This is a genomic window from Enterovirga sp. CN4-39 (assembly GCF_049446235.1).
Lineage (GTDB): Bacteria > Pseudomonadota > Alphaproteobacteria > Rhizobiales > Beijerinckiaceae > Enterovirga.
This window is the reverse complement of record NZ_JBMSEF010000011.1, coordinates 110,354-193,531: the sequence shown is the minus strand read 5'-3', so window position 1 is coordinate 193,531 and position 83,178 is coordinate 110,354. Positions and strand designations below refer to the sequence as shown.

The window sequence follows — 83,178 nt, the reverse complement described above, 5'->3', positions numbered from 1 at the left end:
GGGTCGAGATCTGCCGACCGCACCCGCTCGGGCGAGGACGGGAGGAACTGGACCAGCAGGCCACCGGCCCGATAGGCCCGGCGGCCCTCGGCGAATTCCTCCGCCACGGCGAGCCGCACGCGCCGTCGGGACAGAACTTACGCTCGCGCTCAAGGCCGTCTCCGCCGTCGAGGGCCGCATGGATGTCGAACGCCTGGAGGTTCGCACCCCGACGTTCAACGCGCGCTACGCCGGCACGCTCGGGGCCGCCGAGATGCAGGGCCGCCTGGAAGCCGGGATGGCGGATCTCTCCCGCTTCGCCTCGATCGCCGGGCTTCCCGGGCTGCGGGGCGCCGCCACCTTCAACGCCGATGTCGAGGGCACGCCGCGGGCGAACCGCTACAACGCGGTGCTCGACGCCAAGGCGACGCGGTTCGCGACCGGCATTCCCTCCGCCGACGGACTGCTCGGAGGCAGGCTTTCGGCTGCCGGCACCGCCCGACTGACCGCCGAGGGCGCCGTCGGCTTCGAGGAGATGCGGGTCACGGGCGAGCACGCCAATGCGCGCCTCGACGGGCTCGCGGCCCCGCAGGGATCGAACATGACGATCGCCGTCACCGTGCCGGATTTGCGACGGGCAGATTCGCGCGTTTCGGGGCGGGGCACGATCACGGGCCAGCTGACGGGGCCGCTGGCGAGCCCGGATGGAACGCTCCGGATCGCCGTGACGGACGCGGCGGCGCTCGGCCGGCCGGTTCCGCGGCTGGTTGTCGACCTCGTCGGCCGGGATCTCGTGCGCGCGCCGGACGTGAGGCTGACGCTCGACGGCGAGGTGGACCGCAAGCCGGCCCGGGGTCGTCTCCATCTCGCCCGCACGCCAGCCGGGCAGATGACGGCCGACGATATCGACCTCGCGGTCGGATCCGTGGCCATCACCGGCGGCGTGACGCTTCAGCCCGACTGGCTGGCAAGCGGCAAGCTGGCCATCGCGGCCGGCAATCTCGACGATATCTCGCCTCTCCTCCTAACCCGCGCGACGGGCGCGCTCACGGGCGATCTCGGCCTCGCCATCGCCAATGGTGGCCAGGACGCGACCTTGAAGGCAGACGGCTCGCGCCTCGCCGCCTATGGCGCCCGGATCGACCGGATCACGGCCGACGTGAACCTGACCGATTTCTATCGTCGGCCCGTGATCTCGGGCGACGCCGCCATCGACGAGGTGCAGGTCGCGGGCGAGCGCATCTCGCGCATCCGCTTCAACGCCCGCGGCACGCCGCAGGCCAGCGACGTGACGATGACGGCGACCGCACGCGGCTTCGACCTGGATGCCCGGGCTCGCGTCGTTCCAGGCGACCGGATCCGCGTCGACCTGACCCAGTTCGGCGCCACGCGTGGTCGCAATCGGATCGCCATCGCCGGCCCGGCGACCTTCACGCTCTCCGACGGGGCGGTCGATATCCGCGGCCTCGCGGTGGCGCTCGGCGCCGGCCGGCTGACCGTCGACGGCGTTGCCGGGTCGCGGCTTGATCTGCGGGTCGCAGCCCGCGCGGTCCCGCTCTCCGCCGCCGAGATCTTCGCACCGGGGCTCGGCCTCTCGGGCACCTTGGAGGGACAGGCCAGCATCGGCGGCTCTCCCAGCGCCCCAACGGGCGAGTACCAGGCGCGCATCGCCCGGCTCGTGGTCGCGCAGACGCGCAATCTCGGCCTGCCGCCCATCGACATCTCCGCCTCGGGCCGGCTGAACGGCGAGCGCGCGACGCTCGATGCCACTGTCGCGGCCGGCCGTGCCGGGCAGGTCAGGCTGGGCGGCTCCCTCCCGATCGCAGGTTCGGGCGCACTCGACCTGACCATCCGCGGCGGCATCGACGCAGGTGTAGCAAGCGCCGGCTTCCTGGCCGCCGCCGGCCGCCGGCTCACCGGCAAGATCGACGTCGATGCGCGCGTGGGCGGCACGCTTGCCGCCCCGCAGGCGAGCGGATCCGCGACGCTCGCGGGCGGCTCCTTCACGGACGCGCTCCAAGGGACGCAGCTCGACAACCTGCGTGCCCGGATCGTCGCAAGGGGCGAGGAGATCGTCGTGGAATCCGCCTCCGCGACCACTCGCAACGAGGGGTCGATCACGGCATCCGGCCGGGTGCGGCTCGATCCGTCGGCGGGCTTCCCGGGCCAGATCAAGGTCGACGGGCGGCGGGCGGAACTGATGCGCAGCGGCGTCGCCACGCTCGTGGCGAACCTCTCGGTACAATTGTCCGGCGCGCTGGCGCGGGACCCGCGCGTCTCCGGCCGGGTGGATATCGTCACGCTCGACGTCACGATCCCCGAGCGCCTGGGCGCCACGCTCGGGCCGCTGCCGAACACGCGCCACATCCACCCCACCCGCACGGCCCGGGAGCGCCTCGCGCTCGAGGCCCGCACGAAGCAGCGCGGCCGTGCCGCCCCGGCCTTCGACGCGAGCCTTGATCTCACGCTGTCAGCACCCGGCCGCATCTTCGTCCACGGCCGCGGCCTCGTGGCCGAGCTCGCGGGCAATCTCCGCCTCACCGGAACGCTGGCAAAGCCCGTCCCGGTCGGAGCGTTCGAGCTCCTGACGGGCCGGCTTCAGATCGTCTCTGCCCGGCTCGACTTCATACGCGGGCGGCTCAGCTTCTCGGGGGAGATGACCCCCGAGCTCGACTTCCTGGCGCAGACGAGCGCCGGCGGAGCCTCGATCGAGGTCGCGATCACTGGCCCGGCCTCCGAGCCTGCCTTCGAGTTCCGGTCCAACCCGGATCTTCCCCGGGACGAGATCCTCTCGCGGCTGCTGTTCAACTCGCCCTCCGGCCAGCTCACGACCGCGCAGGCCCTGGCGCTCGCCCAGGCGGCCGCCCAGTTCTCGGCCGGCGCCGACGATCCCTTCGAGAGCCTTCGGCGAGACCTCGGTCTGGAGGGTCTCGACGTGAATCTCGGCGCGGCCGGCGGCCCGGGCATCGGCCTCAACCGCGCCCTCAACGACCGGCTCTCGATCGGCGTCCGGGCCGGCGCCGGAACCGCCGGTACCGGGATCGGCATCGATTTTCGGGTGACGGACGACGTGAAGGTGAAGGGCGAGGTCGGCGCGAATGGCGGAACCTCGGTCGGCATCGGCGGCGACTACGAGTGGTGAGGCAGGCCGCGGACCGCCTTCTATTCGTAAGAGAACCGGAAACCGCCCATGAAGGGCCGGCGGATCGGCTCGGGAACAAGGGTCGAGACCCGGGCCAGAAGCGCCAGCGAGCGTGGGAAAGCGATGATCGGCCGGTCGCGCTCCAGGCCGCGCCTGATATGCCCAGCCGCCTTGTCGGCCGGCATGGAGAGTGGCCGCCAGCCTCTGTAGCGGGACCCCATCTCGGTCTCGACATAGCCGGGGCAGACGACGCTCAGCCTTATGCCGCTTCCGCGCAGTCGCTCCCGCATGGCGAGCCCATAGGCGATCAGCGCGGCCTTGGAGGCACTGTAGCCCGGGGAATCCGGAAGCGGCGCGAAGGCGGCGAGCGAGCTCACGAGCGCGATCTGCCCGTTGCCCCGCGCCCGCATGGGTTCGAGGAAGGGCAGGACGCTGTTCAAAGCACCCAGAAGGTTCACCTCGATCTCGGCATAGCTCGCGACTGTCGTCGCGGCGTCGTCGCCGGTCGGCAGTTGCACGCCGGCATTGGCGATGACGAGGTCCACGGGATGCTCGGCATCGAAGGCAAGCAGCCGGGATTTCAGCTCGTCGCGCTCCCTGATGTCGGCGACGATCTCGGAGGCTCCCGCGCCGGCCTCGCGACAGGCGTCAGCGACGCCCCGGAGTGTCCCGGCGTCCCGTCCGAGGAGCCCGAGCGTGACGCCTGGGGCGGCATAGGCGCGCGCGAGCGCGGCCCCGATCCCGCGCGAGGCGCCCGTCACGAGGATGGTGCGCGGATTCATTCGGCCGGCAGCGGCCGCCCATAAATGTCGGCCTCAGGCAGCTCCGGCGCCTCCTCGGCCGGCGCGAAGTGCCAGTACGGCTTCTCGGCCTCCAGCCTGTCGGCGGCATTCCTCACCGCGAGCGCGACGCCGACCTTGCAGAAGAAGCCGCCATTCACCTGCGTGCGATGGATCACGAGCTTCCGGAAGGCCCGGAAGAGATCGCCGTCGGGAGGGGCCCCCTCCGTCCAGAACCGATCGAGCGATCCCTGGAAGGCCAGTCCCGGCACATCGTAGATCGAGGTCCCGAGTGCGATGGTCGGGCGGCCCACCTCGATTGCCGTCAGGCCGACGGTCGAATTGACGACCACCACCCCGAGCGTGCGCTCCAGCAATGTGGGCAGGTGGCCGCCCTTGATGCACCGGACGCGACCCGCGATGCCATGCTTGGCCGCGAGTTCCTGGATCTGAGTGTTCCGGTCGATCAGCCCGTTATCGAGAGGGTGGACCTTGACCAGCAGCTCCGGCTCCGGCGGGGCGTGCGTGGCGAAGGATGCGAAGACCTCGTCGAGGAACTCCGCCAGCAGGGCGTACTGGGAGTGAACCCGGATCTGGTAGTCGCTGTCGAGCTGCAGCGGCACGAGGTAGAAGCCGGCCGGGTGGGACAGGGCTTTTTCGGCTTCGGCCTCCGCATGGGCCACGGCCCGCTTGCGCGCGAGGAGCTGCTTCAGCCAGCCCGCATATTCGACGAGGACATGGTTGGGGCGATGCCGACGGTAGCCCATGTAGACGGGCCGGCCGAGCATGTTCGCCACGTTGTAGGTGACGTCCCAGACGGCCCGGCGTGCAAAGCTGCCAGCGAAGGATTGCTCGATCGGCTCGGGAAGCTCCGCCGCGACGGCCAGGATCGTCTCGGGGTCCCGCGGCAGCGACGAGTACCCGTTCACCCCGCCCCGTTCGACCGTGATCCAGTTGGGGCGGATATAGCCTTCCTCGCAGACATGGACCTGGATGCGGCGGTGGGCCGCAAGACTGATCGCGACCCGGTGATACGGTCGGCAATCCCCGAACAGGACGATGTCGGTAACGGTTTCGTTCGCCAGATACCCGGCCAGGAAGCCACGCCAATTTGCCAGGCTTCCGCGATAATTCGTTGCCGGCAGCCGCCAGAACACCTCGTCTCCCAGAGAGATGTTGATGCGGCGGACGCGATGGCCATGCTGCACGAGGGTGCGGGCGAGCTCGGCGAAGAACGGGGACGCGAGACCCTGCAGAAAGAGAAACGTCCGCGGCGACGCCGGCTTCGGAGGTGCAGGTTCAGCCACGCTCAATGGGAAGGTCCGTTTCGCCCAAGTCTCGGCCCGAGAACGCGGGCCGGATCATAGGGGGCAGACTTTAATGTTTCCAACCCGGGACATGACCGCTAAGCACCCCGGAGTTGACGGACCATGTGGAAAGACGGTCGCGTTGTCCAGGTTTTTCGCGCGGCCCCGCCTTTCCGCCACGACCATCCATGTCTGACTCCATAGGCATTCTGTCCCGCGATCTCTGGCCGATGCGGGACGACATCTCGACACTTCTTGGCGCGAATGTGGTCTGGGCGGCCAGTTCGCCCATGAACCTTGCCGGCATTGCCGGCTGGGACGGCCCACGCGGCAGGCTCTCGCGAGAGCTGGCCCGATTGCGCGGCGCCTCGTTCCACGCCGTGGGGCTCGGGCCGCTTCGGTCCGTGCGGCCTGTCGGGCCAGCCATGAGCCTGGTGATCGCCGGGCGCGATCCTAGCGCCAACCGGCAGGTCTCCCCCGCCGACGGCTTGGCCATGCTCCGGAAGCTCCGTCTTTCCTGGCGGAACGACGGGCGGGACGAGCCTCCTCCTGCCCTGCGGGGGCGCGACTTCGTTCTCGTCATCGCGAATTCTCGCTCCGGCCATCCCGAGAAGCCCGGGCATCTGCTCCGCCGCGCGGCCCTGGACAATCCATCCGCCGCCATCGCGGTGGTCGCCGGCTCCCGCGAAGACCCCTCGCTCGCCGCCAGGGTAGCGCGCACTCACCCGGGCGCCGTACCGGTTGCCGGCATCAATCCCTGGACCCTCGTCGAGCGCGCGGCCCGCATCTATTCCCCGCCGGACGATCTCCTGACCCTGGCCATGCTCGCCGGACGGTCGGTCGAGGGCGTGGCGTCCGACGAAGCCCCGGAGGCCCTGTTCGCGCGCGTGTTCCTGGAAGAGCCGGCCTACCTGGATGCCTGGACCCGCGAGGAGACGGACTTTTTCACGGCCGCCGACCAGTTGGCTTGGCAGCGCGACCGCTTCCTCGAAAACCCCCGCCGCAGCCATTGCATCGGCGTATCCCGCTGGAAGGCGAGGCAGGTCGCACGCTTTCTCGATGGTCCGGACGGGCCGGCCATCATGTTCGGGTCGGACAGGAAGGCCGTCGCCGCCGCGGCAGCTTCGGGCGGGCAGATCGTGGCCTGGGAGACGCGCATGCCAGCGCGGCTCGAGGCGGCCTGCGCCAAGGCGGGCGTGCCGCTGCAGCGAATGGAGGACGGCTTCCTTCGCTCCGTCGGGCTCGGGGCGGCCTTCATGCCGGGCGCCTCCTGCGTCCTCGATGGGCGCGGCATTTATTACGACCCGAGACGGGAGAGCGACCTGGAGCACATCCTGGCGACGGCGGAGTTCCCGCCGGATCTCGTCCAGCGCGCAGCGGAGCTTCGCCGGACGGTCGTGGCGTTGCGGCTCACAAAGTACAATGTCGGCCGGCAATCCTCCCTGGAGGAGCTGCCGCGGGATCGGCGGATCGTGCTCGTCCCCGGCCAGGTGGAGGATGATGCCTCGGTCCTGCTCGGCTCGCCCTCGACCCCGACCAACCTCGCCCTGCTCGAGGCGGCGCGGCGGCGGAACCCCGACGCCTTCATCATCTACAAGCCGCATCCGGACGTGGAGGCAGGGCTTCGGCGCGGGAAGCTCGGCCCCGACCAGGTCGCCGGCCTGGCCGACCGCGTCATCGGGGATGTCGGCATCGTCGACCTGCTGGACCGGGTGGAATCGATCGAGACGATGACTTCGCTCGCGGGCTTCGAGGCGCTGCTCCGCGGCAGGCGGACTGTCGTGCACGGGCGGCCCTTCTATTCGGGCTGGGGCCTGACGGAGGACATGGATCCGCTGCCGCGCCGCACCCGCAGGCTCAGCGTCGACGAACTCGTGGCTGGAGCCCTGATCCTCTACCCTCGCTATATCGACCCCGTCACGGGGCAGCGCTGCCCGCCGGAGGTACTCGTGCGTCGGCTTGCAGCCGCCCGGGATGCGGCCCTCACGGCCGATCCCGGCAAAGCGGCCGCCCGCGCCGCCTATGTCCGGGCCCGACACGCGCTGCTCACGCCGATCGGGCGGGCCCTCCGTCGCATGAAGGGCGCCGTGCGCTCCCACGCTCCCCGTCCCTGATGGTTCTCGCCGTCCTGTCCTGCCTGCTTGCCTTCGCGGCGAGCGTGGCGGTCGAGCGTCTCGCCGTCCTGCCCGGCGGGAAGCGGCCGAGCCTGCGCGCCCTGCCCTGGCGGCTCGCCGCCTTCGCGACCCTGTACCTGTTCTGGCTGGGCATCTGGGGGAGGCCCGTCCTGGCCGCGCTCGCCTGCCTGATCACGGTGGCGGTCCTGACGGCCATCAGCATCCGCAAGCGCGAGCTTGTCGGCGAGCCCCTCGCCTTCTCGGATTTCGGGCTGATCGAGATGATCGTCCGGCACCCGGACCTGTACTACACCGACTTCCTGGCAAAGCCGCCCTTCCTGCTCGGGGCAGCCTCCTTCCTGGCCGCGCTCGGCACCTGGCTCTGGCTCGAACCGGCCTACACGGTGCTCTCGCCTTTCGGCTCCGCAGTCGCCGCCGCGCTGGTGCTCGGCGGGATTGCCGCCCTCTGGTGGGCCGCGGGGAGGCCCCCGCTCTCAATCCTCATGGGGCGGCTTCTCCCCCATCCCGATCCCGAGGAGCACATCGCGCGCTGGGGCCTCCTGCTCACGCTGGCCGGCTACGCCCTGCGTTGGAGGGGCCAGGTCGCGGCCCCCTATCCGGCCGACAGCCAGGGCAGGGCGGAACCGGCGCCGCTCGACCCCGACCTCATCATCGTCATCCAGTTCGAGTCCTTCCTGGATCCCGAACGGGCCGGGCTATCCGATGTCGCGCTCCCCGGCCTTGCCCGTGCGCGCGACCTCTCGCTCCTGCACGGCCCGCTCCGGGTACCGGCCTGCGGGGCCTTCACGATGCGCACGGAGCATGCCGTGCTCACCGGGCTGTCGGACGCAGATCTCGGTTTCCGGGCCTTCGATCCCTACCTCGCGCGGCGTGGCCCCGCCCCGACCAGCCTTGCACATCGGTTGAAGGCGCGCGGATTCGAGACCGTGTTCATGCACCCGTTCCGGTCCGGCTTCTTCGGCCGCGCGAAGGTCGTGCCCCGGCTCGGCTTCGATCGCCTCCTCTTCGAAGAGGATTTTTCGAGCGCCGAACGGTTCGGTCCCTATGTCAGCGATCGCGCCATGATGCGGGCGATCCTGGCCGAGGCCGATCGTCCACCCCTGCCCAGGTTGATCACCGCCATCACGATGGAAAACCACGGTCCCTGGACGGCCGGCCGCCTCGAAGGCGAGACGGACCCGACCCGGCAGTACCTTCGCCATCTCGGCAATGCGGACGGGGCGATCGGCCTCCTGCTCGACGGCCTCCTGCAGCGGCGCGGCCGGACCCTTCTCTGCTTCTTCGGCGATCATCCGCCCATCCTTCCCGGGCTCCCGCCGACACGCGCAGCCGAGACCGACTACGCGCTGCTGTTCATCGAGGATGGCCAACCGCTGACGAGCGGCAGGGCCGAGCGGCTCTCCGCCGATGCGCTGGGTCGGCTGGTGGCGAGCCTGTCCGGCGAGGCCCCGACGATGCGGGCTGGAGAGGCTGCGTGACGGCATCCGCCCCGATCCTGGTCGATACGACCCGGCTGCTCACGCGCCTGAAGCACCCGAGCCCGAGCGGTATCGACCGCGTGGATCTCGCCTATGCGCGTCATTTCCTGAATGGCGACCCCGACCGGCTGGCGATCGGGATCGGCTATTTCGGCCCGCGCATCCTGCCGGATCCGCTGCGGCAGAAGCTCATCAGGACGGTTGCGGAGCGCTGGGGCGAGGACCTGCCTGCCGAGCAGGATCCCGTCCTGGCAGAGATCAGGCGTCGCCTCCGGGGTGATGGCGCGAGCGCGGGCGCGGCGCGGAGCGGCTCCGCCGGCCGCCTTCCTCGTCTCAAGCACGAGGCGGCGGACCAGATCCTGAAGCTCTCGGGGTTCCGTTGGCGGCAAGCGGAGGACGCGCCCCGGGGCGCCATCTACCTCCACACATCCCACCTCCGGCTCGACCGTCCGGAGCATTTCGCCTGGCTCGAAAAACGTCCCGACATCCGGGCCGTGTTCTTCGTCCACGACCTGATTCCGATCGAGTTCCCCGAATACGTCGTGCCCGGAGAGGACGAGCGTCATCGGGTCCGCATGACGACGGTGGCCCGCCACGCCGCTGCCGTGCTCGTGAACTCGGCGGATGTCGGCGACCGGTTCGCCCGGCATTGCCGGCAGGCGGGCCTGCCCTCGCCGCCCGTGACGGTGGCGCCGCTCGCGGTCGAGCCCATCTTCGTCGATACGCCCCGTCGCCCGGCTGCCGGGCGGCCCTATTTCGTGATCTGCAGCACCATCGAGGCCCGCAAGAACCACCTGCTCCTGCTCCAGGTCTGGCGCGAACTCGCGGGGCGCCTCGGCCCCGAGACGCCCGCTCTCGTGATCGTCGGGCGGCGAGGGTGGGAGAGCGAGGCCGCGATCGACCTCCTGGACAGGAGCCCGGCCCTCCGCGGCCATGTCTTCGAGGCGAGCGGCCTATCGACCGGAGGGCTCGCGGAGCTCGTCGCCGGGGCTCGCGCGCTGCTCATGCCCTCCTTCGCGGAGGGTTACGGCATCCCCATCGTCGAGGCGCTCACGGTCGGCACACCCGTGCTGGCCTCCGACATACCGGTGCACCGGGAAGTTGCGGGGCAGCGGGCCAGGTTCATCGACCCGCTGGACGGGCCGGCTTGGCTCGGCGCGATCGAGAACCTCTCGCGAACGGAGGCGGAAACCGTCGAGGGCTACGCACCCCCGACCTGGGGGGCTCATTTCGCGGCCGTTAACCACCTCCTGCGGGAGCTGGGCACGTGACCTTTCGCTGCCGGGCCGGTTCGGATTCTCTTAAGCCTTGCTCCCGATGGTGAAGGGAAGGTTGAGGAATTCGCTTCAATCCGCCGCGACGAGGGTGTGTCAAAGCAGAGACAACAGTCGCCGCGATGCACCAGCCGGCCCGGCACCAGCTTCCCGGAGAGAGTGTTTGATGGCAAAGCTCCGGCCGGGGGCCGCATTTTCCATGCTCAGACGAGGTTTCGACGCGTGAGGTTTAGGATCGCGACGCTCGGATTCGCCCTGGCGCTGGCCGGCTGCTCCGGCCTGCCGTCCACCGGGCCGATGTCCGACGACATCGTGAAGTTGGCCGACAATGACGTCGAGAAGCGCTACGTGCTGGTCGACGTGGACGACCGGACCGTGTCGATCCTGTCGCGCTACCCGGGTCCGACCCTGCGGGCCCGTTTCGGTGATTATCGCCCTGCCCCCCAGATCCGCATCGGCGTCGGCGACGAAGTGCGCGCGACCGTGTGGGAGGCGGCGGCGGGCGGCCTCTTCTCCGCTCCGGTCACCGACCGGTTCAGCGCCGGCTCGCGCAGCGCCGTGATCCCCGACCAGCAGGTCACGCAGGACGGCACCATCGCGGTGCCCTATGCCGGACGCATCAACGTCATCGGTAAGACGCCCGCCGAGGTGGAGCGCGATATCCTAGCGGGGCTCGCCGGCAAGGCGATCGAGCCGCAGGCGCTCGTCACCGTGACCCGGTCCCTGTCCAACAGCGTGACCGTCACGGGCGAGGTCACGAACGGTGCCCGCATCCCGCTCTCGCCCCGTGGCGACCGCATCATGGACGTGGTCGGTTCTGCCGGCGGCGTCCGCGGCGCCGTGCACGAGACCTTCGTCCGGCTGACGCGCGGCAACAACACCGTCACGGTCCCGCTGGAGAACATCCTCGCGACGCCGCAAGAGAACGTCTACATGCGGCCGGGCGACATCCTCACGCTCGTGCGCGAACCCCAGACCTACACGGCGTTCGGCGCCATCGGGGCGAACACCGTCGTGCCGTTCGGCAAGATCGGCCTGTCGCTCGAGGAGGCGATCGCCAAGGCCGGCGGCCTGCTCGACTTCCGGTCCGATCCGGACGGGATCTTCCTGCTGCGCTTCGAGCCGCCCGCCGTCGTGCGGCAGCTCGTGCCTGGCCGCGACATCGATGCCCGCGAGCGGCTGATCCCCGTGATCTACCGCCTGACGCTCCGCGATCCGAAGAGCTACTTCCTCGCCCGCACCTTCAAGATGCGCGACAAGGACGTGCTCTACGTCGCCAATGCCAGCGGTGCGGAACTGCAGAAGTTCCTCGGCATCATCGGCTCGGTGACCGGCCCGGTCTCGCTCGGCATCAGCGCGGCAGCCGTCGCCGGCCAGTAAGGATCGAGACGGCGCGCCGGCTCCGGCCGGCGCGCCCCAGCTCCGTTGTTCGGCAAAACGTTTGCGGCTACGACCCCGAGAGCTGTTCGGGGACAAAGAGCCATGAAGACACGTGCCGCCGTCGCCTGGGAGGCCGGCAAGCCTCTCACAATCGAGACGATCGACATCGAGGGCCCGAAGGCCGGCGAAGTGCTGGTCGAGGTGATGGCGACCGGCATCTGCCACACGGACGCCTACACGCTCTCCGGCATGGATTCGGAGGGCAAGTTCCCGGCGATCCTCGGGCATGAGGGCGCCGGCATCGTGCGCGAGGTCGGTGCGGGCGTGACCTCGGTGAAGCCGGGCGACCACGTCATTCCGCTCTACACGCCGGAATGCCGCAACTGCAAAAGCTGTCTGTCGCAGCGCACCAATCTCTGCACGGCGATCCGCGCGACGCAGGGCCAGGGCGTCATGCCCGACGGCACGAGCCGCTTCCGCTGCGATCCGGTGGGCAGCACGCGCAGCACGGACGGCGTCATCTTCCACTACATGGGCTGCTCGACCTTCTCGAACTTCACCGTCCTGCCCGAGATCGCGGTCGCGAAAGTCCGCGAGGACGCCCCCTTCGACAAGATCTGCTACATCGGCTGCGGGGTGACGACGGGCATCGGCGCCGTCATCAACACCGCGAAGGTCTGGCCGGGCGCGAATGTCGCCGTCTTCGGCCTCGGCGGCATCGGCCTCAACGTCATCCAGGGCGCCAAGATGGTCGGAGCCGACAAGATCGTCGGCATCGACCTCAACAACGACAAGCGCGCCATGGCCGAGAAGTTCGGCATGACGGACTTCATCAACCCGAACGAGGTCGGCCTCGACAAGGTCGTCCAGGCGGTGGTCGACATCACCGGGGGCGGTGCGGATTTCTCGTTCGACGCCACCGGCAACGTCAACGTCATGCGCCAGGCGCTGGAATGCTGCCATCGCGGCTGGGGCGAGTCGATCATCATCGGTGTCGCCGAGGCGGGACGCGAGATCTCAACCCGTCCGTTCCAGCTCGTCACGGGCCGGGTCTGGAAGGGCACGGCCTTCGGCGGCGCGAGGGGCCGGACGGACGTGCCGAAGATCGTCGACTGGTACATGGAGGGGAAGATCAACATCGACGATCTGATCACCCACACCATGCCGCTGGACGAGATCAACCACGGCTTCGACCTCATGCACGAGGGCAAGTCGATCAGGTCGGTCGTGGTCTACTGATCGGCAAGCTCCGTCGGGAATCGGACACAGGCCTGGATACTGGGGCAGCGTACGTGATGATCTGGAACGGTGCCGCGAAAGGCACCGTTGAACCGCGAGGCCGCCGGGCGAGACGGCGGCGCTATCCCAATCCAGGAGCGGTTCTGTGTTCTTTCACGACAAGCGTCTGCAATATACCGTCCGATGCGAGAAGCCGAACCCGCTTTTCGCCAGAGCTCTCCAACAGGCCATCGGCGGCGTAGAGGGTGAAATCAGGGTCTGTCTACAATACCTGTTCCAGGGCTGGGGCTTCCGCGGCCCCGCCAAATACAAGGACATGCTGCTGAATACGGCGACCGAGGAGATCGGCCACATCGAGATGCTGGCCTACGCGGTTGCCCTGAACCTGGAGAATGCCCCGGCCTCGATGCAGGAGGAGGCGGCAGGCGCGAGTTCGGTAGTTGGCGCCGTTCTGGGCGGATCCAGCCCGACCGCATCGATCGAGACGCTCCTCGGCGGCATGAACCAGCGCCACCTGCTCTCCGCCGGCATGGCGGCGACCCCGGAGAACTGCAACGGCGTCCCGTTCAACGCCTCGCACGTCTACGCCAGCGGCAATGCGGCCGCCGACATGTATTGCAACGTGGCGGCGGAATCGACCGGGCGGGTCCTGGCCTGCCGGCTGTACCACCTGACCGACGACCCCGGCATGAAGGACTTCCTCTCCTTCCTGATCGCCCGCGATACGATGCACCAGCAGCAATGGCTCGCCGTGATCGAGGAGATGGGCGGCTCGGCCGCGCTGCCGATCCCGAACAGCTTCAACCAGGCCAACGAAGCGACCGATTTCTCTTACGTGTTCGTCGGCACGAACCAGGACGGCTCCCCGCCGCCGGCCGGGCGCTGGACGCAGGGGCCGAGCCTCGATGGAAAGGGGACTTTCTCTGCCACGGTCGGCGTCCCGCATGGGCAGGAGCCGGTTCTCGGCCCGGCGCGGCCGGATTCCGGTGCGCAGGTCGAACAGATGAGCGCGAAGCCGCCGGCCTGACCCCTTACGCGGGCCTGGCCTCTCCGGAGAGCCAGGTCCGCATCAGGTGGTTCGCGATGGCCATGGGGGGCGGCGTGATCAGGCCGTCGGGGTGCTTGCGCTCGAGCATGAGGGCCACCTCGTCGCGGTGGAACCAGCGCCCATCCTCGAGTTCGTCGCGGTCGAGCACGATGTCCTCCGTGAGAGCCTCGCCGAAGCAGCCGATCATGATGGAGGACGGAAAGGGCCAGGGCTGCGAGGCGACGTAGCGGACCTGCCCGACCCGGATTCCGGCCTCCTCCAGGACCTCGCGGCGGACGGCCTCCTCGATGGTCTCGCCGGGGGCAATGAAGCCTGCCAGGCACGAATAGGAGCCGGCCACGAAGCGCTTCTGCCGGCCGAGCAGGCACTTCTCGCCCCGCGAGATCAGCATGATCGATACGGGGTCGGTGCGCGGAAAATGCTGGGCCGAGCAGGACGGGCAGTCGCGGCGCAGCCCGCCTGCCCCAGACGCGGTCGGATGGCCGCAATTGGCGCAGAAGCGGTGCCGCGCATGCCAGGACAGCAGCGACTTCGCCTGTGCCAGGATGCCGAGCTCGTCCGCCGGTACGACGCCCTGCATGGCGATCGAGCGCAGATCCTGCGCGAAGAGGGAAGGCGCATCCGCGATGCGGTCGGCAAGGCTGGCCTCGTAGAGGAGCCCGGCCACCGGCCGACCGGCCAGCATGCCGAGAAGGACGCGCTCCTGAGGCGTTTCCGCCTCGATCGCGCCCGGCAGCATCGCGGAGGGCGCCCCGCCATTCTGGTTCAGGATCGCCTGCTCGCCGGCAATGGCCACGACCGGCATCCCGGGCCGGGTCGCCTCCGCCAGGAGCCCCTCCGGATCATGCTCGATTCCGGCACGGACCAGCCGGTTGTGGATATATCCCAGTTCGGACACGAGCGATGGACTCCGTGAGAGAAGGGTCAGGCGGCGGCGAACAGGGTGCGGGCGCGGTCGATGAGCGAAGCCCCGCCATGGGCCGGATAGGGCATCCGCGGGCCGGAGCCCCAGACCGGGCCCGGCCAGGCGGGATCCGACCGGAAGCGCCCGACGACATGGACGTGAAGCTGCGTGACGACGTTCCCCAGTGCGCCGACATTCACCTTGTCCGGCTTGGCGAGGTCCCCCATGACGGCGACCGCGATCCGCAGCTCCTTCATGAGCTGCTGGGAGTCGGGCTCCTCCAGGTCCGTGATCTCGACCAGCCCCCCGCGACGGGGAACGAGGATGAACCAGGGAAACCGTGAATCGTCCATGAGGAGGACGGAGGAGAGCGGCAGGTCCCCGACATGCAGGGTATCGGCCGCCAGACGTGGCTCGAGCGTGAATGCGTCCATCTCCGGCCGCCATACGCCCTTCGCGGCCAAGAGGCGAGCCCGGCCGTTAACCGCCTGCGTAAACTCGGCCGCATAGCATCTCGGGATGCCGAATCACCTCGGGCCCGGTTCCGCCCTCGCCCTGCTCCTCGTCGTGCTCGCGATGGCCGAGCCCGTGCGGGCGGCCGATCTTCGTTATGGGCCCGGTGGTGCCGGCGGCCCTCCTGTCCTCGGGAACGGGGCCATCCTCGAAGAGGACGGCTGGGCCGCCTGGGGCAGGCCGCCCCGTCCCTATGGCCGGCCGGTCAATGGCGGCCCCGGCTATGTCGGCTCGGATTACGGCCTCGGAAAGCCGGCCTTCACGGGGCTAGGCTCCCGCCCCGACTGGGGCCGGAGCAGCGAGTAGAGGCGCGGCACAATCCGACCCCGCAGGCGCCGGGAAGACCCTGCCACCCGTGACGGCGACCCGGACCGTCTCGCCGCGGGCGACGCTCGCCCCGACCGGCACGCCGACCTCGACATGGTGCGAGCCGCCCTCCAGGGCCACTTCTGCGCGCCGGCCACCCGCCGTCCGCCGGACCATCACGACCTGGCCCGGAAACCCCTCCGGTGCCGACGTGAACGCCAGGTCCCACGGCCGCAGATAGAGCGCCGCCGGCCCATCCGGCCCGACACCGGCCGTCACCGGCAAGGGGACTCCCCGGAACGTCACCGTGCCGCCCGCAACCGTGGCCGGAAGCTCCGAGCTCTCGCCCACGAACGACATCACGAAGGCGGAGGCCGGGTGATCGTGCACCTCGTCCGGCGTGCCGACCTGCTCCAGTACGCCGTTGTTCAGGATCGCGACCCTGTCGGCCAGCTCCAGCGCCTCGTCCTGGTCGTGCGTCACGAAGATCGTCGTGCGGCCTGTCGCGTCGTGGATGTCGCGCAGCGAGCGGCGCAGATCCTTGCGGACCCTGGCGTCTAGGGCCCCGAAGGGCTCGTCGAGCAGCAGGATGCGCGGGTCCACGGCCAGGGCGCGGGCGAGCGCGATGCGCTGCCGCTGGCCGCCGGAGAGCTGGTTCGGCCGGCGCTTCCCGTATTGCTCGAGCTGGACGAGCCGCAGCAGCTCGGCGACGCGCGCCTCGATCTCCGCCCGGCTCGGCCGCTCGCGCCCGCGCACCTTCAGGCCGAAGGCGATGTTCTCCGCCGCGCTCATGTGCCGGAATAGGGCGTAGTGCTGGAAGACGAAGCCGACCCGGCGCTTGCGAACGGGGATGTCGGTCGCGTCCTCGTCGCCGAACAGCACCCTGCCGGAATCCGGGTGCTCCAGGCCCGCGATCACCCGTAGCAAGGTGGTCTTGCCCGAACCCGATGGGCCGAGGAGCGCCATCAGCTCGCCCGACTGCACGTCGACATCCACGCCCGCGAGGGCCGCACCGGCCCCGAAGCGCTTCGTAATCCCGATCGCCTGGACGCGCACGCAATCTCCTCAGTGAGCCGCCGCGGACGCGATTGCGCCGCTGTACCGCCATTCCAGAAACGACTTGATCGCGAGGGTCACGAGCGCGAGCCCGGCCAGGAGCGACGCCATCGCGAAGGCGCCGACCAGATTGTACTCGTTGTAGAGGATCTCGACATGCAGCGGCATGGTGTTGGTCTGGCCCCTGATGTGGCCCGACACGACCGCCACGGCGCCGAACTCGCCCATCGCGCGCGCATTGCAGAGCAGGACGCCGTAGAGCAGCGCCCATTTCACGTTGGGCAGCGTCACCGACCAGAAGGTCCGCAACCCCGACGCGCCGAGCGTCGTCGCCGCCTCCTCGTCCGCCCGGCCCTGGTCCTGCATCAGGGGGATGAGCTCCCGGGCGATGAACGGGAAGGTGACGAACACGGTCGCGAGCACGATCCCGGGCAGCGCGAAGATGATCTGGATCCCGTGCTCGCGGAGCCAGGGCCCGACGAGCCCCTGCGCGCCGAACAGCAGCACGAAGACGAGACCGGCAACGACCGGCGAGACCGAGAACGGCAGGTCGATCAGCGTCACCAGGAGGCTCTTGCCGCGAAACTCGAACTTGGCGACGGCCCATGCGGCCGCGAGCCCGAAGATGAGGTTCAGGGGCACGGCGATGGCCGCCACGGTCAGCGTCAGCAGGATCGCGGCACGGGCGTCCGGATCGTCGAACGCCTCCCGGTAGGCCGCCCAGCCGCCACGGAAGGCCTCGACGAAGACGGTGACCAGCGGCACGAGGAGGAACAGGCCGAGGAACGCCAGGGCGATGCCGATCAGCACGCGCCGCACCCAGAGCGGCTCGCTCGTGATGCTGCCGATCGGGCCGGCGGGATCCGGAAGGCGGTCAGGCATGGCCGAGGCGCCGCCGCGCATAGGCTTCGAGAAGATTGATCAGCAGCAGGCTCACGAAGGAGATCGCCAGCATGATGCTCGCGATCGCGGTGGCGCCCTTATAGTCGTACTCCTCGAGCTTGATGACCACGAGAAGCGGCGCGATCTCCGACACGTAGGGAAGGTTGCCCGCCACGAAGATCACCGAGCCGTACTCGCCGACGGCGCGCGCGAAGGCCAGCACGAACCCGGTGAGCATGCCCGGAATGAGTGGCGGCAACACCACCCTGAACACAGTCACCAGCCGGCTCGCCCCGAGCGTCGCGGCGGCCTCCTCCAGTTCCCGGTCGATCTCCCCGATAAGCGGCTGGACCGTCCTGACAGCAAAGGGCAGCGCCACGAAGACGAGCGCGACAAAGATCCCGAGCGGCGTGAAGGCGACCTTGAGGCCGAGCGGCTCGAGAAGGGAGCCGATCCAGCCGTTCGGCGCGTAAAGGGCGGCCAGCGCGATGCCCGCGACCGCGGTGGGAAGCGCGAAGGGCAGGTCCACGGCGGCATCGACCAGACGCCGCGCCGGAAAGCGGTACCGGGTCAGCACCCAGGCCACCAGAAGCCCGAACAGGGAAGCCGTGAAGGCCGCCGCGAAGGCGATCCCGAAGGACGTCCGGAGGGCGGCCTGAACCCGGGGATCGGCCAGAACGTCGGCGAAGCCGGACAGTCCGATACCCGCGGCACGGTAGATCAGCGCCGCCAGCGGGATCAGGACGATCACGGACAGGTACGTAAGGGTGTAGCCGAGCGACAGGCCGAAGCCCGGAAGCGCGCTCGGCTGCTTCAGTCTCAGCCCGGTCAGCACCTGCCCCATGCGGTCACCGGCCCGCTTTGGCGAAGCCGTCGTAGATGCCGCCCGCCCCGAAGTGCTTCGCCTGGGCGTCCTTCCAGCTGCCGAACACCTCTTCCAGGCGGAACGTCCTCACCTGCGGCAGCCGATCGAGATCCTCCTTGCGGCCGAATTCCGGCTTGGAGGGCCGATAATGGTACTTGCCGATGATGGCCTGCGCCTCAGGCGAGTAGAGGAATTCGAGATACGCCTCCGCGACCTTGCGGGTGCCCTTCTTGTCGACATTTCCGTCGACGAGCGCGACAGGTGGCTCCGCCACGATGGACAGGGAGGGCGCCACGATCTCGAACTTGTCCTTCCCGAACTCGTCGAAGGCGAGGAACGCGTCGTTCTCCCACGCTATCAGCACGTCGCCGAGGCCCCGCTGCGCGAAGCTGATCGTAGAGCCGCGCGCTCCCGTGTCCAGCACCGGGGCGTTCTTGTAGATGGCGGCCACGAACTCCCGCGCCTTGTCCTCGTTCTGCCACTTCTCGAGCGCCCAGCCCCAGGCGGCGAGGTAGTTCCAGCGCGCCCCGCCGCTGGTCTTCGGGTTCGGGGTGATGACCTGGATCCCGGGCTTCACGAGGTCGTCCCAATCCTTGATCCCCTTCGGGTTACCTTTCCGGACCAGGAACACGATCGTGGACGTGTAGGGCGAGGAGTTGTTCGGCAGCCGCTTCTGCCAATCGGCCGGGATCTTGCCCGACTGGGCCGCGATGGCGTCGATATCAGGCGCGAGCGCCAGGGTGACGACGTCGGCATCGAGCCCATCGATGACGCTGCGGGCCTGCGCGCCCGAGCCGCCATGGGACGCCCGGATCGTCAGCCGCTCGCCGGTCTTCTCCGTCCAGCTCTTCGTGAAGGCCGCATTGACCTCGCGGTAGAGTTCACGGGTCGGGTCGTAGGACACGTTCAGTAGTGTCGTCTGGGCCGCACCGGCGCCGGCGCCGAGAACCAGGCCGGCCAGGGCTGCCGCCGAGATGCGAACGAGGCGCGAGAGAGTCATGAACAGCTCCTTGGCTCGGGTTCGTACTGGCGCGGAGAACATAACGCGCAACCACTGCACTCGCGCCAGACCTGATTTCACTTTTTTGATCCGCTAAATTTTCAGATACACAGATCGCGGCCGTCCAACTGTAGGGAAGCGGGCGGCGAGGGCAAGCGGTGCGGGACGGTCAGGCTTCGGCAACCCTCCTAACCGCCGATGGGATCGTTCCAGGCCCCCCAACGTTCTGGGTGTCGGGCTTTGGAGGGCCCGCCCAGATATGGCCAATGGCTACTCGTCCGGACGCCGCGGACAGGTGGAGGCGAGCGCCCCTCCGCTGAACGGCAACATCGCATTGGTCGCTCTCGGCGTCGTGGCCGCACTGTATTTCGGCCGCGAGGTCTTCATCCCCATCGCGGGCGCCATCCTGCTCAGCTTCGTGCTCGCGAGCCCCGTCCGGCTTCTCCAGGACTGGGGCATGGGCCGCCGAAGCTCCGTCGCGATCGTCGTGGTTCTCGCCTTTGCGGCGCTCCTGTCGGTTGCGGCCGTCCTGGTCTCGCAGCTGACCCAGCTCGCCGGCGACCTGCCGCGCTATCAATGGACGATCCGCGACAAGATCACGGCCTTCAAGGACACGGCCGGGGGCCACGGGCCGGTCGGGCGGGTTGCGGAGCTGCTCCAGGACCTGACGGACGAGATCAAGCTTCCGCCTCGCCCGAAGGCCGGCGACGCCCCAGCCGTCCTGGATCACGCGCCGCCGGAGCGCCCCGTCCGGGTCGAGGTGGTGGATACGGGGGGCAGCCCGATCCAGACGATCTCCAACTTCATCTCGCCGCTGCTCCATCCGCTCGCGACCACGGGCCTCGTGGCGATTTTCGTCGTGTTCATCCTCCTGCAGCGGAACGACCTGCGGAACCGCCTGATACGCCTTGCCGGCTCGCACGATCTCCAGCGCACGACGGCGGCGATGAACGACGCGGCCGTGCGTCTCAGCCGCTTCTTTCTCACTCAGGTCACGCTGAATGCCTGTTTCGGCGTCGTGGTCGGGCTCGGCCTGTGGCTGATCGGCATCCCGAGCCCGGTTCTCTGGGGCATCCTCGCGGCGATCTCGCGCTTCATCCCGTATGTCGGCGTGGTGATCGCGGCCGGCTTCCCGCTTCTTCTCGGCGCCGCGGTCGATCCAGGCTGGTCGATGCTCCTGATGACGGCCGGCTTCTTCCTCGTGGTCGAGTTCCTGGTAGCCCAGGTGATCGAGCCCCTCCTCTACGGGCATTCGACGGGGCTCTCCCCGATCGCCGTCATCGTTTCGGTGACGTTCTGGACGTGGCTCTGGGGCGGGGTCGGGCTGCTTCTCGCGACGCCGCTGACCGTGTGCCTGGTGGTCCTTGGCCGTCATGTGGAGCAGCTCGAATTCCTCGAGGTCATGCTCGGGGATCGGCCACCCCTGACCGAGGCTGAGATCTTCTACCAGCGGATGCTCGCGGGCGATGCGGGAGAGGGCTTCGAGCAGGCGGAAGCCTTTCTCCGCGACCATTCCCTGACGACCTACTACGACGAGATCGCCCTCAAGGGCCTCGCGCTGGCGCAGCTCGACGCCGGCCGCGGCGTGCTGGACGGCGCCGCCCTGTCGCGGGTCGAGGAGACCGTGTCCGACCTCGTCGACGAATTGTCCGACTACCAGGATGTCGTACCGAGGCCGGAGGCGCCGCAAGCGGAGGCAGAGAAGGCGGGCACTAAGCGCGCCGACGGCGACGCCGACCTCGACGAGACGTTGGAGCGGGCGGACGAGCGGACCGACACGCTGCCGACCCTGGCGGAGGATGATCTCGCACCGGATTGGCGCGGGGCCGCCACGGTTCTCTGCGTCGCCGGCCGCAACCAGCTCGATCGCGCCGGAGCCCAGATGCTGGCCCAGCTCCTCGCCAAGCATGGCCTCGGTGCACGTGTGGAGGGAGCCGAGCTCCTGGCCTCGAACCGGCCGCTGCCCCTCGATCCGTCCGAGGTTCGGCTGATCTGCCTGTCGTTCCTCGACACGACGGCGCCCGTCCATGTCCGGTTCGCCGTCCGGCGCCTGCGGCGCCGCTTTCCGGACGCCCAGATCCTCGTGGCTGCGTGGGGGATTGCGGACGATGAGGCGGAAAAGCTCTGCGCGGCATCCCGCTCCAGTGCCTGCGCCAGCCGCCTCAGCGACGCGCTCCGCTACTGCCTGGATGCGGCGCGCAGGAGGCCGGACGCCGGCGTCCTGCCGTCCGACGAGGCCGTCCCGCGCGAGCTCCCGCGAGCGAGTGCAGCCTGACCCTACCTAGACGCGCGGCACCTCGTGAGGGTTCTCGGCTGCGGCGGGCTGCGGCGTCGCGGCGGAGAAGCCGGGCGCATCGACATGCCAGAGGAGGCCGTGCTCTGACAGGACCGCCCACGCCGCCTCTGCCTCTCCCTGCCCGGCCGCGACCGCCTGATCGAAAGCGGCCAGACCGGGCTTCCGCAGGGCGGGGTCGGCCTCGTCGAGCCTCCTCCCTACCGCCACTCGCCACGTCTCGCGCAGCTTTCGCTTCACGATGCTGGTCATCCTTCTACTTTCCTCGCAACAGAGGGCGCCGCATACACAGCTGAAACGCCTTCCGGTTCAGGAATTTTCGCCATCCTCAGATCACAATGTGTGCACAAGAGAGTAGCGTTCCCGGACGTCGTCGGTTCGATTTGCATACAGTCTCGGCTGGCCGCGAGGCCGTGGCCGACTTGGGTGTTTAATGGCGGTTGATATCAAGGCAGAGCTGACGCGACCTCCGGCCCTCATTCTCGCCGCGCTCGCCGCCCTGGGGTGGGTGCTGTTCGCCCTGTCATCCGTCTCGGCCACGTCCGTCCAAAAGACGCAGCGGCTGCAGATCGCCGATCTCACGGCCAAGAACGAGCAGCTCACGACCGATCTCGCCCGGCAGGTGGAGGCATCCGGCGCGCTCGCCGACCTTCAGGCAAAGGTCGGGGCGACCCGGGAGGAGCTCGCGCGCGTGAGCCAGACGAGGACGGATGTGCAGAACGAACTCGCGGCTGCACAGCGCAACCTGCAGAACGTCAAGCGCGATCTCGGCGATGCCGATCGCAACCTGCAGAGCCAGTCCCAGAGGCTGAACGAACTCCAGACGAATGCCGAGACGGCAGAGGCCCAGGCCAGCGACCAGCAGGCGACCTCGGCCACGCGCCGGGGCAAGAAATGGTCGCGCCGCGGACGCCGGTCCGTTTCCATCAGCCGGACGCGCTGAGCGGCTACTCGACCCCGGCCAACGGCCGAGCCGTCGCGCCGATCTTGGAGGCCGCGATCACCGCCTGGGTACGGCTGTCGACGCCGAGCTTCTGCAGGATGGCGGAGACATGGGCCTTCACGGTCGCCTCTGACACGTTGAGCTCGTAGGCGATCTGCTTGTTCAGCAAGCCTTCGGACAGCATCATCAGAACGCGCATCTGCTGCGGCGTCAGCCGGCCGATCCGCCGGACGAGATCCACCAATTCCCGGTCCTCGGCGGTGTCGAGGTCGACATCCGGGGGCGCCCAGATGTCGCCGGACAGGACCGTGCGGATGGCGTTCCCGATGCCGTCGGTCTCCAGCGATTTCGGGATGAAGCCCGAGGCGCCGAATTCGATGGCGCGTCGGATCACGACCGGCTCCTCGCTCGCGGAAACCACCACGACCGGGACTTCGGGGAACTGGGCCCGGAGATAGATCAGGCCCGAGAAGCCCTGTGCGCCCGGCATCGCAAGGTCGAGCAGCAGGAGATCGACATCCCGCTCCTGGGCCAGCAGCGCGCTCAGCTCGTCGAGCCCGCTTGCCTCCCGCACTACGCAACCCGGCATGAAGGCCTCGATCGCACCGCGGAGCGCGCCCCGGAAGAGCGGATGATCGTCAGCAATGATCAGTTTCGTCGAAGACAGCGGGCGGCCTCCCGGAATGCGGCCAATCTACGGCCTCATTCCTCCGTTATGATCACAAGAGCTTAGACTTTCGTCAGACAACCCACAACTGTCCAGTTCTGTGCGGGCTCCGTTCACGCACCGGTAAGGTTGACGACGATCTCGCGCCGGTGCGGCCGATCGCGGTGCTCGACGAGGTAGATACCCTGCCACGTCCCGAGCGCGAGCCGCCCGCCGATGATCGGAACCACGAGGGAGACGTCGCTCAGCATCGTGCGGATGTGAGCCGGCATGTCGTCCGGACCTTCGGTGTCGTGGACATAGGGCAGGTTGCGCGGCGCCAGCCTGCCGAGTGCCGCCATCAGGTCGGTCCGGACATCCGGGTCGGCATTCTCCTGGATGGTCAGCGAGGCCGAGGTGTGCCGGCACAGCAGCACGGCGGTGCCGTTGGCGATCCCGCTGTCCGAGACGAAGCGCCGGACGGCATCCGTGATCTCGGTGAAGCCCGGCCCACGCGTGTTCACCTCGAGACGCCCCGTCGCCTGGCGCTCGACCGGTCCGGCGAAGATCGTCTCGACGCGCATTCAGCCTGCCTTCTTCAGCGGGTGGAGCTCCGTCTCGCCCTTCTGGAGGATGCGCTCCAGGAACTCGATGCGGTCGGCCTCCCCGGCGGGCTTGTCCCAGCGGATCCGGTTGATGCGCGGAAAGCGCATCGCCACTCCGGACTTGTGCCGGGTTGAGCGCTGCAGCCCCTCGAAGGCGACTTCGAGCACCAATCCCTTGTCCGGCCCGTAGGTCACCTCCCGCACGGGGCCGAACCGGTTCACGGTGTTGTTGCGCACGAAGCGGTCGAGCTTGAGCAGCTCCTGGTCCGTGAAGCCGGAATACGCCTTGCCGACCGGCACCAGTTCATCGCCGCCGGGACCCTCGCGCCAGACGCCGAATGTGTAGTCCGAATAGTAGGAGGAGCGCTTTCCGTGCCCGCGCTGCGCATACATCATCACGGCGTCCACCAGGAACGGGTCCCGCTTCCACTTCCACCAGGGCCCCTTGGGGCGGCCCGGTAGGTACGGCGAATCCGCCCGCTTCAGCATGCAGCCCTCGATCGCATCCGCGTCGAGGCCGGCTCCGGCGCTTGCCGGGTCGGCGCGCGCGGCCGCGAGTTCGTCCCAGTTCGAGAACCGCACCAGCGGCGAGACATCGATCCGGGGCTCGTCCATCCATGCCAGGAAGGCCTCCAGCCGCTGCCGGCGTTCGGCGAAGGGAAGGTGGCGGAGATCCTCGTCGCCCTCCGCGAGAATGTCGTAGCAGCGCAGATGCGCCGGATACTCGACCAGCATCTTGGGCGTGACGACCTTCCGGTTCAGCCGCTGCTGGAGGACGTTGAAGCTCTGCACCCGGCCCTCGCGCAGGATCAGCAATTCGCCATCGAGGGTCGCCTCGAAATCCAGCGCCTCGACGAGATCCGGAAAGGCACCGGACACGTCCTCCCCCGTGCGGGAATAGATGCGACGGACCAGCCGGCCATGGGCGTCGCGGCCCGCGACCGCCTGCAGCCGGATGCCGTCCCATTTCCACTCGGCCATGAAGTCGGCGGCATCGAGCTTGCCGAAGTCCTCCTCCTCCAAGGGGTGCGCGAGCATCGGTGGCCGGAACGGCGCCGGGTTCACGCTTTCCGGCCGTGGCCCACGCCCTTCCACCCAGGCGAAGAGCTCCTCATAGGGCGGCTCGAGTCCATGCCAGACATGCTCGATCTCGTCCGGGTCCAGTTCCCCGAGGCTCGCGACGGCGGTTTTCGCCAAGCGTGCGGAGACCCCGATCCGCAGCTCGCTCGTGATCAGCTTCAGCAGGGCCCATCGGCCGGTCTCGTCGAGTGCGTCGAGCCAGGTCGCGATCAGGCGCGGCAGCTCGGACTTTCCCGCCGTCGCGAGGCCCTCCACGACCTCCGAAAGCGGCGGGACATGCGGGAGAGGGCCTTCCGGGGCGATCGGCTCGCCGGACGCGTCGAGCGGCTCGGGCGGATTGTTGTGGCCGATCGAGGGCAAAGCCGAGCCGGGCGGGGAGCCCGCCCCGGACGGCATCAAGGCGGAAAAATCCTGGTCCGGCTCCACACCGGGGTCCTCCGCTGCGCTCCGGCTCGGCCTCCCCATCAAGGGAGAGGACTGGGGTGCCCGCCACATCAGGGCGACCGTCTCCGAGAGGTCGCCGACATAGTCCCAGGACAGCCCGAACAGGACGGGATCGGATCGCTCCGCCATGAGGCCGCGGATCAGGTTCGGCTTCGCATGCCGGAAGGACAGCGCCCCCGTGAGCGCGGCGAGCGCAAAGCCGCGCTCCGGGTCGGGTGTGTGGCGGAAGTAATCGGCCATGAGCCGGATCTTGGCGTTCCGGCGCGGCTCATAGCCGATCCGGTCGATCAGCTGCGCGAAGCGGTTCATGGTTCCCCTCCCCCTCGTGGGGAGGGGCCAGGGGTGGGGGGCGTGCCGCCTTTCGTCCGCGTTCCGGATGGGCCAATCTGGGGCAGGGGATGAGGATCACGCGCGATCTCGTCCCGCCCCCCACCCCGGCCCTCCGCTTCGCTTCGGCTCGGCCCTCCCCACGAGGGGGAGGGCACTTCGGCGGCGGGCTCGGGCAGCCCATCCGTCTGCAAGTCGCCCTCCTCGTCACCATAGCCGAGGAGGTGGAGCGGGCGCGCCTTGATGCCCTGGGACAGGCACCAATGGACCAGCGCATCCTCCTGGCCATGCGTGACCCAGACCTCCTCCGCGCCGGTCTCCAGGATCGAGCGGCAGAGATCGTCCCAGTCGCAATGGTCGGAGATCACGAGCGGCAGTTCCACGCCCTTCTGGCGAGCGCGGGCGCGCACACGCATCCAACCGGACGCGAAGGCCGCGACGGGGTCCGGGAACTTGCGCGCCCAGATTTCCTGGATGGCTGACGGCGGGCAGATGACGATCTCGCCGGCCAGCTTGGCCCGCTGCTCCGGCAGGACCCGCGGCGTCTCGCCGAGCGGGATCCCATGTTCCTTGTAGAACGCAGTGAGGCGCTCCATCGCGCCGTGCAGGTAGATCGGCCGATCGTAACCGGCCTCCCGGAGCAGGGCCATCACGCGCTGCGCCTTGCCGAGGGCGTACGCCCCGACGATGTGGGTTCGCTCCGGGAAGAGCCGGGCGGATTCGATCAGCTTGTCCGTCTCCTCGCGGGCATCCGGGTGGCGGAACACCGGCAGCCCGAATGTCGCCTCCGTGATGAACACGTCGCAGCGGACGGGCTCGTAGGGCAGGCAGGTCGGGTCGCGCCCGCGCTTGTAGTCGCCGGACACGACGAGACGGCACTTGCCCTGCTCGATCACGATCTGCGCCGACCCGAGCACGTGCCCGGCCGGCACGAAGGTGACGGTGACGTCCCCGATCCGCATCACTTCGCCGAGCACCGCCTCCTGCGTGCCGGCCGCGAAATCCTCGCCGTAGCGGACGGCCATGATGGCGAGGGTTTCAGCCGTCGCGAGGACATGGCCGTGGCCCGAGCGGGCGTGGTCGGAATGGCCATGCGTGACCAGCGCTCGCGGCACCGGCCGCGTCGGATCGACATGGAAGTCGCCTGCCGGGCAGTAGAGCCCCTGAGGCGTAAGCGTCAGGAGATCTGCCGCGCGGGTAGCCATGGAGAGAATATGGGCATCGAGGTGGGTTGCGTAACGGCCGGAGCCCGAAACCTAGTCCGAGAGCGCACGTTGGTTCCCGGAACGATTCTCACGGAGGCGAGATCATGGCCCAGAGTACCTATGCGGGCACGACGGGTTCGGGCACGGGACAGGCGCAGACCTCGCCCAAATCCCTGATCGAGAGCGATCGCGTCGAGGGAACGGCCGTCTACGGGGCCGACAACAGCCATATCGGCACGATCAAGCGCCTGATGATCGACAAGATGTCGGGCCAGGTCGCCTATGCGGTGATGTCCTTCGGGGGCTTCTTCGGTCTGGCGGAGGACACCTACACGATCCCGTGGAGCAAGCTCGACTACGACACCGATCTCGGCGGCTACAAGACGGACATCTCCCCCGAGACCCTCAAGGGCGCGCCCGACTTCTACCGCGAGGGCGACTACGAGTGGAATGACCGCGAGCACGAGCGGCGCCTGCACGACTACTACGGCGTCTCGCCTTATTGGGGCCTCTGAGCCTTCTTCAGCTCCGGCCGTAGAGCCAGGCGACCACGACGAAGAATGCCAGGCCCGTGCCGATGCCGAGGGCGAGCGAGCGGCGCAGGACGAAGAAGCCCGCGATCCCGACCACGACCGCAGCCCCCCGGAGCAGGAGCGGAACCTGCTCGAGCGCGGGGGCAGGCGAATAGATCAGGCGCGCGACGACCCCGGCCAGGAGCGTCGTCGCCACCACCCGGATCAGGCGGAAGAATTCCGAGTTCTCGTTGAGGCCGCGCGACAGGAACACGGCCGCAACCCGGAAAGCCTCGTTCGGCAGGACGCCGGCGAGGAGGATCGCGAAGTAGGGCCAGAGCGCCTCGGTCACGCGATCCGCCGCGGCAGGATGCGTCCCAGGAGATACGCGGCCGTCCCGCCGACCAGCCCGGTCACGAGAAGATCGTAGTCCTTGCCGACGATGCGCTGAGCGACGGGAACGAGGCCGACGCCGAAGCCGATCGCCAGCCAGTCGGTCGCGCCCCGGGCGGAACCGACCAGGGAGATCATGAAATAGAGCGGCGTGAGACAGAGGAGCCCGGCCGCGAGCGGGCCGGGCAGCGCGCCGACCAGCAGGTAGCCCACAGCCGTCATGCTGGTGCTGACGGTCATGCAGGCGCTCGCGAAGCCGAGATAGTACGGAACGCGCCGCTCGGGCTCCATGCCGGGGAGGTGGCGCAACGCGTCGATCCAGCTCGTCGCAGCGACGAAATGGGCCATCAGGAGCTGCAGCCAGAGGGGCTGCCCGGGCTTGCGGAGATAGGGCCAGATGGAGAGCGTCATCGGCAGCAGCCGGATGGCCGAAAGCCCCACCGCGAGCGCGGCCGCGAGGAGCAGGCCGCCGCTGGCCAGGGTCCCGTAGAAGATGAGCTGGGCCGGTGCGGCCCAGATCACGATGGTGGAGAAGACGGCCGCGCCGAGCGGGTGGCCCGCGTCGCGCGCCAGGCTGCCGACGCCCAGGAGCGACACGCCGACGATCCAGGCCGGCAGGGCGAGCGCCCGCCCGAAGCCCCACCGGTAATCGCGCCAGAAGGCAGGCGCCATGGCGCGTCAGGCTGCCCGCGGCTTCGCCTCCCGGATGGCGCGCCAGATGCGGTCGGGCGTCGCCGGCATGTCGACATGCCGGACGCCGTAGTCGCGGAGGGCATCCACGATCGCGTTCATGACCGACGGGAGCGCGCCCGCCACGCCGGCCTCGCCGCAGCCCTTGGCCCCGAGCGGGTTCGTGGTGGCGGGAACCGGCCGGCTCATGAAGGGCGCGAAGGGCGGCGCGTCATGGGCGCGCGGCATCGCGTAATCCATGAAGGAGCCCGAGACGAGCTGGCCTTCCGGATCGTAGGCCGTCCGCTCGAGCAGCGCCTGGCCGATGCCCTGCAGGACGCCGCCATGCGCCTGCCCCTCGACCAGCATCGGGTTCACGATCGTCCCGAAATCGTTGACCATCGTGTAGCGGACGACCTCCGTGACACCGGTCTCGGGATCGATCTCGACCTCCGCGATGTGGCAGCCATTGGGGTAGGCGGAGGGCGAGCTCGCGTGGACGTGCTTGACGTCGAGCGACCGCGGGGTCGCCTCCGGCAGGCTCACGCCTTCGCGCAGCCTGTGCGCGATCTCCATGATGCCGATGCCGCGGTCCGTCCCGACCACCGTGAAGCGGCCGTCCGCGAACTCGATATCCGTCTTCCCGGCTTCCAGCATCTCGGCCGCGATCTCGCGTCCGATCTCGATCACCTTGTCGGCGGCTTCCAGGATCGCGGCGCCGCTCGCCATCAGGGACTTGGACCCGCCGGTGCCGCCCCCCGCGATGAGCTGGTCGGAATCGCCCTGGAGCAGGCGGATGCGGTCGAACGGGATGCCCAGCTTCGAGGAGAGGACCTGGGCGAAGGGCGTCCAGTGCCCCTGGCCGTAATCGAGCGTGCCCGTGATGATGGTGACGTCGCCATCCGGCTCGAAGCGGATGCCGCCCATTTCGTTGGTGGGCGGCGCGGTCACCTCCAGGTACTGCCCGATGCCGCGCCCACGCAGCTTGCCGCGCGCCCGGCTCTCGGCCTCCCGGGCCGGGAAACCGTTCCAATCCGCCGCCTCGAGAGTCCTGTCGAGCAGCGCCGTGAACTCGCCGGAATCGTAGGTGGTCTCGACAGGCGTCTCGTATGGGATATCGTCCGGCCGGATGTGGTTGAGCCGGCGCAGCTCCACCGCGTCGCGTCCCATCTCGGTGGCGGCGGCCTCGATCAGCCGTTCCATGATGTAGTTGCCTTCCGGCCGCCCGGCGCCCCGGTAGGCGCTCACCGGCACGGCGTTCGTGAAGGCGCAGCGGATGTCGACCTGGATCTGCGGCGTCCGATAGACCGAGGCGACGTTCTTGGCGATGTTGATGGAGGAGAAGAGCGGCGCGACCGGCGTGAGATAGCCGCCGAAATCGGCCAGGCCCTCGATCCGGACGCCGAGGAAGCGGCCCTCCGCGTCGAGGGCGAGTTCCGCTTCGACCTCGAGCCCGCGGCCATGGTGGTCCGACAGGAAGCTCTCCGAGCGCTGGTCCGTCCACTTGACCGGGCGGCCGAGCGCCTTCGCGGCATGGAGAAGGCAGACATATTCCGGGAAGGGGCTCGACTTCATGCCGAACGAGCCGCCGACATTGGGCGTGAGGATGCGGATCTTCTCGACCGGCTGGTTCATGGCGGCCGCGACCCCGGCCCGCATCGGGAAGGCGCCCTGGCTGCCCATGTGCAGCGTGTAGCGCCCGCTCTCCGGCTCGTACTCCCCGAGGGCCGCGCGAGGCTCCATCGGGTTGACCACGAGGCGGTGGCTGGCGAGCTTCAGCTTCGTGACGTGAGCCGCCCCCGTGAAGGCTTGCGAGACGGCGTCCGCATTGCCGTAGTGATAGTCGAAAAAGACGTTACCGGGCACGTCCTCGAACAGGACGGACGCGCCTTCGGCCACCGCCTCCTCGGCCGTGATCGCGGCCGGGAGTGGCTCGATGTCGAGCGCGACGGCCTCGGCGGCTTCCCGCGCCTCCATCTGGGTCTCGGCGACCACGAAGGCGATCGGGTCCCCGACGAACCGGACCCGGTCGCGGGCGAGCGCCTCACGCGCCGGCTTCTTCATCGGCGAACCATCACGGTTCTTGAAGGACAGGCCGTTGGGAAAGGTGCCGTAGCCGTCGAGATCGGCGGCCGTATACACGCCGAGTACCCCCGGCATCTCGCGGGCAGCCTCGGTGTCGATCCCACGAACCTCGCCATGCGCGTAGGGGCTGCGCACGAAGGCGGCATAGACCTGCCCGGGAAGCGAAATGTCGTCCGTGTAACAGCCCTGGCCCTGAACCAGCACGGGATCTTCCCGGCGGTGAACGGGCTGGCCGATGCCGAATTTCATTTGGGCCGGGTCCGCCGTGCCGGCGGCATTCCCGCGGTCGGAGACATCAAGCAAGGTTTGGCCCGAGAGGAGGCTCGTCCGCGTCATACGCCGTCGATCCTGGTAGGTAGGGTGCGCAGACAATCACGGCAAAGCTCCTGCCGCAATGCAGCCGCGCGAATGGCAGCCCGGCGAAATCAGGGGCGGGGCCGCCAGCGGGGATTCAGTAGGGCTGCACGTAGACCCGGCCCCGCCGTGGGGGCGGAGCATAGCCGCTGCCCGGATGGTAGTAGCCGCGGGCCGCCATCTGCCGGTCGACATATCCCTCGTAGGGAGCGCCGATCCGGTACCGGGCCGGATCGTTCTGCGCGCCGGGCTCGATGAAGCGCGGGTTCTTCTGCGCGTCGTCCACGAAGGTGTCGCCCGAGCGGCCGCCCGATCCACCGCCTCCGCCGCGCTGCGCGAGGGCCGGGTCTGACGCGAAGGTCAGCAGGGCAAGCATTCCAGCCGCAACCGCGAGGATGGGTTTTGCTCCGGACATGGTGGCCGTCCTTTGCGACGTATGTCGGACTTGAACGCGGAAATGCCGAACGTGGTTCATGCGCCCCGGGAAATCGCCCAGCGGGAGGCGGCCCGGTCGTCGGCTTCACGGGCATCCACCCACTCACCCGCCTCGCCACCGCGAAGATGCTCCCGCTTCCAGAACGGCGCTCGGGTCTTAAGGAAGTCCATCAGGAACTCGGCGGCCCCGAACGCCGCCTCGCGGTGCGACGAGGCCGCCGCCACCAGCACGATGCGCTCGCCCGGCCAGATCAGGCCGTAGCGGTGGATCACCGTCAGGCCGAGAAGCGGCCAGCGATCGAGGGCCTCCGCGGCGACGCGCGCGACCTCGGCCTCGGCCATCCCCGGGTAATGTTCGAGTTCGAGCGCGGAAAGGCGGCCCTGCTCGTCCCGGCACAGGCCGACGAAGCTCGCGACGGCGCCGATATCGGTCCTGCCGAACGCAAGCCTGTCGAGTTCGGCGGCCGGATCGAAATCCTCGCGCTGGATGCCGATCCGCGGTGTCACGGCGGGCGCTCAGCCGCCCGTCATGGGCGGGAAGAAGGCAATCTCCCGCGCACCCGCGATCGCCGCCTCGGGCTTGACGTGGCTCTGGTCGATCGCGACGCGGATCACGCGCTCGTTCTCGAAGGCGTGGGCGTAGCCCTCGCCGCGGGTCTTGAGCCAGGCGACGAGATCCGCGACGGTCGCGATCCCGGCCGGCAGCGCGACATTCTCCTCGGCCTGGCCGATGCGCTCGCGCACCCAGGCGAAATAGACGAGCTTCATCCTAGGACGACCCGTTCATCGCATGCTCGATGCTGGTCTTCAGGTAGTCCCATCCCGTGTAGATCGTCAGCGCGGCCGCAAGCCACAGGAGGGTAAGCCCGATCGTGATCGTGCCGGGCAGGATCGCCTCCCCGGCAGGGCCTGCGATCAGGAACCCGATCGCGACGAGCTGGAAGGCCGTCTTCCATTTCGCGACGCGAGAGACCGGCATGCCGACCTTGAGCTCGGCCAGATACTCGCGAAGGCCCGAGACGAGAACCTCCCGGCACAGGATGACGATCGCGGCCCAGAGGTGCACGCCCTGGATGGAATGGTCGTTCGTCAGCATCAGCAGACAAGCGGCCACCAGCAGCTTGTCCGCGATCGGGTCGAGCATGCGGCCCAGCACCGATTGCTGCGCATAGGCGCGCGCGAAGTAGCCGTCGAAATAATCCGTGATCGCGGCCGCGACGTAGAAGGACAGGGCGATCCACCGGGACCAGAAATCCTCCGGCCAGAACAGGAGACCCGCGACGACCGGGACGGCCGCCACCCGCGCATAGGTCAGGACGTTCGGGAGGGTCAGCGCCGGGGATCGTCGCATCGGCGAAGCCAGGGTCATGGTTCGAGGAAGCATGCGGGGAGGGACAGCGTCAACATGGGGCCGTCCATGAGCTTCATCATCCCCCGCCACCTCGGAAAAAATCATAGACCGTGCGGGCCGTCGCGGCATTGACGCCCGGGGCCCGCATCAGGTCGTCGAGCGCTGCCCGCTGGATGGCCTTCATGGTCCCGAAATGGTGGAGCAGGGCCCGCTTGCGGGCGGGGCCGATGCCCGGGATCTCGTCCAGCGGGCTCTTGGTCATTTCGCGCTTGCGCTTCGCCCGGTGTGCGCCGATCGCAAAGCGGTGCGCCTCGTCCCTGAGGCGCTGCACGAAGTAGAGGGCCGGATCCCGCGGCGGCAGCCGGATCGGCTCCCGGCCGGGAATGAAGAAGGTCTCGCGGCCCGCGTCCCGGTCGCGGCCTTTCGCGACGCCGACCAGCGCGACGCCCGTCGCGCCGACCTCCTCGAGCGCCGACCGGGCCGCTTCGAGCTGGCCCTTGCCGCCATCGATCAGGACGAGGTCCGGCCAGGCCGGGAAGGCGTCGGGGTCCGACGGCTCGGGCGCGGCGGCAGATCCCTCCGGCGGGGGAGGCGAGCCAGCGCCGTTCCCGAGCAAGGTCGGGAATACCGAGGTCTCCCCGTCCGCCGCGCCTGCTCTCCCCTCGGGACCGGTAGGATCCGCTGCGGGGGGAGGATTGAGCCGCGGGTTCTCCTTCACCAGCCGGGCAAAGCGACGCCGCAGCATCTCGCGCATCATGCCGAAATCATCGCCGGGGGTGAGTTCCTCCGACTTCATGTTGAAGGTTCGGTAATGCGTCTTCATCAGCCCGGCCGGCCCGGCGACGATCATCGCGCCGACCGCGTTCGTGCCCATGATGTGGGAATTGTCGTAGACCTCGATCCGGCGCGGCGGGTGGGGCAGGCCGAACGCCGCTGCGAGAGAGCCCAGGAGCTTGGCCTGGCTCGACGTTTCGGCGAGGCGGCGCCCGAGCGCCTCCTTGGCGTTGCGGAGGGCTCCGTCGACGAGTTGCCGCCGCTCGCCCCGCTTGGGAACGGAAATCTCGACCTTGCGGCCCGCCTTCACGGTGAGGGCCGCGGCGAGCAAGGCGCACTCTTCGACCTCCTCCGACAGGAGAATGAGCCGCGGCGGAGGCTTGTCGTCGTAGAACTGCGCCACGAAGGAGGCGAGCACCTCGCCATGCGAGACGGTCTTGTCCGCCCTCGGGAAGTAGGCGCGGTTGCCCCAGTTCTGGTGGTTGCGGAAGAAGAAGACCTCCACGCAGAACTGCCCGGCCTGCTCATCGATGGCGATGATGTCGGCCTCTTCCGTATTCTGGGTGTTGATGCCCTGCGTGGACTGCACCGCCGAGAGGGCCGCGAGGCGGTCGCGGTACCGGGCCGCGCGCTCGAATTCGAGCTCCTCTGCGGCATGGTTCATCTCGGCCGCGAGCCGCTCCTTCACGGCGCTTGAGCGCCCGGACAGGAAGGCGCGGGCTTCCTCGGCGAGCGTCCCGTATTCTGCCAGATCGATCTCGCCCGTGCATGGGCCCGAGCAGCGCTTGATCTGGAACAGGAGGCAGGGTCGGGTCCGGTTCTCGTAGTAGGAATCCGAGCAGGAGCGCAGCAGGAAGGCGCGCTGGAGCGCATTGATCGTGCGGTTCACCGCCCAGACGCTCGCGAAGGGCCCGAAATAGAAGCCCTTCCGGTTGCGGGCGCCGCGGTGCTTGACGACCTGCGGGGCCTCGGAATCCGCCGTGAGCAGGATGTAGGGCAGCGACTTGTCGTCCCGGAGGACGACGTTGTAGCGCGGCCTGAGCTGCTTGATGAGGTTCGCCTCGAGCAGCAGCGCCTCCGTCTCGGTGGCCGTCGTGACGAACTCCATCGAGGCCGTCTCGGCGATCATCCGGGCGATGCGGTTCGAGTGCCCCTGGCCGCGGACATAGGAGCCGACCCGGGCCTTCAGGCTCTTCGCCTTGCCGACATAGAGCACGTCGCCCTTGGCATCGATCATCCGGTAGACGCCCGGGGTTGCCGGGAGCGTCGCCCAGAAGCGGCGGATGACCGCAGCGCCGGCCTCGAGCGAGGCAGGCGTCGCCTCGAAATCGAACTCGATCCCGGATCCGGCCTCGGGGGCAAGCTCCTCCTGGTCCCGCTCATCGTCGAGAATATCCGGGGGAACGTCGTTGGCAGCGACACGACTCATCGCGCCTGATGTAGGCGGGCGTACAGACCCGGGAAAGCGCCCCTTTGCCGCCATCGCCCGGCGCCGACCTATGTTGCAGGTGCGAACTCTTCTTGTTGTGACGGTGACGTGACGCTGCTAAGAGCGCGGCGTCGATGGCTGCTCTTCGCAGCTCCTCATTATCTGTCGCGTGAATACCTTCCGATGAAGCTTGTTGCGGGGAACTCGAACCGACCGCTCGCGGAGGCGATTTCCCAGTATCTGAAGGTGCCGCTTGCGCGGGCCACGGTCCGGCGCTTCGCCGACATGGAGATCTTCGTCGAGATCGGCGAAAATGTCCGCGGCGAGGACGTCTTCGTGCTCCAGTCGACGTCGTATCCGACGAACGACCACTTGATGGAGCTGCTGATCATCGCGGATGCGCTCCGCCGTGCCTCGGCCCGCCGCATCACGGCCGTGATCCCGTATTTCGGCTATGCCCGCCAGGACCGGAAGCCGTCTGCCCGCACGCCGATCTCGGCCAAGCTGGTCGCGAACCTCATCACCCATTCCGGCGTCGACCGCGTCCTCACGCTCGACCTGCATGCCGGCCAGATCCAGGGATTCTTCGACATCCCGACCGACAATCTTTTCGCCGCGCCCGTGATGGTGCGGGACGTGAAGGACCGGATGAACCACACCGACAAGGTCGTGGTCTCGCCGGATGTCGGCGGCGTGGTGCGCGCCCGCGCCCTCGCCAAGCGCATCGACGCTCCCCTCGCGATCGTGGACAAGCGCCGCGAGCGCCCGGGCGAATCGGAGGTCATGAACATCATCGGCGACGTGGCGGGGCGCTCCTGCATCCTCGTGGACGACATCGTCGATTCGGGCGGCACGCTCTGCAATGCAGCCGAGGCGCTGCTCAACCAGGGCGCCAAGGACGTCTATGCCTACATCACCCACGCGGTCCTGTCGGGCGGCGCGGTGTCCCGCATCGCGAACTCCAAGCTGAAGGAGCTCGTGGTGACCGACTCGATCCAGCCGACGGAGGCCGTGAAGGTCGCCGGCAACATCCGCGTCATCACGATCGCGCCCCTCATGGGCGAGGCGATCGCCCGCACCTCGACCGAGTCGAGCGTCTCCAGCCTGTTCGACTGACCCCCGTGAGCCTGCAGAGGCGCCGGTGACCGCGACGCTCTCCGAGACCCGGGCCCTCGTCCTGTTCTCGGGCGGGCAGGACTCGACGACCTGCCTGGCCTGGGCGCTGCAGCGCTTCGCCGAGGTCGAGACGGTCGGGTTCGATTACGGCCAGCGCCATGCGGTCGAGCTTGAATGCCGCGGGCGCATTCGTGACCTTCTGCAGCGGACAGGCGCAATCGGTGAGGGCAAGCTCGGGCCGGATCACCTTCTGCCCCTCGACGTGCTGGGAACCATCTCGGACACCGCCCTCACGCGCGATGTCGAAATCGCGACGGCGGAAAGCGGGCTGCCGACGACCTTCGTGCCCGGCCGCAACCTGATCTTCCTCGGGCTCGCGGCGGCGCTCGCCTACCGGCGCGGATGTCGCCATATCGTGCTCGGTGTCTGCGAGACGGATTATTCCGGTTATCCGGATTGCCGCGACGACACGATCAAGGCCATGCAGGTCGCCCTCAATCTGGGCCTCGAGACGCGGCTCGTCCTGCACACGCCGCTGATGTGGCGCGACAAGGCGGCGACCTTCGCGCTCGCGGAGGAGCTCGGCGGAGATCAGCTTCTGCGGCTCGTCGTCGAGGAGACCCATACCTGCTACCTCGGCGACCGGACCCACCGGCACGATTGGGGCTATGGCTGCGGCACCTGCCCGGCCTGCCAGCTCCGCGCCGACGGGTTTGCGCGGTGGCGCGCGGCGACGAACCGTTAACCCCGGCAGCGCGCCCCACTCAGCTCTGCGAACGCGGCAACCCGTCCGAAAGGGTTGCGGGCGTACCGTCCGGCAGGTTCCGGATGGCGGTCATGTCGAGCATCGTGCGACGTTTCGGTCGGGACGCTCGGGGCAGCGTCGCGCTTATGTTCGCCTTCGCGGCGATGGTCCTCATCGGGGCGGTCGGCATGGCGTTGGATTATTCGCGCGCGGCCTCCATCCAGACGAATCTCCAGCGCGCGGTCGATGGCGCCGCCCTCCTCGCGGCCAAGAACAACGAGCAGATGAGCGGCTCGAACCTGTCGAGCGCCGCCGCGACCGAATTCCTGCGCAAGACCTTCGCGTCCGACAAGATCACCGATCTGAGCGTCAACATCACCTTCCTGTCGGACCGCGTCCGGGTGGACGCGACGGCCGGCGTGCCGACGACGCTGATGAACGTCCTCGGCGTCAGGTCCATGCCGGTTGCGAGCCGGTCGGAGGCCCTGTTCGGCGACACCAAGGTCGAGATCGTGCTGGTGCTCGACAACACCGGGTCCATGAACCAGGCGAACAAGCTCCCGACCCTGAAGACGGCAGCGCACAACTTCCTGAACAAGATGCAGTCGAGCGCGAGCGGCAGCAACGCGATCCGCATCGGGATCGTGCCGTTCGAGACGGACGTGAATCTCGGGACGCTCAAGACGTCCTGGTGGGTGGACCCCGCCCAGACCTCGCCCTGGACGACCAACCCCGCGACCTCCGGCTGCATCTGGGACCGCGACCAGCCGAACGACGTTCGCGACACGCCGCCGAGCTCGGGGAACCCGAAGACGACGTTCGGGGCCGATGCGAGCCGCACGACGCCCTGCGTCGTGGCGCCCATCGTTCCGCTCACGACCGACTTCACGGCGCTCCATTCCACGATCGACGCGATGGCGGCGTCGGGCACGACCAATCTCACGATCGGGCTGGTCTGGGGCTACCACCTGCTGTCGCCCGCGGAGCCGGTCACCAACGCGCTGTCCTTCGGGGCAAAAGGCCTCACCAAGTACATCATCCTGATGACCGACGGGGAGAACACGAAGAGCCGGAACCACGGCAGCGTCGCCGCCATGGATGCGCGGACGCGCCAGGTCTGCGACGCCATCAAGGGCGACGGCATCGTGGTGTTCACGGCGCGGATCATCGAGGGCAATGCGAGCCTGCTCCGGGACTGTGCCTCCAATGCGAGCAACTACTACGACGTCCAGAACGTCGAGCAGCTCAATCCGGTCTTCGATTCCATCTACACGAGCATCACGGGCACCCGCATCGCGCGCTGACCAGCTACGCTCGGGCCTCGCTTGACCGTCGCACGTCACTCTTGCTGAAACCGGCCGATGGATATGCCGGGCATGACCAGAACACGTCTGCGCGCCGAAGGCCTGACGGCGTTCGTGCTCTTCGTCGCGACCATCCCGGCCGCGAACTGGCTGATCGGCCATGTCGGCACGTTCTGCGTGCCGAACGGCCCTTGCCTGATACCGGTCGCGCCCGGGATCCACGCACCGTCCGGGGTGCTGATGGTCGGCCTCGCGCTGGTGCTGCGTGACCTCCTCCAGCGGCGGCTCGGCCTCTTCGCGGGCGTCGCGGCAATCCTGATCGGCGCCGTTCTGTCGGCCTTGGTGGCGCCGCCGGCCATCGTGGTCGCCTCCACGACCGCCTTCCTCCTGTCGGAGCTCGCGGACTTCTTCGTCTATACGCCGCTCCAGCGGCGGCGCTTCGTCACGGCCGTCGTGGCCTCCAGCGTCGTCGGGCTCGCCGTCGACTCGGCCGTGTTCCTCTACCTGGCGTTCGGCAGCCTCGACTTCCTGCCAGGGCAGATCCTCGGCAAGCTCTGGATGGTGGCCCTGACGATTCCGGCCGTGCAGTGGATCCGGAGGCGCGACGAGCGCCTCGGCTTCCAGCCTGCCTGACGCCTATCGCGGCACCAGGGCGCGCAGCCCGTAGACGAGCGCCGCGAAGGCGGCGAGGCTGACCAGGTAGATCAGCACGAACCAGGCGAACCGGGGCACCGCGGCAGAGCCGGTCAGTGATAGGCGTCGGCCACGACGTCTTCGGCCACCTTGCCGCGGAACACCCAATAGGCATAGCCCGTATAGGCGAAGGTGATCGGCACCGCGACGGCATAGCCGACCAGGACGAAGATCTGCGATTCCACCGTGTTCGCGGCCTGCCAGATCGTCAGGTCCGGCGGCACGATGTAGGGGAAGAGGCTGACGCCCAGTCCGAGAAAGCCCAGCAGGAAGAGGGCGATCGTCAGCAGGAACGGCGCGACGTGCCGGCCCTCCTGCAGCGTCTTCCAGATCAGGTAGGCGACCAAAGCCGTCACGAGCGGGATCGGCCACAGGAAGGCGATGTTGGGCCAGGAAAACCAGCGCTCCTCGATGTAGAGCCCGAGGAACGGCACCCACACGGACACGATCCCCATGGAGACGATCGTGGCGAAGAGCGAGGTGATCGCCTTTCGCCGGGCCCAGAGCTCGAGTTCGCCCGTGGTCTTCATCACGCACCAGGTCGCGCCGAGCAGGCCATAGCCGCAGACGAGGCCTATGCCGGTCATCACGCTGAAGGGGGTGAGCCAGTCCCATTGCCCGCCCGTGAAGACGCGGCCCGAATGCTTGAAGCCCTGTATGAACGCGCCGAGCACGAGACCCTGCGCGAAGGTCGCGACGAGCGAGCCGTAGTGGAAGGCGTAGTCCCAGACGCGCTGCGAGCTTTCCGCCTTGAAGCGGTACTCGAACGCGACGCCGCGAAAGATCAGGGCGAGCAGCATCAGGATGATGGGCATGTAGAGCGCCGGCATCATGATCGCGTAGGCGACCGAAAACACGCAGAAGGCGCCGACGCCGCCGAGGATCAGCCAAGTCTCGTTGCCGTCCCAGATCGGCGCCACCGAGAACATCATCCGGTCGCGCCAGCTCCGCTCCTGCGCGGCGTTGAACAGGATCCCCACGCCGAGGTCGAAGCCGTCCGCGATCACGTACATGATGACCGCGACCGCAAGCAGCCCCGCCCAGATGAGCGGGAGCCAGAACGCATAGCCGTGAAGGTCGTTGGCGAAACCGAACATCGCTGCCCCCCTATTCGGCTGGCTGGACGCGGCGCCCCGGCGCGCCCTCGAGGCTTTCGTTCGGCACCGAGAAGGGCCGCTTGGGCATCTTGCCGAGTTGCTCGCCGGGCATGGTCTCGACCGGGTCGGGCCCGCGCCGGAGAAGCTTGGCCAGGTAGTAGCTGCCGAAGCCGAAGATGATCGCGTACACGACGATGAACGCGACCAGCGAAGTCCCGACTGCCTCCGCGGTGACGGGCGAGACCGCATCCGCCGTCCGGAGCTGGCCGTAGATGACCCATGGCTGGCGCCCGATCTCGGCCACAAACCAGCCGAACAGCACGGCCCCGAATCCCGAGGGGGTCATGAGCATGGCCGCGTAGAGAAACTTCCGGTCCGTGAAGAGCGTGCCCTTCCAGCGCAGGTAGAGGCTCCACAGCGAGACGACCAGCATCAGCACGCCGAGGCCGACCATGATGCGGAAGGAGAAGAAGACGGGCCAAACGGGCGGCCGATCCTGCGGCGGCACCTCCTTGAGCCCCGGTACGACGCCGTCGAAGGAATGGGTCAGGATGAAGCTGCCGAGCTTCGGGATGCCGATCTCATATTCGTTGCTCTCGGTCTTCTCGTTCGGGATGGCGAAAAGGATGAGCGGCATGTTCGCGGTCCGATCCCAGTTCGCCTCGATGGCCGCGAGCTTGGTGGGCTGGTACTTGAGCACGCCGATGCCGTGCAGGTCGCCGAAGACGAACTGCACCGGCACCATCACGACGGCGAACCACATCGCCATCGACAGCGACCGGCGCGCACCGGCAAGCTTCCCCTCCGGGGCGTCATGCGGATGCCGAAGCAGCATCCAGGCCGACATCCCACCGACCGCGAAGGCAGTCGTGAGAAAACAGCCCAGCACCATGTGCGCGTAGCGGATCGGGAAGGACGGGTTGAAGACGATCTCCCACCAGTCCACCGGCAGCGCGATCCCGTTCTCGACCCGGAATCCGGCCGGGGTCTGCATCCAGGAATTCGCCGACAGGATCCAGAACGCCGAGATGAGCGTCCCGATCGCCACCAGGCAGGTCGAGAGAAAGTGGAGCCGGTCGCCCACCTTGTCCCAGCCGAACAGCATGATGCCGAGGAACCCGGCCTCGAGGCAGAAGGCGGTGATCACCTCGTAGGCGATCAGCGGGCCAAGGACGTTGCCGCCGAACTCAGAATACCGGGACCAGTTCGTGCCGAGCTGATAGCTCATCACGATGCCGGAGACGACGCCGAGCCCGAAGGACACGGCGAAGACCTTCACCCAGAACTTGTAGAGGTTCTTGTAGAGCTGGTCGCCCGTCCGCAGCCACTCGAATTCCAGCCGCGCCAGCCAGCACGCGAGACCGATCGTGAAGGCCGGGAAGATGATGTGGAACGCGACCGTGAATCCGAACTGGATCCGCGACAGCATGAGGGCGTCGAGCATCACGCAACCTCCCCGCGACAGGGGCGATTGAAGGCCGAGGCAAGAGGGCCTGCAATCCCCCGTATGAGCAAGGCTGCGGTCCCGGGGACGGGATCCGCTAGACCTGCCCGGGCAAGCCCTGGAGTCCCGAAAGGGCCGCGAACTCCACCGCGTCGTGGCTGCAGAAGATCCGCACGCCCGCCGCCTCATCCATCGAAAGGTCCCGCAGCCGCGCCTGGTTGTGCAGGTGCAGGTCGAAATCGACCGCCATCATGCGCTGGTAGCCCCGCGCGCCGAGCGGCGCGTGGCGCGTTGGCCGGTCCATCTCGTGTCGAAAGAAATAGGTATCGGCCGCGTCGAGCAGCCACCCCTCGGGAGCGCCGACGGCGACCCCGGCATGCCCCCAGGTGTGGCCGGGAAGTGGCACCAGAAGTATCTCGGGCGGAAGGCCGTCCAGATCGCGCACGGCGTCGAAGCCGAACCACCGCACGCCCTTGTGGCCATAGAAGCGCCAATGCTTCACGCCGTCCCATTGCTGCGGCCGGTATCGGTTGCGGGCGATGAAGCCGTGCCGGCGGCGAGCCGCCTCCATCTCGTCGACCATCACGTGAACGGTCGCGTCCGGGAAATCCTCCAGCCCGCCCGCATGGTCGAAGTCGAGATGCGTCAGCACGATGTGGCGGACGTCGGATGGCGAGAATCCGAGCTGCCGCACCTGCTCCAGCGCCGTGTAGCGCCGCTCGAGCTGGATCTGGTTCAGGTGGACGAAGAGCGGGCTCAGCCGCGGATAGGTCTGCTCGATGTCCCCGGTGCCGAAGCCGGTATCCACGAGGACGAGGCCGGACGACTCGGTCTCGACCAGGAGGCAGTGGCAGATGAGCGTGCCCCTGACGCCGCGGCTGAATCCATCGAAGAGCGCGCCACCGACGGGACACATGCAGCCGCAATTCAGGTGGTGGACGCGCATCGAAGCTCCCGCGAAGTCCCTCTACAAGCCTCGCGGAACGGTGGGCGTTCCGGTCCGTACGATCCCGGTCAGGCCGCGGCGGCAGCCTTCCGTAGGGTCTCCGTGAGATCGCGGTTGAGGCGCGCCTCGAGTAGGGACAGCACCGCCGCCTCCTCCGGCTTCAGCGTCGCCAGGTTGTCGCGCAGCTCCTCCTCGACCTCCTCCTTGATGTCGAGCATCAGGTCCCCCTGGAAGTAGGAGTGCAGCACCTCCGGGTGGACGTAGCACTTGCGGCAGATGGTTGGCGTGTTGCCGAGCCTGCCCGCCACGCGCTCGATCGCGGCCCGGACGTTCTTCTTCGCCTTGGCGTCCGAGTCGAATGTCTCGAACTCCGCCAGCGCGATGGCGGCCAGCACCGTGCCCGCCCAGGTCCGGAAATCCTTGGCCGTGATCTCGCGGCCGGTGATCTCCTTCAGGTAGGCGTTGACGTCCGCCGAGGTGACGTCCTGCCGGTTGCCGTCCTCATCGAGGTACTGGAACAGCTCCTGGCCAGGCAGGTCCTGGCACTGCTTCACGATCTTCGCGATGCGCCGGTCGCGGATCTGCAGGTTCCAGGTCTTGCCGGACTTGCCCTTGAACTGGAACTTCAGATCCGACCCTTCGACCTTGACGTGCCGGTCCTTCAGGGTGGTCAGGCCGTAGCTCTTGTTCTGCTTCACGTAATCGTCGTTGCCGACGCGGATCAGCGTGTTCTCGAGGAGATACACGACCGTGGCGAGGACCTTCTCGCGAGGCATGCCGCGCAGCTTCATGTGCTCGGCGATCTTCGCGCGGATCTCGGGCAGGCCGCGGGCGAATTCGAGCATGTGCTCGTATTTCGTCGAATCCCGCACCTCGCGGAACTTCGGATGATAGCGGTACTGCTTGCGGCCCTTGGCGTCGCGCCCGGTCGCCTGGATGTGCCCGTTGGCGTGCGGGCAGATCCACACATCCGTGTAGGCGGGCGGGATGGCGAGCTTGCGGATCCGCGCGATGACCTTCTCGTCCTTCACGGCCCTGCCGTCGGCACCCAGATAGGCGAAGCCCTTCCCGGCTCTCCGGCGGCGAATGCCCGGACGTTCGTCGGAGACATAGCGCAGCCCGGCCGATTCGGCGGCCTCTTTCGGGTCGACGATGTTCTCGACCTCGTGGTTGCTGTCTTCTTCGGGCAGCATTGGGGGATCGGCTCCGGACGCGCGGTTGCGATCGGCGGTCAACCGGAGATGGTGGGGGAGGTTCCGGGCCGGCGCTGCGGCCGCCGATCACAGGCGGGCGAGGGCGCGTTAGGGAAGCGCAAACCATCGCGAAGGCGCGGTGCCGGTCGTCAATCAGATCGCAAGGCGAGGCGCCGACGCTCACCCGGACACCGATCGATCAGGAGACCCGGATGAAGCTGAAGGCTGCGCTCCTCGCGGCGACCACCATGGCGCTTGCCGGCCCGACGCTCGCCGCCGACATGCCCGGCTGGCGGCAGCATCATGGCCATCATCACGCCCGTCACCACGGCCATCACGCCGGCCCCGTCTATGCCGAGAACGTCGTCGAGATCGTCGAGTACCGCGAGCCCTACCTGCCCCGCGGCGTGCTCTACAACGCGCCTCCCTTGCCGGTGTCCTACGGCTATGGGAGCCGCTACCGCGAGGTGATCAGCGCGAAATACTGACTCGCGCGAGCCCAGCGGACGCCGCCGCGGCGGCGTGCTAGAGGTCTCCCCAACCAAAGGGAGACCGCCTATGACCTATATGGACATCCGCACCGGAACGCGGGCGCTGAAAGACCCGAAGCTGTTCCGGCAGCAATGCTATATCGACGGCGCCTGGCTCGATGCCGATGGCGGCGGCACGATAACGGTCGACAACCCCTCCACCGGTGACACGCTCGGGACCGTCCCGAAGATGGGCGCTGCCGAGACGCGCCGCGCCATCGAGGCTGCGGAAGCCGCCCTCCCGGCCTGGCGCGCCAAGACCGCCAAGGAGCGTGCCCAGATCCTTCGCCGCTGGTTCGACCTGATGATGGCGAACCAGGAAGACCTCGCCGCCATCATGACGGCCGAGCAGGGCAAGCCGCTCGCCGAGGCGAAGGGCGAGATCGCCTATGCGGCTTCCTTCATCGAGTGGTTCGGCGAGGAGGGGAAGCGCATCTACGGCGACGTGATCCCGGCGCACGGGACCGACAAGCGCATCGTGGTCATCAAGCAGCCGATCGGCGTCTGCGCCGCCATCACGCCCTGGAACTTCCCGGCCGCCATGATCACCCGCAAGGCGGGCCCGGCGCTCGCGGCCGGCTGCACGATGGTGCTCAAGCCGGCGAGCCAGACGCCGTTCTCCGCGCTCGCGCTCTGCGAACTCGCCGAGCGCGCGGGCGTGCCGAAGGGCGTCCTGTCCTGCGTGACCGGATCGGCTTCGGAGATCGGCGGCGAGATGACCTCCAACCCGACTGTCCGCAAGCTCACCTTCACGGGCTCGACCGAGATCGGGAAGGTGCTCCTCGAGCAATGCGCCAAGACCGTGAAGAAGACCTCGATGGAGCTCGGCGGCAACGCCCCCTTCATCGTGTTCGACGACGCGGATCTCGAGCCGGCCGTGAAGGGCGCGATCGCCTCCAAGTACCGCAATGCCGGCCAGACCTGCGTCTGCGCCAACCGCATCCTGGTCCAGGACGGCATCTACGACGCCTTCGTGAAGCGGCTCGCCGAGGCGGTCCGTGACCTGAAGGTGGGCGATGGTTTCGGCGAGGGCACGGTGATCGGGCCGCTCATCGACCAGAAGGCGGTCGCCAAGGTCGAGGAGCATGTCGAGGACGCACTCGCCAAGGGCGCGAAGGTGGTCACGGGCGGCAAGCGCTCGGGCCTGGGCGGCTCCTTCTTCGAGCCGACCGTGCTCGCCGACACCACGCCCGACATGAAGATCTTCCGCGAGGAGACCTTCGGACCGGTCGCGCCGATCTTCCGTTTCAAGACGGAGGAGGAGGCGATCCGGATGGCGAACGACACCGAGTTCGGCCTCGCGTCCTATTTCTACGGCCGCGACATCGGCCGCGTATGGCGGGTCGCCGAGGCGCTCGATTACGGCATCGTCGGCATCAACGAGGGCATCATCTCCACGGAGATCGCCCCCTTCGGCGGCGTGAAGGAATCGGGCCTGGGCCGCGAGGGCTCCCATTACGGGATCGATGACTATCTGGAGATCAAGTATCTCTGCATGGGCGGGATCTGATCGCCCGGGGGCCCGAGCGGCCCCCCTTTGATCAAGCCGGTTCGAGTGCAGCGTTCCCTCGCCGGAGGTCCGCATGTCCGCAGCTCTCGACCCTGAACGGCTTCCGCCCCGCCTCCCGGCCGGCTTCCAGGCCGCGCCGGCATCCGGGACGCCGCTGCGGCAGGCCATTGCAGCCTGCCACCGTGTCGATGAGCGCCCGCATGTCCTGCAGTTGGCGGACGAGGCCGCGCTATCGAGCGAACAGCTCACGGCCGCGCAAAGCCTGGCCCGCCGACTCGCGCTGAGCGTCCGCGCCGCGCGCCGGTCCGCCAGCGGCGTCGATGCGCTGATGCACGAGTTCTCGCTCGACTCGACGGAGGGCATCGCCCTGATGTGCCTTGCCGAGGCGCTGCTGCGCGTGCCGGACGAGGCGACGCGCGACCGCCTGATCCGCGACAAGATCGGGCGCGGCGACTGGTCGGCCCATGTCGGGCATTCGCCCTCGCTCTTCGTTAATGCGGCGGCCTGGGGTCTCCTCGTCACGGGCCGGCTGGTGCCGACCCATTCCGCCGGCGAACTCGGGGGCTCGCTGCTGGGGCTGCTCGGGCGGAGCGGCGCGCCGCTCATCCGGCGGGCGACGGATTTCGCCATCCGCATGCTGGGGCGGCAATTCGTGACCGGCGAGACGATCGCCGAGGCGCTGGCGAGCGCCAAGGCCCGCGAAAGGCGCGGCTATCGCTTCTCCTACGACATGCTGGGCGAGGCGGCCGTGAATGCCGCAGATGCCGAGCGCTACATGCGCGCCTACGCGGAGGCCGTGGTGGCGATCGGGCGGGAATCCGCCGGGCGCGGCATCGTCGGCGGGCCGGGCATCTCCATCAAGCTCTCGGCCCTTCATCCCCGCTATTCGCGCCAGCAGCGTGAGCGGGTGATGGCCGAGCTGCTGCCGCGCGTGAAGTCGCTCGCGCTGCTCGCGAAGAGCTACGACATCGGCCTCAACATCGACGCCGAGGAGCAGGATCGGCTCGAGATTTCGCTCGACATCCTGGAGGCGCTGGCGATCGATCCAGCCTTGGCGGGTTGGGACGGCATCGGCTTCGTCGTGCAGGCCTACGGCAAGCGGGCCCGGCCGGTGATCGACTGGCTGGCGGATCTCGGTCGCCGCACGGGGCGGCGCCTCATGGTCCGGCTCGTCAAGGGCGCCTACTGGGATTCGGAGATCAAGCTCGCCCAGCTCGGCGGCTTCGCGGACTACCCGGTCTTCACCCGCAAGCGGCACACGGACGTCTCGTATCTCGCCTGCGCGCGGGCGATGCTGGCCGCCCCGGACGCCATCTACCCGCAATTCGCCACCCACAACGCCTTCTCGATCGGCGCGATCCGGGCGATGGAGGGGAACGCGCGATACGAGTTCCAGTGCCTGCACGGCATGGGCGAGACCATCTACGACGAGATCGTCGGGCCGGAACTGCCTGTCCGGGTCTACGCTCCCGTCGGGCCGCACGAGACGCTGCTCGCCTATCTCGTCAGGCGCCTCCTGGAGAACGGCGCCAACTCGTCCTTCGTGAACCAGATGGTGGACGAGACCATCCCGCTCGACAGCCTGATCGCCGATCCGGTCGCAGCCGTCCGGGAGGAGGGTGGGCGCCCGCATGGCCGGCTGCCCGGGCCGCCGGGCCTGTTTCCGGACCGGCGCAATTCCGCCGGCTACGACCTCGCCGCCGAGGCGGAGTTGGCTGAACTAGGCGCTGTCCTCGCGGCAGACAGGGAGGTGCGCCGGGCCGGACCGACCCTGGTGAGCGAGGCCGGCGCTTTTGGCCGGAACGTCACGGAGATCCGGAACCCGTCGGACGGCTACGACCTCGTCGGGCTTGCCGAAGAGGCGACACTGGATGACGTCGAACTCGCTGTCGGCGCGGCTGCGGAGGCCCTCCCGGGCTGGGCGAAGCTGGGCCCCGCCGGGCGGGCGTCACATCTCGAGCGCTGGGCGGACCTGCTCGAAGGGGAACGACTCCACCTCGTCGGGCTGATGATGCGGGAGGCCGGCAAGACGGCCCGGAACGGCATCGCGGAGATCCGGGAGGCCGTCGATTTCTGCCGCTACTACGCGGCTCGGGCACGGGCCGATCTCGACGGCACGGACCCGGTCCGCCCTATCGTCTGCATCTCGCCCTGGAATTTCCCGCTCGCGATCTTCACCGGGCAGGTCGCGGCCGCCCTCGTGGCGGGCAACACGGTGCTGGCAAAGCCGGCCGAGCAGACGCCGCTCGTCGCCTCTGCCGCTGTCCGGCTCGCCCACGAGGCGGGCATCCCGCCCGAAGCGCTACAGCTCCTGCCCGGCCCGGGCGAGACGGTCGGCGCGCGGCTCGTCTCCGACCCGCGCATCGGCGGGGTGGTGTTCACGGGCTCGACCGCGGTCGGGAAGAGCATCGAACGCGCGCTCTCGGTTCGGGACGACGACCCGGTCCTGATCGCCGAAACGGGCGGCCTCAACGCGATGATCGTCGATTCGTCGGCCCTGCCCGAGCAGGTCGTGGCGGACGTGATCGAAAGCGCCTTCGATTCCGCCGGCCAGCGCTGCTCGGCGCTCCGCATCCTCTGCCTGCAGGAGGACATCGCCGATCGCACGGTCGCGATGCTCGAAGGAGCGATGAAGGAGCTCCGGGTCGGCTCGCCCCTCGACCTTGCCACCGATGTCGGACCGGTTATCGATGCCGACGCGAAAGCCGGGATCGAGCGGCATGTCGCCGAGATGCGGGAGGCGGGCCACCGCGTGGTGCAGCTGCCGCTGCCGCCGCAGGCCGGATCGGGCACATTCGTGCCGCCGACGCTCATTGAGCTGCCCTCCGTCGAAGCGCTGCGGCGCGAAGTGTTCGGACCCGTTCTCCACGTCGTGCGCTTCCGCGGCCAGGACCTGCCCGACCTCGTCCGCCGCATCAACGCCGCGGGCTACGGCCTGACGCACGGCGTGCATACCCGGATCGACGAGACGGTGGATGCAGTCCTCGCGGCCATCCGGGCCGGCAACGTCTATGTGAACCGCAACATCGTCGGGGCCGTGGTGGGGAGCCAGCCCTTCGGGGGCGAGGGCCTTTCGGGAACCGGCCCGAAGGCGGGCGGCCCATTCTACCTGCACCGGCTCGTGCGCGGCTCCACTCCGCCCTGGCCGAGCAGGGCGAAGCCGTCCCGCGAAGCCGCGACGGCCCTGGACAGGCTGGCCCGACTCGCATCCGACAGGGAGCGCTCCGGCGAAGAGGGACGACCCTACCTCCTGGCCGTGATCGAGGCCGCGCGCCGCAATCCTTATGGCCGCGAGCCCGTGGAACTGCCGGGCCCGACCGGCGAGCGCGACACGCTCTCGCTCCATCCACGCGGCTGCGTCGCCTGCCTGGCCGAGGACCTGCCCGCGCTCATCGCGCAGGTGGCCGCCGCGATCGGGACCGGAAACCGCGCGATCCTGCCGGACAGCGACGCTGCCCGGACCATCGCCGGCGCCCTCGGCTCAGACCTTCTCCGGATCTCCACCGACCCGGTCGAGGCCTCCGCGGATGCCGTCCTGGTCGATCTCAGTCCCGAGAAGACGGCCGCGATCCGCCAGGCATTCGCCTCCGAGACCGAGGCCATCGTCCCGATCATCCGGCCGGCGGTGCCGTATCGCTATCCGCTGTGGCGGCTGGTGGCGGAGCGCTCGGTCAGCATCAACACGGCAGCGGCCGGCGGCAACGCCGCACTGCTCGCGCTCGACGACACCGGCGCGTCCGGCTGAGGGCACCCAAGCCTTTCTCTTGATCTTCCTTTGGCCGCCCGCGATGTATCTGGGACCGGAGGGATCCCATGATTGCTGCCGATCTCGGGCGCGATGCCGAAGCCGCGGTCGCCGAACTGATCCGCACCGGACGGTTCGCCGACGAGGCAGAGGTGCTGCGCGAAGGCATTCGGCTCCTGGGACAACGCGAGGCGCGTCGCCGATTTCTCGATGCCGCTGTGACGGAAGGAATCGAGGATGCCGATGCGGGGCGCACCTTCGAAGCCGATGAGGTCTTCGGCGAGATGAAGGCGCGCTACGAGGCCCTTGCAGCAACGCAGCCGGAGTGAAGGTCCGGTTCACCGCCGCGGCTCGGCGCCAGCTCAGGGAGATTGGCGATCGGATCGCGCAGGATTCGCCCCGGCGTGCCTTAACGTTCGTCGCCGAAATCGAAGGGCGTTGCCGCAACCTCAGCGAGATGCCCGAGCGCTTCCCGCTCGTACCCGGGCGGGAAGAACACGGCGTTCTCGAACGGCCGTCGGGAACTACCTGATCTTCTACCGGGTCGAGGCAAACACCGTCGTCGTCCTGCACATCGTACACGGTGCACGCGACATCGACGCTCTTCTGCTCGGCCCCTGAAAGACCGGCCTCAATCCAGCAGCGGCTTGCCGGTCATCTCTGGCGGCTGCTCGATGCCCATCAGCTTCAGCAGCGTGGGGGCGAGATCGGCCAGACGGCCGTCATGCATCGTCGCGCCCTTCACGCCCGCAAGGATCACCGGGACGGGGTTCGTGGTGTGGGCCGTGTGCGGGCCGCCCGTCACGGGGTCCCGCATCAGCTCCGCATTGCCGTGGTCGGCCGTGACCAGGAGCGCGCCTCCGGACGCGAGCACCGCGTCGGCGATGCGGCCGAGCCCCGCATCCACGGCCTCGACGGCCTTGGTGGCGGCCTCGAGGCTGCCCGTGTGCCCGACCATGTCGGCATTGGCGAAATTCAGGACGATGAGGTCGAACTTGCCGGACCGGATCGCCTGGACGGCCTTCTCGGTGAGCTCGGGCGCCGACATCTCCGGCTGCAGGTCGTAGGTCGCGACCTTCGGTGAGGGCACCATGATGCGCTCCTCGCCCGGGAAGGGTCGCTCCTCGCCGCCGTTCAGGAAATAGGTGACGTGCGGATATTTCTCCGTCTCCGCCATGCGGAGCTGCGTCCGGCCGGCCTTCGCGGCCACCGCGCCCAGCACGTTCTTCAGGTCCTGCGGCGGGAAGAGGGTCGCGAGGAAGCGGTCGAGGTCCGTGGAGTACTGCGTCATGCCCAGCGCGGCCGCGAACTTCACCACGCGGCCGCGTTCGAAGCCTGAGAAACCCGGATCGAGCAGGGCGTCCAGGATCTCGCGCACCCGGTCGGCCCGGAAGTTGAACGACAGGAGGCCGTCGCCATCGCGCATCCCGGCGAAATCGCCGATCACGGTCGGCACCACGAACTCGTCCGTGACGTCCCGGGCGTAGCTGTCCCGCATGACGGTCGCGGCGTCGGGAGCGTGCTGCCCTTCGGCGGCCGCCATGGCCGCATAGGCCTTCGAGACGCGCTCCCAGCGCTTGTCGCGGTCCATGGCGTAGTAGCGGCCCGACACGGTCGCGAGCGTCGCACCCTGGGGCAGCGCGGCCGCGAGGCGTTTCAGATCCTCGGCGCCAGAACGCGGCGGGGTGTCGCGGCCATCCGTCCAGGCATGGACGGCGACCTCCACGCCGGCCTCCGCCACGACACGCGCGAGCGCGGCCGCGTGGTCCTGGTGCGAATGGACGCCGCCCGGCGACACGAGCCCGACGAGATGGCATGTCCCGCCGCTCGCCTTGAGCTTGTCGATGAAGCGGAGAAGCTCGGGATTCTTCGCCAGGCTACCATCCGCGATGGCGCTCCCGATCCGCGGCAGGTCCTGCATGACCACCCGGCCCGCGCCGATATTCAGGTGACCGACCTCGGAATTGCCCATCTGGCCGTCCGGCAGCCCGACGTCATGGCCGGACGTGTGCAGGAAGGCATGCGGCCCCTCCGCCCAGAGCCGGTCGAAGCTGGGAGTCTTCGCCTGGAGCACCGCATTGTCGGCCCGCTCCTCGCGCCAGCCCCAGCCGTCGAGAATGACCAGCATCACGGGGCGACGTTCCTGCATAACCTGTCTCCTCTGGAGGGCGTTCGCCCTCGTTTCGAGCCGGTCCATATACCGGCTGCGAGCGCCCTGCGCCTGAAACTTCCCTGCATTGCCGCGGGGCCGGCGCTCGGGCAGTTTCCCGCCCGACACATGTGGGTTCGAGGCCACGATGACCAGTGACGAGGCTGCAGGTCAGGAGGCCGCTCGCGCCGAGACGTGGCGGTTCCAGGGTCGCGCGAGGCTCGCGCTCGCGATCATCCTCGTGCTGCTCGGCCTTTGGACCCTGAAGGCGTTCCTGCCGGCGCTCGTCTGGGCCGCCATCCTGGCGATCGCCACCTGGCCTCTCTACCGCCGCGCGCGGGCGCGCTGGCCGGCCCGGGGCCATGACATAGCGCTCCCCGCCCTGTTCACGGCAGCGGCGGCGCTGCTCGTCCTGATCCCGCTCGGCATTGCCGGCGTGGAGCTCGCCCGCGAGGCGCGCGTCATCTACGCGGCCCTCGAAGAGGCCCGGCAGCACGGAATCGCGGTGCCCGGCTGGCTGGGCGGTCTTCCCGTCATCGGCGCGCAGGCGGTCTCCTGGTGGCGCGAGACGCTCGCCGACCCGGCCGGCTATTCCGAGTTCCTGGGCAGGCTCAACCACGCCTCGCTCTACGGCTACACGCGCGAGCTGGGCGGGCAGCTCGTCCACCGGGTCGTCGTCTTCGCCTTTACCCTGCTCGCCCTGTTCTTCCTGTACCGGGACGGCGAGCAGGTCGGCGCGCAGATGCTCGCTGCCAGCCATCGCGCCTTCGGGCCGCATGGCGAACGCATCGGGCGCCAGGCGATCGCCTCCGTGCACGGGACGGTCGACGGGCTCGTCCTCGTTGGGCTCGGCGAGGGTGTCCTGATGTGGCTGGCCTATCTGATGGCCGGGGTGCCGCATCCGGCGCTGTTCGGCGCGGCGACCGCCATCGCGGCCATGATCCCCTTCGCGACCCCCGTCGTGTTCTGCATCGTGGGGATCCTGCTGCTCGCGGCCGGCTCGGTCACGGCAGCCGTCGCCGTGGTGGCGTTCGGCTTCGCGGTCGTGTTCGTGGCCGACCATTTCATCCGGCCCGCCCTGATCGGGGGCGCGACGAAGTTGCCCTTCCTGTGGGTCCTTCTCGGGATCCTGGGCGGAGTCGAAACCTGGGGGCTCCTCGGCCTTTTCCTGGGGCCGGCCATCATGGCGGCCCTGGTCCTGCTCTGGCGCGACTGGACGAGCCGCGCGGAAGCCCTAGAGGCCGCCGAGCCGGCAGACGATTCGCCACTCCTCGTCGGTGACCGGCTGCACCGAGAGCCGTGAGTTCTTGATGAGCACCATGTCGGCGAGTTCGGGCTGCGACTTGATCGCCTCCAGCGTGACGGGCTCGCGCAGCGGCTCGACCGCCTTCAGGTCCACCATCCCGAAGCGGCCGGTCGGGTCCGTGTGGTCGGGATAGTACTCGCGGATCACCTCGACGATGCCGACGACGGCCTTGCCCTCGTTGGAATGATAGAAGAAGCCGCGCTCGCCCAGCTTCATGGCCTGGAGATGCTTCTTCGCCAGATGGTTGCGGACGCCCGTCCAGGCGGTCCCCTTCTCGCCGGCGGCGACCTGCTCGTCCCATGACCAGGACGATGGCTCCGACTTGTAGAGCCAATGCGCCATGACCTTTCCCCTCTGTCTTCCCGGCCGGCTTACTCGGCCTTGAGCGGCCGCGCCATCAGGCTCTCCACCACATCGTCCACCGTGAGCCTCCCTGCGAGGACGGCCGCGACGGCTTCGGCGATGGGCATCTCGACCTCCCGCGCATGGGCGAGCTCGATCAGGGCGTCCGCCGTGAAGGCGCCCTCCGCCAGCTTGCCGCCTCCCGCATCCGGAGCACCCCTTCCGATTTCGAGGCCGAGCGAGAAGTTGCGCGACTGCGCGGACCCGCAGGTGAGGACGAGGTCGCCCAGGCCGGAGAGGCCCATGAGGGTGTGCGGCCTGCCGCCATAGGCCTGCGCGAACCGGAGCAGCTCGGCGAAGCCCCGGGCCGTGAGGGCCGCCTTGGCGCTCTCGCCGAGCTTGCGGCCCTCGACGATCCCGACCGCGATCGCGAGCACGTTCTTGGCGGCGCCGCCGATCTCCACGCCGCGAATGTCGGTGCCGTGATAGACGCGCAGCGCCGGCCCGGAGAGGTCGGCGGCGAGCGCGCGGGCGAGGTCCTCCTCCGCGGCGGCGAGCGCCACCGCAGTCGGCAAGCCGCGCGCGACATCCGCTGCGAAGCTCGGGCCGGACAGGATGGCGACCGGCGCCTCGGGCCGGAGCTCGCGGACGATCTCGCTGGGAAACAGGTTGGTTCCGCGCTCGATGCCCTTGGAGCAGATCACGAGCGGCGTCCGGGGCGGCAGCACGCCCGCGAAACTCGCGAGGGCCGTCCGCAGGCTCTGGGTCGGCACGACGAGGAGGATCGTCTCGGCGCCCGCGAGGCTCTGCGGCCGGGAGGTGACGCCGATCCGGTCGAGAAGGCGGACGCCGGGTAGGTAGCGCTTGTTGGTGCGCGACAGCTCGGCCCGGGCGGCCGCATCGGGATCGCGCATCCACAGGGCCACCGCCTTGCCGGCCGAGGCCACGGCATTGGCGAGCGCCGTCCCCCAGGCGCCACCTCCGATGACCCCGATGGTACGCATCGCGTCCCCCACGTGACGAGCGCTAGACGGTTACGGGAGCGGGATCCGGGCTGCCGAGCGTCCAGCGCGCCCGGGCGGGCGCCGTCATGTCGTCCGTCAGCCCGAGGCGAAGCCGCTCGATCCCCGCCCAGGCAATCATCGCGCCGTTGTCGCCACAGAGCTCGAGCGGAGGCGCGACGAGCTTCAGACCCGCCTCGCCCGCAAGGCGCGAGAGCGCGCGCCGGATGGCGCCGTTCGCCGCGACGCCGCCGGCCGTCACGAGGGCCGTCGGATGGCCGACCTGCTCGCGGAAGAGCTTCAGGCCGACGCGGGTGCGGTCGACCACCACATCCACCACGGCCGCCTGGAACGAGGCGCAGAGATCGGCCACGTCCGTGCCGTTTAGGGGCGCGACGCGCTCGGCCTCCAGGCGAAGCGCCGTCTTCAGGCCGGACAGCGAGAAATCAGGCTTCGGGCGGCCGAGCATCGGGCGCGGCAGTTGGAAGCGCTCCGGGTTGCCGCGCGCCGCCTCGCGCTCGACCTCCGGGCCGCCCGGGTAGGCGAGGCCGAGGAGCTTGGCGACCTTGTCGAACGCCTCGCCCATCGCGTCGTCCACCGTCGTGCCGAGGCGCAGGTATTCGCCGACGCCGCGCACGGCGACGAGTTGCGTGTGGCCGCCGGAGGCGAGAAGCAGCAGGTAGGGAAAGCCGATGCCGTCCGTCATGCGCGGCGTCAGGGCATGCCCCTCGAGATGGTTCACGGCGATCAGCGGCTTCTGGGTGACGAGGGCCAGCGTCTTCGCGGTGGTGAGGCCCACCAGAACGCCGCCGATGAGGCCGGGCCCGGCCGCCGCCGCGATGCCCGACAGATCCCCGAAGCCGACGCCCGCAGCCGACAGGGCCCGGGCCGTCAGCCGGTCGATCATCTCGACATGGGCGCGAGCCGCGATCTCCGGCACCACCCCGCCATAGGCCGAATGCTGGGCGATCTGGCTGAAGACCTCGTTGGAGAGGATCACGCCGCGCCCGTCGGCTCCGAGAGAAACCACCGCGGCAGCCGTCTCGTCGCAAGTGGTCTCGAGCCCGAGAACAAGCATGGGTTGCGTCTAGTCCTGAAGGGAGATCGTCCACGCCTCGCGCGGAACGCAGCGCCAGCCTATAACGCGGCAGGGCCGCGCGAGGCAAAGCGGCCGCGGAGATTCAATCTTGTCCGAGATCCCGACCCTCGTCATCGGCACGCGGGGCTCGCCGCTTGCGATGGCGCAGGCGAAGGAAGCGCAGGCGCGCCTCGCGGAGGCGCTCGGCTGCGACGCGGGGCCGCTCACGCTCCGCCCCTTCACCACCACTGGCGACGCAATTCAGGACCGGGCCCTCGCGGAGGCCGGCGGCAAGGGTTTGTTCACCAAGGAACTCGATGCCGCCCTGCTCGACGAGCGCATCGACTTCGCCGTGCACTCGGCCAAGGACCTGCCGACCTTCCTGCCCGACGGCCTCGTGATCGCGGCCTTCCTGCCCCGCGAGGACGTGCGGGACGTCTTCATCTCGCGGGTGGCGGACAGCCTGGAGGCGCTGCCGCCCGGAACGGTGGTGGGTACGGCATCCCCGCGGCGGCAGGCCCTCGTCCTGCGGGCGCGTCCCGACCTCCGGGTGGGATTGCTGCGCGGGAATGTCGGCACCCGGCTCCAGAAACTGGAGCGCGGCGAGGCGGGCGCGACCCTGCTCGCGCTGGCGGGCCTGAAGCGCCTCGGGATGGAAACGCACGCGACGCGGATCTTCTCGATCGACGAGATGCTGCCGGCCGTGGGCCAGGGGGCGATCGCCATCACGGCCCGCACCGGCGACGCCCGCACGCGGGAGATGCTCGCGCGCATCAACCACCCGGCGACGGAGGCCGCGCTGACGATGGAACGCGCCTTCCTGGCCGTGCTCGACGGTTCGTGCCGCACACCCATCGCGGGTCATGCCCGCGTCGAGAGCGGGACGATTCGGTTCCGGGGTCTCGTCCTTCGCCCCGACGGGACCGATGCGGTCGAGGTCGCTCTCGAGGGCGTCGCCCGCGACGCCGAGCGCCTCGGCCACCAGGCCGGGCACGAGATCAAGAACCGGCTGCTGCCGGGGATGCTGCAGGCCTGAGCCGTGAAGGTCCTGGTCACCCGGCCGAGGGGCCAGGCCGAAGCGACAGCGCGCCGGCTCGCCGCGCTGGGCCACGAAGCGGTGCGCGCACCGGTGCTGGACGTCGTGCCCACGGGAGAACCCGTGCCGGCCGGCCCGTTCGATGCGCTCCTCGTAACCAGCTCCAACGCGGTGCCCGCGCTCGCGGTCGAGCGGGAGCGGCTCTCACGGATTACCGCTTTCGCGGTTGGCCGCAGGACGGCGGACCAGTTGCGCGGGGCCGGATTCGCACGCGTCGAGGAAGCGGCGGGCGACAGCCTCGATCTCGTCTGGCTGGTGCGGGCCTCCGTGCCCTCGGGAGCGAGGCTGCTCTACGCCGCAGGGCGTGACCGCAAGGTGGAACCGGCCCGTTCGCTCGTGGATGCGGGGTACGACCTCCAGGTGTGGGACTGCTACGAGGCCGTTGCCGCCCGCTCCCTCCCCCAGGAGGCAAGGGAGGCCCTGAGGAACGGCCAGGCCGAGGTCATCCTCCATTATTCCCGCCGCAGCGCCGCATTGGTGGCAAGCCTCATCCGCGAGGCCGGCCTTGGTGAGGCGGTCGCCGGAACGGTGCATCTCTGCCTGTCGGCGGACGTCGCGCAGGGGCTGCGCTCCCTGGTCGGGATCCGTATCCTGATCGCACAACGACCGGACGAGGAATCCCTCCTCGCACTCCTGGCGAGGGCCGGACGCCCTCCGGGCTCGCAGCCGCCACAATCGGGGTGCTAAGGACGGAACCAATCCGCCAAGCTTCGATTGCCGGACAGCATTGGAACCGCGCTCACGATGAAGGATCGAAAGCCAGGATCGCGCCGCCCGAGCGACCCTTATCGCCGCGAACCGCCGGTGATCGACTTGCCGAAGGCGGAGTTCTCCTCTTCGCAGCAGGCCGACGCTTCCGTGGCGGACGAAGTCTCGGAGGCGCAGACCGCGATCGAACCGATCGCCGCAACCGGTCTGGATGGCGCCGCCAAGCCTCAGGCCGCCAAGCCTCAGGAAGTGCCCGTAGCGGAGGCGGCCCCGGCACCGAACCCCACGCCCGACGAGGAGATCCCGACGGACGCGCCGGCTGCGCCGGCCGATTCGCCCGCGCTCGACACGGCTCCCGTCGGCGGGACCACGTCGTCCGTTCCGCCGATCCCGCCCCCGCCTCCCGCTCCGGAGAAGCGGAGCGCCAGCGGCGTGATCGCCGCGAGCCTCATCGGCGGCGTGGTCGGCGCCGCCTTCGCGGTCGGCGCGGATATCTACTGGCGCCAGCCGCCTGCCGATTACGAGAGCCGGCTGGCCGCGCTCGAAACGCGGCCCCAGCCGGCCGCACCGGCCCCGGGCGTGGCGCAGCCCGCGAACGAGGCGCTGGAAGGCCGGATCGGCACGCTTGAGAACCAGGTGCGCTCCCTCACGGACACCGTGGCCGCGGCCCGGAGCGCCGCGGAGGGCGCGGAGCGGCAGGTCGCGGAGCTCGCGAGCCGCCCGGCACCAGCCGAGCCTGCGCCCGCTACTCCGGCTCCGCCCCAGACCGATCCCGCCGTCCGGGAGGATCTCGACAGGCTGGGCAGCCGCCTGGATGCGGTCGACGGACGGCTGGCCCAGGCGGCTCCGTCCGCCGCGATCGACGAGCTGAAGGCCGCGCTTCAGAACGCGCAGAACGGAGCCGAGGAGCGCCAGCGTGCGGTCACGGCCGCGATCGGAGCCGTGCAGGCGGCGACGACCGGCCTGGACGGGCACGTCCAGGCCAACGGCGAGGCGATCGCAAAGCTGTCGGCCGAGGTCGCGAAACTACCCCCGTCGCTGCTCCAGGCGGCCCTGCGGGCCGTGGTGGCCGGGCAGATCGGACAGGATCTGCGCGGCGGCCGCCCGCTAGGCCCGGCCCTGTCCGCGCTCGAGCGGCTCGGCACCTCCGGTCCGGCGGTCGAGGCGCTCCGCCCCTTCGCGGCCCAGGCCGCCCCGAGCGCCCAGGCGCTCGCGGCGGAATTCAAGCCGCTCGCCGACAAGATCACGGAGCAGCCCCAGGGGCCGTCCGGCTCGATCGCCGATCGCCTCATGCGGGTCGCCGAGAAGGTGGTCACCGTGCGGGCCGTCGGCGATGGCAGCGGGCGGGACGTCCCGGGCCTCGTCGGCCGCATCGAGGCAGCGCTCAACCGCGGCGCCCTCGGCGAGGCCGCGGCCGCCTGGGAATCCCTCCCGGACGAGCCGAGACGGGTCTCCGCCGAATGGGGGGCGCGTCTCAAGGCCCGCATCGCCGCCGACAACGCCGCCCGGACAATCGGCGCCGAATCACTCGCCGCGCTCGACGCGCCGTCCCGCTGACCCAGGGTCTCCTCGCATGTGGCGCGTTCTCCTCTACCTCGCACTCTTCGCCGTGGCGGCATCGGGCGCCGTCTGGCTCGCGGACAACCCGGAGACGATCTCCTTCACGTGGGCCGGCCGCGAATACACGACGTCCCTCGCGATCGGCGTCGTGGCGATCGTCGTCCTGGCGATGCTGCTGTCGCTCGTCTGGGCGATCATCCGGGGCATCCTGCGCATTCCGAGCCGCGTCGGGGAAGGCTCGCGCCGCCGCAAGCGCGAGCGCGGCCTGACCGCCCTGTCGCGCGGCATCATCGCGGTCGGGGCCGGCGACGTGACGACGGGCCGGCGCTACGCGAACGAGGCCGAGCGCCTCCTCGGGCACCAGCCTCTGGCGCTCCTGCTGAAGGCCCAGGCCGCGCAGGCCGCCGGCAATCGCGATGCCGCGGAGGCGGCCTTCCGCGAGATGACGGAGGTGCCGGAGACGCGCGTGCTGGGGCTGCGCGGGCTCTTCGTCGAGGCGCGTCGCTCGGGCGACCTGCCCGCGGCGCGCAACTATGCCGAGGAAGCCGCCCGGCTTGCCCCCTCGGTCGGGTGGGCGAGCGACGCCGTGCTCGAGGCCTACTCCGCCGAAGGCAACTGGTCGGCGGCCCTGCGCAGCGTCGAGCGCCGGGCCTCGCTCGGCCTGCTCGACCGCGCCGCCTCCCGCCGCCAGCGGGCCGTGCTCCACGCAGCCGACGCCCTCTCCAAGGAGCAGAGCGATCCCGACCGGGCGCTCGATGCCGCGCTCGAAGCCGTGCGCCTCGCGCCGGACCTCGTCCCGGCCGTCGTCCTCGCGGCGCGCCAGCTCTCCCGCAAGGGCGACCTGCGCCGCGCCGCCAAGATCGTCGAGACCGCCTGGCGCCAGATCCAGCATCCGGACCTTGCCGCCGCCTATCTGAACCTCCGCTCCGGCGATTCGGCCATGGACCGGCTGCGCCGCGCCGAGACCCTTGCCCGGCTGTCGAGCTGGTCGTCCGAATCGCGCCTCGCGATCGCACGGGCCGCCCTCGATGCCCGCGAGCCCGGCCGTGCCCGCGACGCGCTTCGTCCTCTCCTGGAGGAGCGACCCACGGTTCGCGTCTGCCTCGCCATGGCGGAGGTGGAACAGGCCGAGGGCGCGACTGGCCGGGTCCGGGAATGGCTCGCCCGCGCCGCCCACGCCCCGCGCGACAAGGCCTGGATCGCGGACGGGGTCGTCTCCGAGACCTGGGCTCCCGTCTCGCCCGTCACCGGGCGCCTCGACGCCTTCGTCTGGGAAACCCCGCCGGAGGTGCTGGGCGGCCCGAGCGCTGCCGATGCCGCTCTCCTCTTCGCGGAGCCCGAGCCTACGCCGGAGCCGGTCGCGATCCTGCCGGCAACGGACGCCATTGCGCCCGTCGAGGCGATCCCGGCAGCCGCCGCACCGGAGACGGCACCCTCGGCCGGCCTGGAGCCGAATGGCGCTGCGACGGCGGCGACCCCGGTGCCACCAGTGGAGCCGGAGCTTCCTCCGGAAGTCGTTCCGGCCGAACCCGCTCCCGAGCCCAAGGGCGCCGAGGTGACGACGCTCCAGCCTCGCGCGGCCGCCGCTCCACCCGAGGTCGTCCCGGCCGAACCCGCTCCGGCCGCGCCGGGGACCGGGCCCGCCCCGCGCCCTTCCGCGGAACAAGGCAAGCGGCCCGCCCCTGCCCTCGCGGGTGGCGTCACGCCCGCCCCGGTCGTGTTCCCGGTCGCTCACCCGCCCGATGATCCAGGCCTGGATCAGGAGGAGGAGCGGCCGAGGCGGCGCTTTCTCGGCTGAGGATCAGGGCCGGCGCGAGGAGCTCCGGTCCCAAACAGGGAGAGGCAGATGTTAAGGCTCAGACTCGCGGCGCTGGCCATGGCGGCCGCGCTCTCGGCAGGTCCGGCGCTCGCCCAGGCTCCTCAAACCGGGGCGGCGCCGGCCACGCCCGCGCCCAGCGCGACAGCAAAGGCACCGCTGATCGACATCAACACCGCGACGCTGGAACAGCTCGACCAGCTCCCCGGCGTCGGTCCGGCCCGCGCCCAGGCCATCATCAAGAACCGGCCCTACAACGGAAAGGACGAGCTCCGGCGCAAGAAGGTGCTGCCGGACAGCGTCTATCAGGGCATCCGCGACCGCATCGTGGCGCGGCAATCCTGAGCGGCGACGAGCCGGCGGCAGCGCCGGTTCCCCGCTGGGCCGTCATGCGCTAAGGGCTGGAGATCCGTTTCTCCCGCCCGCACGATCCCATGACCATCCGGTACCACCGGGGTGACCTTCCGGCCGATTACGCGCCCGGTCCCTCCATCGCCATCGACACCGAGACGCTCGGTCTCAATCCCCACCGGGACCGGCTCTGCGTGGTGCAGATCTCACGGGGAGACGGCGATGCGGACGTGGTGCAGATCCTGCCGGACGCGCGGCCCCCGGCCACGCTGATCCGCGTCCTGGCCGATCCCTCGGTGCTGAAGATCTTCCATTTCGCGCGCTTCGACCTGGCGGTGCTCTTCCTGCGCCTCGGCGTCATGCCGGCGCCCGTCTACTGCACCAAGATCGCCTCCCGGCTCGTGCGCACCTACACGGACCGGCACGGCCTGAAGGACCTGACGCGGGAGCTTCTCGGCATCGACCTGTCCAAGGCGCAGCAATCCTCGGACTGGGCGGCTCCGGAACTGAGCCAGGCGCAGATCGAGTACGCGGCATCGGACGTGCTGCACCTGCACGCCCTCAAGGAGCGGCTCGATTCGATGCTGGCACGCGAGAAGCGGGCGGAACTCGCCGAGAGCTGCTTCGCCTTCCTACCCACCCGCGCCCGCCTGGACCTGCTCGGCTGGCCGGAGACGGACATCTTCGCTCATAGTTAGGTAAAACGCGGCAGAGTTGACGGAGTTCCTCAACCGGCGCAGACAGGAATCGTGGCCACAACTTCGCCATTGCAGGCGGGCACAGATGAGGCTCCACCTCGACTTCCGGACTTGCCCGTGACTGGCCATCTGCCGGGGCTGGGACGCGACGGCCGTCATGGCCCTGATCGCGCCGCCGCCTATGCCAAGGCAAAGCGGCACTCCCTCCGAGTGCGGCTGCTCAAATTCGCCATCCCGGCCGGTGCGCTGGCGGCGGGCGGCCTCGTCGTGGCCGCGACCATGTTCAAGCCGTTCGGCGACATCCCGGGCCTGTCGCTCGGCAGCGTGACGTTGTCCGGCACCAAGATCGCCATGGAAAACCCGCGCCTCACCGGCTTCCGCCAGGACAACCGGCCCTACGAGGTGACCGCGAAGGCGGCGTTCCAGGATGTCCGCAAGCCGGGCCTGATCGAGCTCAAGGACGTGAACGCCAAGCTCGTCACCGACGCCGTGGGCACGCGGGCGAGCCTCGTCTCCGCCTCCGCGCTCTTCGACACGGCCAAGGAACATCTGGACCTGGCCGAGCCGATCCGCATCACCACCACGCGCGGCGAGGAAGTGCTGCTGCGCTCCGCCTCCGTCGACATCAAGGGCGGGACGGTGCTCTCGCGCGAGGCGGTCAAGATCTCGACCCAGAACGGCACGATCGAGGCCGAAGGCGTAGAGGTCTCGGATGGCGGTCGCACGTTCTTCTTCCAGGGCCGCGTCCGCACGCAGTTCAGCCGCGCGACGATAGAACCCGCCGAGCCCGCGGGCGATGCCCGGATGTCCCAGGTCGAGCCGTCGCGTCCATGACCGCTTCGCTTCAGTCAGGAACTCTTTCCATGCGCGGTCTCGTGCTCGCTGCGGCACTTCTTCCGTGTCTCGCGGCTCCGGCGGCGGCCGAGCTTCCGGGCGGTGGTGCCTCGACCCTGAAGGTCGCCCAGGGCGCGCCCCAGCGCGCGCGCGAGCGCTCCTCTGCCTTCGCGGAGCTCGGCTCCAACCGCGACCCGATCAAGATAGATGCGGACCGGCTCGACGTCTTCGACAAGGAGGGTCGTGCGGTCTTCGCCGGCAACGTGGTCGCCGTGCAGGGCGGCTCGACCATGAAGTGCTCGCTCCTGACCGTCTATTACGAGGCCGGCCGGGCTGCCGCGGCAGCGGGCCAGGCGGGGCGCGAGACGGGGCAGAATCCGCTCGGCGGCGATGGGGCCATCCGCAAGATCAACTGCAAGGGTCCCGTGACGATCGTGTCCAAGACCCAGGTCGCGACCGGCGAGAATGCCGAGTTCGACCGCAGCCGCAACAAGGTGCTGCTCGTCGGGAACGCCACGCTCAGCGACGGGCCGAACGTCACCCGCGGCGAGCGGGTCGCCTACGATCTGAACACCGGCATCGCGAATGTCGAGGGCGGCGGCCAGGGCGGCCGGGTTCGCGCTCTGATCGTTCCAGGTAGCCAGAACCAGGCCGGCCAGGGCGCGCCCAAGCAGCGCTGATCCGAGCGTCGGCCCAGCGGCGGAACCAGGGCCTATGTTGCAGCGCGGAGATGACGGGCCTATCTCAGGCCCGCTCCAGACCGATCTCTCGTGAAGTTCAACCTCAGCCTACGGGCCCAGACATCCGCCGCCGATGGCGCAACGGATGACGCCGCCTACGACGCCTATTCGGCCTCCTGGTCCGATCCGGAGGCGCAGAGCGGGCCGGGGATCCTGTCCGTCGCGGGCCTGAAGAAGAGCTATGGCGGCCGGACGGTGGTGCAGGATGCGGGCCTCGTGGTCCGGCAGGGCGAGGCGGTCGGCCTCCTCGGCCCGAACGGCGCCGGCAAGACCACGATCTTCTACATGATCACGGGCCTGGTGGCGGCCGACCAGGGCACGATCACGCTCGACGGCAACGACATCACGCGCCTGCCCATGTACCGGCGGGCCCGGCTCGGCATCGGCTACCTGCCGCAGGAAGCGTCGATCTTCCGGGGCCTCAACGTCGAGGACAACATCCGGGCCGTGCTGGAAGTCGCCGTCCCGAACCGCCGCGAGCGGGAGGAGCGACTGGAGCAGCTCCTGGAGGAGTTCGACATCGCGCGCCTCCGCAAGTCGCCCTCGATCGCTTTGTCGGGGGGCGAGCGGCGGCGCTGCGAGATCGCCCGGGCGCTCGCGACCTCCCCGTCCTTCATGCTGCTCGACGAGCCCTTCGCCGGCATCGACCCGATCGCGGTCGGCGACATCCAGGCCCTGGTCAAGCACCTGACGGCCCGCGGCATCGGGGTCCTGGTGACCGATCACAACGTGCGCGAGACGCTCGCCCTGACCGACCGGGCCTACATCATCCATTCCGGCCGGGTGCTCACCGAGGGCACGCCCGACGAGATCGTGGCGGACGAAAACGTCCGCCGCGTCTATCTCGGCGAGGATTTCCGGATGTGATCAGGCGGGCTTGCCGCCCGGCAGATGCCGGATGGAGTCGGCGAGCCGCTTCTGCTCCTCCGGGTCGATATCGACCTGCCGGCCCGTGTCGTCCGGGAAACCGCCGCCGGTCTGGGCAATGGTGTCGTGTCGCGGGCGCGAATTCGTGCCGGTCGAATCGACCTGGTCGAAGCGCTTGGGCTCCTCGGGGCTGGGCTGCGCCATGGCGGTTCTCCTCCTGCCGGCAACTTCGCGGGCGGGGGCTCCGTTCCACGCCGATGCGCCTCCGCGAGTGACAGGCCGGCAGGCCCTTGCTAAGCGACGCCGTTCCTATCCGAGACACAGCATCCGATGAGCTCGACCGACCTCGCCCAAACGATCGACGCCGCCTGGGAGGACCGCGCCTCCGTCAGCGCCAGCACCAAGGGAGCGGTGCGTGACGCGGTCGAGCATGCCCTGGAGCTGCTGGATTCCGGCAAGGCGCGCGTCGCCGAGAAGACGGCCGAGGGCTGGCACGTCCACCAATGGCTCAAGAAGGCGGTTCTCCTTTCCTTCCGCCTGACCGACATGGCGCCGATCTCCGGCGGGCCTGGGGGCGCGAACTGGTTCGACAAGGTGCCGTCCAAGTTCGAGGGCTGGGGCGAGGAGCAGTTCCGGGCCGCCGGGTTCCGGGCCGTGCCGAACTGCGCGGTGCGGCGCGGCGCCTTTATCGCGCCCGGCGTCGTCCTCATGCCGAGCTTCGTCAATCTGGGCGCCTACGTGGACGAGGGCACCATGGTGGATACCTGGGCCACGATCGGATCCTGCGCGCAGGTCGGCAAGAACTGCCATATCTCCGGCGGGGCCGGAATCGCGGGCGTCCTCGAGCCGCTTCAGGCCAATCCTGTCATCATCGAGGACAATTGCTTCGTTGGCGCGCGCGCCGAGGTAGCCGAGGGCGTCATCGTGGGCGAGGGTTCGGTCCTGTCGATGGGCGTCTATATCGGGGCCTCGACCCGCATCATCGACCGCAATACCGGCGAGGTCTTCCAGGGCCGCGTGCCGCCCTATTCCGTCGTTGTCGCCGGCTCCCAGCCCGGGAAGCCGCTGCCGGACGGAACGCCCGGCCCGTCCCTCTACTGCGCCGTCATCGTGAAGCGCGTGGATGCGGGCACCCGCGCGAAAACCTCGATCAACGAGCTTCTGCGCCACTGAGAACGTCTGGCATACATCATATCAGCTAGGCAGGAAGTCCAACTTGCGGGTGCCGCGACCGAAAGCCATGGTCGCGGCAGATTAACCCGCCCTGGAGAAGTGTTACGTGGTGCGTAGGGAATGGCTCGACCTGAGCCGTGAAGACGAGGAAACCCGGCTTTTCGATACGTTGCGTACCCTGAGCGAAAGCCTGACGACCGAGGGACGTATCATCGGTCGGGACCTCGACCTGGATGATTTCGACACGCTTGCCGACAATCTCGCTGTTATTCGTCCGGCGAAGCGCTTCGGCGACTTTCGGTTCGAGTTCTATGGGTCGGCCTTTTCCGAAGCGAGCCCGGCCGGCGACCTGAACGGCGTGGCGTTCGGGGATCTGCTCGACTCGCCCTATTATCGCGCGAACCTGGCCGGCGTTCGCCACGTCCATCGGCTCGGTCTCGCGCATGTCACCCGCGACCACCCGATCATCGGCGGCGGTTTCCGCTTCTTCACCCGCCTGCTCGTTCCCATCTTCGCCGGCAACGAGACAGCCCTGATCCTGTGCGCGGCGCGACTTCACGACGAGGAAACGATCGTCCATCCTCCCGCGCCCGAGCCCGAGCCCGAGCGCCTTCGTGCCACTGCCTGACACTTCCCTCTCGATCGCCCAATCCCTGATCCGCTGCCCTTCGGTGACCCCGGCGGATGGCGGCGCGCTGGCCTATGTGGCGGGCCTGCTCGAAGAGGCGGGATTCGGCGTCCAGCTTCCCGTCTTTTCCGAACCCGGCCAGCCCGAGATCCGCAACCTCTACGCCCGGATCGGGCAGGGCTCGCCTTGCCTCGTCTTTGCGGGCCATACGGATGTCGTGCCCCCGGGCAACGAGGCGGCATGGTCCCACCCGCCCTTCGCCGGCGACGTGGCCGACGGGCGGCTCTATGGCCGCGGCGCGGCGGACATGAAGGGCGGCGTTGCCGCGATGCTGGCCGCGACCCTCGCCCATCTCGACCGGCACGGCGTGCCGGCCGAGGGCTCGATCGCCTTTCTCCTCACGGGCGACGAGGAGGGTCCGGCCGTGAACGGCACGGTGAAGCTTCTCGCCTGGGCGGCAGATCGCGGCGAGCGCTTCGATCATTGCGTGCTGGGCGAGCCGACCAATCCGAACCGGCTCGGCGAGATGATCAAGATCGGCCGGCGCGGTTCCCTCACGGGCCGGCTCACGATCCATGGCCGCCAGGGACACGTCGCCTACCCCCAGCTTGCCCTGAATCCGATCCCGGCGATGGGCCGCGTGATCGCGGCGCTCTCCGACCCGCCGCTCGATGCCGGCACGGAGCGCTTCGACCCCTCCAACCTCGAATTCACGACCGTGGATGTCGGCAATCCGGCCACGAACGTGATCCCGGCCGAGACGCGGGCGGTGTTCAACATCCGCTTCAACGACATCTGGACGCCCGAGACGCTCGCGGCGGAGATCCGCGCGCGTGTCGGCACTGCGTGCGGGGACACGCCCTTCACACTGGCATTCGACCCGACCAACTCGATTGCCTTCCTGACCGAGCCCGACAGCTTCGTCGATCTCGTGCGGGATGCCGTGGAAGCGGAGACAGGACTGCGGCCGGCTCTCTCCACGACGGGAGGCACCTCGGACGCACGCTTCATCTGCCACTACTGCCCGGTGATCGAGTTCGGCCTCGTCGGCCAGACCATGCATGCCGTCGACGAAAACATCGCGGTCGACGACCTGGAGGCGCTGACCCGCATCTACGGGCGGATCATCGAAACATACCTTCCGGGCCGAAACTCCTGAGCCTCTTGCGCGTAATGCGACCAAAGTCGTAGGTTCCCGGCCGGACGGAAACACCAGGCGGGTCCTCAGGCATTCGTTGCGAGGTCGCCATGGTCACGGTCGAAGAGGTTGGTCGCTCACTGCGCGGGACGGCGGCGCTCGTCTCGCGGCGGCCCGACGCGCTGGCCGAGTTCGATGTGAGCCGCCAGGGCTTCGCCCGATCCTTTGCGGCCTTCCTGTTCACGATCCCCGCCCTCGTCGTCACCGTCGCGCTGGCGCGCCGGGAACTCGGGCTGAGCGTGGAAGGCCTCGTGGTGTTCGATGACGCCCGCCTCCTGGTGGCGGCCGGGATCGCTCATGCCGCGAGCCTCCTGGCGCTTCCCGTGGCGATGGCCTTCATCATGCGCGGCGGCCCGCTCGCCATTCGGTACGCCCAGTTTGCGGTCGCCACGAACTGGATCGCCGTGTTCGGAAGCCTCCTGCTCGCCGTGCCGGGCGCCCTCTACCTGATGGGACTCGAGCCCCGGGGCGTCGTGGCCCTGTTCGTGCTGGCCTTCGGGTTGATCGTGCTCGAGGCGCAATGGTTCGCCGCGAAGGTGACGCTGGGGGCGGGCTCCGGGCTGGCCCTCGCCATCACGGCGCTTGGGCTATGCCTGCAGGTCGTCATCCACGGATTGTTCGGCGCCCTCGTCGGCTAGGTAGTCGACCCGGGTCAATGCCAGTCCCTGCGGCGGCGCGAGCGGCGCGCAGGCGGAACGCTGCCTCGCTTCCAGGGCCCGCCTGACATCCGCGATCGACCAGCGGCCGTTGCCGGCCTGCACGAGCGTGCCGACCAGCGAGCGCACCTGGCTGTGCAGGAAGGAGCGCGCCGAGGCCTCGACCGCGATGATTTCGCCATCCCGCGTCACGTCGAGGCGATCGAGGGTCCGGATCGGCGAATCCGCCTGGCATTCGGAAGCCCGGAAGGTCGTGAAATCGTGCCGCCCGACCAGGACCTGCGCGGCCTGATGCATGATCTCCGCGTCCAGCGCCCAGGGCACATGCCAGACCGCATTGCGCTCCAGGGCCGCGGGGGCGCGGCGGTTGAGGATGCGGTAGCGGTAATGCCGCTTCACGGCCGACATGCGGGCGTTGAAGCTCGCCGGCACCTCGGCCGCGGAGAGGATCGCGACCGGCAGCGGCTTCAGGTGCGCGTTCAGGGCGTCGCGCACCGTATCCGGGCGCCAGGAACGTGCCAGGTCGACATGCGCGACCTGCCCGGTCGCATGCACGCCGGCATCCGTGCGGCCGGCACACTGGATGCGCAGGTCCTCGCCCGTGAAGCGCTGGAACGCCTCCTCGATCGCCTGCTGAACGGAGGGCGCGTTGGCCTGCCGCTGCCAGCCGGCGAAGGGCGTGCCGTCATATTCGATGACGAGCTTGTAGCGGGGCATGGCTCAGCCGAGCCGCGTGCCCGGCTGCAGCCGCACGCCGCGCAGGAAATCTTCGGCCGCCATCGGGCCGCGTCCTGCGCGCTGGACCTGGATAAGCCGGATCGCGCCCTCCTGGCAGGCAACGAGCCCGTCGGCAGAGATCAGCATCCCGGGCTCGCCCGAGCCCTCCGCCAGCGCCGTTCTCAGCACCTTCACGCGCTCGGGGCCCTTGCCGAGATCCGCCTCGAAGAACGCGCCCGGGAAGGGGGAGAGGCCGCGGATATGGTCGTGCACGCGGCGCGCGGGCTGCGCCCAGTCGATCCGCGCCTCCTCGTTGGCGATCTTGGCCGCGTAGGTGACGCCCTCCTCGGGCTGCGGCGTGAAGGCGAGCCGCCCGGCCTCGAGCGCATCGAGGGCGTCCGCCATCAGGGCCGCGCCTCGGACGGCGAGTTCGTCATGGAGTTCGCCCGCCGTCAGGTCAGGGCCGATCGGCAGGCGCTCGACGGTGCCGACCGGGCCCGTATCGAGCCCCTCCTCCATCCGCATGACGGCAACGCCCGTCTCCGCATCTCCCGCCATGACGGCGCGCTGGATCGGGGCTGCACCGCGCCAGCGCGGCAGGAGCGAGGCATGAAGGTTCAGGCAGCCGAGACGCGGCGTGTCGAGGATCGGCTTCGGCAGGATCAGCCCGTAGGCGACCACCACCGCGACATCGGGCTGGTAGCCTGCGAGCGTCGGCGCCGCGCCCTCGTCCCGCAGTCGAGCCGGAATCTCGACCGGGACGCCGAGCCTCTCGGCGGCCGCATGGACGGGCGAGGGCCTGGTCTTGAGTCCGCGCCCGGACAGGGCGGGCGCGCGCGTATAGACGGCGACGACCTCATGCCTCGCCGCGATAGCCTCCAGGGTGGGCACGGCGAAATCCGGCGTGCCCATGAACACGACGCGCAGCGTCATGCGTCCTCGGATTCGCGCTTCGCCGCCTTCTCGAACTTCTTCAGCACCCGCGAGCGCTTCAGGCGCGACAGGTAGTCGACGAACAGGACGCCGTTGAGGTGATCCACCTCGTGCTGGATGCAGGTCGCCAGGATGCCGTCCGCCTCCGTCTCCACGATCTCGTTGTCGAGGTCGCGATAGCGCACGCGGATCCGGTCGGGCCGCTCGACCTCCTCGTAATATTCGGGGATCGACAGGCAGCCTTCCTCGTGGATTCGCTTCTCCTCCGACGTCCAGGTGATCTCGGGATCGACGAGCACCATCGGGCTCCGCTCCTCGGGATTCTTGCCGAGGTCGATCACGACGAGCCGCTTCGGCACGCCGATCTGGATCGCCGCGAGCCCGATCCCGGGCGCGTCGTACATGGTTTCCAGCATGTCAGCGGCAAGCGTCTTCACGTCCTCCGTGATCGGCCCGACGGGGTCGGACACGAGGCGCAGCTTGCGGTCGGGCAGAATGACGAGAGGGCGGATGGCCATGCTGGGCAGATAGGGCGTGGCTGGAGAGGGGTCAAACGGCGGAGTCGCCGTCGTCCCGCAGCCGCTCCCATTCCGGGTACAGCTCATGCCCACCGACGTCGATGGCGGCGTAAGTGTCGGAACCCTCTTTGCGGAGGAGTATCCGGTCTCCCCTGGGCAGGTCGATGAGGAAGAAGCCCGGGACGGCCCGGAATGGTCTCAGGCGGAGAGCAGGGTCGTTCGGCCGGGCCTGGAACAGATGGAGGCGACCGATCGCGCGTTTCCTGCGCGGCTCTGAAAGGCTTCGGAGGGCTTTGAGGAAGGCGGGCGGAATGCGTATCCGCACCATGCTAGTGGGTGGCCGATTCCAGATAGCCGCTGAGCGCGTCTGGGTCGTCGAAGACCAGTCCTCCTTGCGCCGCCGGATCATGCTCGGCCCGCAGAGCACGAAGGAACATCCCGAGTTCGGCCCGCTCAAGAGCTTCCCTGGCGAACACGCGGAGTGTTCCGACAGCTACCTCCCTGGTTGCGGCTTCGACCTCCGCCGAGATGTTCTCGGCATCCTCGACTTGACGGGCAAAGGCCTCTGCCAGGCGCCGATAGGCCTTTTCGTCCTCGGCAACCCGCCGATCCACGGCATCGCTGATCTGGGCGAGGGCGTCCAGGTCCCTCTGGTCGACATCGCCCTGGCTCAGCCGCTGCCGGAGATCCGCCCGCACCCGCTCGCCTCTTTCGATCCAGAGGTCGACCTCAGTGTTCGCCGCTGCGATCTGCTCGCGGGAGGAGGATAGAAGCTCGTCGATCTTGGCACGGACATCGACCATGCCCCGGGTCACGGCCGGCGGCCGAAAGGCCAGGGCGTGATCCATCGCGTCGATCAGCGTGGCATCCAGCATGCCCGGAATATAGCACGCTCCGGCTCGAAACGTAGTGCACCCTCAGAAGGCCGTGCGCTGCCTCAGCGCCGCGGAGAGCGTGCCTTCGTCGAGGTAATCCAGCTCGCCGCCGACCGGAACGCCATGCGCCAGCCGCGTCACGCGGACCGGCAGGTGGCCGACGAGGTCGGTGAGATAATGGGCGGTCGTCTGGCCGTCGACGGTCGCGTTCAGGGCCAGGATGATTTCCGAGACGCCCGGCTCGGCGGCCCGCTTCACCAGGGCATCGACGTTCAGGTGCTCGGGCCGGACCCCGTCCAGCGCCGACAGCACGCCGCCCAGCACATGGTACTTCGCCCGGATCGCGCCGGCGCGTTCGAGCGCCCACAGGTCCGAGACACCCTCCACCACGACGATGATCGAGGCATCCCGGCCCGGGTCGCGGCAGATCGTGCACGGATCGCCCGTGTCGACGCTGCCGCAGCTCGTGCAGGTGACGATGCGCTCATTCGCCACCCGCATCGCATCCGCGAGCGGCCCGAGGAGCTGCTCGCGCTTGGCGATGAGGTGGAGGGCGGCCCGACGGGCCGAGCGGGGGCCGAGCCCCGGCAGGCGGGCCAGGAGCTGGATCAGCCGCTCGATCTCGGGCCCGGCGACGGCCTGGGCCATGGATCCTCAGAACAGCTTCAGGCCGGGCGGGATCGGCAGGCCCTTGGTGAGATCGGCCATGCGCTCCTGCATGAGGCGCTCGCCGCGGCCGCGGGCATCGTTCAGGGCGGCGATGATGAGGTCCTCGAGCACCTCCTTCTCGTCCGGCACCATCAGGGACGGATCGATCGAAACGGTCTTCACGTTGCCCTTGGCGGTCGCGACGACCTTCACGACGCCGCCGCCCGAGGTGCCCTCCACCTCGAGCGTCTCGAGCTCGGCCTGCATGTCGGCCATCTTCTGCTGCAGGCCCTGCGCCTGCTTCATCAGGCCCATGATGTCTTTCATCGGGGAAACTCCTCAGAGATCGTCTGTATCGGGCTCGTCGGCCGGCGGCGCGGCTTCCTCGGCCGCCTCGATTTCAGGCGGAGGCGCGCGGTCGCGCACGTCCACGATCTGCGCGCCGGGGAAGGTGTTCAGCACCGCCTGGACCAGGGGATGAGAGGCCGCGTCGAGGCGCCGCTCGCGCTCGCGCTCCTGGCGCTGCTCGGCGATGGTCGGGCCGCCGGGCGCGGACGAGACGGTGATCACCCAGCGCTTGCCCGTCCAGGCCAGGAGCACGCGGCCGAGCTCGTGCGGCAGGGTCGGGGAGGCGTTCTCGACCAGCGAGACCTCGATCCGGCCTTCCTCGAACGCCACCAGGCGAACGTCGTGTTCCAGCGCCGCCTTCAGGCCGATCTCGCGCTTCTCCCCGGCCATCGCCACCACGTCCTCGAAGCGGCGCAGGGTGACGCCTTCCGGCTCCGGGCGGCCCATCGGGAGGGCGCGGGGCGCGACGGCAAGCGCAGCGCTTCCGCCCCCGCCTCCTCCGCCATTGCCGATCGGCTGTGGGGAAGGCGAGGATTGCGGGATCGAGAGCGGCTGGCCGGATTGCAGCTGCCGCAGCGCCTCGTCCGGGGTCGGCAGGTCGGCCGCATAGGCGAGGCGCACGAGCGCCATCTCGGCTGCCGCCAGCGGGCGCTGGGACGCGCCCACCTCCGGCGCGGCCTTCGACAGGATCTGCCAGGCGCGGGACAGCGTGCGGACGGAGAGCGCCTTCGCGAAGTCGGAGCCGCGGATGCGCTCCGCTTCCGTCAGGGCCGGATCCTTGGCGGCGTCCGGCGCGAGCTTCATCCGGGTAACGAGATGCGTGAAGGTGGCGAGGTCGGCGATGATCTGCGCCGGGTCCGCGCCCCCTTCCCAGCCCTGGCGCAGGATCGCGAAGGTCTGCGGGACATCGCCCCGCATCACGGCCTCGAAGAGGTCGATGACCTGCGTGCGGTCCGCGAGGCCCAGCATGTCGCGCACGGCCTCTGCCGTGATCACGCCGGCCCCGTGCGCCACCGCTTGATCGAGCAGCGACAGCGAATCGCGCACCGAGCCCTCGGCCGCGCGCGCGATCGTGGCGAGCGCGTCCGGCTCCGCCGAGACATCCTCGGCCCGGCAGATGCGCTCCAGATGCGCGACGAGCGTCGCGGAATCGACGCGCCGCAGGTCGAAGCGCTGGCAGCGCGACAGGATGGTGACGGGAACCTTGCGGATCTCGGTCGTGGCGAAGACGAACTTGGCGTGCGGCGGCGGCTCTTCCAGGGTCTTCAGGAAGGCGTTGAACGCCGCCGTCGACAGCATGTGCACTTCGTCGATGATGTAGACCTTGTAGCGCGCCTGCGCCGGGGCGTAGCGCACCGCATCCGTGATCTGGCGGATGTTCTCGACGCCCGTATGGGAGGCGGCGTCCATCTCGAGCACGTCGATATGCCGCGACTCCATGATGGCGCGGCAATGCGTGCCGAGTTCCGGCATCTCGATCGTCGGCGCGCTGACCTTGCCGGGGATCTCGTAGTTCAGGGCGCGGGCCAGGATTCGGGCCGTCGTCGTCTTCCCGACCCCGCGCACGCCGGTCAGCATCCAGGCCTGCGGAATGCGGTTCGTCGAGAAGGCGTTTGAAACGGTCCGGACCATCGCCTCCTGGCCGATCAGGTCGGCAAAGGTCTGCGGCCGGTATTTGCGGGCAAGGACGCGGTAGGGCGTCGGGGCGTCCGGCACCCCGGCCAGGCCGAGGAAGCTCGGCTCGTCCGCCGCCGGCCTGTCGATCGCGGTCTCGCTGCCCGGGTTGTCGGTCATGAAGCGTTTCTGCGCCGGGCCGGAGCCCGCTGCAACTCGCCGGGCCGTCAAAAGAGGGCGGCGCAGGGTGGGAGGCTGGACAGAGACCCGCTCGGTCTCGTTAGGGCTGCTTCCTTCCGGACCTGACCCGGTTGGCGAGTGAAACGTCCCCCGCCAACCTCCCGCGGCTCATATGCGGATTCGGGTGCCGGAACGCAAGTTCAGGCCGCCGCGACGAACCGGCGGTCAGCCCTCGGCTCCCGTCGCGCCGAGCGTCCTCAGCTTGATCTCGGCAAGGCTGCTGAATTCCCCCTCCGGGTACTTGTCGAGATAGGCCCGGAACATCTCCGACTCCTCGCTGTCCTTCACGGCATCCCAGAAGGCGAGTTCGACGCTGCGGTCCTGCGGGGTCGCGGCCGAAGGCAGGGTGCCGCCGTCCAGCCTGGCGCGTGCGAGTACGGAAAAAGCCCCATCCGGGTAGCGCTCCAGATAGGCCTCGTATTCCTCGCGCGACCCGCCCGTCTCGACCGATTTCCAGAAGGCCAGCTCGACCTCCTCCGGCGCGACGGACGGGGGCGGCGTGTCCTCCAGAGTGATGCCGGGCGAAGGCTCGGCAACGTTCTCGGCGGCTTCATCGAAGCAGAGCCGATAGACGTGAACCGGGCGGGCGATGTTCTTGACCGAATGATCGCCCAGGTCCTCGAAGCGGTAGGGCAGGCGGTCCCGGACGTGGTCGCGGACGCCCCTCGTCACACAGATCCCGCCCGGCGGGGCAAGCGTCTCGACCCGAGCGGCGACGTTGACGCCGTCCCCGAAGATGCCGCCATCCTTCACCATGACGTCGCCGACATTGATGCCCACGCGGAAATGCATCCGACGCTCCGCGGGAAGCAGGTCGTTGGCGGCACGGAGCGAGCGCTGGATCTCGACCGCGCAGATGACGGCCTCCACGACGCTCGCGAATTCGGCGAGCACGCTGTCGCCCGCCGTGCTCGTGATGTGGCCCCCGGCGACCGCGATGAGATCGTCGACGAAGCGGCGATGAGCCGTCAGGGTTTCGAGCGTCGCCTCCTCGTCGAGGTGCATCAGGCGGCTGTAGCCCTCCACGTCGGCGGCCAGGATGGCGACGAGCTTGCGTTCGAGTGGAGGCGCTTCGATGGACATGGGGAATCCGCCACGGGATTTCGTGCCCACAGAAATGCCGGAAGCCCGGCTTGGGTCCTTGGCGCCGGATGGGAATTCGGAGCGTCGGCTCGGAATCCTCCAGCGCGCGGCATTGCCGCCGCGTCGGCGGGCTGGGGCTACTGGCCGAGCAGACCTTCGCCGCCGGCGAGCTGCTTCAGATCCGCCTGCGGGCGTGCCCCGATATGGGAGATCACCTCGGCGGCCGCGATGCCGCCGAGCCGTGCGCAATCGCGCGACGACAGGCCTTGCGAGATCCCGGCCAGGAAGCCGGCGGCGAAGAGATCGCCTGCACCCGTGGTGTCGACCACCTTCTCCACCGGGCTCGCCGGCACCGCCTCGATCCCTTCACGGCTGACCACCAGCGCGCCGTCGGCGGAGCGGGTGACGACGCCGAGCACGCCTTCCCCGGTCAGGGCGGCGATCGCGTCCTGCTCGTCGGCGGTCTCGTAAAGGCTCTTCAGCTCGTGGATGTTGGCGAACAGGATGTCGACGCTGCCGTCCCGCACCAGCCCGCGGAACTCCTCGCGGTAGCGGTCGACGCAGAAGGAATCGGAGAGGGTCAGGGCCACCTTGTTGCCGGCCGCATGCGCGATCCCGACCGCCTTGCGGAAGGCCTCCTTGGCGTCCGCCGGATCCCAGAGATAGCCCTCGAGATAGACGATGCGGGCGGCGCGGAGCGCGGCCTCGTCGAGATCCGCCGGGCCGAGCGTCTGGCAGGCGCCCAGATAGGTGTTCATGGTCCGCTCGCCGTCCGGCGTGACCAGGATGAAGGAGCGGGCCGTCGCCGGGCCTTCCGTCGCGGCGGCGGTGTCGAAGCGGACCCCGACGGCGTTGAGGTCGTGGGTGAAGAGGCGGCCGAGTTCGTCGTCCCGCACCTTTCCGACGAAGCCGACCCTCGCGCCGAGCGAGGCGGCCCCGACGGCGGTGTTCGCGGCCGAGCCGCCCGACACGATCGTGGCCGGCCCCATGGCGGCATAGAGTGCCTCGGCCCGCGCCTCGTCGATCAGCTGCATGGACCCTTTGGCGAGGCCGTGGTCGACGAGGAAGCGCTCGTCCGTCTGCGCCAGCACGTCGACGATCGCGTTGCCGAGCGCCAGGATGTCGAGACCGTTCGCCGTCATGGGAGTTCCAGGCTTCAGGGGAGAGGGTGCGGCTTTCGCACCCGGTCCCGGAGCGGTCAAGCGCGGCCGCCGCCCGGACGCCGCAGTCGGACATAGAGCGCGCCCGAGCCGCCCTGGCGCGGCCCGGCCTCCGTCCAGCCGAGCACGATCGGGCGCAGGTCCGGAAGCCCGAGCCAGTGGGGCACCATGCGGCGGAGCACGCCCCGACCACCAGCGGACGCGAACCCGGCTTCGGGCACGCCCTTTCCGGTCACCACGAGGACGAGGCGGTGGCCGGAGCCATGGGCCCGGCGGAGAAACCCGATCAGCGCGAAATGAGCCTCGGCCTGAGTCATGCCGTGCAGGTCGATGGTGGAATCGGCCCGCGCCCGCCCGCGCGACAGCGCCCGGACGGTCTTGGGCTCGACCGGCGCCAGGGGCTTGAGGGCGGGCCGGGCGGGCGGCGGCGCGGCTAGGCGCGGGGACGCGACCGGGACAGGCTCCGGGGCAACGACGGCCGGAAGCTCCACGACCGGCCGGTCCCGCCCGGGCAGCGGCAGAATGGAACGCGCCACCTCCGCCCAGAGCTGCCGCTCCTCGGGACGCAGGCTGCGCCGGCCGCGCGATCTCATGGTGCCGGCTGGTTCGGCTTGGGCCAGAGCACGACGAAGCGGACGGGGTTGCGCACGAGGCCCGCGCGCCGGCCCGCCTCCTCGCCCGAGCCGAAGAACAGGTCGCCGCGCGCCGGGCCCCTGATGGCGCTGCCCCTATCCTGGGCTACGACCAGCCGCCGGAGTGGCGCCGCAGCGGCGCCTTCCGGTTCGGGCAGCTCGCCCTCGAGCCAGACCGGCACGCCATAGGGCCAGAGCTCGCGGTCCACCGCGAGCGTCCGGCCTGCCGCAACCGGCACCCCCGCCGCGCCGATCGGCCCCTGGCCCGGTTCCAGCTCGCCCGCGATGCGGAAGAACACGTAGGAACGGTTCTGGCGCATCAGGTCGCGCGCCTCGGCCGGATTGTCGCGAAGCCATCGCGTCAGCACATCGGCCGTCATCTCGGCCGGCGGGATACCGAGCTTCTGGACAAGAAGCCGGGCCACGGACGTGTACGGGTGGCCGTTCTTTCCCGCATAGGCCAGCCGGACGGCCCGCCCGTCGGGCAGCCGCAGCCGGGCCGAGCCCTGGACCTGGACAATGAAGAGGTCCACCCGGTCCCGGAAGAACGCGACGGGCCTCGCATCCTCGCCCAGCGCCCCGTCCTCGATCGCGGCCCGGTCGGGGTAGGGCACGAGCCCGTTCTCCGTGCGACGGGCCGCGGCAAGGCCGGCCGGCAACGGCGCACCCGCCTCTTCCTCCGAGGAGACGAGGTCGCCAGGGCGGGCCAGGGCCGGCACGGGATAGGCCTCCGTCCGCTCGAGCGAGGCTTCCAGCTCGGGCTCGTAATAGCCGGTGAGAAAGCCCCTGCCGCCTTCCGGCGCGACTTCGAAGGGATCGAATGCCTGCTCGAAGAAGAGCCGGGCCGCCTCCGCGTCGGCCGGGCCGAGCTTCGCCGCACGGCCGCAGGCCCGGAGCAGGCCGTCAGGTATCGGCGCCGCGGAGCGCGCGGCGCCCGGGCCGGAGAGCATTGCCGAACAGGTCTTGGAGAAGGCCGCGAAGGCGGCTGTGTGGTCGTCCTCCCGCCATCCCGGCAGGAGTTCGTATGGGACCGGCCTGAGCTCGGCCCCGGTGATCGTCGGCTGGGCCGAGGCGGGCGGCGCGACTGCCAGGAGCGTCAGGAGCGAGGCGACGATCCGCCTCACCGTTCTACTGCCCCGCTTCGGTCGCCACGAGGTGCCAGTTCGGATCGCGCGTCCCGAGCGTGCGCGCAAAGGTCCAGACGTCGGTCACGTCCACGACCGTCTCGGGATTGCCGTCGATCACCTTGCCGGAGGCGTCGCGCGTGGCCGTGATCAGCTTCGAAACGAAGCGCACCGTGACCTGGGCGACCCGATTGCGCACGTCGACAGCCGCCAGCTCGGCCTTGTCGATCGACACGAAGGTCGTTTCCGCCTTCTCGCCCCGCGACTCGCGGTCCGCGATCGCGCGCTCGAAACCCTCGAACACATCCTTCGACAGGAGGTTGCGGAGCGTCTCGCGATCGCCCTGTGCGAAGGCCATCACGATCATCTCGTAGGCGGACTTGGCCCCTTCCACGAAGCCGCGGGCATCGAATTCCGGCTCGATCTTCGCGATCTCGTCCAGGCCGCGGGCGACGGGGGTTCCGGCCTCCGCGACGCCGGCCCAGCGATCCGCCGGAGGCGTGACGGGCGCGGCCGGAGCCGGCCGGTCGTTCCCCGAGGTGGGGAGCCGGACGACATTGTCCGCCCCGGGTGCGGCCGGGCGCGAATTGTCGACCGTGTCCCGCCGCGTGAACGGATCCATCGGGGGGCGCTCGTGCCCGGTCTTCTGGCCAAGCACGGATCGCAGCCGCCAGATCACGAAGATCGCGAGGGCGAGAAAGACGATCGTTGTGACGTCGAACGAATCTTGCATCATCAAACGGGTCTTCGGCGTCGGGAGCGACCGCGTCGCGGCCTTATCGGCTGGACGTTGTGTGCCCTGCCCTGCGCCTATGTGGGGTGACCCGTCCGTAACATCCAGCGCCCCCCCAACACAAGCAAACCGGCCCCTCGCGCCCTTGTGACCGTGAATGAAGCGTGATAGCGCGGCCCGCCGCTCTCCGCCGGACCGTGAGCGTCGCCCGCGGACACGACCCAGGAACAGACAGGATCATCCCATGGCCGAGAACCCGGCTGGCAACGGCACCCAAAGCGCCGAGCAGATGCCGTCGCTGAACGCGCTGGCCCAGTACGCGAAGGACATCTCCTTCGAGAACCCGAACGCGCCCCGTTCCCTGACGCCTCAGGAAGGCGGCGGGCCGCAGATCTCGATCCAGGTCAACGTCAACGCCAAGCAGCTTGCTGACAGCGATTTCGAGGTCGACCTCTCGCTCGAGGGCAACGCGAAGGTCGGCAACGAGGTCATGTTCGCCTTCGACCTGACCTATTCGGGCGTTTTCCGCATCCGCAACATCCCGCAGGACCAGATCCATCCCGTCGTGATGATCGAGTGCCCGCGGCTGCTCTTCCCGTTCGCGCGGCAGATCGTGGCCGAGGCTGTGCGCAACGGCGGCTTCCCGCCGCTCTATATCGATCCGATCGATTTCGTGGGCCTGTACCGGCAGAAGATGGAGGCCGATGCCTCCCAGAACACCATGGCGGGCGCCCCCGCGAACCAGCCCGTGAACTGATCGTCCTGACGATTTGGACATCCACGGCCGCGCTCGAAAGGGCGCGGCCTTTTTCGTTTAATGGGCGGCTATCCTCTCGGCCGCCGGCCATACTCCTAAATTCCCACCCGGCTACAACGCACGCTGCCGGGCCCCGCTCCGAAGGTCAGGCGGCGTTCGCCTCGGGCGCGGCCTCGGTGATGTATTCCGCCCAGATCGGCGTGCCGCCCAGCGAGTTCACGAAGGCGAGGTGCGCCGCGAGCGCCGCCTCGTCGAGAGGCGGCCGCGCGGGACGCGGCCGCTCCGCCCGCGAGCCGAGCGCCCCACCACCCACGAGAACCCGCGGGGACAGGCTGATCGCGAGGCCGAGATCCGCCTGCTTCCCGCCGATCAGCTCGACATAGACTTCCGCCAGCAGTTCCGCGTCGAGCAGCGCGCCGTGCTTGGTCCGGCGCGAATTGTCGATGCCGTAGCGTTGGCAGAGCGCATCCAGGCTGTTCGAGGCGCCGGGATGCTTCCGGCGCGCCAGCGCGAGCGAATCGAGCACCCGGTCCATGACGATGGTCGGATGACCGGTCCGCCCGAACTCGACGTTGAGGAAGTTGATGTCGAAGGTGGCGTTGTGCGCGATCAGCTTGGCGTCGCCGAAGAAGTCGCAGAGCTCGTCCGCCAGCGCGGCGAAGACCGGATGACCCGCCAGGAACTCGTCGGAGAGGCCGTGGACCTTGAAGGCCTCCGGATGGCAGGGCCGCTGCGGGTTGATGTATCTGTGAAAGACCCTGCCGGTCGGGATGTGGTTCAGGAGCTCGACGCAGCCGATCTCGACCACGCGGTCGCCGCCGAGATGCTCGGTGCCGGTGGTCTCGGTATCGAAGACGATTTCACGCAGCGGGCCCAGCGCCTGTCTCCTCGTCGAGCCGCCGCCCGATCACCCGGCCGGGACGTCCGGCCAGCGCCCGCACGATACCAGACACCTCCGCCTTCGCCCGAGGGAAGCCATGGCCCGTATCCACAATGAAGTGGGCACGGCGCCGCTTCTCCGCGTCCGGCATCTGCTTGGCCCGGATGGCGGCGAATTTCTGTGCGGTCATGCCGGGCCGGGCCAGGACCCGCGTCTCCTGCACGTCGGGATCGGCCGTGACCACGAGAACGGCGTCGCAGCGACTCTCGCCGCCCGTTTCGAACAGGAGCGGGACATCGAGCACCACGAGCGGATACCTTTCCGCGACGGCCCGGCGCAGGAAGGCCATCTCCTCCTCGCGCACGAGCGGATGGACCACCGATTCGAGGCGCCGCATGGCGTGCGGCCGGCCGAGGACACGTTCGGAGAGCTTCGGGCGGTCGACGATCCCGTCCACGACCGTGCCCGGGAAGGCATCCTCGATCAGCGGCGCCGCCCGCCCGCGATAGAGCGCATGCACCGCCGCATCGGCATCGTGCACGGGGACGCCGAGGTCGCGAAACATGATCGCGGTGGCGGATTTCCCCATGCCGATCGAGCCAGTCAGGCCGAGAAGAAACGTCATGATGCCTTTCGAATATCGGCTTCCACCAAGGCCCGCAGCTCCGGCGTCACCTCCGGCCTGACGCCGAACCAGCGCTCGAAACCCGGAACCGCCTGGTGAAGCAGCATGCCGAGCCCATCCAGAGCCCGCAGACCCCTCGCCCTCGCGGAGGCCAGGAGCTCGGTCTCGAGCGGAACATAGACGATATCGGCCACGATGGCCCGCCCGGGCAGCGGCGCCAGGTCCACCGCCAGGGGGGGCTGACCCTTCATGCCGGCCTGCGTCGTGTTCACGAGGAGGTCGGCCGAGGCGAGGGCGTCCGGCAGCGCCCCCCAGGGGACCACGCCGATTCGGTCGGGCGAGAGGCCGGCGAGGTCGCGGGCCCGCGCCTCCGTCCGATTCGCGACCGTGATGCGCGGGAGGCCGAGATCCAGCATGGCGCCCACGATCGCGCGGGCGGCACCACCCGCCCCGAGCACGACCGCGTTGCGCATTCCGGCCTGCCAGTCCGGCCCCACGGCGGCCGCCACGCTGGCGAGGAACCCTTCGCCGTCGGTCGTATCCCCGAGGAGCCGCCCGTCCTCGAGCCAGAGGGTGTTCACCGAGCCGAGCCGCCTCGCCCGCTGCGTCGCCTCCGCGACGAGGCGAAGCGTCGCTTCCTTGTGCGGGATCGTGACATTCCCACCCCTGAAGCCGGAGGCGCCCATCCCGGCCAGGAACGCGGGCAGGTCGTCGGGCGGAACATCCACCCGCTCGTAGCTTCCTTCCAGCCCATAGCGCTCGAGCCAGTAGCCGTGGATGAGCGGGGAGCGGGAATGGGCGATCGGGTGCCCGATTACGAAGGCGCGGCTTTTCATAGGGCGAGGAGCTTCATGCCGCGGAAAGCCGCGAGCACGGGAAGGAGCGGAAGGCCGAGGATGGTCGAATGCTCGCCCTCGACGCTGTCGAACAGGTGGATGCCCAATCCCTCGATCTCGTAGCCCCCGGCCGAACGAAGCGCGGCCGCGCCGGCGAGGTCGACGTAGCGGGCGATCGCGGCATCATCGAGATCGCGGACGACGAGGCGGGCCGTCGCGGCGACGACCGTGCAGGGCTCCCCGTTGCGGGCGATGGCCGCTGCGCTGTGGAGGGTGTGGCTCCGGCCGGCGAGCCGCGCCATCTGCCGCCGCGCCTCTTCGGCCGAGGCGGGCTTTCCGAGGCATTCGCCGTCGAGATCGAGGACCTGGTCCGCACCGATCACGATCCGGTCCGGATGGCACGCCGCGACCGCTTCGGCCTTCGCCCGCGCAAGCCGGGCGGCGAGCTCGGCAGGGCGTACGCCTTCCCCCAGCGCCGTCTCGATGGCCCGCTCGTCCACGCCAGGCGCGACGGCCTCGACCGGGATGCCGGCATCTTCCAGCAGCTTGCTGCGGATCCGGCTCGTCGAGGCGAGGATCAGCGGGGCGGGCGCCTGCCAGAGCGGGGCCATGGCACTCACACGGCGATAAAGCGGAGCGAGTGATCGCGATAGAGGTCGAGGATCGCGGCCGCCGTCTCCTCGATAGACCGGCGGGTGACGTCGATGATCGGCCAGTTGTTCCGCGCGCAGAGCCGGCGCGAGAAGGCGATCTCCTCCGCCACGAGCTCGCGGTCGACATAGGAGGTGTCCTCGTCCGCCTTGAGGCTCAGCAGCCGGTTCTGCCGGATCTGCACGATGCGCTCGGGGGAGGCGACCAGCCCGACCACCAGGGTCCGCTGCACCTGCTCCAGGGCCGGCGGCACCGGCATGTTCGGCACGAGCGGGATGTTGGCCGTCTTCAGGCCGCGGTTGGCGAGGTAGATGGAGGTCGGCGTCTTGGAGGTGCGGCTCACGCCGACCAGGATGACGTCGGCCTCCTCGAGATCGCTCGGAAGCTGGCCGTCATCGTGCATCAGCGTGAAGTTCATCGCGTCGATGCGTTTGAAGTACTCCGCATTCAGCATGTGCTGCGCGCCGGGCCGGGCCGTCGATGCCGCCCCCAGATAGGATTCGAGCAGCGAGTGGACGGGCGCGAGCACCGACAGGTGCGGGCAGCCGGTGGCGCGGCAGGCCTCCTCGAGCCGGCCGGACAGGTCCCGGTCGACCAGCGTGTAGAGCACCAACCCCGGCGCGGTATCGATCTCCGAGATCACCCGGTCGAGCTGCTTGGAGGAACGCACGAGCGGGTAGACGTGCTCGATGGCCGAGACGCCCTCGTATTGCGCCGTGGCCGCGCGGGCGACCGCGATCAGCGTCTCGCCGGTCGAATCCGACACCAGGTGGAGGTGAAAGTAGCTGCGGCCCACGGGGGACAATCCGGGATCAGGGAGTCGATGGATGTGGATAAGGGACCCGGCCGGAGCGGTCCAGGGAAGCCGCCTGTGAGTCTCTCCCCGCCGGGGTTAACAGGCATTAACCCGGGAGGCCTCGCGGCCGGGATTCGGTGATGACGGGGACGCGCGGCCACCCGACGCGGGGCGGGTCGGCGGTTAACACCTTGGTAACCTTTAAGGTCTGTTAACCCGCCCGGGCCTGCAACCGGCGCCGATCCGTGCTACCCGGCCTTGTGGGCAGGCTGTGGATCGCCTTGTGCGAGCGAGTCCGGGCCATCAAGCAAGAGAAGCAAAGATTCAGATTCAAGATTCCTCTTTTGAGAGAGTGGTGGGCGGAGTGCCTTCGGATAGAGCGGTCTGCCGGGTGTTGGACGGCGAGGCGGTGTGGCCACCGCCGGTCTGGATGATGCGGCAAGCGGGACGGTACCTGGCGGAGTATCGCGAGGTGCGGGCGAAGGCCGGCTCCTTCCTGAACCTCTGCTACAATCCGGAGCTCGCCGCGGAGGTGACCCTGCAGCCGATCCGGCGGTTCGGGTTCGACGCGGCCATTATGTTCTCCGACATCCTGGTCATCCCGCACGCGCTCGGCGTGGACGTCACCTTCCAGGAGGGCGAGGGGCCGCGC

Annotated in this window: 83 protein-coding genes, 1 other RNA gene and 2 pseudogenes (1 of these 86 running past the window's edge); 37 read left to right on the top strand and 49 right to left on the bottom strand. The window is 69.3% G+C overall.

The features are described 5' to 3' along the window. Positions 1–122 (bottom strand): annotated as a pseudogene (locus ACO2SS_RS18620) (Hsp33 family molecular chaperone); the annotation flags it as partial. Between the two features lie 56 nt (positions 123–178). Between ACO2SS_RS18620 and ACO2SS_RS18615 the strand changes: the two are divergent. Continuing rightward, on the top strand, positions 179–3,121 hold the full coding sequence (locus ACO2SS_RS18615) for a translocation/assembly module TamB domain-containing protein (protein ID WP_423279257.1): 2,943 nt from the start codon (positions 179–181) through the stop codon (positions 3,119–3,121). Between the two features lie 20 nt (positions 3,122–3,141). Here the strand turns inward: ACO2SS_RS18615 and ACO2SS_RS18610 are convergent, their stop codons facing one another. After that, positions 3,142–3,903, bottom strand: coding sequence for an SDR family NAD(P)-dependent oxidoreductase (locus tag ACO2SS_RS18610; protein WP_423279256.1), 762 nt, complete (start codon positions 3,901–3,903; stop codon positions 3,142–3,144). Then, positions 3,900–5,207 carry a capsule biosynthesis protein gene (locus tag ACO2SS_RS18605; RefSeq protein ID WP_423279255.1) on the bottom strand — a complete coding sequence of 436 codons (1,308 nt, stop codon included), beginning with the start codon at positions 5,205–5,207 and terminating at the stop codon, positions 3,900–3,902. The genes ACO2SS_RS18610 and ACO2SS_RS18605 overlap by 4 nt, the downstream gene beginning before the upstream one ends. Before the next feature lie 188 nt (positions 5,208–5,395). Here ACO2SS_RS18605 and ACO2SS_RS18600 point away from each other — a divergent pair, with 188 nt between their 5' ends. From ACO2SS_RS18600 to ACO2SS_RS18575, 6 genes are all read left to right on the top strand, one after another. Continuing rightward, positions 5,396–7,321: a capsular biosynthesis protein gene (locus ACO2SS_RS18600; RefSeq protein ID WP_423279254.1), complete on the top strand. Its 1,926-nt coding sequence runs from the start codon at positions 5,396–5,398 to the stop codon at positions 7,319–7,321. After that, positions 7,321–8,820 (top strand): LTA synthase family protein, encoded by a 1,500-nt coding sequence (locus ACO2SS_RS18595; protein WP_423279253.1) that lies wholly within the window; start codon positions 7,321–7,323, stop codon positions 8,818–8,820. Before ACO2SS_RS18600 ends, ACO2SS_RS18595 begins: the two co-directional genes overlap by 1 nt. Further along, positions 8,817–10,091 (top strand): glycosyltransferase family 4 protein, encoded by a 1,275-nt coding sequence (locus ACO2SS_RS18590; protein ID WP_423279252.1) that lies wholly within the window; start codon positions 8,817–8,819, stop codon positions 10,089–10,091. Before ACO2SS_RS18595 ends, ACO2SS_RS18590 begins: the two co-directional genes overlap by 4 nt. A gap of 225 nt (positions 10,092–10,316) precedes the next feature. Then, on the top strand, positions 10,317–11,474 hold the full coding sequence (locus ACO2SS_RS18585) for a polysaccharide biosynthesis/export family protein (protein ID WP_423279251.1): 1,158 nt from the start codon (positions 10,317–10,319) through the stop codon (positions 11,472–11,474). Between the two features lie 102 nt (positions 11,475–11,576). Then, complete coding sequence (locus ACO2SS_RS18580; protein ID WP_423279250.1) at positions 11,577–12,713, top strand: S-(hydroxymethyl)glutathione dehydrogenase/class III alcohol dehydrogenase; 1,137 nt, start codon at positions 11,577–11,579, stop codon at positions 12,711–12,713. A 145-nt stretch (positions 12,714–12,858) separates the two neighbouring features. Then, the gene (locus ACO2SS_RS18575; protein ID WP_423279249.1) at positions 12,859–13,740 is read left to right on the top strand and encodes a manganese catalase family protein; all 882 of its coding nucleotides are present in this window, start codon (positions 12,859–12,861) and stop codon (positions 13,738–13,740) included. 4 nt (positions 13,741–13,744) lie between these two features. Here ACO2SS_RS18575 and nudC read toward each other — a convergent pair whose 3' ends face one another. Together nudC and ACO2SS_RS18565 are read right to left on the bottom strand one after the other, a co-directional pair. Beyond that, the gene (nudC, locus tag ACO2SS_RS18570) at positions 13,745–14,659 is read right to left on the bottom strand and encodes an NAD(+) diphosphatase (protein WP_423279248.1); all 915 of its coding nucleotides are present in this window, start codon (positions 14,657–14,659) and stop codon (positions 13,745–13,747) included. A 26-nt stretch (positions 14,660–14,685) separates the two neighbouring features. Continuing rightward, positions 14,686–15,099 carry an HIT domain-containing protein gene (locus ACO2SS_RS18565; protein WP_423279247.1) on the bottom strand — a complete coding sequence of 138 codons (414 nt, stop codon included), beginning with the start codon at positions 15,097–15,099 and terminating at the stop codon, positions 14,686–14,688. Between the two features lie 85 nt (positions 15,100–15,184). Here ACO2SS_RS18565 and ACO2SS_RS18560 point away from each other — a divergent pair, with 85 nt between their 5' ends. Next, on the top strand, positions 15,185–15,484 hold the full coding sequence (locus ACO2SS_RS18560; RefSeq protein WP_423279246.1) for a hypothetical protein: 300 nt from the start codon (positions 15,185–15,187) through the stop codon (positions 15,482–15,484). Here ACO2SS_RS18560 and ACO2SS_RS18555 read toward each other — a convergent pair. From ACO2SS_RS18555 to ACO2SS_RS18540, 4 genes are read right to left on the bottom strand one after another with little or no spacing between them, the layout of a single operon-like run. Then, entirely contained in the window at positions 15,446–16,540 is a 1,095-nt protein-coding gene (locus ACO2SS_RS18555; RefSeq protein ID WP_423279245.1) for a sulfate/molybdate ABC transporter ATP-binding protein, read from the bottom strand. The two genes, ACO2SS_RS18560 and ACO2SS_RS18555, sit on opposite strands and share 39 nt — an antisense overlap. 9 nt (positions 16,541–16,549) lie before the next feature. After that, entirely contained in the window at positions 16,550–17,422 is an 873-nt protein-coding gene (gene cysW, locus ACO2SS_RS18550) for a sulfate ABC transporter permease subunit CysW (RefSeq protein WP_423279244.1), read from the bottom strand. Then, entirely contained in the window at positions 17,415–18,266 is an 852-nt protein-coding gene (gene cysT, locus ACO2SS_RS18545) for a sulfate ABC transporter permease subunit CysT (protein ID WP_423279243.1), read from the bottom strand. The genes cysW and cysT overlap by 8 nt, the downstream gene beginning before the upstream one ends. A 4-nt stretch (positions 18,267–18,270) precedes the next feature. Then, positions 18,271–19,287: a sulfate ABC transporter substrate-binding protein gene (locus ACO2SS_RS18540; protein ID WP_423279242.1), complete on the bottom strand. Its 1,017-nt coding sequence runs from the start codon at positions 19,285–19,287 to the stop codon at positions 18,271–18,273. 259 nt (positions 19,288–19,546) lie between these two features. Between ACO2SS_RS18540 and ACO2SS_RS18535 the strand changes: the two genes are divergently transcribed. Continuing rightward, on the top strand, positions 19,547–21,562 hold the full coding sequence (locus ACO2SS_RS18535; protein WP_423279241.1) for an AI-2E family transporter: 2,016 nt from the start codon (positions 19,547–19,549) through the stop codon (positions 21,560–21,562). Positions 21,563–21,568: 6 nt separating this feature from the next. Here the strand turns inward: ACO2SS_RS18535 and ACO2SS_RS18530 are convergent, their stop codons facing one another. After that, positions 21,569–21,832 (bottom strand): hypothetical protein, encoded by a 264-nt coding sequence (locus tag ACO2SS_RS18530; RefSeq protein WP_423279240.1) that lies wholly within the window; start codon positions 21,830–21,832, stop codon positions 21,569–21,571. Between the two features lie 181 nt (positions 21,833–22,013). Between ACO2SS_RS18530 and ACO2SS_RS18525 the strand changes: the two genes are divergently transcribed. Next, positions 22,014–22,523, top strand: a complete 510-nt coding sequence (locus ACO2SS_RS18525) for a hypothetical protein (protein WP_423279239.1) — start codon at positions 22,014–22,016, stop codon at positions 22,521–22,523. Between the two features lie 4 nt (positions 22,524–22,527). Here ACO2SS_RS18525 and ACO2SS_RS18520 read toward each other — a convergent pair whose 3' ends face one another. The 4 genes from ACO2SS_RS18520 to ACO2SS_RS18505 form a co-directional block, all read right to left on the bottom strand. Then, complete coding sequence (locus ACO2SS_RS18520) at positions 22,528–23,190, bottom strand: response regulator (protein WP_423279271.1); 663 nt, start codon at positions 23,188–23,190, stop codon at positions 22,528–22,530. Between the two features lie 113 nt (positions 23,191–23,303). Beyond that, positions 23,304–23,753 (bottom strand): secondary thiamine-phosphate synthase enzyme YjbQ, encoded by a 450-nt coding sequence (locus ACO2SS_RS18515; protein ID WP_423279238.1) that lies wholly within the window; start codon positions 23,751–23,753, stop codon positions 23,304–23,306. Further along, positions 23,754–25,607, bottom strand: coding sequence for a cisplatin damage response ATP-dependent DNA ligase (locus ACO2SS_RS18510; protein WP_423279237.1), 1,854 nt, complete (start codon positions 25,605–25,607; stop codon positions 23,754–23,756). It abuts the gene before it with no gap. Beyond that, positions 25,604–26,830, bottom strand: coding sequence for a ligase-associated DNA damage response exonuclease (locus tag ACO2SS_RS18505; protein WP_423279236.1), 1,227 nt, complete (start codon positions 26,828–26,830; stop codon positions 25,604–25,606). The genes ACO2SS_RS18510 and ACO2SS_RS18505 overlap by 4 nt, the downstream gene beginning before the upstream one ends. A gap of 104 nt (positions 26,831–26,934) precedes the next feature. On the opposite strand from ACO2SS_RS18505, the gene ACO2SS_RS18500 reads away from it, so the two are divergent. Beyond that, the gene (locus ACO2SS_RS18500) at positions 26,935–27,345 is read left to right on the top strand and encodes a PRC-barrel domain-containing protein (RefSeq protein WP_423279235.1); all 411 of its coding nucleotides are present in this window, start codon (positions 26,935–26,937) and stop codon (positions 27,343–27,345) included. Between the two features lie 7 nt (positions 27,346–27,352). Here the strand turns inward: ACO2SS_RS18500 and ACO2SS_RS18495 are convergent, their stop codons facing one another. The 8 genes from ACO2SS_RS18495 to uvrC all read right to left on the bottom strand — a co-directional run bounded on the left by ACO2SS_RS18495 (position 27,353) and on the right by uvrC (position 34,832). Then, positions 27,353–27,694, bottom strand: coding sequence for an AzlD domain-containing protein (locus ACO2SS_RS18495; RefSeq protein ID WP_423279234.1), 342 nt, complete (start codon positions 27,692–27,694; stop codon positions 27,353–27,355). Further along, positions 27,691–28,407 carry an AzlC family ABC transporter permease gene (locus ACO2SS_RS18490; protein ID WP_423279233.1) on the bottom strand — a complete coding sequence of 239 codons (717 nt, stop codon included), beginning with the start codon at positions 28,405–28,407 and terminating at the stop codon, positions 27,691–27,693. Before ACO2SS_RS18490 ends, ACO2SS_RS18495 begins: the two co-directional genes overlap by 4 nt. A 6-nt stretch (positions 28,408–28,413) precedes the next feature. Beyond that, positions 28,414–30,738 carry a xanthine dehydrogenase family protein molybdopterin-binding subunit gene (locus tag ACO2SS_RS18485; protein WP_423279270.1) on the bottom strand — a complete coding sequence of 775 codons (2,325 nt, stop codon included), beginning with the start codon at positions 30,736–30,738 and terminating at the stop codon, positions 28,414–28,416. Between the two features lie 202 nt (positions 30,739–30,940). Next, complete coding sequence (locus ACO2SS_RS18480) at positions 30,941–31,258, bottom strand: hypothetical protein (RefSeq protein WP_423279232.1); 318 nt, start codon at positions 31,256–31,258, stop codon at positions 30,941–30,943. Positions 31,259–31,314: 56 nt separating this feature from the next. Further along, positions 31,315–31,785 carry a molybdenum cofactor biosynthesis protein MoaE gene (locus ACO2SS_RS18475; protein WP_423279231.1) on the bottom strand — a complete coding sequence of 157 codons (471 nt, stop codon included), beginning with the start codon at positions 31,783–31,785 and terminating at the stop codon, positions 31,315–31,317. Positions 31,786–31,794: 9 nt separating this feature from the next. Further along, the gene (gene moaD / locus ACO2SS_RS18470; RefSeq protein ID WP_423279229.1) at positions 31,795–32,046 is read right to left on the bottom strand and encodes a molybdopterin converting factor subunit 1; all 252 of its coding nucleotides are present in this window, start codon (positions 32,044–32,046) and stop codon (positions 31,795–31,797) included. A 1-nt stretch (position 32,047) separates the two neighbouring features. Continuing rightward, the gene (pgsA, locus tag ACO2SS_RS18465; protein ID WP_423279228.1) at positions 32,048–32,647 is read right to left on the bottom strand and encodes a CDP-diacylglycerol--glycerol-3-phosphate 3-phosphatidyltransferase; all 600 of its coding nucleotides are present in this window, start codon (positions 32,645–32,647) and stop codon (positions 32,048–32,050) included. A 58-nt stretch (positions 32,648–32,705) separates the two neighbouring features. Continuing rightward, entirely contained in the window at positions 32,706–34,832 is a 2,127-nt protein-coding gene (gene uvrC, locus ACO2SS_RS18460; protein WP_423279227.1) for an excinuclease ABC subunit UvrC, read from the bottom strand. A gap of 183 nt (positions 34,833–35,015) precedes the next feature. On the opposite strand from uvrC, the gene ACO2SS_RS18455 reads away from it, so the two are divergent. From ACO2SS_RS18455 to ACO2SS_RS18440, 4 genes are all read left to right on the top strand, one after another. Next, positions 35,016–35,948, top strand: a complete 933-nt coding sequence (locus tag ACO2SS_RS18455; RefSeq protein WP_423279226.1) for a ribose-phosphate pyrophosphokinase — start codon at positions 35,016–35,018, stop codon at positions 35,946–35,948. 25 nt (positions 35,949–35,973) lie between these two features. Further along, complete coding sequence (queC, locus tag ACO2SS_RS18450; protein WP_423279225.1) at positions 35,974–36,693, top strand: 7-cyano-7-deazaguanine synthase QueC; 720 nt, start codon at positions 35,974–35,976, stop codon at positions 36,691–36,693. A 92-nt stretch (positions 36,694–36,785) separates the two neighbouring features. Continuing rightward, positions 36,786–37,997 carry a vWA domain-containing protein gene (locus ACO2SS_RS18445; RefSeq protein WP_423279224.1) on the top strand — a complete coding sequence of 404 codons (1,212 nt, stop codon included), beginning with the start codon at positions 36,786–36,788 and terminating at the stop codon, positions 37,995–37,997. Between the two features lie 72 nt (positions 37,998–38,069). Beyond that, entirely contained in the window at positions 38,070–38,630 is a 561-nt protein-coding gene (locus ACO2SS_RS18440) for a VUT family protein (protein WP_423279223.1), read from the top strand. 113 nt (positions 38,631–38,743) lie between these two features. Here ACO2SS_RS18440 and cydB read toward each other — a convergent pair whose 3' ends face one another. The 4 genes from cydB to ACO2SS_RS18420 all read right to left on the bottom strand — a co-directional run bounded on the left by cydB (position 38,744) and on the right by ACO2SS_RS18420 (position 43,370). Then, positions 38,744–39,787 carry a cytochrome d ubiquinol oxidase subunit II gene (cydB, locus tag ACO2SS_RS18435; RefSeq protein ID WP_423279222.1) on the bottom strand — a complete coding sequence of 348 codons (1,044 nt, stop codon included), beginning with the start codon at positions 39,785–39,787 and terminating at the stop codon, positions 38,744–38,746. Between the two features lie 10 nt (positions 39,788–39,797). Beyond that, a complete protein-coding gene (locus ACO2SS_RS18430) occupies positions 39,798–41,234 on the bottom strand; it encodes a cytochrome ubiquinol oxidase subunit I (RefSeq protein WP_423279221.1) in 1,437 nt (478 codons plus the stop codon). A 94-nt stretch (positions 41,235–41,328) separates the two neighbouring features. Beyond that, on the bottom strand, positions 41,329–42,177 hold the full coding sequence (locus ACO2SS_RS18425; protein ID WP_423279220.1) for an MBL fold metallo-hydrolase: 849 nt from the start codon (positions 42,175–42,177) through the stop codon (positions 41,329–41,331). Positions 42,178–42,245: 68 nt separating this feature from the next. Further along, entirely contained in the window at positions 42,246–43,370 is a 1,125-nt protein-coding gene (locus ACO2SS_RS18420) for a DNA topoisomerase IB (RefSeq protein WP_423279219.1), read from the bottom strand. A 212-nt stretch (positions 43,371–43,582) separates the two neighbouring features. On the opposite strand from ACO2SS_RS18420, the gene ACO2SS_RS18415 reads away from it, so the two are divergent. The 5 genes and pseudogenes from ACO2SS_RS18415 (at position 43,583) to ACO2SS_RS18395 (ending at position 49,776) form a co-directional block, all read left to right on the top strand. Beyond that, on the top strand, positions 43,583–43,858 hold the full coding sequence (locus ACO2SS_RS18415) for a hypothetical protein (RefSeq protein WP_423279218.1): 276 nt from the start codon (positions 43,583–43,585) through the stop codon (positions 43,856–43,858). Between the two features lie 79 nt (positions 43,859–43,937). After that, on the top strand, positions 43,938–45,410 hold the full coding sequence (gabD, locus tag ACO2SS_RS18410) for an NADP-dependent succinate-semialdehyde dehydrogenase (RefSeq protein ID WP_423279269.1): 1,473 nt from the start codon (positions 43,938–43,940) through the stop codon (positions 45,408–45,410). Between the two features lie 73 nt (positions 45,411–45,483). Beyond that, on the top strand, positions 45,484–49,155 hold the full coding sequence (putA, locus tag ACO2SS_RS18405; RefSeq protein WP_423279217.1) for a bifunctional proline dehydrogenase/L-glutamate gamma-semialdehyde dehydrogenase PutA: 3,672 nt from the start codon (positions 45,484–45,486) through the stop codon (positions 49,153–49,155). Positions 49,156–49,223: 68 nt separating this feature from the next. After that, positions 49,224–49,484 carry a type II toxin-antitoxin system ParD family antitoxin gene (locus tag ACO2SS_RS18400; protein WP_423279216.1) on the top strand — a complete coding sequence of 87 codons (261 nt, stop codon included), beginning with the start codon at positions 49,224–49,226 and terminating at the stop codon, positions 49,482–49,484. Then, a pseudogene (locus tag ACO2SS_RS18395) lies at positions 49,481–49,776 on the top strand (type II toxin-antitoxin system RelE/ParE family toxin). Before ACO2SS_RS18400 ends, ACO2SS_RS18395 begins: the two are co-directional and overlap by 4 nt. A 10-nt stretch (positions 49,777–49,786) precedes the next feature. Here ACO2SS_RS18395 and gpmI read toward each other — a convergent pair. Next, entirely contained in the window at positions 49,787–51,304 is a 1,518-nt protein-coding gene (gene gpmI / locus ACO2SS_RS18390) for a 2,3-bisphosphoglycerate-independent phosphoglycerate mutase (RefSeq protein WP_423279215.1), read from the bottom strand. Between the two features lie 148 nt (positions 51,305–51,452). Between gpmI and ACO2SS_RS18385 the strand changes: the two genes are divergently transcribed. Beyond that, complete coding sequence (locus tag ACO2SS_RS18385) at positions 51,453–52,607, top strand: AI-2E family transporter (RefSeq protein WP_423279214.1); 1,155 nt, start codon at positions 51,453–51,455, stop codon at positions 52,605–52,607. On the opposite strand, the gene ACO2SS_RS18380 is transcribed toward ACO2SS_RS18385, so the two are convergent. Genes ACO2SS_RS18380 through tsaD form a run of 3 tightly spaced genes read right to left on the bottom strand, consistent with a single transcriptional unit; the run spans position 52,539 to position 55,031 of the window. Further along, positions 52,539–52,952, bottom strand: a complete 414-nt coding sequence (locus ACO2SS_RS18380; RefSeq protein WP_423279213.1) for an EVE domain-containing protein — start codon at positions 52,950–52,952, stop codon at positions 52,539–52,541. The genes ACO2SS_RS18385 and ACO2SS_RS18380 overlap by 69 nt on opposite strands. 29 nt (positions 52,953–52,981) lie before the next feature. Further along, entirely contained in the window at positions 52,982–53,956 is a 975-nt protein-coding gene (locus ACO2SS_RS18375; RefSeq protein ID WP_423279212.1) for an NAD(P)H-dependent glycerol-3-phosphate dehydrogenase, read from the bottom strand. Between the two features lie 22 nt (positions 53,957–53,978). Continuing rightward, positions 53,979–55,031 carry a tRNA (adenosine(37)-N6)-threonylcarbamoyltransferase complex transferase subunit TsaD gene (gene tsaD, locus ACO2SS_RS18370; protein WP_423279211.1) on the bottom strand — a complete coding sequence of 351 codons (1,053 nt, stop codon included), beginning with the start codon at positions 55,029–55,031 and terminating at the stop codon, positions 53,979–53,981. Between the two features lie 109 nt (positions 55,032–55,140). Between tsaD and hemC the strand changes: the two genes are divergently transcribed. From hemC to lptB, 9 genes are all read left to right on the top strand, one after another. Then, entirely contained in the window at positions 55,141–56,067 is a 927-nt protein-coding gene (hemC, locus tag ACO2SS_RS18365) for a hydroxymethylbilane synthase (protein WP_423279210.1), read from the top strand. 3 nt (positions 56,068–56,070) lie between these two features. Then, the gene (locus tag ACO2SS_RS18360) at positions 56,071–56,814 is read left to right on the top strand and encodes a uroporphyrinogen-III synthase (RefSeq protein WP_423279209.1); all 744 of its coding nucleotides are present in this window, start codon (positions 56,071–56,073) and stop codon (positions 56,812–56,814) included. Between the two features lie 117 nt (positions 56,815–56,931). Then, positions 56,932–58,392 (top strand): COG4223 family protein, encoded by a 1,461-nt coding sequence (locus tag ACO2SS_RS18355; protein WP_423279208.1) that lies wholly within the window; start codon positions 56,932–56,934, stop codon positions 58,390–58,392. Between the two features lie 16 nt (positions 58,393–58,408). Then, a complete protein-coding gene (locus ACO2SS_RS18350; RefSeq protein WP_423279207.1) occupies positions 58,409–60,193 on the top strand; it encodes a heme biosynthesis protein HemY in 1,785 nt (594 codons plus the stop codon). A 48-nt stretch (positions 60,194–60,241) separates the two neighbouring features. Then, the gene (locus ACO2SS_RS18345; protein ID WP_423279206.1) at positions 60,242–60,556 is read left to right on the top strand and encodes a ComEA family DNA-binding protein; all 315 of its coding nucleotides are present in this window, start codon (positions 60,242–60,244) and stop codon (positions 60,554–60,556) included. An 89-nt stretch (positions 60,557–60,645) separates the two neighbouring features. Continuing rightward, a complete protein-coding gene (locus tag ACO2SS_RS18340) occupies positions 60,646–61,260 on the top strand; it encodes a ribonuclease D (protein WP_423279205.1) in 615 nt (204 codons plus the stop codon). 117 nt (positions 61,261–61,377) lie between these two features. Continuing rightward, positions 61,378–62,094, top strand: coding sequence for an LPS export ABC transporter periplasmic protein LptC (lptC, locus tag ACO2SS_RS18335; protein ID WP_423279204.1), 717 nt, complete (start codon positions 61,378–61,380; stop codon positions 62,092–62,094). Positions 62,095–62,123: 29 nt separating this feature from the next. Further along, positions 62,124–62,774 (top strand): LptA/OstA family protein, encoded by a 651-nt coding sequence (locus ACO2SS_RS18330; RefSeq protein WP_423279203.1) that lies wholly within the window; start codon positions 62,124–62,126, stop codon positions 62,772–62,774. 90 nt (positions 62,775–62,864) lie between these two features. Beyond that, the gene (lptB, locus tag ACO2SS_RS18325) at positions 62,865–63,701 is read left to right on the top strand and encodes an LPS export ABC transporter ATP-binding protein (RefSeq protein WP_423279202.1); all 837 of its coding nucleotides are present in this window, start codon (positions 62,865–62,867) and stop codon (positions 63,699–63,701) included. Here lptB and ACO2SS_RS18320 read toward each other — a convergent pair whose 3' ends face one another. After that, entirely contained in the window at positions 63,702–63,905 is a 204-nt protein-coding gene (locus ACO2SS_RS18320) for a hypothetical protein (RefSeq protein WP_423279201.1), read from the bottom strand. 126 nt (positions 63,906–64,031) lie between these two features. Between ACO2SS_RS18320 and dapD the strand changes: the two genes are divergently transcribed. From dapD to ACO2SS_RS18300, 4 genes are all read left to right on the top strand, one after another. Then, positions 64,032–64,874 carry a 2,3,4,5-tetrahydropyridine-2,6-dicarboxylate N-succinyltransferase gene (gene dapD, locus ACO2SS_RS18315; protein WP_423279200.1) on the top strand — a complete coding sequence of 281 codons (843 nt, stop codon included), beginning with the start codon at positions 64,032–64,034 and terminating at the stop codon, positions 64,872–64,874. 106 nt (positions 64,875–64,980) lie between these two features. Continuing rightward, entirely contained in the window at positions 64,981–65,502 is a 522-nt protein-coding gene (locus tag ACO2SS_RS18310) for a hypothetical protein (protein ID WP_423279199.1), read from the top strand. After that, the gene (gene dapE, locus ACO2SS_RS18305; RefSeq protein WP_423279198.1) at positions 65,489–66,661 is read left to right on the top strand and encodes a succinyl-diaminopimelate desuccinylase; all 1,173 of its coding nucleotides are present in this window, start codon (positions 65,489–65,491) and stop codon (positions 66,659–66,661) included. The genes ACO2SS_RS18310 and dapE overlap by 14 nt, the downstream gene beginning before the upstream one ends. A gap of 89 nt (positions 66,662–66,750) precedes the next feature. Next, positions 66,751–67,338, top strand: coding sequence for a hypothetical protein (locus ACO2SS_RS18300; RefSeq protein ID WP_423279197.1), 588 nt, complete (start codon positions 66,751–66,753; stop codon positions 67,336–67,338). Here ACO2SS_RS18300 and truA read toward each other — a convergent pair. From truA to ACO2SS_RS18285, 3 genes are read right to left on the bottom strand one after another with little or no spacing between them, the layout of a single operon-like run. Then, entirely contained in the window at positions 67,288–68,073 is a 786-nt protein-coding gene (gene truA / locus ACO2SS_RS18295) for a tRNA pseudouridine(38-40) synthase TruA (RefSeq protein ID WP_423279196.1), read from the bottom strand. The genes ACO2SS_RS18300 and truA overlap by 51 nt on opposite strands. Positions 68,074–68,076: 3 nt before the next feature. Further along, complete coding sequence (fmt, locus tag ACO2SS_RS18290) at positions 68,077–69,006, bottom strand: methionyl-tRNA formyltransferase (RefSeq protein ID WP_423279195.1); 930 nt, start codon at positions 69,004–69,006, stop codon at positions 68,077–68,079. Next, positions 69,003–69,524: a peptide deformylase gene (locus tag ACO2SS_RS18285; RefSeq protein WP_423279194.1), complete on the bottom strand. Its 522-nt coding sequence runs from the start codon at positions 69,522–69,524 to the stop codon at positions 69,003–69,005. The genes fmt and ACO2SS_RS18285 overlap by 4 nt, the downstream gene beginning before the upstream one ends. Before the next feature lie 85 nt (positions 69,525–69,609). Between ACO2SS_RS18285 and ACO2SS_RS18280 the strand changes: the two genes are divergently transcribed. Then, complete coding sequence (locus tag ACO2SS_RS18280) at positions 69,610–69,801, top strand: hypothetical protein (protein ID WP_423279193.1); 192 nt, start codon at positions 69,610–69,612, stop codon at positions 69,799–69,801. Between the two features lie 52 nt (positions 69,802–69,853). Here ACO2SS_RS18280 and ACO2SS_RS18275 read toward each other — a convergent pair whose 3' ends face one another. The 10 genes from ACO2SS_RS18275 to ACO2SS_RS18230 all read right to left on the bottom strand — a co-directional run bounded on the left by ACO2SS_RS18275 (position 69,854) and on the right by ACO2SS_RS18230 (position 77,981). Then, positions 69,854–70,399, bottom strand: a complete 546-nt coding sequence (locus ACO2SS_RS18275) for a hypothetical protein (protein ID WP_423279192.1) — start codon at positions 70,397–70,399, stop codon at positions 69,854–69,856. A gap of 42 nt (positions 70,400–70,441) precedes the next feature. Beyond that, positions 70,442–71,047 carry a recombination mediator RecR gene (gene recR, locus ACO2SS_RS18270; RefSeq protein WP_423279191.1) on the bottom strand — a complete coding sequence of 202 codons (606 nt, stop codon included), beginning with the start codon at positions 71,045–71,047 and terminating at the stop codon, positions 70,442–70,444. 6 nt (positions 71,048–71,053) lie between these two features. After that, the gene (locus ACO2SS_RS18265) at positions 71,054–71,374 is read right to left on the bottom strand and encodes a YbaB/EbfC family nucleoid-associated protein (protein WP_423279190.1); all 321 of its coding nucleotides are present in this window, start codon (positions 71,372–71,374) and stop codon (positions 71,054–71,056) included. A 12-nt stretch (positions 71,375–71,386) separates the two neighbouring features. Next, a complete protein-coding gene (locus tag ACO2SS_RS18260) occupies positions 71,387–73,189 on the bottom strand; it encodes a DNA polymerase III subunit gamma/tau (protein WP_423279189.1) in 1,803 nt (600 codons plus the stop codon). A gap of 66 nt (positions 73,190–73,255) precedes the next feature. Then, an RNA gene (gene ffs / locus ACO2SS_RS18255) (signal recognition particle sRNA small type) lies at positions 73,256–73,352 on the bottom strand. Positions 73,353–73,414: 62 nt separating this feature from the next. Beyond that, positions 73,415–74,332, bottom strand: a complete 918-nt coding sequence (locus tag ACO2SS_RS18250; RefSeq protein WP_423279188.1) for an adenylate/guanylate cyclase domain-containing protein — start codon at positions 74,330–74,332, stop codon at positions 73,415–73,417. Between the two features lie 137 nt (positions 74,333–74,469). Beyond that, positions 74,470–75,474 carry an adenosine kinase gene (locus tag ACO2SS_RS18245; RefSeq protein ID WP_423279187.1) on the bottom strand — a complete coding sequence of 335 codons (1,005 nt, stop codon included), beginning with the start codon at positions 75,472–75,474 and terminating at the stop codon, positions 74,470–74,472. Positions 75,475–75,530: 56 nt separating this feature from the next. Further along, positions 75,531–76,085 carry a Smr/MutS family protein gene (locus tag ACO2SS_RS18240; protein ID WP_423279186.1) on the bottom strand — a complete coding sequence of 185 codons (555 nt, stop codon included), beginning with the start codon at positions 76,083–76,085 and terminating at the stop codon, positions 75,531–75,533. Continuing rightward, positions 76,082–77,248 carry a murein transglycosylase A gene (locus ACO2SS_RS18235; RefSeq protein ID WP_423279185.1) on the bottom strand — a complete coding sequence of 389 codons (1,167 nt, stop codon included), beginning with the start codon at positions 77,246–77,248 and terminating at the stop codon, positions 76,082–76,084. Before ACO2SS_RS18235 ends, ACO2SS_RS18240 begins: the two co-directional genes overlap by 4 nt. Positions 77,249–77,252: 4 nt before the next feature. Next, a complete protein-coding gene (locus ACO2SS_RS18230) occupies positions 77,253–77,981 on the bottom strand; it encodes a Tim44/TimA family putative adaptor protein (protein ID WP_423279268.1) in 729 nt (242 codons plus the stop codon). 244 nt (positions 77,982–78,225) lie between these two features. Between ACO2SS_RS18230 and secB the strand changes: the two genes are divergently transcribed. Then, complete coding sequence (gene secB, locus ACO2SS_RS18225) at positions 78,226–78,738, top strand: protein-export chaperone SecB (protein WP_423279184.1); 513 nt, start codon at positions 78,226–78,228, stop codon at positions 78,736–78,738. A gap of 145 nt (positions 78,739–78,883) precedes the next feature. Here secB and dnaQ read toward each other — a convergent pair whose 3' ends face one another. From dnaQ to ACO2SS_RS18200, 5 genes are read right to left on the bottom strand one after another with little or no spacing between them, the layout of a single operon-like run. After that, positions 78,884–79,597: a DNA polymerase III subunit epsilon gene (gene dnaQ / locus ACO2SS_RS18220; protein WP_423279267.1), complete on the bottom strand. Its 714-nt coding sequence runs from the start codon at positions 79,595–79,597 to the stop codon at positions 78,884–78,886. Between the two features lies 1 nt (position 79,598). Continuing rightward, positions 79,599–80,243 (bottom strand): dephospho-CoA kinase, encoded by a 645-nt coding sequence (coaE, locus tag ACO2SS_RS18215; protein WP_423279183.1) that lies wholly within the window; start codon positions 80,241–80,243, stop codon positions 79,599–79,601. After that, positions 80,240–81,079 carry a shikimate dehydrogenase gene (locus ACO2SS_RS18210; protein WP_423279182.1) on the bottom strand — a complete coding sequence of 280 codons (840 nt, stop codon included), beginning with the start codon at positions 81,077–81,079 and terminating at the stop codon, positions 80,240–80,242. The genes coaE and ACO2SS_RS18210 overlap by 4 nt, the downstream gene beginning before the upstream one ends. Beyond that, on the bottom strand, positions 81,076–81,690 hold the full coding sequence (locus ACO2SS_RS18205; RefSeq protein WP_423279181.1) for a Maf family protein: 615 nt from the start codon (positions 81,688–81,690) through the stop codon (positions 81,076–81,078). Before ACO2SS_RS18205 ends, ACO2SS_RS18210 begins: the two co-directional genes overlap by 4 nt. A gap of 5 nt (positions 81,691–81,695) precedes the next feature. Next, positions 81,696–82,526, bottom strand: a complete 831-nt coding sequence (locus ACO2SS_RS18200; RefSeq protein WP_423279180.1) for a pyruvate, water dikinase regulatory protein — start codon at positions 82,524–82,526, stop codon at positions 81,696–81,698. 430 nt (positions 82,527–82,956) lie between these two features. On the opposite strand from ACO2SS_RS18200, the gene hemE reads away from it, so the two are divergent. Further along, a protein-coding gene (hemE, locus tag ACO2SS_RS18195) for a uroporphyrinogen decarboxylase (RefSeq protein ID WP_423279266.1) crosses the window boundary here: on the top strand, positions 82,957–83,178 show its 5' end (the start). Its footprint extends 753 nt past the window's final position; the window shows 222 of its 975 coding nt (coding positions 1–222); its start codon is at positions 82,957–82,959; its stop codon lies beyond the right edge, outside the window.

Coding starts and splice junctions, on each gene's coding strand:
- ACO2SS_RS18535 (WP_423279241.1), top strand. CDS start 19,547: ATGGCCAATGGCTACTCGTCCGGACGCCGCGGACAGGTGGAGGCGAGC.
- ACO2SS_RS18245 (WP_423279187.1), bottom strand. CDS start 75,474: ATGACGGCGAACGGTCTCGACATCCTGGCGCTCGGCAACGCGATCGTC.
- ACO2SS_RS18425 (WP_423279220.1), bottom strand. CDS start 42,177: ATGCGCGTCCACCACCTGAATTGCGGCTGCATGTGTCCCGTCGGTGGC.
- ACO2SS_RS18540 (WP_423279242.1), bottom strand. CDS start 19,287: ATGACTCTCTCGCGCCTCGTTCGCATCTCGGCGGCAGCCCTGGCCGGC.
- gpmI (WP_423279215.1), bottom strand. CDS start 51,304: ATGCAGGAACGTCGCCCCGTGATGCTGGTCATTCTCGACGGCTGGGGC.
- ACO2SS_RS18610 (WP_423279256.1), bottom strand. CDS start 3,903: ATGAATCCGCGCACCATCCTCGTGACGGGCGCCTCGCGCGGGATCGGG.
- gabD (WP_423279269.1), top strand. CDS start 43,938: ATGGACATCCGCACCGGAACGCGGGCGCTGAAAGACCCGAAGCTGTTC.
- ACO2SS_RS18415 (WP_423279218.1), top strand. CDS start 43,583: ATGAAGCTGAAGGCTGCGCTCCTCGCGGCGACCACCATGGCGCTTGCC.
- ACO2SS_RS18525 (WP_423279239.1), top strand. CDS start 22,014: ATGGCGGTTGATATCAAGGCAGAGCTGACGCGACCTCCGGCCCTCATT.
- ACO2SS_RS18510 (WP_423279237.1), bottom strand. CDS start 25,607: ATGAACCGCTTCGCGCAGCTGATCGACCGGATCGGCTATGAGCCGCGC.
- ACO2SS_RS18385 (WP_423279214.1), top strand. CDS start 51,453: ATGACCAGTGACGAGGCTGCAGGTCAGGAGGCCGCTCGCGCCGAGACG.
- ACO2SS_RS18455 (WP_423279226.1), top strand. CDS start 35,016: ATGAAGCTTGTTGCGGGGAACTCGAACCGACCGCTCGCGGAGGCGATT.
- cydB (WP_423279222.1), bottom strand. CDS start 39,787: ATGTTCGGTTTCGCCAACGACCTTCACGGCTATGCGTTCTGGCTCCCG.
- ACO2SS_RS18205 (WP_423279181.1), bottom strand. CDS start 81,690: ATGGCCCCGCTCTGGCAGGCGCCCGCCCCGCTGATCCTCGCCTCGACG.
- tsaD (WP_423279211.1), bottom strand. CDS start 55,031: ATGCTTGTTCTCGGGCTCGAGACCACTTGCGACGAGACGGCTGCCGCG.
- pgsA (WP_423279228.1), bottom strand. CDS start 32,647: ATGACCCTGGCTTCGCCGATGCGACGATCCCCGGCGCTGACCCTCCCG.
- ACO2SS_RS18380 (WP_423279213.1), bottom strand. CDS start 52,952: ATGGCGCATTGGCTCTACAAGTCGGAGCCATCGTCCTGGTCATGGGAC.
- ACO2SS_RS18240 (WP_423279186.1), bottom strand. CDS start 76,085: ATGAGATCGCGCGGCCGGCGCAGCCTGCGTCCCGAGGAGCGGCAGCTC.
- ACO2SS_RS18320 (WP_423279201.1), bottom strand. CDS start 63,905: ATGGCGCAGCCCAGCCCCGAGGAGCCCAAGCGCTTCGACCAGGTCGAT.
- ACO2SS_RS18280 (WP_423279193.1), top strand. CDS start 69,610: ATGCCCACCGACGTCGATGGCGGCGTAAGTGTCGGAACCCTCTTTGCG.
- ACO2SS_RS18210 (WP_423279182.1), bottom strand. CDS start 81,079: ATGAAAAGCCGCGCCTTCGTAATCGGGCACCCGATCGCCCATTCCCGC.
- ACO2SS_RS18600 (WP_423279254.1), top strand. CDS start 5,396: ATGTCTGACTCCATAGGCATTCTGTCCCGCGATCTCTGGCCGATGCGG.
- ACO2SS_RS18230 (WP_423279268.1), bottom strand. CDS start 77,981: ATGCAAGATTCGTTCGACGTCACAACGATCGTCTTTCTCGCCCTCGCG.
- secB (WP_423279184.1), top strand. CDS start 78,226: ATGGCCGAGAACCCGGCTGGCAACGGCACCCAAAGCGCCGAGCAGATG.
- ACO2SS_RS18285 (WP_423279194.1), bottom strand. CDS start 69,524: ATGGCCATCCGCCCTCTCGTCATTCTGCCCGACCGCAAGCTGCGCCTC.
- ACO2SS_RS18275 (WP_423279192.1), bottom strand. CDS start 70,399: ATGCTGGATGCCACGCTGATCGACGCGATGGATCACGCCCTGGCCTTT.
- ACO2SS_RS18440 (WP_423279223.1), top strand. CDS start 38,070: ATGACCAGAACACGTCTGCGCGCCGAAGGCCTGACGGCGTTCGTGCTC.
- ACO2SS_RS18565 (WP_423279247.1), bottom strand. CDS start 15,099: ATGGACGCATTCACGCTCGAGCCACGTCTGGCGGCCGATACCCTGCAT.
- ACO2SS_RS18340 (WP_423279205.1), top strand. CDS start 60,646: ATGACCATCCGGTACCACCGGGGTGACCTTCCGGCCGATTACGCGCCC.
- ACO2SS_RS18595 (WP_423279253.1), top strand. CDS start 7,321: ATGGTTCTCGCCGTCCTGTCCTGCCTGCTTGCCTTCGCGGCGAGCGTG.
- ACO2SS_RS18530 (WP_423279240.1), bottom strand. CDS start 21,832: ATGACCAGCATCGTGAAGCGAAAGCTGCGCGAGACGTGGCGAGTGGCG.
- ACO2SS_RS18485 (WP_423279270.1), bottom strand. CDS start 30,738: ATGAAATTCGGCATCGGCCAGCCCGTTCACCGCCGGGAAGATCCCGTG.
- dapD (WP_423279200.1), top strand. CDS start 64,032: ATGAGCTCGACCGACCTCGCCCAAACGATCGACGCCGCCTGGGAGGAC.
- ACO2SS_RS18480 (WP_423279232.1), bottom strand. CDS start 31,258: ATGTCCGGAGCAAAACCCATCCTCGCGGTTGCGGCTGGAATGCTTGCC.
- truA (WP_423279196.1), bottom strand. CDS start 68,073: ATGCCCCGCTACAAGCTCGTCATCGAATATGACGGCACGCCCTTCGCC.
- ACO2SS_RS18500 (WP_423279235.1), top strand. CDS start 26,935: ATGGCCCAGAGTACCTATGCGGGCACGACGGGTTCGGGCACGGGACAG.
- ACO2SS_RS18250 (WP_423279188.1), bottom strand. CDS start 74,332: ATGTCCATCGAAGCGCCTCCACTCGAACGCAAGCTCGTCGCCATCCTG.
- ACO2SS_RS18345 (WP_423279206.1), top strand. CDS start 60,242: ATGTTAAGGCTCAGACTCGCGGCGCTGGCCATGGCGGCCGCGCTCTCG.
- cysW (WP_423279244.1), bottom strand. CDS start 17,422: ATGCCTGACCGCCTTCCGGATCCCGCCGGCCCGATCGGCAGCATCACG.
- ACO2SS_RS18375 (WP_423279212.1), bottom strand. CDS start 53,956: ATGCGTACCATCGGGGTCATCGGAGGTGGCGCCTGGGGGACGGCGCTC.
- ACO2SS_RS18445 (WP_423279224.1), top strand. CDS start 36,786: ATGTCGAGCATCGTGCGACGTTTCGGTCGGGACGCTCGGGGCAGCGTC.
- ACO2SS_RS18580 (WP_423279250.1), top strand. CDS start 11,577: ATGAAGACACGTGCCGCCGTCGCCTGGGAGGCCGGCAAGCCTCTCACA.
- ACO2SS_RS18330 (WP_423279203.1), top strand. CDS start 62,124: ATGCGCGGTCTCGTGCTCGCTGCGGCACTTCTTCCGTGTCTCGCGGCT.
- ACO2SS_RS18400 (WP_423279216.1), top strand. CDS start 49,224: ATGATTGCTGCCGATCTCGGGCGCGATGCCGAAGCCGCGGTCGCCGAA.
- ACO2SS_RS18560 (WP_423279246.1), top strand. CDS start 15,185: ATGCCGAATCACCTCGGGCCCGGTTCCGCCCTCGCCCTGCTCCTCGTC.
- uvrC (WP_423279227.1), bottom strand. CDS start 34,832: ATGAGTCGTGTCGCTGCCAACGACGTTCCCCCGGATATTCTCGACGAT.
- ACO2SS_RS18490 (WP_423279233.1), bottom strand. CDS start 28,407: ATGGCGCCTGCCTTCTGGCGCGATTACCGGTGGGGCTTCGGGCGGGCG.
- fmt (WP_423279195.1), bottom strand. CDS start 69,006: ATGACGCTGCGCGTCGTGTTCATGGGCACGCCGGATTTCGCCGTGCCC.
- ACO2SS_RS18350 (WP_423279207.1), top strand. CDS start 58,409: ATGTGGCGCGTTCTCCTCTACCTCGCACTCTTCGCCGTGGCGGCATCG.
- cysT (WP_423279243.1), bottom strand. CDS start 18,266: ATGGGGCAGGTGCTGACCGGGCTGAGACTGAAGCAGCCGAGCGCGCTT.
- ACO2SS_RS18265 (WP_423279190.1), bottom strand. CDS start 71,374: ATGAAAGACATCATGGGCCTGATGAAGCAGGCGCAGGGCCTGCAGCAG.
- coaE (WP_423279183.1), bottom strand. CDS start 80,243: ATGACGTTTCTTCTCGGCCTGACTGGCTCGATCGGCATGGGGAAATCC.
- ACO2SS_RS18420 (WP_423279219.1), bottom strand. CDS start 43,370: ATGCTGCCCGAAGAAGACAGCAACCACGAGGTCGAGAACATCGTCGAC.
- recR (WP_423279191.1), bottom strand. CDS start 71,047: ATGGCCCAGGCCGTCGCCGGGCCCGAGATCGAGCGGCTGATCCAGCTC.
- ACO2SS_RS18515 (WP_423279238.1), bottom strand. CDS start 23,753: ATGCGCGTCGAGACGATCTTCGCCGGACCGGTCGAGCGCCAGGCGACG.
- ACO2SS_RS18300 (WP_423279197.1), top strand. CDS start 66,751: ATGGTCACGGTCGAAGAGGTTGGTCGCTCACTGCGCGGGACGGCGGCG.
- putA (WP_423279217.1), top strand. CDS start 45,484: ATGTCCGCAGCTCTCGACCCTGAACGGCTTCCGCCCCGCCTCCCGGCC.
- moaD (WP_423279229.1), bottom strand. CDS start 32,046: ATGAAGCTCGTCTATTTCGCCTGGGTGCGCGAGCGCATCGGCCAGGCC.
- ACO2SS_RS18260 (WP_423279189.1), bottom strand. CDS start 73,189: ATGACCGACAACCCGGGCAGCGAGACCGCGATCGACAGGCCGGCGGCG.
- ACO2SS_RS18505 (WP_423279236.1), bottom strand. CDS start 26,830: ATGGCTACCCGCGCGGCAGATCTCCTGACGCTTACGCCTCAGGGGCTC.
- ACO2SS_RS18615 (WP_423279257.1), top strand. CDS start 179: ATGGATGTCGAACGCCTGGAGGTTCGCACCCCGACGTTCAACGCGCGC.